This window comes from Sulfurimonas crateris, from assembly GCF_005217605.1.
GTDB classification, from domain to species: Bacteria; Campylobacterota; Campylobacteria; order Campylobacterales; family Sulfurimonadaceae; genus Sulfurimonas; species Sulfurimonas crateris.
Genome location: NZ_SZPX01000006.1, coordinates 1 through 115,343 on the forward strand (window position 1 = coordinate 1; position 115,343 = coordinate 115,343).

Genomic DNA, 115,343 nt, shown 5'->3' on the forward strand with positions numbered 1-115,343 from the left:
TATCATCTTCATCGCTTACTACTAAAGTTCCAGTAGTGCTTAGAGTAGGATTTGTTGCATCCTCTGTTACGCTGCCCTCATCCGCGCCTGCACCTGTAGAGAATGTAGGAGTGTCGTTTGTGCCTGTTACTGTTAATGTTACTGTCTTAGGTTCACTTATTGCATTTGGAGCACCTGAATCATCTGTTGCAGTGTATTCGAAGGTTACAGTTGCCGTCTCTCCCTCAGCTAACTGATCGAAGTTTCCAATCACTTCATATGCGCCTGTATCTGCATTAGTAATATTAACTGTCAATCCAGGGATAGTGACTTCTTCTCCATTCAGAGTTGCTGTTATTGAGTTTGCATCTACTTGGAAAGTATGAGTATCGGTAGTGTCAATGTCTGCTGTAAGAACCAATTGACCCGTGTAGATTGCTTCTAAACCGTTTGTTTCGTAGATATTATTTTGAGCACTTATCACATTCCCTACAGTTTGAATATCTACTATAACTCCGCCTGAGATATGTTGTATATCTAATGCAGAGCTATAAGCAGTATCAGTAGAGTTCATTACACCAAAAGTAATAGTGTGGTTGCCCGCTGTAGCAAATGTATGACTTAGCACTGTATTTCCATTAACATCCTGAGCAACTGCATCTTCAAGTGTCATTAACACACCATCAATTACCACAAATGAGAAATCATTAAAATTAATCATTGGCTGTGAACTTGCTTCTTCAGCATCAAAGAAGTCCCAGTTAAAGCTTACTGTTTCATTAGCGCCTGTTTCAATTATAAATTTAATAGCTGCCCCATCTGTAGGAGTAGAACCACTATTTGAGATAGTTGTGCCGGCTAAAGTTTCGATTTGAGCTAAACTTGCGCCATTTGCATATAAATGTTCAATTGAGCTATTAACATTTACATCACTAACAACGGGCTGATCATTACTACCTGTCACTGTTAATGTTACTGTCTTAGGTTCACTTACTGAACTTGCAGTTCCTGAATCATCTGTTGCAATGTACTCGAAGGTTACAGTTGCCGTCTCTCCCTCTGCCAATGCATCGAAGTTACCATTTACAGTGTAGCTGCCATCTGCTGCTACAACTACTGCAAAATCTGTTACTGGTACTACTTCATTACTTGCCATTACTGTTGCAGTCCCTACTTGTTGGAAAGTATGAGTATCAGTAGTGTCAAGGTCTGTTGCTTCTAGTTGTCCTTCGTAGATTGCCTCTAGGCCGTTTGTTTCCGTAGCAGTTAGCGCAACATCAGAAACTATCGGCTGATCATTACTACCAGTCACTGTTAATGTTACTGTCTTAGGTTCACTTATTGCATTTTGAGCACCAGAGTTGTCAGTTGCTGTATAAGTAAAGATTACAGTTGCTGTCTCTCCATCTGCTAATTGATCAAAGTTTCCATCTATGGTGTACGAGCCATTAGCCGCTACTGTTACTGTAAGATCTGTCACCACGGCCATACTCTCACCATTAGTAACTACTGTTGCGGTCCCTGTTTGTTGGAAAGTATGAGTATCGGCAGCATCAAGGTCTGTTGCTTCTAATTGCCCTTCATAAATTCTCTCTAGAGAGTTTGTTTCTGTAGCAGTTGCCAACACATCCGTAATAATCGGGGTATTGTTAGTATCTATATTTAAGAGATAGTTGTCGTCGCGCGACTCTGTTGTCTCTTCTGCAAATGCCACATCTCGAAGATCTGCATTAATATCTGTAATTGCACCGTTTGCATCTAAGAAAACACTTTTCACGCCATCCGTTGAATCTACGATCTCTTCTTCACCGGCAGCAGTTTCCAAATCTTCTATATTGTCTATATCACCATTTTTCTCTAAGAGTGCTTGTATAGAATCTTTATTTGTAACAGTATCTTCATTGCTAAACTCTCTGTTTAAAAGAGAAGAGTCAAAAAGTTGCTTTTCTTTTCCTAAGACAACGATCTCTGAGCCGTCAGCTATTGAGACCGTTACATTTTCTGCAGGAGTATTATTAGCATCACCGATAATAATCTCACCCTCATAAACTTTCTCATTTTCCAAAGCTTTACGAAGAGAGTTATCTAACCCTCTTATATAAAAAACACCCTCAATCGCCGCGATTTTTCCGATAACTGCTTCCATCTATAGCTCCAAAATATAATTTATTTTGAAAATAGTATGATAAATTTTAAAAAAAGAATATTGTACCTCAGTACAACACGTTAATTATCTTATATTTTGATTGCTTTAGTACTGTATTATTATATGGAATCGTTTGTGGGTTGTAGCTACTCTAGTTATTTCAAATCATATGTGTCAGTACTAAAGACACAAAAAATATCTGTTGTAGCTCTTGCCCCGTTATAACTAGCCTTATGCTCTATATCGGCTTTTGAACAAAATGACTGGATCTTCTGTAAAGTATCGGGGTCACTTGAACTTAATCGTAAAATAGCATCCCCTTTATAGCCTATTTTACACTCTAACCCAGAAATATCCAACTCTATTGCATATTTAATCAGCAGTTTCATATCTTTTACAAACATAACTCACCCCCGATATTTTAAATTATTAATAGATTCTAAATTTTATAATGCCTTATATAATGAAAATATTCAATTCAGCTTAATAAGTATATCTTATTTTTTAAAGTTGGACTTAGAATAGTTAAAAAAGTGTTGATTTATTTAAATGAAGAGCTATATTTTTTGTGGTGGACAGGGAGGGATTTGAAAAAAGCTTACCCGTTTATTTTAATATTCTATGCAGTTAAAATATACGTTTTCTTCTTTTAGGCATTTAAGTTTATATGTTAAAAATGTACTTTCTTTTCTTATTTTTTTTCCATTTTTGTCTATATATGATCTACTGCTTTTTCCTTCTATACCTCTTGGGTGTTCTTTTAGAAAAAATGTTTTTTCTTCTGTTTTTAGTATTATATACGTGTGTGTTGGGTCTATTCTTTTGTAATCTATTCTGCATTTAAAGTCTGGTATTGCAACTGTTATTATTTTTTCTGCTTGTATTACGTTTGTAATTAATATTAGGAATATTATATATTTCATGTCACTTCTTTTTTTGAATTTGTTTAATGTCCTATCTCTGCAAGTTCTGCCATCATTAAATGATAAAACTTTTTTACTTTCGTGTGTGGTAATGTATCTATAGCTTTTATCATTTCTTTTTTTAAATATTCAGGATTATTTATATCTGGATATGTTTTAGTGCTTTCAAAATGTTCCATTACTACTTTATGAAGTTCTGGTCTATCTCTTTCCCAATTTTTTAAAGTTCCATTATCTATCTTTAATATTTCGCATATTTCTTTTTTAGTCATTAATATTTCCTGTTTTTTAATTATTTATACGAAAATATCGTATATTTTACTTTACTTTAAGAATAAATCTTATATATTTACAGAATATAAGAATATTTCCTATTTGCTGATTGGAATATTTCATATTAAAGGAGTGACACATGCAGACACAAAACAAGTTTATTGATTCAAATAGTATTCAGAATCAAAATTTATCTCATGTAGATAATTTTAGAAAATATGGTGCTGTCACTTCTTTGCTCAATAATAGCAAAAAATCACTTAATAATAAAAATACACAAATTAACGCTTTTGCTCTGATGTCCAATAAGTCGTTAAGAAATAGATACGCATTAACGGGGCTATAAACAGAAAGATATGTAAGACGTTCTTAGGGCTATGAGAAATCCCGTCAATGGCAAAGCAAAGCTCTCCCCGTCAGTCACTTCTCGGGGGTTAAAACAGAGTGATAAATTAGGTTTACAGAGCATAAAAGATTTATGTTTCATAAACTTAATTACGACAGTGGTTAAGTTAAAAAAATTCTTTCACTGAGGAGTGACAATGCAAGTAATTAAACACGGTTTTTCAATCAAGAGTGAGGTTTTGGAGATTTCTTCAATTAAGCCCGGCGGCAGCGGAACTATGAACGGAAACGATTATCCAGCCTCTACAAAGTTTAGAACTGTAAACATCATAGAAGAGCCATTTGAGGGAACTCAAAAAGAGATAGAAGAGATAGTTGAATATCAAGTTATCTGCTCTAGTAACAAAGAGGCGGAAGATGTAACAAATCTTCTAAGAAATTTAAGAGCAAAAAATCTTCCTGTTTTTGTAAATACTTCTATACCAAAGCTTTATAGCGGTAGTCAGATTTACACTGCAAAAAGTATAGATTTAGGTGTTGCTTTTATAGAGCTAAATCGTACACACGATAAGAAGAGTCAATCTTAAGCCACGATTTTTTTATAAAAAAAATGTGGGACAACTGAAAGGCGATAGGGAGGTTTAAAAATGCAAAAACTTTTAATAAAATCAATGCAAGACATTAACAATCAGATCAAAGAGCTTGATAAAGAGTTCGATTATCTTGTTATATCTGAATTAAGAAGAAAGCGTTTTTATATCTTCTCTACTTATAGACATCTTCATAATCTAGGTTATTTTACGGGGTCGCAAAAAGCGGTTAAGAGTATGCCCGAAATATACAGAAACATGGAGGTTTCACAATGAAGAAGAAAATTCTTTTAGGTCTTGGTTTTGTTGGTATGTTGGCTTCTCAAGCTCAAGCGGCTCTTACGGTTGCCCCTATCGATCTGACCGATTTTAACACTGTTGCAGGTGTTGTTGTTGTTGCTTTAGGTGCTTTTTATGCTGTTAAAGCTGGACTTAGACTTTTACGCTAATAATGCCTGAACTTCCTATCATTAATCTTGACGTAATAACCGCTACTTTTGGTGTTTTTTTAGTTGCTTTAGGTGCTATGTGGGGAGTCAATAAGGGCTTTATACTGCTCAAATCTCATTAACTCTTAGGAGTTTTTGGGATTACTAAAAAAGAGGAAAAAATGAAATATTTAATAAGCTTACTTTTCACAATAAATTTTTTAAATGCTTCTATGCTCTTGGACTCTAAAAATATCTGCATTGATGATTTTTACTATAAAACTAATCAGTTTCACTATTTAGACTCAAAAACGCAATCTTGGTATTCTTTTAATTCTAATACTTATAATTTATCTAAAACAATAATCCCTAATTTTATTTATGACTCTGCAACTGACAAATGCTCTCCCAATGAAGCTTATATTTTAGGTATGCAAGACACTGAATATAATTTTTTACTAGGAATTGTCGGTTTAATTCTCGGTGCTGTTTTTATGTTCTTCACTACTCAAATTTTTACAACTGTAGGCGGTCGCAGATGATTTACATAGAACTTACTGACATGATAATAATAAACTACTTTGCAAGTATTTTTATAAATCTCACTGCTGTCATAGCTCCGCTTTTTGGTGCTTTAGCTCTAACAAGGCATTAAAATGAAAAAATTATTAACTTTTTTATTATTTTTTAATATTAATTTATATGCTGAATATTGTTTTGAGGGTGAGGTTTTAATTCACTATGACACTTTTAATAGTGTCACTTCAACTCTCCCTTCTTCAGGCTCTCAGTATGTAACAACTAATTGTAATTATGTCTATTTTTGGAATTATGTTTGGAATGCTGAACGTCAAAGATATTTTTATACTAAAGAAACTTATAAAGCTACTTTTTCTTGCCCTACTGGCACTATATATCAGAACGGTGTTTGTGTTGATGAGCCTTCTTCTTGTCCTACTGGCTATATGTTTGACCCATATACTAAGACATGTATTTTTGATCCTGCTCTTGCTGACCATGATAGTGATGGCATTCCTAATAAGTGTGATCCCAATTATGTAGATTATTTAACTTCTGATTGTGATGGCGATGGCGTTCCCAATTCAACCGATCTTGATATTGATGGCGATGGTATTCCTAATATGAATGATACTAACCCTTTTGTGGCTGGAGCTAATGACTATGACGTTTCTTGTAAAGGTGTTGATAATTCTCAAACTAATTCTTTACCTTTTCCTTTTTCGACATATAAATATCATTCAAATCTTGAAGAATATAGATGTTCTAATCTTTTGCTTGTTTCTTATTATGATTCTGTAGTAAGTCTAAGTGATATTAATGCTCCTTATTGTGAATATAGTTATTGTTATGTTCACGAAGTACAAAATAATTGCTCTTTTGATTCATCTTGGTATCGTCCTGGCATAAATTGGGATTATATTCCTAATGTATCAGAGATTCAGTGTAATCTTCTTGTTGATGGCATTAAATATTCCACTAATTCTTTTGTCACTCCTGACATTCTAAAATGTTCTGATGTTGGTTTTTGTTATGTTAAGCGTATTGACCCAGAAGAGGACTCTTTACCTACTGAAACAAATTCAGAAAATAATGATGAGAGCATGGGAGAAGTTGATTTAAATTCTACAACTTCCGATTTAGCACCTCTTTTAAATGCTCAAAACACTACAAATAAACATCTTCAAGATCTAAAAGATAAAACAGATCATAGCAATAAGCGATTAGATGATCTAAAAGATTTATCTAGTAAGGCTCTTGATGTCAATAAAGATATAAAAAGCGGTATTGACGGTTTAAAATCTAATAGTGATATATCATTAAAAAATCAGTCTGACGGTTTATCTAAACTAGCTTCTATTAATTCCGCAATAGATGGAGCAAGTAAAAAAATTGGCACTATGTCCGACACTATTACAGGTAATCAGGTAATAGGTAATGGTGCTTTACATTCTATTGACGGAAAGATGTCTACTAATAATAATTTACTTACCGATATCAAAGATTCTCTTTCTGGTGATGGTTCTGCAATTGACACTTCTGCAAATGATGGTTTTTCTGATTTGCTTACTGGAGATAGTGATTTTCTTGATTTTGCAACTACTGAATTTTCAACTTTTAAAGACAATATAAATTCTAATTTTGCAGACATTGATAATCAATATAAAAATGCTAAATCTCTTTTTGAGAATCCTTTATCTTCTCCTAGTTTTGGTGGTTCTTATAATTCTTCTTGTTTTTCTTTTAACATGTTGGGTAAAAATGTTGTTCTTGATTTTTCATTTCTTGGTGCTATTTCTCCAGTTGTTTATTTTGTTTTAACTTTAACATTTATGATTTTGAATTTTCGTTTTCTTCTTAATCATCTTTTAAGAGGGGATAATTAATGTTTGAAACTATTGCTTCTATATTATTATTTGTTGGTCTAATAATAAAATTTATAAAAAATTTACTATTAAAATATGTTGCTTTTGGCGTTGTTCTTACTTTTCAGTTTAGTATAGCTGCCGCAACCATTGCATTTGTTTTATTATTTTATGGTTTTGTGATTACTTCATTGATCTCTTTATATAATTTTGGTTCAAGCATTGGTGATTATATTAATAGTTCTTCTTCTGCTCTTTCTTGTTTTATGGGTTTGCTTGAATTGCTTGGTATTTTGTCCGCTTGTAATCAAGGATACACTCTTTTTTTTGCTTCTGTATCTACTGTTTTGGTTTTTCGTTTAATGAGCTTTACTTTCTTTGCAATGCGTATGATTGCAAATGAATTGTTTAAACTTGGTGTACTTCTTGGTCAGGCTCTCTCATGATAACTTTTTTCGTAGGTGTCCCCGGGTCTGGTAAAACTTATTATGCTGTAGATAAAATCTATAATAATTTTTCATCTGATAAAGAAGCTAAAAAAGACAAAAAAGTTACTTATGAGATATGTTATACCAATATCAATGAGTTTAATTTTGATAAAGTGGAGAATGTTTATCCGCTTGATATAGATGATCTAAAAGAGAAACTTACTCAATTACATAAATTTTATAAAGAGAAAAAAGATGATGATTTTCTAGTAGAAAAATGTAAAGAGTATAATATATATAATGCTCTTTTTGTAATTGATGAAGCTCATAACATTTTTGATGTTAAAGACACGGTTCTTATATGGTGGCTCTCATATCATAGACATCTATTCCATGAGATCATTTTAATCACTCAAAATTTATCACTTGTAGAATCAAAATATAAAAGCTTCTCAGAGTTCTTTTATAAAGCTTTTCCACAATCGCTTACACTTATAAAAACTCATTTTAAATATAACGTTTATTGCAGTTCTAGAATGTCAATGAATTCTAAAACTGGTTCTATTAAAGTAAGACGAAATAAAAAAGTTTTTGAATTATATAAAAGTGGAGATAGTATAAACGCTCAAAATGTTATTTTAAAGTTTTTTTTTATTGCTCTTTTATTTTTTCTTTTAAGTGCTTATCTTCTTTATTGGATTAGTTCTTCTTATGCTCCTGATACTGTGACCGATCATCAAAACAATTCTGTTACTGATCTGCAAAACAAAACTGTGACCGAGCAGCATAACAATACTAACTATGCTCCAGTACAATCACAAATGACTATGGAGGATCTATCCAATTATAAATCTTCTCATTTTTTAGTATTAAGCTGTAATAGTTCTAACTGTTACAATGAAGATATTAATCTTCCTGTATCTCTTCTTACTCATTTTATTAAAAACAATGATCTATCTCTCTTATATACAAATAATATCAATAGCAACTATTTAAAAATATATCTCTCTGCTTCTGAATCTTTTTACAAGTTTCTTATCTCAAATAAAGGAAAAAATGAAGATGAAAAAAAACCTGTTACTAATAGTATGTTTAGCGGTATTTCTTCCCCTGTTCCTCAAAGCAGATGAGAATCTAAAAAGCATTAAACTCGTTGATTTTGTGCAGCTTGTGTCTACAAATAATAATATAAATATATTTGTAGATGAAGAGCTTAAAAAAGAGAATATCTCTCTGTTTGTTCCTCAAAACTTGCCTACGCATAATCTCTTTTTTATATTTAAAAATTCTATGCAAAAGCTCGGTTATACAGTAAGTTTGTATGATGATATTTATTATCTTACCAAAGACGAAAAACAACTATTTACATACTTTGTAAAGTTGAAATACAATAGTTTTGAAAATGTATCTAAGTATTTGACATTTAAAAAGATTGAGTTTCAATATATAGATACTATAAATAGCTTTTTGATTTTTAGTGAATCTGATAATGTCAATATCATACTTAATGACATAAATCGGATTGATACTCAAAAAAAGCAGGTCACTCTTAAATTTACAATTATAGAGATAAACGAAGATGATCTAAAAGAGCAAGGTTTTCAATCTTCTACTACTTACCAAACAGCAGATGAATCATATAGAAGCGTTTTAAACACGTTTGTTCTTCCTTTTCAGAGTACTAATCCTGTCTTTATGCGGTCCACTTTCTATACTGCTCTAAAGCTCTTCAATGAGTTTAAATTTTTTAAAATTTCCCAGAACCCATACATTTTGGTTCAAGATAGTAAAAACTTTAATTTTCAAGCAGTCAATACAATACCATACCAAACAAGCAGAACATTAACAGAAGCCACGAATACATCAGAACAGACAAGTATAGAATACAAAGATGTCGGATTGAAGATCATAGGCAAAACTTTAATTTATGATGATTATATAAATCTTGATCTCGATCTTATTATAGAAGATATATTAAGCACTTCAAATAATATTCCTACGACTTATAAGCGGCAATTAAAATCAAACTCTAATCTTCAATATGGAGAGGTTCTTATCTTAAGCGGTATCAATCAAACCAAAATAAATAAAACAGAGTTTTCTATACCGTTTATAAGCAATATTCCATATCTTGGAGAGTTGTTTAAATATAAGAGTGAATCAGATGTTAAATCAAATATATCTATCGCTATAGAGGTCATAAAATGAGAATTAACAATAAAGCCGCTCTTGCTTCTTTGCACCTTGTGAGCCTGCGAACAAGTGCAAAAACAGAGCGGCTCTTGTCCACTTAACAAAAGTTTACGGATATATCAAAAAAAAGGAAGTGACACAATGTTCGGTTTATCAAAACAAGATTTAAAAAACATCCAATCTAAGATTGACAATCAGTCTGATTACTTGGATGATAATTTTTTTACTACTAATTCGGGTCAGGTTAAGACTCTTAAAGATATTTCATTCTCTGCAAATCATAGCGTTAGATATTACGCTCAGTTGTCTAACAAGATTGACACTATGACAAAGATGGCAATTAGTCAGGGTTTGCATAGCTGTTTTTTGACTATGACTCTTGATGGTTATTTTAGAGATTTATTGCATGGCGATTATACAAGATTTGACAAATTATCCAATGAAGATAAGAAAATAGCTTTGCAGAGTGTTCCATCAAGCGAGATACTTGGCGAAGTACGTCAAAAGATAGAGGCTCGCAAAACTCTTACAATCAAAGATTTGTACAATATCTTAAATCATCAAACAAAAAGATATTTACAAAGCTACGCTTTTAAAAAGTTAAAAAAGTCTAATTTAGACTATATGTACATCAGAACCGTAGAACCTCATAAAGACGGTGTGCCGCATTTCCACATGATGTTATATATTCCCGCTGAACATATAGAGCAGTTTAAAAAAGATTTTGTAAAGTCTTACCCTGCTCCACGTAATAGAGCTAAGATAAAAGGTTCTGATGAATTTGAAGCTTTTCAAACAGATATAAATGACTCTACTGCATACATCATGAAATATATTTTAAAGTCATTTATGGATGTAAAAAAGCAAAAGGAGATTGATTATATACAAGCTTGGTACATAAAGCACAGAATTATGCGTTGTGTCACTTCTCATTCTCTTGTTCCGCAATGGGTTTATCAAAAGGCTTATGCGTTTGAAAGTGATTGGTTTCATCTTACGGACTTGATGAAAGATGTAAATAACCACGTAGAATGGAACAAAGAAGATAATTATTTTTATTTTATAGACAATCATACAGGGCGGGAGCTAGTTTATCAGTATGGTAAATATCAAGTTATTTACAAAGACAGAATTATAAAAGAAGTCGGTACTGTAAAAGAGAAGCAAATTAAAACTAAAATCTATGATAAGACTCCTAAACAATGGACTAAAAAACGCTCTCCTATTGATGTCATTATTGATGGTGAAAAATTTGTATATCTTAATGGCAAATATTCAAAACCTACTAAGCAACCATATCAAATGAACACTTTAGAGCTTTGGGATTATTATCAAAATATAGACATTGAAACAGTTGATTTAAAGCATTACGCAAATACTAAAAACATCTTGATAGACAGAGGCTTACTACATGAGCCAAAAATCAATTTGGCTGCATATCAAGATGATTTTTTTAAATTTGAAAGTGAGGGGTTTTAAGATGAGACATAATTTGAAAATAATGGAATGTAGATATCGTGATATTATAGATTGTTTAAAAACATTTGAGATTAGATATAACGATAGAAATTATTCTATTGGCGATACTCTTATTCTTCATCCTATTAGTAAGGATGGTAAATATTTACATGGTTTAGGTTATTTACCTATTGAAGTTGAAGTAGTTTATATTGATACTTTTCAACAAAAAGAAAATTATTTAGTTTTAGGTATTTGCTATTAATGACTAAATTCAATCATTACTCATCTTTATATCTTGACTTCAAAAAGCATGAGTTAAAAAACTCTACTTTTGATAAATATACAAATATAGTTAAAAATAGAATAGACCCTATTTTTAAAAATAGAGATATAGAGGAGGTGTTTAAATGTTAGTTTTTAAAGTTTGTATTTGGGCTGATGGTACTTGGTGTGATTTTGATGATTTGGAAGAGTATTTAAAATTTATGAGTGATGATTACTTCATTTTTGAACTTACTATTAATGAGAATTAAATGATTAACTTCTCTTACTACTCATCTCTATATCTTGACTTTAAAAAGCATGAGTTAAAAAACTCTACTCTTGATAAATATACAAATATAGTTAAAAATAGAATAGATCCTATTTTTAAAAATAGAGATATAAATGATATAAAGCCATCTGATGTAAAAAAATGGCTCTATAGTATTTATGATGTAGGCTCAAAGAGTAAGAGGCATTATCTTGGAGTTCTTAGCGGTATATTTCAAGAGGCTCTTTTTGATGAAGTCATACAGCGTAACCCTGTAAAGTTCGTAAAACTTCCAAAATACGAAAAACCAGATATTAAGCCTTTTAACGCTGATGAAGTTCAAAAAATTATGAATAATGTTGATGACAATAATTTTAAATATTATTTGGCTATCGCATTTTATACAGGTATGCGTTCAGGCGAAATAATTGGACTTAAAAAAGAAGATATTGATTTAAAAAATAAAACAATTCATGTAAAAAGAAGTCGTAGCAGACATGGAGAGAGTACGCCAAAGACTAAAGGCAGTATAAGAGAGATTCCGATCATTCAGCTTTTAGATCCTTTTATACATGATCTATATAATTTACATGACAATGAGTATCTTTTTATCACTCAATATAAAAAACCATATAGAGATACCAATGTATTTGTTAATAAGTTTTGGATTCCAAGTCTAAACGATTTAAATATTGAGTACCGCAGACCATATAATACACGTCATACATACGCTACAAATATGCTTTATAATGATTTAGTATCTCCTGTGCAACTTGCACAGCTCTTAGGTCATGCAAATACTCAAATGGTTTATGAGGTTTATGTGAGCTATATTCAGTCAAATTATAAAGATTTTGATAGAAGTATGTCTATTTATAAATAACTTTTTGTTTCTGGGTAAGTAAGGGATTTTTTGTTTTTTGAAATTGCTTTGAAAGTCCATAAAATAGGGCTTTGTGGTGGACAGGGAGGGATTTGAACCCTCGGTACAGTTACCCGTACGCATCCTTAGCAGGGATGTGGTTTCAGCCGCTCACCCACCTGTCCTTTAGAGGGTGCAATTATAATCATATATAAATAATATGTAGCTTAATAAAAATTGTTTTAACACTTAATTTGCTTTTTATCGACAAAATATTGTAGAATCTTTTAAACAAATTTACAAGCAACTCAAAATAAAATAGGGCGTACAGACTGAAAACACTTTTAATCTTATTATCGTATTGTATTATTTACGCTTCTAGTTACCCTGAATTTAAACAAGACGAACTAAAACAAATAGAAAAATCTTCTGGCGTAATTGCTAAAAACAGGATAGTTGATTATTATGAAACATTAAATTCATTAAAGCCATTTCCAAAAAAAGAGCAGATTCAAAGAATAAATTTCTATTTAAACCAAATGCCATCAAGACCTGACATAGCAACCTATCAACAAAACGACTACTGGGGAACCCCAAAAGAGTTTTTAGTTTGTGGGTACGGAGATTGTGAAGATTATGCCATTATAAAATATTTTACACTTCTCAAGCTCGGTTTTGACAAAAACAGACTTTTTATAACTACATCACGCGAAAAATATACAGGACAGCTGCATATGGTTCTTAGCTATTTCGAATCAAAGAACAAACCGCCGCTTATTCTAGACAATTTAAGCTACAAAATTTTAGATTTATCAAAAAGAGTGGACTTGGAGCCAGAAATATTTATAAATGAAGAGGGAAGCTATAAACTAGATGAGCATAACAACCTAACCAAGATAGGTGAAGTGCCGCACAAGTTTATAGAACTACTTCAAAGAGTTAAAAAAGAGAGCTAAAGACTTTGAAGGATTTTCTCAACTACTAAAGCAGGATCATCCGACTTGTATATCGGACGCCCGACAACTATAAAATCCACATATGCGCTCTTTGCGTAAGCAACATCGGCAACCCTTTGCTGGTCACCTGCATCTTCTCCAAACGGTCTTATTCCAGGAGTTAGAGTCATAAAATCTTTATTTGTGATATTTTTTATAGATGCGCTCTCATAAGCTGAACAGACAACTCCGTCAAGTCCGCTCTCATACGCATCCTTTGCAAACTGGTCTGCTTTTTGTGCGATCGAGGCTTCATAAACCTTTGCAAACTCATCTTCATTAAAAGAGGTAAGAGCCGTTACAGCCAAAACTATAGGACGGTTTTCGTACTTCTTTAATCTGTCCATTACCTCTTGCATAGCACGTTTTCCCGCACTTGCATGGACATTAAACATATCAACTCCAAGCCCCATAATAGACTCTGCTGCATCCGCCATCGTATTTGGAATATCATAGAGCTTCAGATCCAAAAATATTTTAAAATCTGGGTTTATTTTTTTAATATCCCTTAAAAACTCTTCGCCGTCACGAATATAGCTGCGAAGTCCGACTTTTAGCCATATATCGTACTCTTTGATCTTATGAACTAGATCTAGATTTTCTTCTTTTGTGGGTAAGTCAAGGGCTACGCAAAGTTGCATCACTTCTCTTTTAAATTGATATTTAGATGAAATTGTACCATTTTTATTTTAGTGAATATATTTGATGAATTCTAGAGTAGAAAAATCTACTCTAGAGTTTTATAGCTTGCAAGATTGAACGGCAGTAATGATAGTCGCTACTATTGATGGATCTTCAAGTGTTGAAGTATCCTGAGTGATCTCTTCGCCTTTTGCGATTGAGCGTAAAATACGTCTCATTATTTTACCTGAGCGTGTCTTTGGCAAGTTTGGAACAAAGACGACATCATCACATAGAGCGATATTTCCTATCTCTTTTTGAATAACTTTATTGATAGCTTTTACCTCTTCTACCTCATCCGCTATACCGCTGTCTGATTTTAACACGATATATGCAAAGATGCCCTCGCCTTTTATCTCGTGCGGTTTGCCGACAACTGCAACGTCTGCAACGTTTGGATGTTTCTTGATAGCTGCTTCAACCTCTGCCGTACCCATTCTATGACCACTTACATTGATGACATCATCCGTTCTACCCGTGATAGTGATGTAACCCTCTTCGTCATACATAGCACCATCACCGGTAAAGTAAACCGGCTTGCCATCTTTTTTGACATCACCGAAGTAAGATTTTACAAATCTCTCATTGTCTCCCCAGATGTTTCTAATCATAGATGGCCATGGACGTGTAACACACATAAATCCTTTCTCACCTACCTCTGCTTTTACTCCGTTCTCATCTAGTATCTCAGCTATGATACCCGGAAGAGGGAATGTTGCGCACGCAGGTTTAATAGGTGTAGCACCCGGCAGAGGTGATACGATATGTCCGCCCGTCTCAGTCTGCCAGTAAGTATCAACGATCGCGCATTTACTTCCACCTATTGCCTCATAGTACCATTTCCATGCCGGCGGATCGATCGGCTCTCCAACTGTTCCAAGAACTTTTAAGCTTGATAGGTCATATTTAGCCGGTTCATGCTCACCGGTTTTATGAAGAACTCTAATAGCGGTCGGTGCTGTATAGAATTGGTTGACTTTGTACTCCTCAACCATTTTCCACGGACGTCCTGCATCCGGGTAAGTCGGAACTCCCTCAAACATAATAGTCGTTGCACCCATAGCAAGCGGTCCATAAACTATATAAGTATGTCCAGTTATCCAGCCCACATCTGCCGTACACCAATAAGTATCGTTCTCTTTTACATCAAAAACCCACTCCATGGTCATCTGAGCCCAAAGAATATATCCTGCCGAATTGTGCTGTACCCCTTTTGGCTTACCAGTACTTCCTGAAGTATAAAGAAGAAAAAGCGGATCTTCCGCGTCCATCACTTCAGGCTCACAAGTAACACCTTGATGTTTGATAAGCTCGTTATAAGAGTAATCACGCCCTGCAACCCATGTTACATCCTCGCCGTTTCTCTCAACAACTAAAACTTTTTTAACCGGTGTCTCACCCTCAAGGGCTGTATCAACAACAGGCTTTAGCATGTATGGCTTATCTTTTCTAAATGCGCCATCCGCAGTGATAACCACTTTTGCCTCAGCATCAACAATTCTATCACGGAGTGCTTCAGCCGAGAAACCGCCAAAAACAATAGAGTGAATCGCACCGATACGAGCACAAGCAAGCATAGCGTATGCAGCCTCTGGGATCATCGGCATGTATATAACAACACGATCACCTTTTTGAACACCAAACTCATTTTTAAGCAGGTTTGCAAAACGGTTTACGTTATAGTAAAGCTCTAAGTATGTAATGATCTGCTTATCACCCCTGTCACCCTCAAAAATTATCGCAGCCTTATTTTTTCTGCTCTTTAAATGTCTATCTATACACTGAGTAGAAACATTTAGTTTTCCGCCCTCAAACCACTTGACGAACGGGTAATTGCTCTCATCAAGTACAGTATGAAAAGGCTCAATCCACTCTAGTTTCTCTGTTGCAAATCTGCCCCAAAACCCCTCATAATCTCTTGTTGCCTCATCTTGCAATGCCTGATATTCACACATATTTTTTATTCTTGCTTCTTTAGCAAACTCTGGATTTGGTTTAAAAACTTCTCTATTCATCAGTTACTTCCTTTTGTCAATTTTAAATATATCATAGCCGTCATAATAGCGTCATTGACGGCATTGTGCGCTCCCATGTTTGGGATGTTGCAACTCTTAAGTATTGTATCAAACCGTAAATCAATATTTCCTTGAGGAATTAATGAAATCGATTTGTCAAAGTATATTTCAGATACTTCTATCATTCTATTTGGAAGTGTTATTCCGAGCATCTTTTTTGTGTATTTGTTTATCATACTTACGTCAAACTCCAAATAGTATCCTACAAGTGGTCTTGAACCCACAAAATTTAAAAATTCTACAATGCCCTCCTCTGTTGTTTTTGCGTCTTTTAGGTCAAACGGGCGGATCCTATGGATCTTTATGCTCTTTGAGCTTATCTCTTTTGAGTTTTTTAAAAAAACCTCAAAAGTCTGTGAGGTTAGTATCTTGTTATCTTTTATCTTGACCGCACCAATTGAGAGTATCTCATCCTCTTTAATATCCAGCCCAGTGGTCTCCGTATCTATAACCACATACTCTCCGCTTCTATCCTCTTCAAACAGAAACTCAAAGCTCTCATCTTTAAGGTTTGCTCTGTTCGCTTTTGTCTTTAGTTTCGAGATAAAAGAGAATAGCATTGTTACGAGACCATATTTAGATGAAAATGAAAACTCATAAACTTTTTAAATTTATTTATGATCTTAAAGCTGTCTTTGAGCAGGTCTCTCTCAATCTTCTCTAGATTTTTCGGGTTGATATAGTTGCTCTCCTCAATATTTTTTGCCTCCAGCATCGCTTTAAGGCGGATGGAACTAAGCGTGTCAAAACTCTCGATAAGTTCTGTTGCAAATGTTTTGTCTATTACTCCGACATTATTGAGCTCTTTGATCCTCTCTATCGTATTTGTCGCGTCAATAGAGTGTTTGAGGCTTAATGTTCTTACGCCGTGAACCAGAGCAAAAATACCGCCCTTTTTCAGATCAAGTCTGTTGTTATGCTCTTTTTCTATAACAAATCCCGAAAATATGGAGAGCGGTGTATCAAAGTTGAGTATCGCTTTTGCGATATGTGCCAAGACATCATCTCTTGCATAGAAGTTATTATGAAGATGTGTTCGCAACTCTTTAAGCAAAGAGCAATCTCCCGCTACGCACTTTGAGTCCAAAAATATACTCAAGTTCTGAACACTATCATCGCTCATATCGTAAGTCCACTTATCTATAAGCGATCTGTAAGAGCTCACATCTCTTCTCCAGAACTCATTGCTCACCATAACATCTCCGCTGCACTTTGGAAACCCAAGTTCAAGAAGGTTTCTGTTTAGCTCCTCCATAGGCTCTCTATAGAGCTCGACATCTATGCCGTCTCTGATCACAAGAGCATTGTCTTGATCGCTTTTTATTGTCTGCTCTTCCCTGCCTTCGCTTCCCATTAAAATAAGAGCGCAATCTTTTTGCAGGCTCTTATCTACACACATATCAAAGAGTTTTTTGTAAATTTTCTCATTTAAAGAGGAGAGGAGTTTTGTTATGTATCTAACCTTAACACCTTTGGCTCTAAGCGAGACAATAAGGTTTTTAAAATCTCCTCCAAGCGCTTTTAGGTCGTCAAGCTTTTGAGCTTTGTCTATCTGAACGGCTATAAGATGCGAGTGGTTAGCAAAGTAGCTAAGCAGATCAAGCTGCTCCAAAACTCCGACTATCTCATCGCCATCTATGACCACGACTCTCTTTATCTCATTTTGCGTCATCAGCAAAAGCGCGTTAAACAAAAAGTCGCTCTTCTCTATAGTGATGAGATTAGGCGTAGCGATCTTGCCGATCTCATCTTCGATGGAGATTCCTTCAAGCAAGACTCTCTCTCTTAGATTGGTGTCGGTAACGATGCCAAGAGCATCTTTTGATCTTACTATTATGACATTTGTCTTTAACTCTTTCTGCTTCTTTAAAGCAGCAAAAATCGTCTCTTTTTCATCCACTATACAAGCTTTGTGCAGAAAAATGTCAGAGACTCTGGAGATGAGAAACGGTGTCAGTTCACTCTGCGAAGAGTAATTTTTGAGGTGTTGATGGCGCGTGATAAAATCTTTTAAAAAGTAGCCTTGAACACTTTTATCCTGCATAAGGTCTATAAAGTCCTCTTTTTTTATCTCATAGCAGATAAGATCCTCTTCCACTATGAAATCTCCGTTTGCCTTCTCATAGATCAGCGCATCTGCATCAAAACTGTCGCCCGCATTAAAAAGGGTATGGATCTCACCGTCAATCATCTCTTTTACCGAGCCTTTTATAATGATATAAAAAGCTATGGATGGGAGATTTTTCGAGATGAGGAGCGTCTCTTTCGGATAGTATGCTATGTCGATCTTTTTCATAAGATTGTCCATAGTCATAGGGTTTAACAGCTCAAAAGGGTGGATGGACTCTATAAGCTTTCTCTGATCAAGTATACTCATAAGAACAACCCTCCTTTTCTCTTCTTTTGCCTCATGTTAGTGCTCAGTCGCACCCTCTGCACCAATACCTGTTTGAGCTCTGATATATTGAGCTTCAAAAGCCTCTGCCTCATCTTTTGCTCCCTGTGAATTGTCAGTCACAGAGAAGATATATGTTCCTATAAATGCAACTATTACAGAGAACAGTGCCGGATATTTATAAGGGAAGATCGCCGTCGCATTTCCCAATATATCAACCCATACGATCGGACCGAGTATAACAAGCACAACGGCCGTCGCTAAGCCAAGACTGCCTCCTATTACCGCACCGCGAGTCGTTAAGCCTCTCCAGTACATTGAAAGGAAGAGAATCGGGAAGTTCGCAGATGCCGCAATAGCAAACGCAAGACCGACAACAAACGCTATATTTTGCTGCTCAAACAAGATACCCATTATAATTGCGACTATTCCCAAAACAACGGTAGCCGCTTTAGATACCTTCATCTCTGTAATAGAGTCTATCTGACCCTTTTTAATTACAGACGCGTAAAGGTCGTGAGAGATCGCAGAAGCACCAGCGAGTGTCAGACCTGAAACAACCGCCAAAATCGTAGCAAACGCAACTGCCGAGATAAATCCTAAGAAGAAGTCTCCGCCTACTGCATGACTTAAGTGAATAGCCGCCATATTGTTTCCGCCAAATATCGGATATCCTCCGCTAACTGCCTGTTTTGCAACATCTAGATACTGAGGGTTTTGAAAGACCATAACGATAGCACCAAAACCGATAATAAACGTGAGTATATAGAAGTAACCGATAAAGCCAGTCGCATAAAAGACAGACTTTCTAGCCTCTTTTGCGTCACTTACCGTAAAAAATCTCATAAGTATATGAGGCAGTCCTGCAACACCGAAGATGAGCGCTACTGCAAGCGAGATTGCCGATACGGGATCACTGACAAGACCGCCGGGACTCATGATCTCTATGCCTTTTAACTCTGTTGCATGCGCAAAAAGTTCTCCAAAGTTAAAGTTATAGTGCGCCATAACGGCAACTGCCATAAATGTTGCACCCGAGAGCAGTAAAAATGCTTTTATTATCTGAACCCAAGTAGTTGCCAACATTCCGCCGAAAGTTACATAAAGTATCATTAAAACACCGACGATTATTACCGCTACTTCATACTGAAGCCCGAAAAGAAGCTGGATCAGCTTTCCTGAACCGACCATTTGAGCTATAAGGTACAAAATAACCGTTGCTATAGAGCCCGATGCCGCCAAAATACGGATAGGAGTCTGTCTAAGTCTATAAGACGCAACATCTGCAAAGGTGTACTTGCCAAGGTTTCTCAGAGGCTCTGCGATCATAAAGAGAATTATTGGCCAACCGACCAAAAATCCTATAGAGTAGATAAGTCCGTCATAACCGTTAAGATATACAAGTCCCGATATTCCGAGAAATGATGCTGCCGACATATAGTCACCCGCGATAGCCATACCGTTTTGAAAGCCTGTGATTCCACCGCCTGCCGTATAGAAATCTTTTGCAGATTTTGTACGTTTTGCAGCCCAATAGGTTATACCCAAAGTGGCACCTACAAAGATCACGAACATTACAATTGCAGGAACGTTAAGATCTTTTTTTATAGCTTCGCCTTCAATTGTACCTGCTGCAAAAACTGCTACAGCCCCGAGAATTAAAAATAAAAATATTCTGTTTATCATCTACTTTTCCTTTATCGATTCTTTGATCTTGTTGTTTAAATCATCAAATTCGCCGTTTGCTCTTTTAGTATATATTCCAGTTAAGATAAAAGCAAAAAATATAACAGCCATTCCAACAGGAATACCGACCGTTGTAACGGAGTCGTTTGATAAAGGAGCACCCAAAAGTGAAGGCTCAAACGCTATGGTCAATATAAATGCAAAGTAGACTATTAGCATTACTATTGTGAGCTTTATGGAAAATGAGCTTCTTTTGGAAACCAACTCTTGGTAATTTGGATCGTTTTTAATCTTTTCAATCATCTCTTTTTGCATCTAATTCTCCTTAAAAATTATAGTTTACTATAAATCTGTACTCATTCCAACCAGTCTTTCCGCTTGCAGATTCAGCGTAAGCTCTTGGAAAGTTTCCGCGTAGGCGAAGTTGCAGGTTTTTAACAACCTCTGGATTGTAGATAGCATCAAACCCAGCTTCGCTGGCAGTTCTCTCTACTCCGTATCCGCTGTTAGCATCCATATCAAACTCTGTGTAATAAGCTGCGGTCGTAAGATTCGCACCCATATCTTTAAAGTTATACGACGCCGCTACTTTTGCCGCCTCTGTTCCCGCTATGAACATATGGCGCGTCACCATCCCCTGCGTATAGGCCGGCATTCCGCCCCACGTGGAGATGATAGCATTTTCTCTCGCATCATCACCCAGATCATTTTTGCCTGTTTTAGAGTACGCAAACGACAGATCAAAATTCTCCACCTTAAAGCCGAACTTTGCTGCAGCGTATGTGCTGTCTATCTCACCTGCAAACTCATCGCCTACAGAGTCCTCTTTGATGATCTGCACTCCTGCGTAAGGTTTTAGCGCATCAGTTACAAGGCAGTTCCATGAGTAGTTTGCCTCACCATAGATGATGTTCATAATGTCGTGCGCGTAGTAGTCCCAAAACTGCAGTTTAAGGTTTTCGATCCCGGTATAGACCACAGACGCCATCGTTATACCGTCTGTTTTTTCATCAAACGCGTACGTTCCTACATTTGTAAAACTTCCTACATGGTTTTTACTATCAACATAAGAGTAACCTGATGTTGCCGATAAAATACCGCCGCTGTAAGTTCTGCCGAAAGTTCCCTGCGCAAATTTTGTAACATGACCGAGTGTCAATGTCGTGTTTGCGATATCTTTGTTTGTAAGCACATACGCTTCAAAAAGATTTGGGATCATTCTCGCATCGTCATCTCCAAGCATAGGAGTGACAAGCTTTTGGCGGCCGCCTTTGAATGTAGTGTTTTTGTACTTGTACTGCAGATAAGCTTCGCCGAGGATCGAGTACCCCTCATCATCCTTGCCAAAAAGTGTCGGGTCTACAGTTTTGCGTGAATCTACCTCATGTGTTGTGTAGAATGCCGCACCCAAACTAAAGCCGCTTAGTTCGGCTGTCTCATACTTCAAGTGTCCACCGATTGCAGTTGAGCCTCTGTGCGTATCATTCCCTGCACTGCCTTGATACTCTCTGTCAATATAAAACATACGAACCTGACCGCTCGCTTTGCCTTCGCTAAACATAGAGTTTATATCATCAGCAGCGTTTAAAGAAGCTGACGCAACAAAACTCATCGCCACTGCGCTAAGCACGATATATTTTTTCATTTTTTCCCTTTCTCTTATTTCAACACCTTAATCCTAAAATAGAAAAATAGCATGAACGTAGCATTAGCATTAATTATTATAGTTTGAATTTTTAGTTCTACAAAGTGTGTAGAACAGTAACTTGTTTTAATATTTAATTTAGCTTAAAAAATGCTATTCTACGTTTAAGAGAAAAAATCTCTAATATATTTACACTATAATGGCTTTTTAGCGAGAATCTGTTTAAATTTTTATATTAATGAAAGGTGCAAGATGAAAGAAGTTATCAATATTTATAGAAAGCAGAAGATCAATGTAGACTCTTTTGTCAAAAGACTTATAGACAGTCTGCCAAAAGACTACATGACCGAAGCCCCTAATATTTTAAAAGAGTATCGTTATATTCAGCTGATGTACGGGGTAAACTCCGAGTACAAACAGATAACTCCAATAATGTTTAAAAAAGGTTCAGACTCTTCACGCATGGGAAGCGACAAGAGCCACTACTTTATGAAGCTTCATCTGGACGAGGACAAGATCTACATATCAAATCCATACATCCACTATAAAACGGGTAAAGCGAGTATCTCTGTAGTTCACTTTGTAGATTCTACATACTATATTTTTGATATAGATCTTATTCTTCTCTTGGAGGAGCTAAAGCTCATAGAGTACAACAGCTTTCATGACAAAGTAAAACGCGTTATCTACTTTTTTGGCTCCACTGCACTGGCACTAGTCTCTGTTGCTCTTATCGGATACGGTGTATTCGTCTTTTTTCTTCTTATGTCCTCTTTGGCAACATCCGACTTTTTGCACGACATATTTAGATCCATAATATCCATAACGCTGGGACTGGCGATTTACGACCTTGCAAAACAGATCTTTGAACATGAAGTTATGTATCAGTCGTTTCATAAATCTGAAGACAAGCAGTACAAAGTACTTGGAAAATTTCTAATCTCAATCATAATAGCCCTCTCCATAGAGACCCTTATGGTGGTGTTTAAGATCGCACTTGAAGATATCTCAAATATGATCTCAGCCTTTTATCTGCTAATAGGAACTACCATTATGCTTGTCGGACTTGGATATTTTTATAAAACCGTTCAAGAAGCAACTCCAAAAGAGGATGATTAAAGAGATAAACCGTGCGGATTTATTGTCTCGTTCCCATGCTCCGCGTGGGAATGCAGAGATCATAAAACTCGCTCCCATGCTCCAGCGTGGGAGTGTATACTTTATCCAACCCATCAAAACAGCTTCTCAATCTCCAACAAACCAACCATCCCTTCATAATCCCGAGCACTACTATATCGCCAATGCTTCGCCTCATCTACATATCCTCGTTTTACGGGATTATTATGAACATAATTTATTCTGCTCATCATCATATTTTCATCACTTATGAGTTTAGGCTGTATTCCTTCTTGCCAAAGTTGCAGCTCTCTATCACTTTTGTGAGCTTTTTTATAAAACGCCAGTTGTTCTAAAATTGTTTGGGCATTTTTCTCTTTGAGATGTTTTATAATTTCTCTTGCGCTAAAAGATTTAAACTTTGACATCGTTTTAGCTATATCATCACTTTGCGCTACTAAATGAAGATGATTTTCCAGTATAACATAAGCAAATATTTTTAGATTATCTGCAATTTGAAGATATTTTAGGCTTTGAAAGACTATATCAGCAGTTTCAACTCTTGTGAAAATCGGTATCCAATGAAGAACTGTACATGTTATAAAATAAGGATGTGTCGGCTCAAAAATTTTGTATCTGCTTCTACCCATAAATTTTCCTTTTTATGAGTATAAAACCTTTTTAAAGCTATAGGCAATTATATTGCAATCTGCAATATTTTTCTTCTCGTTTCCTCGCTTCCATGTTTTCTTCTCGCTCCCATGCTCCTGCGTGGGAGTGTATATTTCTTGCTTTATTGGCTTTGTATGCATTCCCACGGAGACCGTGGGAACGAGGAATATTATTAGCCATATTAATTTTAATTGAATTTGATATAAAGATATTTTTCGCTCCCATGCTCCCGCGTGGGAGTGTATACTTTTTATCGCTTTGACTTTGTATGCATTCCCACGGAGACCGTGGGAACGAGGGGTTATTACGGCTTATCCACCATATACCCCATCCCGCGGACGTTGATTATAAAATCCTCTTTGAGATGTTTTTTGAGGCGGTTTATCTCGGCGCGGATGGTGGCGTTGTCTACTATCTGCTCGCTCCATACGTAGTTTTGAAACTGTTCAAAATCAACTACCCGCCCTCTGTTTCTTGAGAGCAGATCTATGATCTGGGACTGTCTTTTTGTAAGAACCTGCGTCTCTTGGTTAAAGAGAAGCGTGGAGTGTTCCTGATCGTAACTGTAGTTTTTTGAGAGTCTCAGGTGCACCCTTGGTGTGGTGTCCAGAATCTTGACCCTCTCTACCCTAAGGGAGAGCTCTTTTAGATGAAACGGTTTTTTCAGGTAGTCGTTGCATCCAAGATCATATGCACGCGAAATATCCTCAATGTCAACCAGAGCGCTTATGTAGATCGCAGGCACATGTATCTTTAAAGCATGAATTTTCTCTAAAAAACTAAGACCGTCAAGCCCCGGAACCGTAATGTCCAGTATAAGCAGGTCGTAAGCATTCTCTTTTATGGCTTCTAATGCTTTTAGTCCGTCAAAGAAGCTCTCTACCTGATGGCCTTCACTCTCAAGATATTCGCATATTGATTCATTGAGCATTACCTCATCTTCCAAAAGCAGTATCTTCATCAATCTCCCATCACTTTAAACTTATAGCTAAATGTGGTCATTTCGTTGTCTGAACTTACTCTTACCTCAACGCCCTCTTCATCGCAAATACTCTTAACAAGTCTAAGCCCAAGCCCAAAACCCTCTTTTCTCTTCTCTTCTCTGTAGTAGGCTTCAAAAACCTTCTGAGTATCTTCTATAATTTTTGACCTGCTGCTTACTACAAACTCTATAAAAGGTCCTGTTTTTGTAAGTTTTACATCTACATCCTCGCCGGGAAGCGTATATTTTATGGCATTGGTTAAAGTATTGTCAACGATCCTTTGAAGCTTAGTCTCGTTAAAGTATATATGCAGCTCCTCGTTTGGGTTGATGTAGTTAAATGTTATTCTTGAGAACTCTGCAACTTCTCTAAAAAAATCTATCCTGCTGCTTAAAAAATTATTGAGATTTATTGCGGTCTTTTTATACTCAATATGATCTTTTTTAACCAAGTAGCTCAGATCATCGTAGATGCTGAAGATATTTTTTGCAGCAGCCTCAATCTTGGAGAGATCTCTATCTTTTGGATGCTTCATAAGGTAGAGCTCAATGCTTGTGAGTATCACGCTAAGAGGCGTGTTTGTCTCGTGAACGGTATAGCGCAAAAACTCCTTTTGGGCAATGAGAAGATCCTGCGAAAAGGACTTCTGCTCTTCTAGATTTTTGTTTATCTCCAAAAGTGCCGCCGTCTTCTTCTTCACTCTCTCTTCAAGTCCGAGATTTAGCTCTTTGAGGCTCTTTTTCTGCTCATTGATCTTGCTTACCATCTCATTTGCATAACCTACCATCTCTTTGAAGTCCTGAAAGAATATGGCATCGGGATTTATCGCCTCTTCGTGGTCGACAGCTTTTTTAAAAAAGTTCAAGAAGGTCTGGGTATCTCTTTGTAAAAACTTGTTAAAGATGTTGTTTATGCCAAGGAATATCGCAAAAATTATAAAAGAGAGAGTGACGACTGCAAGAGCGGTTCTTACCAACAGCGACTTTAACTTTTTTCTGTTCTCCTCTATAAATTCAGGATCTAAAAGCTTCTCGTTATTTACAAGCGAACTGCTCTGTAGGGCTCTCTCATAATCCTTGTACATCTCATCGACAAAAAGAGCGACAAAAACCATACTAAGCAGAAATATAACTATGATGGTAAAAATATCTGCCTTTTTTATGGTCATATTTTGAAATAGTGATCTGATTTTCATAGCAAGGATTATACACTCATTTATTTTTTAATAGAACTTTTATTTAAAATATTTCACTATAATTACAAAAAATTTTATAACTAAAGGCAAAAAATGTTTGGCAGAAAATTAAGAAGATACGAGTTAAGCGATGAAGAAGTAAACAAGCTCCAATGGGCGAAGATCTCTACAAACAAGGGAGATATCTGGATAAAACTGCTTCCGGATGAAGCTCCAAACACGGTTGCAAACTTTGCGCACCTTGCAGAATCTGGCTTTTACAACGGTCTTAGTTTTCACCGCGTGATCCCTGGCTTTATGGCTCAGGGCGGATGTCCTCACGGAACAGGAACAGGCGGACCTGACTGGGTTATCCCTTGCGAGACTAAAACAAATGTAACCAAGCACAGAAGAGGCGCTCTTTCTATGGCTCATGCTGGACCGGACACTGGCGGAAGCCAATTTTTCATCACTTTTGTAGCAACTCCTCATCTTGATGGCGTTCATACGGTTTTTGGAGCTATCGAAGAGGATGATGCAGAGAGTTTTGCAACTCTTGACTCTATAAAAGGTCAAGACACAATAGAGTCTGTTGAAATTTTTCAAGCTCGCCAGTAAAACATTTAAAACTAAATGTTAGTACACATCTGCTGCAGCGTAGACTCTCACTTTTTTCTACAAAAACTGCAGCACGACTACCCTCAAGAGAAGCTTACAGGCTTCTTCTACGATCCAAACATCCATCCATACTCCGAATACCAGCTTCGACTTCTTGACGTAAAACGCTCATGCAAAATGCTCGGCATTGAACTTCTTGAGGGGGAGTATGATTTTGAGAACTGGGTAGAAGCGGTAAGAGGGTTGGAGAGAGAACCGGAAAAAGGCAAAAGATGCGAGGTCTGCTTTGACAAACGCTTTGAAGTGAGTGCAAAAAAAGCGCTCGAACTTGGCGAAAAAAGCTTCACAACAACACTTCTTGTCAGTCCTCTAAAATCACAAGAGCAGCTAAATCGCAGCGGCGAAGAGTTCTTTAAAAAGCATGGAGTAGAGTTTATATCGTTTGATTACCGCGCAGACGGGGGAACTCAGGATCAGAGTCGTGTTACAAAAGAGGAGCAACTCTATCGTCAAGACTACTGCGGCTGCATCTACGGGCTAACCATGCAGCGCGAACAGCAGGAACGCCTTATGGATGAGATGTTCTCTCCTCTTTCCAACCAAATTCTGCCAGCTTCCATAGAGGAGAGGCTTGAACTCTACATCCGCCGAAACGAGCTTGAAGATAAAAATATCCCCTACAAGATCATAAGAGAGAAGTTTTTAAACTATCGTCAATTCAGTCTTAAAATCATATCAGGCAAAACGGAAGTCATTGACGCTCATGCACTCTTCTACTCCACTCTTCCCAGAAAAAAAGCGCAGGGAAGAGTTGAGTTTTTGCATAATAACGTCGGTTATTTTAACCGCGAAGAGATACTGTTTGTAACGCTAGAGCACTTTAACTCAGAGTGCGACCTGAACTACAAAAACACAAAAGAGCTCATCTTCAATCCTCCTAGTTTTAAAAAAGAGCTAAAGTTTAGAGATCTCTTGAGAGATTCAAACTATAACTTAAGCCCTATAATTATTGTAGATGAAATCCCCCAAACAAAGCTAACCATAGAGCTTGATGCCAAAACTTATGAGGACACCAGAGAAAAACTTATAGACTTCTTGCAAAACCCCTAACAGTCTCAGAGAGATTAAAAGGGGTAAGATTGTGCAAAACAAATTTTTATGCCTAGCCGTAGCTAAGGATAAAATATTTTTTTGTGCAAGGTTGCCTCTTTTTATCTCTCCCTACGGGCACTTTACAGAGAGCTTTACTCTTTGTTAGATAACCTTCAGAGTAGCTACGGCTACGCTGAAGAGCATCTGCCTTGATTAAAACTCTCTGTAAAGTGCTGAGACTATTAGGGGCTATGCAAGAAGTCTAATGATTCTATAATATTTTTTTTGGTAAAATAGCCAAATTTATTAAACTACAAAGGTTTTACTGATGATTATGGATGTTGTGGAAATTCAAAAAATTATACCTCACCGTTACCCCTTTTTACTTTTAGACAGAGTCACGGAGATTAAAGAGAAAGAGTCTCTTATCGGGTTTAAAAACGTAACAATCGGCGATAACGTATTTCAAGGTCACTTTCCGGGACATCCTATCTATCCTGGCGTTATGATTTTAGAAGGAATGGCACAAGCAGGTGGCATCTTGGCGTTTAAGAGCATGGGCACGATGACAGAAGAGGAAGCTGCAAACAAAGTGGTCTACTTTATGAGCATCGATAAAGCAAAATTTCGTAGTCCCGTAAAACCAGGCGACAGACTTGAGTACCGCATAAGCGTGATAAAAAACAAAGGCCAGATCTGGGTACTTGACGGCAAGGCTTATGTTGATGATGTATTAGTATCGGAAGCTGAACTCAAAGCTATGATCGTCGACAAGTAAGAAAAGGCAAATAATTGAATAAAATCTCCCCCTTGGCAATCATTGAAGATGGCGCGGTTATAGGCGATAATGTTGAAATAGGGCCATACTGTTTCATCTCAGCTGCCACTACCATCGGCGACGGTACGAAGATAGAACAGAGCAGCTCTATCTACGGAAAAACGACTATCGGCAAGAACAACCATATTTTTTCTCATGCCGTTATCGGATCTCCTCCGCAAGACTTAAAATTTGCAGGCGAAGATGTTGAGCTGATAATTGGCGATAATAACAAAATTAGAGAGTTCACACTTTTTAACCCGGGCACAAAGGGCGGCGGCGCAAAGACGATCATCGGTTCTCACAACCTATTTATGGGGTATGTTCATATAGGTCATGACGTTATCATCGGTAACCACTGCATCCTTGCAAATGCCGCGACCCTTGCAGGACACGTTGAGATGGGCGATTATGCCGTTATTGGCGGGATGACGCCGATTCACCAGTTTGTACATATCGGAGACTACGCAATGGTAGCTGGTGCGTCTGCTCTGGCTCAAGACGTACCTCCTTTTTGCATGGCGGAGGGAAATCGTGCGACACTTAGAGGTCTGAATCTTACGGGGCTTAGAAGACATCTGGAGCGTGAAGATATAGATGAGCTAAAATCTGCCTACAGAGATCTTTTTGAGGCAGGAAAACCACTAAAAGATGTCGCAAACGAACTTCTTGAAAAAAGTAAGAACCACCATGTTCAAGCTCTTTGCAACTTTATTCTAAAGACAAAGCGTGGAATACCATACGAAAGAAAGAAAAACGATGACTAAAAAAGCACAAGTGCTTTGGGCTCTCTGCCGAAGAGAACCAAGTGTTAACGTAGGTAGCGGGATTACTCCGGGTACCGTAATAATTAATAAAAGAAAGAAAACTGATGACTAAAAAAGCACAAGTGCTTTGGGCTCTCTGCCGAAGAGAACCAAGTGTTAACGTAGGTAGCGGGATTACTCCGGGTACCGTAAATAATTAATGAGAGGAAAAATATATGATCCATAGAGCCTGTAGCTTTTGCGGCACCCAGGAGAGCGATGAAAATCCTCTTATTGCCGGAAACGGTGTATATATCTGTAAAAACTGTGTAGTTTCTGCTTATAAGATAATGTTCGGAGATGAGAGCGCATCATCTTCCAATAGCGAAGAACTTGTCGATGCAGTTGTTAACCTTATGACTCCAAAAGAGTTAAACAACTTCCTAGCCGAATATATTATCGGTCAAGAACGTGCCAGAAAACTTCTTAGTGTTGCCGTTTACAACCACTACAAAAGAATTTTCAAAAACCAAGATGTTGAAGATGACGATACAGAGATATCAAAATCTAATATTCTTCTTATAGGACCTACGGGAAGCGGAAAAACACTCATGGCTCAGACAATTGCCAGAGTGCTGAATGTTCCTATCGCCATAGCAGACGCTACAAGCCTTACGGAAGCTGGTTATGTTGGCGAAGATGTAGAGAACATCCTTACAAAACTGCTTCAAGCGGCTGACGGTGACGTTGAGAAAGCGCAAAGAGGGATAGTCTTTATAGATGAGATAGATAAGATCTCCCGTATGAGCGAAAACCGCTCTATTACCCGTGACGTATCCGGTGAAGGCGTACAGCAGGCACTTCTTAAGATCATAGAAGGGGCTGTAGTAAATATTCCGCCAAAGGGAGGCAGAAAGCATCCTAATCAAGAGTTTATTGCCGTTGACACTACCGGTATTCTTTTTATCTGCGGCGGTGCATTTGACGGTCTTGATGAGATACTAAAGAAAAAGCAGGGTGAAAACGTTCTTGGTTTCGGTCATGAAAAGAAGAGCAAAAGCGAACATAAACTGAGCTACGATATGGTTGAGCCTGATGACCTTGTCAACTACGGTCTCATTCCAGAGCTTGTCGGTCGTCTTCCCATAATAGCTTCTTTAAACGAGATAACCGAAGATGATATGGTACGCATTTTAACAGAGCCTAAAAACTCGATTATAAAGCAGTATAAAAAGCTCTTCTCCATAGACAACGTTGAGCTTAATTTTGAAGAGGATGCGCTAAGAGCAATCGCAAAAAAATCTATAAAAAGAAAAACTGGTGCTCGTGGGCTTCGCGCAATTCTAGAAGAGAATATGATAGACATCATGTACGAACTTCCTGAATACGGCGGTTATGAAGTTTTAATAACAAAAGCGGTAATAGACGACGGAGAGGCTCCTGCCTATATCAAAAAACACTCTAAACAAATAGCATAAGGCAAAAAGAATGATACTTAACAAATTAATTGGACTATTTTCAAATGACCTTTCCATAGATTTGGGAACCGCAAATACAATCGTAATAGCAAAAGGCAGAGGCATCATTATAAATGAGCCGTCCGTTGTTGCAGTTAAAACTGAAAAGTACGGCAGACAGAGAGTTCTAGCAGTAGGTCAAGAAGCAAAAGAGATGGTCGGTAAAACTCCGGGCAACATAAAAGCGATCCGCCCTATGAGAGACGGCGTTATTGCAGACTTTGATATGACTGAGAAGATGATTAGAAAGTTCATTGAAAAAGCGCATGGAAGAAGCTCTCTAATCAGTCCTAGAATTATAATCTGTGTGCCGTACGGTCTGACTCAGGTTGAACGTAAAGCAGTTCGCGAATCGGCACTTAGCGCAGGTGCGAGAGAGGTTTACCTTATAGAAGAGCCTATGGCAGCGGCAATCGGAGCAGGTATTGAGATTCGTGAACCTCAAGGAAACCTTGTTGTTGATATCGGAGGCGGAACTACTGAGATCGGTGTTGTTTCTCTTGGAGGTCTGGTTCTTTCAAAATCTATCCGTACAGCAGGGGACAAGATAGACCAAGCAATTGTGAACTTTATCAGAAAAAAGTATAACCTTCTTATAGGCGAGAGAGTTGCCGAAGAGATCAAGATCGCAATAGGAACAGCTGTTCAGTTAGATGAAGAGCTAAAGATGGTGATTACAGGTAGAGACCAGGTAGAGGGGCTTTTAAGCTCTGTAGAGCTGACAAGCGAAGATGCAAGAGAAGCTATGAGAGACCCTTTAAAAGAGATAGGTGAAGCTCTGCGTGACGTGTTAGAGCAGATGCCTCCTGATCTAGCGGGTGATATCGTAAACCACGGTATTATACTCACAGGCGGAGGCGCACTTATCCGCCAACTTGACAAGTTCTTAGCAGATATCGTCAAGATTCCAGTCTATGTTGCTGACGAGCCGCTTTTAGCAGTTGCCCGCGGAACCGGACGTGCACTTGAAGAGATAGACCTGCTACAAGAACTATTTGAAAATGAATAAGGGTCTACTCGGCTTTTTTTTAATGTTCACTGCACTCCTTGTGGGTGCACTCTACTACACTAACATTATTCAAGCACCCTTTATTTCAGCACTAAACAACATAAAAGCAAACTACCACTCATCTACAGAGTTTATACAAGAGTTGATCGATAAACACTTTTTTCAAGCCAGACATATAGAAGAGCTAAACGAAAAACTTAAAAAATATGAGAACAGCCATCTAGTCCTGCAGCAGTTCACTTCTGAGGTAAACGACTTCTTTACAGAGAACAACTCGACACTTAAAGTAGACCCGAGAGTTGAACTTACAAGAACCCTCTCCTATCAGAAGTTCGGCGATCTAAACAGAGTATGGCTTGAAGTGGACGACTACAACGCATCCCGTGTTTACGGACTTGTGTACCAAGATCTAGTCGCAGGTATTGTTATATCACAAGAGGGAAGAGCACTTGGGCTTTTAAACAGAGATATAAAGAGCTCTTATGCCGTTTATATCGGCCAAGAGCGCGCACCGGGCATAGCTCATGGTAACAGTGCAGAGCATCTGGTTGTAAAATTCATACCTGCATGGCACCATATAAAAAAGGGCGATGAAGTAATAACTTCAGGTCTAGATGAGATATTTTTCAAGGGATTAAAAGTTGGAAGAGTACTTTCTGTAACATCTTCACAAGGGTACCAAAATGCCGTTATAGAGCCATACTATAAAGCTAACGATCCAAACTATTTTCACATAATAAAAAAGATAAAATAAACTCATCAAATATTAAGTGCTTTTTACCTATAATAAACAAATTTTTTATGTACTAACAAAAAAGGTAAACAATGCCAAAACGCACCGATATTCACACTATTTTACTTATAGGTTCAGGTCCGATCATTATCGGCCAAGCCTGCGAATTTGACTACTCAGGAACTCAAGCAGTTAAAACACTAAAAGAGCTTGGTTACCGCGTAATTCTTATAAACTCTAACCCAGCAACGATCATGACGGATCCGGAATTTGCAGACAGAACATATATAGAACCTATAAAAGAAGAGGTGATCGCCAAGATCATCAGAGATGAGAAAGTAGATGCTATTTTGCCTACCATGGGAGGACAGACCGCACTCAATGTAGCAATGAGCATGCATGAAAAAGGGATGCTTGAAGGTATTGAGTTCTTAGGTGCAAATCCAACAGCGATAAGCAAAGGGGAAGATAGACACCTCTTTAACGAAGCGATGATAAAGATCGGCATGGACCTGCCAAAAAGTAAAAATGCTTACAGTGTTGAAGAGGCGATTGAAGTAGCTCGCGAGATCGGCTTTCCGGTAATATCAAGAGCTTCATTTACCCTTGCCGGCGGCGGAAGCGGCGTGGCATACAACATGGAAGAGTTTGAAAAACTAGCCCTTGAGGGTATCTCTGCGTCTCCGATCAATGAGATAGAGATCATGGAGTCTATGCTTGGTTGGAAAGAGTACGAGATGGAAGTTATCCGTGACAAATCGGACAACTGTATCATCGTATGTTCGATTGAAAACTTTGACCCTATGGGCGTTCATACCGGAGACTCTATCACAGTTGCTCCGGCACTCACTCTTACAGACAAAGAGTATCAGCGTATGCGTGATGCCTCTTTTGCAATTCTACGTGAGATCGGTGTTGATACGGGCGGAAGTAACGTACAGTTCTCGATTGACCCAAAGACTGGACGTATGATCGTTATCGAGATGAATCCTCGAGTTTCGCGCTCATCAGCACTTGCTTCAAAAGCAACGGGCTATCCTATTGCAAAGGTTGCAACACTTCTTGCTGTAGGCTTTACTCTTGATGAGATCACAAACGACATCACCGGGACTCCTGCATCGTTTGAGCCTGTGATCGACTACGTAGTTACAAAAGTTCCACGCTTTACTTTTGAGAAATTTCCTGAAGCTGTAAATACGCTAAGCACTAGCATGAAGTCCGTAGGCGAAGCTATGGCGATCGGGCGTACGTTTAAAGAGTCGATTCAAAAAGCGCTCTGCTCTCTTGAAACAGACCTTTGCGGATTTGACGAAGTAGATGGAGATATGGATTTCATCAAGCATGAGATCCGCCGTCCAAACGCTGATAGAATCCTCTATGTAGCCGAGGGCTTTCGCCGCGGTATGAGCGTAGAGGAGATGTTTGAGACATGTCAGATCGACCCTTGGTTTTTGTATCAACTTGAAGAGATAATCAAAACAGAGAGCAGCATGAATGAGAGCATCTTAAGTGATGCCGAGTATATGAGAAGTGTAAAGGTTGACGGTTTTTCAGATAAAAGAATAGCCAATCTCCTCACTAAAAACACGGGTAAAAAAGTTAGCGAAGATGATGTATATAAAGCTAAAAAAGCTCTGGGAGTAAACCTTGAGTACAATGAGGTAGATACATGTGCCGCAGAGTTTGAAGCACTTACTCCATACCTCTACTCAACTACAAACATCACAAAACTTCCAGATGTTAAGAACAGAGTAAGCGATAAGAAAAAAGTGCTTATATTAGGCGGCGGACCAAACAGGATCGGTCAGGGTATTGAGTTTGACTACTGCTGTGTTCACGCTGCATTCGCACTTAAAGAGATGGGTATAGAGACCATTATGTACAACTGTAATCCTGAGACGGTATCTACAGACTATGATACATCCGATGTTCTCTACTTTGAGCCTATCGACTTTGAACACGTAAGAGAAGTAGTAGAGAATGAGCAGCCTGACGGTATTATCGTTCACTTCGGAGGACAGACTCCCCTAAAACTTGCAGATTCTCTTAACAAAATAGGAGCTAAAATTGCCGGAACTCCTTCTAGCGTAATTGATCTAGCAGAAGATAGAGAGCAGTTTGCGAACTTTGTAAATCAGCATGGACTAAAACAGCCATCAAACGGTCTTGCACGCACAAAAGAGGAGTCTTATGTCATAGCGCAGAGACTCGGTTATCCTGTGCTTGTCCGTCCGTCATTTGTTCTTGGCGGACGCGGTATGAGAATCGTATACAGCGAAGATGAACTTAAGCAGTATATGGACTTGGCAGTATCAGTTTCAAACAATGCACCTGTTTTAATAGATAAGTTTTTGGATCAGGCAATAGAGCTTGACGTTGATGCTATCTGTGACGGGGTAGATGTCTATATAGGCTCAGTTATGCAGCATATCGAAGAGGCTGGTATCCACTCCGGAGACAGCGCTTGTTCACTTCCTCCAGTTAATCTCTCAAAAGAGATGATTGACAAAGTAGAAGAGCAGACAAAAACAATCGCACTGGGTCTTGGTGTTCGCGGACTTATGAACGTCCAGTACGCTATCTATCAAGATGAGATATATCTTATAGAAGTAAACCCTAGAGCTTCAAGAACAGTTCCTTTTGTAAGCAAAGCTACAGGGATGCCGCTTGCAAAAGTAGCTACACGCGTAATGGTGGGCGATACTCTAAGAGACGCACTCAAATATTACGACAAGTACAATATCGTTATGGAAGAAAACGGCTTATTAAAGCCTCGCCTAAAAGGGCATATCTCAGTAAAAGAGGCGGTCTTCCCATTCCATAAACTATACGGTGCGGATCTGGTTTTGGGACCTGAGATGAAATCAACAGGCGAAGTTATGGGGATCAGTTCAAACTTCGGTATCAGTTTTGCAAAAGCTCAAATTGCCGCAGGCAATAAAATAGCAAGAGAGGGAACTTGTTTCCTCTCTTTTGTAGACACCGACAAGAAACATGCTCCGGAGATCGCAAGCGGTCTTCATAGACATGGATTTAAGCTTGTCGCTACAAAAGGAACTCAAGCCGTTATAGAAGCGGCAGGCATCCCTTGTGAAGTGGTCCTTAAGATCTCTGAAGGTCGCCCAAATATAGAAGACAGCATGAAAAACGATGCTATACATATGGCGATCAACACATCTGATAACAACACATCAAAAAAAGATGCCATCGTTATACGCCAAGAGGTGCTTAAGAGAAATATACCTTACTTTACGACTCTTAGTGCTGCAAGAGCGCTTATACTTGCTCTTGATGAGATGAGAGACGATTCATGGTCATCCTCAAAAGCGCTGCAAGACTTTCTAGCATAGAGATGCCAGTCATCCTAACACAAACCGACACTACCGTCGGTTTTTTGTCGCAAAACGCGCAAAAGCTCTACGAAATAAAATCCCGCTCGCAAACAAAACCATTTATCAAAGTTTACAAAGACTTTAAAAGCTTTAAGCAAGACGGAGGCAGGGTTTTAAAGGGAAGAAAAAATCTGGTTCGCCGCTCAAAAAAAACTACGTTCATTATTAACAATTTCTCTTTTAGAGTTGCAGAGATAAAACTCGACTCTGAGATACTGCGAGAGACTCCTTGGTTCTACTCAACTTCGGCAAATAAAAGTGCTGAGAGATTTAATAGGGATTTTTGCGAATCAAAAGCTGATATAATAGTGGAAGATATTAACTCTCTAGTTGAAAAAGATTCATCGTCTCTTATAAAAATAAACTCTACAAAGAGGAGAAAACTAAGATGAACAGAGCAATCCAGGCGCTTCTTAGCGGTATATTTATAACTTTTATTTTAGACTTCTTCCTCTTTTTGGGAGTGCTTCTAAATTATATAAACTTTTACAATATCGATCTCTACTACAATATTCTCTTTGCAGACAACCAAAATGTATATCTATTCTTTGGAACAAGTATCATTCTGGGTTATCTTGTAGTATATGTCAAAAACTATAAAGTCAGTCTGATAACCGTAGGTGTGCTCTCTTTCCTTGTTCTTTTGACACTTTTTCAAAGCATAGGTCACAGTGTCGGAGAGGCTATGTTTATGCAAAAAGATAAAGTTTTAGTGACATCCAAGAGAACATACAGCGGCGATATTCTCTATGACGGCAGAGAGCAGATTACATTTTATGAGCGTAATCTCAATAAAATTATTAAAATAAGTAAAAAGGATTTAAAAAAGTGAGACATATCTCTTCTCTAAAAGGCGGAGTTGCACTGGGAAGTGCAGGAGTAGTTATGATGAGTGTTCTTAGCGGATGTACGTCACAGCAGCAAGAGCCTCAAAACAGATACTTGGTCATTGAGCAACAGGCAAACGGAAAATATATCGTAGTCGAAGAGATGCCAACAGAGGGTCCAAACAGAGCTATCATTCGCGAAAAAGATGAGAACGGCAATACTGTTGAGCGCTTTATGAACGAAGATGAGATGAGAGCGATGGCAGAGCAGGAGTATCTAAAGACTCTAGACGGCTCTTCAGAAGCAGTATCGAGCAGTGACTCAAGTGCGGGAATGGGGCTTGCAAGTACTATTCTTGCCGTTGCCGCAGGTGCGCTATTAGGAAATATAATAGGCAACGCGCTTATGAACAACAAAAACTTTGCTTCCAGATCGGCATCCGTAAATAAAAGTGCATATAGCCGCTCCGCTGCAGCAAGAGCTTCATCTGCTTCTGGCAAAAAAAGCTTTTTTGGAAGCTCTACCGCTTCTACGTCAAGAACTTCTACATACGGCGGCTGAGATTGGTAAGACTAAAAGATATAAAGCCTCTAAAAAATGAGAAGTTGGAGGAGATTGGTTTCAGATGGCATACGGACAGTGACAGCAGTAAGTACATAAGCGAGACTCTGGTTAAAATCACTCAAGATGAGGCCGAAGCGTACTACAATGCTGTTAATGAGCTCTATGATATGTATGCGGAAGCAGCTGAGTATGTCATAGAGAACAACCTCTTTTTTGAGCTAGGGATCCCGTTTAACCTTATAGATGCGATTAAAAAAAGCTGGGAAAACGATGTTCACTGGCACATCTACGGCAGATTTGATCTAGCGGGCGGTCTGGATGGCAAACCTATAAAGCTTCTTGAATTTAACGCCGATACGCCTACATCGCTTTTTGAAACTGCTCTTTTGCAGTGGGCGCTTTTAAAGGAGAACTCTCTTGATGAAGAGAGTCAGTTTAACAACGTCTATGATGCCATAAAAGAGAACTTCAAGCGTCTTATCACGCTCTTTGACGACACAGAGCTTTTTGATGAGAGATATGACGGCTGGAAGATACTATTCTCATCCATCCATGGAAATGACGAAGAGGAAGCAACCACCAGACTGCTTCAGCAGATAGCTACGGATGCAGGTTTTAACACAGGGTTCGAGTATCTGCAAAATGTAAAGTTTGATGAAGACGGGATCTATGACAGAGACGAGAATCAGTATGAGTACTGGTTCAAGCTCTATCCGTGGGAAGATATTGCGATTGATGAGCCAGAGCTTGCAACGACTCTGAGTAACATTATGCAAAACCAGAGTGCGATCATCATAAACCCTGCATATACCCTGCTTTTTCAATCAAAAGGGATGCTAAAGATTCTCTGCGACCTCTTTCCTGATTCGCCGTACCTTTTAAAAACATCTTTTGAACCTCTAAAAGGTGTCAAACATGTAGAGAAGAGCGTCTTTGGCAGAGAGGGTGCTAACGTAAAAATAGTTGACTCTGATGGAAGCGTGTTGCATGAGCAGGATGGACCTTACGGCAACTACAAAAAAATATATCAAGAGTATGTAGAATTAAATAGCGATGAGAACAAAGAGAAGTACCAGGCAGGAGTTTTCTTCGCTTACGAGGCTTGCGGTCTTAGTTTTAGAAAAGGCGGCGAAATACTAAACAACATGAGCAAATTTGTAGGTCATATTATAGAGTAGACCTACAAGACTTAAAGAGGTCTACTTTTTAAGCTTCTGCTTTAAGATGATCTTTCCGGCCTCGACTCCGGGCTGGTCATAAGCATTTATATACATAAACTTTGCACAAACCGATGTCAAAAGTTCATACTCATACATCAGAGCCGCAATACTTTTTTCATTTACGCTGTCAATAGATATAACATCACAAGGTATGTCGTTAAGATTATTTATAGACTCTATCGTCGCATCTGCCTGCTCATTTATAAGCGATGAGAACTCAATACCGTCAATATAATCAAGCTCCTCTAGCCCCTCTAGCCTTACACTAGGTATCACAAGGTTGCTGTCAAAATCCTCGACCTTGATAACCGTGACCGTCTTATCACGCCTGCCCTCTACTATCAGCTGTAAAAAGGAGTGCTGATCAATGGGCCCTATTATCCCAATTGGCGTAAGACCTTGTCTTGTGCTGTTAATATCGATCTTGCCCAGACTCTCTCCCCAGAGCTGAATATACCACTTGTTGAAGCCCTCAAGTCTGGATGAGTAGGAGAAGACTACATTTATGTTGAAGCTGTTTTTATACTCTACAAAAAATCTAGCTTTTTTCAGCACTCTCTCGTATGTTTGTGTTTTACTGAAAAAGGAGTCGTGCATCTCTTTTGCACCGCTTAGGAGCTGATCGATATCTATACCTACAATTGCTAAGGGAACCAAACCGACCGCGCTAAATACGGAAAATCTCCCGCCTACATTTTTTGGTATATTAAAGCTCATGATCTCGTTTGCTTTTGCATATTCACTCAGCTTAGAGTCACTCTCTGTTATAACAAGCGTATTGTTTTTGTCACACTTTATAAGAGAGTTTATATATTTAAAAATAGAGATGGTCTCTATCGTAGTGCCCGACTTTGAGATAACTATAAAAAGAGTATCGTCTAACTCGATATTCTCCAATTTTGATTTTATGTCTATTGGATCCGTGGTCTCTAAAAAGTAGAGCTTTTTGCTTAAGTTTTTCGAGTATTTTAAAAATTTATATATAGCATAAGTACCAAGTGTACTTCCCCCTATGCCTATGACGACAATGTTTTTTTGTTTAACACCCTCAGCGTACTTCTTAAAGACGGAGCCGTCTTGATGTACAAGATTGTAGTATCCTATATCTTCTTTCTCTATTACTATCTCTTCAAAAATATCCTCATCCGATATGGTAGGATTGAAATTATGCTGATATTTCATCTTCAGATACTTTTTTTGTTATAAAAATAGTTTGTAGCCTCTACAAAACCGTCTACACTTCCGCAGTCAAATCTTTTTCCTTCAAATCTGTAAGCAATCACTCTTCCCTCTTTTGCCTGAGCGAGCAGAGCATCGGTTATCTGTATCTCTCCGCCCTTTCCGGGTTTTGTATCTCTTAAGATGTCAAAAATATCAGGTGTAAGAATATATCTGCCTATGATCGCAAGATTTGAAGGGGCATCTTTTGGGTCCGGCTTTTCAACCATATCAGTTACCCTGATAACACCATCTTCTTCCATGTTGCCTGCTATTACTCCATACTTGTTGCTGTCCTGCGGCGGTATCTCTTCAACCGCAACAATAGAGCAGCGGTACTTCTCATAAAGTGTGACCATCTGAGATAAAACAGAACTCCCGTTATTATCACACAAGTCATCGGCTAATACTACCGCAAAAGGCTCATCCCCGATAAGCGTCTCACCGCTGAGTATCGCATGCCCTAGCCCCTTCATCTCGATCTGTCTCGTATATGAGAATGTGCACTTTGTAATGACGTCTCTTATCTCTGTAAGGTAGTGCTCTTTTGAGGTTCCTTTTATCTGATGCTCCAGCTCATAAGATATATCAAAATGATCCTCAATCGCGCGTTTTCCACGACCTGTTACAATCGCCATAGTATCAATTTGGGCACTTATCGCCTCTTCTACACCATACTGAAGCAGCGGCTTGGTAAGCACTGGGAGCATCTCTTTTGGTATAGCTTTTGTAGCAGGCAGAAATCTTGTCCCATACCCTGCTGCTGGAAAAAGGCATTTTGAAATTTTTGTTCTATCTTTTGGCATCTTCTATCCTAGTTGAGTATAGTTTTTATTTGGATTTTATCCAATTTAAACATATTAAATCTTTAACCTGTATATCTTTGATTGAGGAGTGTCCACAACCTTTTCAAAGAGAGTTTTATCATACTCTCCAAGTATGCCCAACTGAATATATAGCGAGTTGTATGTTTTTTCATCCACGACCAAAAAGGTGTTATGACTTGCCATATAAATAATCGTCACATCTTCAGAAGGATTTCCCATCTGTATATTTTTTGAAAAGTTGGCACTCTTGTCGTATGATGTCTGAACAAATCTCTTTATAGGCACAGTCTGATTGTTAATTGTGATCGTAGCATTTTGAATATTGAATATAATACCTCCACCTAGATGAATGATGTTTTGCTCCTGTTTAAACATTCTAGTAGCATAATATAGCGGGCTTTTTCTCATCTCGCCGCTCATAAGATCTATACTTGAGAATTTCTCTACGGTTGGATATATATCTATCATTCTATGCGGCAGATAGAGGTAGACATCTCTACTCTTCTTTGGAAGCTCCATCTCACCCTCAAGGGAGAGCAAAAAGTCATTGGTGTCACTAAAACCGTAATCTTTTGTCATCTGCTCTATATTTGAGAATATTGTGAGGTTCTTATCTCTTATGAGATCTTCATTTTCTTCTTTAAACTTAAATGTTTTCTCGGTGTACTCAACATCGAGTCTTGACATCTTTGCCGCTGCTTCTTGAGGATGTGTCAAAATAAAACTTACAGGGAAATTCACAACCCCGCTGTGTTTACCGCCGTCTATCAGTGTTTTAACATCGCTGTAGTATCTAAGCGGATAACCGTAATCCCACCAAGCGATCACATAATCCTCTCTCTCTGCTGTCTCTTTAAATTTGTCAAGCACCTTGACCTCATCCGCACTAAAAACCGTAGGAACTCTGTAGTTTTGTATATGAGTGATGTTTGGATATAAAACAGCCAAGCTCAAAGCAGTAACGGTTAAAAACTTCAACCTCTTTGTCGGCATAAATCTTGCGGCTTCTGTTATTAAAAAAGCAGCCCCAAAAGCTAAAACAGGAACCGCATAGATGGTAAAGCGAAGCCCTCCTACATACGCTAAAAATCCAAGACCGATAAGAGGAAGCCCAAGAAGCATAATCTTGTGCTTATATGCCAGATAGATAAATCCTGCTACAGAGAGAATAAACGTGACCACGTGCCCGCTTATTCTGTTTGCAAATATCTCAAACGGAATCTGTCCAGCCTCTCTGACGGTCTGCACAACCGAGTAGAAGTGAAGTCCGAGCCCATCTTTTCCAGCTGTTACGGCATCTTTAAATACATACCCTTTAAGCTGCCCCCAGATAGGATTAAATCCGCCTGAAGTAAAAAAGAGAACTATCGACACACCAAAAATATAGTAGACATATCTGTCAAACTTCTCTTTTGTGTAGATATAGAAAGCAGCAATTACCAGAAGAGTTCTTATGTACCCTTCAAAACCGATCATAGCAAGCATCATAAGAGAGAGAAGTTTGTAGTTATATATATTTTTCCTATCCCAGATCAGCGTATAAAGGAGGATAAGTCCAAAGAACGAGAACTCAAGCGAGTAGCTTTGAGGATACCACCATCTGTATATCAGGATATCAATTGCAGTGATAATGAGGTATCTGTTCTCATTTGTTCTAATTGCCCAGATAATTGACCACAGAAGAAACATCGGAAGTACTATATTTAACATATCGGTATCGAAGTAGCCTATCATCGTCCTGTTGTAATAACTGTTGGCGATACTTGCCAAAAGTGCGGCAACAAGCCCCATCTCTTGGTTATTTAGGCTTTTTGCGATAAGTATTATAGGAATAACTACAAGTGAGCCTAAAACAACAGGCATAAAAAGGATGACAGTCTCAAAAGAGAAAGGCAGTATAAATGCAAAAAGAGCCGTTAACTGTGAAGTTGCACGATCTATTGGAGAGAGGTCATTCTCCTGACTCACACCACTAAGTATGTCTCTTGCACCCTCAGCCCAGAAATAGCCGTCATTTGTGTTTATCATAAACTGGCCGTTAAACTTAAAAGGCTCATAATCAGAAAACTGATAAAACCAGATCATCCTAAGAGCGACCGAGAAGAGGAATGCTATAGCAATGTAGAGCAGCGTTATTTTAGTCTCTTTGTTTAATGTATCCACGGCTTTTTCCTTTAGTTATATCTCGTTATACAGACTGTCTCTCTCTACGGGAATAAATCCGCTGTTTTTTATGAGTGCTCTAAACTCTTCAAGCTTTACGCCGTTTGCACTCTTCGCACCGGCCGCGGAGTTTATGGACTCTTTTTCTATAGTTCCATCTAGGTCGTTTGCGCCGAACTCTTGAGCTACGAGTGCGAGATTAACCGTTGAAGTAACCCAGTAGGCTTTAAGATTTGGCACATTATCCAAAACTATGCGACTGATCGCCATAGTACGCAGAATCTCATTTGCAGTTATAGGCTCTTTGATATTAAGATAGTTATTTTCAGTCTGGTAAACAAGCGGGATAAAGCAGTTAAATCCACTTGTAATATCTTGAAGCTCACGAATTCGCATCATATGGTCTATGCGGTTTGCACGGCTCTCAACATGTCCAAAAAGCATGGTCACGTTGCTTTTTCTGCCCCGCTCATGCCATTTTTTATGTATTTCAAACCACTGATCGGATGTGACTTTGCCTTTGCAGATATAGTCACGAACTTTCTCGTCAAATATCTCAGCACCGCCTCCTGGCATAGAGTCAACACCGTTTTGGATCATTAAGTCTAGTATCTCATCATAGCTTTTGCCATACTCTCGTGAGAGAAAATCAACCTCTGCGGCAGTCAAAGCCTTTACATGTAGATGAGGATAAGCGGTTTTAATCTTTTTAAAAATATCTAAATACCACTCTAGACCCGTGTTTGGATTGTGAGCAGAGACTATATGAACCTCTTTGGCGCCTCTGGAGTCGATGTCTTTAACGATCTCCATTATCTGCTCATGGCTCATCGTGTATTGGTTTGGATTTTTTCTAGTCGCCGAGTATGCACAAAATTTGCAAACGTCAGCGCAGACGTTGGTGGGATTTATATGGCGGTTTATATTGTAGTAGGTCTTTTTGCCATGCTTCTTTTTACGGATATTATCTGCTAGTTCGCCAAGCTCAAAAAAGTCCATCTCATAGAGAGAGAGTGCCTCATCGAAGCTCACTCTATGACCTGCTAAAATCTTATCTTTTAAATTCATCAATTACTTTAAAGCCTCAAACTTATCAAGCTCATCGAGCTGCTCCCAAGGGTAGTCACTCTGCCCGACCTGTCCACGAGCCGCGACATCTGCGTATAAAAATGTCTCTTTTGAAGGCATATCAAGGTTAAACTTTTTAGTTATCCAGTTTGGAGTAAGCGAAAAGTTCTGCTGCACAAACTCAGAGAGCTTATTATCATCCATGCCGTTGATAACGGTTCCGTATGTGTCGACTGTCACGGATGTAGGACGTGCAACACCGATCGCATAAGATATCTGAACGAGCGCTTTTTTAGCAACTCCAGATGCTACGATATGCTTTGCGATCCACCTAGCCGCATAAAGTCCGCTTCTATCCACTTTTGTGTAGTCTTTTGAGCTTTGAGCTCCACCGCCGATCGGTGCATAACCTCCGAAACTGTCAACTATAAGTTTTCTGCCCGTTAAACCTGAATCGTGAAGTGAAGAGTGCGATACATATTTTCCCGTCGGGTTTATATGAATGATACAGTCGCTTTTGTCATAAAGTTCACTTGGAAGCCCTGCATCATCTATCAGCTCTTGTATCAATGCTCTAACACTTTTTATATCCATAGTGTTCACGCACGGAGCAGAGACCACTATAGTGTGAATTTTTTGCGGTCTGCAGCTCTCAAAGTTCTCTTTTGTGCCATAATCCATAGTGACCTGAGTCTTGATATCAACACCAAGTTTAGACGGGTTTGCTTTTGCATAGTTATAAACCTTCTCCATCAAAACTCTTGCGTATGTAATAGCACTCGGCATATAGTTTTTAGTCTCAATATCTGCGTAACCGAACATTATCCCCTGATCGCCCGCTCCTGTCTCACCGTCCTCTTGATCAACACCTTGGTTGATATCAGGAGACTGCGCATTTAAAAGGACTTGAAGCTCTATATCCTCAGGATGCAGACACTCCTCTTTTGTAAAGTACGGATTTCCGTCGTAGCCAATATTTACAAGTGCATCATGAACAATTTTTTTATAATCTTCCGTCGTAATTCTGGTTTTTGATGTAACTTCCCCACCGATTACAATATGTTTTCCCGCAACAAAAACCTCTGATGCAACTCTTGATCTTGGATCCCCTATTATCAGTTTGTCAACTATACTGTCCGCTATAATATCGGCACACTTATCCGGATGTCCCGGGCTAACTACTTCACTCGTAAAAAGGTACATATATTTCCTTGGGTTATTATCAGCCCGCAAGACTTTCGCCTCGCAAACTAGTTTGAAAAACACCCCTTAATTTCGGCTTTTACTCTTTAAAACTAGAGCACTAAACCAGGTGCTTTCCACATTGAAGTCGTAATATTATCATCTACTAACTTTAATTGTACTTCGTATGCCTTTTCAAATCTTATTTTTATCTCATCGTAAATTTTTTTGTTCTTTAAGTTCGGCTCATAAACTCTATCCCAGAGAACCAGTTTTTTTGCCGCATCTGCCATACTCTCATAAACTCCAACGCCTACACCCGCAGCCATTGCAGCCCCAAGCGCGGTTGCTTCGGTGACTTTGGGAATCTTGACTCTGCACCCGGTCACATCTGCTACAATTTGAGGCCAGAGTCTGCCTTTGCTTGCACCTCCCGCAAAAACAATTTCATCAATTTTTACGCCCGTAAAATCTCTGATCTTATCAAGGTTTATGCCTGAGACTATCGCGGCATTTTCCTGTAGACTTCTAAACATCGAAGCGCGGTTGCAAATAGAGGGATCTATACTTAGGTTTAAAAAACTCGGAGCCGCATGGTACCATTTAGCGTATTTCATAGAGTCCGAAAAGATCGGCAAAATACCGTAAGAACCGACAGGAACTTTTGAGGCTTTTTCTTCCAAGAGTGTGTAAACATCAACGCCCTGCTCTTTAGCTTCAAGCTTCTCCATGTCGCAAAAAGCGTCTCTGAACCAGCGCATAACAAGTCCGCTGAAAAAAGTGATCCCCTCTGCTTGAGACTGGTTTTGGATCACATGCGGGTTCACTCTTATATTCATATCAATCGGCGGAGGCGTATTTTTGTCGATATTTACAACCTGCTGCCAAAATGAACCTCCTAAAATCGCGGCTTGTCCGATATCTACGACACCAAGGCCTGCAGAGCCTAACTGAACATCGCCGCCGCCCATGACCACTTTTGTCTTTGTCGATAGACCCGTGACAACACCGGCCTCTTTGCTCACACTGCCCATAAGAGTTCCTACTTCTAAGACTTCTGGGAAAATATCATCCTTAAGCCCTACTTTTGCAGCCATCTCATGAGCCCAAGTGCGATTTTTCAGAGAGAACACACCTGTTGTTCCGCCGTTACTCGGGTCAGTTGCAATAACTCCGCAAAGTCGTGCCAAGATCCAATCACCGATCATAGAGATTTTCGCAACACGCTCATAAATCTCTGGTCTGTTGTTTTTTAGCCATAAAATTCGCGGAATTGCCCCAAGTGCGAAAGTCTGTCCCGACTCTTTGTAAAACTCCTCTTCTATGCCCTTAAAGTTCTCTTTTAAAAAGCGCACTTCCTCGCCAGCCCTTGCATCAACATTTGCGACCGCCCAAAGCTCTCTGCCCTCTCTGTCGTAAAGGACTATCCCCTCGCGCATGCTTGTCGCACTAAGAGCTGCTATGTCCCCGCCGCTTAACTTTGCGCGGGAGAGCGACTCTTTTATACACTCACATACAAGGATCCAATTCGCATCAAAATCAAAACTCATTGAGTTAGGCACGCCCTCCTCTTCCAAGTGCGTCCACTCTTTTTGAGCCACGCTTACCTGATTGCCCAAAGTGTCAAATATTACCGCACGCACACTTCCCGTACCTGCGTCTATTGCCATTAAGTAGTTCATTTATTATCTCCTTAGATTGAGTAAAAAATCATTGCGTATACCTACAAGCAGGGTATCTACTGCATCCCAAACCAGCTTCAACCCTTTTAAAATCGGCATCACTTTTTCTGGGCTTGGCTTTTACTCTTGTTAAACAGATCTTTAAGAGTTTCTATCTGTTTTGATTTGTCATCAATATGCTTAAGTATCAAATATTCCCTTTATCAATTTCCCCAATATTCAAATCCCGTATTCGCTCAAAGTGTTTTAGATTATTGGTTATTAAAGTGCACTCATTTTTTATAGCAATGCTTGCAATCATCAGATCCATATCGGCTATAATATTTCCGGTTTTTTTAAGTCTTGATTTCTCTTTTGCAAATAGCGTAGCAGCTTCTTCATCAAACTCCAGCACTTGAAAGTTTTTTAAAAAAGGTACGATGATTTTTAAATTTGCTTCGACTCTTACGGAGTTGTATGCACCGTAAAGAAGCTCTGCAAAGTTAATTCTGGAGATGTAAAGCTCGCTTGGAGGTATATCGGAAAGCCTTGCTACTGCTTCTTGCTTGCCTTTGAGAAAATATATCAGCATATCGCTGTCAATTAAATATTTTCTCATTTTATAAATCTAGCTCAAAATCTTTAGAGTTTTTATCACGCGAGATTGTATCCAACATAGCATCCGCATCGGCACTCTTTAATTTGCCCGCAAATTTTAACAGCCCGTTTTGTTTGAGGCGATTTTCTTTAGAAAAAAACTCTATGGCTTTTTCTATGACATCTGTTTTAGTAGTATGTAATTCGTCACTTAGTTTATTTAAAGTAATAATTACACTCTCTTCTAATCTTAAGTTAACTGCTCTTTTCATTTTTAGCTCCTTTTTCTTTACATATTATACATTTTTTTCATTATTTTTGTAAAGAAGAAATCAGTGGCTTATAATTTAAATTACCCCAAAACCTCAAGCTCATCGCTGTATTTGTCTTCGCAGTACTGCTCGTAGCTTGATTTGTAGATTTTGTAGTGCTCTGAAGCTTTGTGCCCGTCAAGTGCCGCTTCATCTCTCCAGGTCTCTACTGCAAAAAACTTCTCGGGTCTCTCTTTGCACTGAAAAATGTCATAAAAAATACATCCCTCCTCTGCTTTGCTTGGTGCTACCATCGCGCTCAGAAGCTCTTTCATCTTCTCTACGCCATCTTTTTTTGCTATAAATGTCACTTTCTTTGTTATTGTCATATCATATTTTCCTATGCTTAAATTTTAATCGTAGCGATTATAGCAAAAATGAGTAATTTGACTATAATAATAGAAAAAATCAGGACATCTACTTTGGATTTAATACTGCAGATCGAAGATTTAATAGAAAAAAACGGCAGTGATTTTGAACTCTCAAAACTCTTTAAAGCCTTTATAAAAGAGTACAAGACCTCGCTTGGCGAGCTCTTTAAAAAAAATCAGGGAAAAGATTTTCTCGTCCGCCACACAAAACAGCTCGACTCTATTATTACTTTGATGTACAAAACTACTCTAAGACGTATCTTTGGCAACTACCTTCCCATGAGAAGCTCCATCCCCATAGCAATTGTAGCACTTGGCAGCTACGGCCGCGAGCAGCTCTGTGTTCACAGCGATGTGGATCTGCTTATCGTATATGAAAAAGTGGATGGTTTTAATAGTGAGCTTATAATAGAGAAGTTTTTCTATCTCGCTCTTGATGCAGGACTGAAACTTGGGCACAGAGTCCATGAGACGAATGATCTTTTTGCGGCAAGCAAAGAGGATATTACTATCAGAACCGCACTTATGGAAGCTAGGTTTGTAACCGGTTCCACGCTTACTTGGCACGAGACAAGCAAAGAGCTAAACAGAATACGCCTTTATGAACAAAAAGAGTTTATCTTAGAGAAGATCAAAGAGTCGCAAGAGAGACGTAAAAAGTACCCGACATCTATGCAGCCAAATATAAAAGAGAGTGTGGGCGGACTTCGCGACTCTAACTTTATATTTTGGATAGCGCACACCATCTACGGCGTAACAACGCTTAAAGATCTGGCTGGCATTCTATTCTCTGATGAGGAGTACAAAGAGTACAGAGCAGCGCTGGAACTGCTTTTTCGCACAAGAAGCGCTCTTCATCTTATTACGAACAAACAAGAAGACAGGCTTCTTTTGGAGTTTATCCCGGAAGTAGGCCGACTTTTAGGATTTAAAAATCAGCAGAAGATGGTCACAAAAGTTCTTGAAGCGCAGTGGCGCATAAGCAACTTTACCCAAATTTTTGTAAAGAAGATGGTTCGCCCCTACATAGCCGATATGTCGCAGCTTGGCAATTTTAGAAAAAATCGTCTAAGTCACGGTATATACAAAATCGAGAACAGGATCTACGCCTCGTACAATCTGCCCGTTCAGCCGCTAAACAAACTTCTTGAGACTTTAGTTTTGCTTGAGGACAAGCCGTATCATTTCGATGCAGGGTTTTTGCGCCAATTTACCTACGTAAAAATATCCTACCCGCTTCAGGCAAAGACATATTCGCTTTTAAAAGAGCTATTTAAAAAGAGATATATGTACAGCTTTTTAAAACTCTTTTACGATGCTGGAGTGCTTCATCATCTATTTGGAGCTTTTAAAAAAGTGCTCCATCTGCCTCAGTTTGACGGCTATCATCACTACCCGGTTGACATCCACTCCATCAAGTGCGTTGAAGCGCTTGAAAATATCAAGGAACCCTTTATCCAAAACCTCTACGATGAGTTTAAAGACGATGAAAAGCTGCTCTTAAAGATCGTAACGCTTTTTCATGACAGCGGTAAGGGAAGAGTTCAAGACCACAGTGAAGTGGGTGCCAAGCTCATCGCTGCTTTTGCCCAAAAGATGAAACTCAAAGAGGAGGAGAAGGAGAGATGCGTTACTTTGGTAAAACAGCATGTATCCATGAGCAATGTGGCACTCAGAGAGAACATACACAACGAAAAAACGCTCTATAAGTTTATGTCAAACGTGGGAGACGTAAAGAACCTGCAGCTTCTCTATGTTCTTACCTATGCAGACATAAACGGTGTCGGAGATGGTGTTTACAACTCTTTTACCTCTAAACTTCTTCGCGAGCTCTATACAAACGCACTTGAGGTAGCACAAAACCGCCAAAGGATCACCGACGCATCAAAAAGGATAAACAGCGAAAGGCGTGTCGCTAAGCTTCAAGAGTTTATAGAACTGTCAAAACTGCTGCAGAGCAAACTTCTGCGGGTTGAGTCAAATCTCTTTTTCCTAAAACATACACCACATGATATTATAGAGATCGCAAAAAAAGCCTCCAAGACAAAAGAGTATGACTTTTCCATAGATACACAGAGCTCTTTGGTAATAGAGATCTACAGAAAAATTCCGCTAAATATCGGCTATCTTCTGGCATCACTTAGTCATCTTGATGTCGCATCCATGGAGATATTTACCCTCTTTGACGGTGTGAAATATTTTAAAATAGAGTTTATAGAACATGTTGATGAGAATGAGACCATTCATATAGAAAATATCATCAACAACGCTTTTGACATGAGCAGACATATAAAACTAAAAGATGTCACTATCCGCGAAGATGAGATAGGCATTGATTGTGAACACTCGCTCACCCACGCAGAGGTCACGATCAACACCCAAAACCAAAAAGGGCTTTTGGCGTACATCATGGAGTGTTTTGAAGAACTTGGCATAAACATAGTCACCGCAAAGATCCACAGCACTAAACATAAAGTAAGAGACAGCTTCTTAATAGAAAAACAAAACGATATATGCAATAATGTCGCAAAAATTTATGCGCTATTAACTTTAACGCAGCGGTGAACAAAGTCCTCTGCTGCTACGCTAGCCGCTAAGGCACTAAAGCTAGCCGCCTAACGGCGTCAGAGTAAAATATTGAATATAGCTAATTATAAAAGGAAATATCTACTATGTGCGGAATTGTCGGTTATTTAGGTAAAAAAAATACAAAAGAGATTTTATTAGATGGACTTAAAGAGCTTGAGTACCGCGGGTATGACTCTGCAGGGATCGCGGTTTTGCAAGACGAAAAGTTCTCCAACTACAAAGCTGTCGGAAAACTTGTAAACTTAGAAGAAAAAACCAAAGATTTTAAAACAGATGGTTTTGCAGTAGGTATCGGGCATACAAGATGGGCGACACACGGAAAACCTACAGAACTAAACGCACATCCTCACTTAGGAGAGGGCTCTTACGTCGTACATAACGGCATCATAGAGAACTACGCAACTCTAAAAAAAGAGCTTCAATCAAGCGGTGTTACTTTTTTAAGCCAGACCGACACGGAAGTCATCGTGCATCAGTTCGAGAAAAACCAAAAGAGTGCAAAAAACAGTTTTGAAGCTTTTTCAAAAACCGTAAGTGAACTTCACGGAGCTTATGCAATTTTGCTTGTTACAAAGAGCGAACCTGATACCATCTTTTTTGCAAAACACGGCTCACCGATGCTTATCGGAGTAAATGAAGAGAACGAGAAGTATTTTGCATCTTCAGACACTCCGCTTATAGGGCATTGCCAGAGAGTCAACTACTTTGAAGACGGCGACTACGGCTACGCGACATCGGATGAAATAGCAATTTTTGACAAAGATGGAGTTCAAAAAGAGCCTAAATTTTCTTCTCTTTCACAAAATAAGCTCCTTGCTCAAAAAGATGGCTACAGATTTTTTATGGAAAAAGAGATCTATGAGCAGAGCGTCGTGATCTCCGATACTCTGATGGGAAGACTAAGCGATGATGAGATCATATTTGACGAACTGGACAAAACTCTATTTGATGGCATAAAAGAAATAAAACTCTGCGCATGCGGAACCTCATACCACGCGGCAATGAGCGCATCATACCTCTTTGAGAGATACTCTAAGATAAAGACATCCCTAGAGATCGCAAGCGAGTTTCGTTACAGAGACCCTATAATGACAAAAGATACTCTCTTTGTCGTCATCTCCCAAAGCGGCGAGACTGCCGATACGCTAGAGACATTGAAGATGGCAAAAGCAGCCGGACTTAAAACTCTGGTAATCTGTAATGTCGACAACTCTTCGATGGTAAGACTAGCCGATGCGACAATTTTAACAAGAGCGGGAATAGAAAAAGGGGTAGCTTCTACAAAAGCTTTTGCTACGCAGGTGACTGTTTTTTGGATGCTCTCTTTATATGTTGCAAAACTGAAAAACTCGCTTACACAAAAAGAGATCGCTTCACACATATCTACTCTTCGTGAGATTCCGTCGCATGTAAAAGTTAGCGATGAGATGCATGAGCGCATAAAAAGATTGTCAAAAAGATATCTTCACGGTCACGGCTTTTTCTTTATCGGCAGAGATGTTTTCTATCCTCTTGCGTTAGAGGGCGCTTTGAAGCTTAAAGAGATATCTTATCTTCATGCAGAGGGTTATCCTGCTGGAGAGATGAAACACGGTCCTATCGCACTTGCCGACCCTGAGCTCTTTACCATAGCACTGCTTCCTAAACATCTTCACTATGAAAAGGCAAAAAGTAACGTCGAGGAGCTGAGTGCAAGGGATTCTACTATCTGCGCTATTAGCCAGATAGCGTTTGAGAGAGCGGATGATTTTATTGAGATCTCTGAGTGCGATCACTATATGCTTGAGTTTTTTGAGATGATGGTCGTTGTGCAGCTACTATCTTTGGAGATATCTATAAGACTTGGCAATGACGTCGATATGCCTAGGAATTTAGCAAAAAGTGTAACGGTAGAATAAATAGCTTATATTTCAAACTAAATTTATATTTACTTAGATATTATAAAAAAACAATTACCATATAAAGCGATTAATAATGAAAACGAAATCCAGACTTTTAGTTATAGTTACGTTTATGCTGCTAGGGCTTACCGCCGCGACGATTATCAATATATCACTTAATTTTAGAGACTACAGCATAAACAGTGCTGTTGAGAAATCACAACTTGCTGCAAACATAGTAAAAGATGGGCTTACTGCCCACATGGTAAATGATATGATGGATAAAAGACAGTACTTTCTGGATAAGATCGCTACTAGTAACAATATCAAATCTCTATGGATTGCAAGAGGGGAGAATGTTATCCAGCAATACGGAGAGGGTCTAAGCAATGAAGCTATCAGGGATGAGATAGATAAAGAGGTACTGCGAACAGGAGAGAGCGTACAAAAGATCACCGAAAACACAAAAGCCACAACTCTAAGAGTCACTATTCCCTATAAAGCTTCGACACCTATGGACAATACGAACTGTATGTCGTGCCACAACGTTGAGAGAGGCGATACTCTTGGCGTTATCAGCATGGAGTTTGATATCAGTGACATGAGAAGCAGCGGAATGCTTACTATTCTTAAGATATTAGGAATAAATCTGCTCTTTATAGTGGTAGTTCTTTTATTGATAAACTACTATGTAACCCCGTATCTAAATCTTTTCTCAAACCTGCAAAGCGGTATTAAAAAAGCGTACAGCGGAGATTTTTCGCACAATTTTGTCTCAAAAGTAGGAGGAGATGCCAGAAGCGTTGTAGATCAGATGAATTCGCTCTTTAGAAAGATGCAGGAGACTTTTGGCGATATAAAATACAACCTTGCAACATTTATACCGCAGGGGTGTGTCTCATCAAGCGACCCTCTTTATGAGGCAAAAACTATTATCAGCGAACTCTCAGATATCTATAAATTTAAAAAGACGATCGAGCTTGACGGTTCTAAAGATGAAGTATATACAAGGATCATCGATATTTTAAAACTCAAATATCAAGTCGGGCACTTTGCATTTTACGAAGTAAACAACGTAACTTCAGAGAGAAAACTTATATATAGCACAGAAGAAGACGATGCTATCTGTTTTGAAAAGACCAACAAGAACGCAATGGAATGTAGAGCCCACAGAACAGATAGCGTAACAATTTCAACAGAGTTTCCAAATCTTTGTCAAGCTTGTGTTGCACTTAATATAGATTATGTCTGTATCCCCTTTAATATAAATCACGATATATCTTTGACGGTCTCCATGACATCCGAGGATAGAGACGAAGTTGAGAAGATGAAGAAAAACATCTCAAGTATCAAACACTACCTAGAAGCTGCTAAACCGGTTATAGAGAGTCAGATACTTATGGAGAAACTAAGAGACACTTCTCTTAGAGACGGTATGACAGGTCTTTATAACAGAAGATTCCTTGAAGAGATCATTGACAAGATCATGAGCCATGCAAACAGACACAACGAAACTTATGCAGTTATGATGCTTGATGTCGACTTCTTTAAGATGGTAAATGACACTTACGGACACGATATAGGAGACAAAGTTATCGTCGCTCTTGCAAAGGTGCTTAAAAACAGTATTCGTGAAGCTGACTTGGCGATACGCTACGGAGGGGAGGAGTTCGTTGTTCTTCTGAGCAATGCTACGGATGAAGGAGTTATGCAAGTAGCTACAAAAATACACTCTGCTTTCGGTGCACTCTCTTTTGACGTCGGAACATCAGAGACACTTAAAAAGACGCTAAGTATCGGTATAGCAAAGTTCCCTACCGATGGAGATACCATCTGGAAATGTATCAAGTATGCTGATACAGCTCTGTATGAGGCTAAAAACACGGGAAGAAACAAGATCGTAGAGTTTAAACCTGAGATGTTCCAAGGAGAGGATTTTTAATCTTCCTCTTTATTACGCACTAAAACGAACAAGTCCGTTTTAGATGGCATGGACAAATGTCCCTTGCAACCCCCTAAAGCTACGAAAAACTAGTTTTTCGAGATTTTATGCATATTAATTTAAAAAAAGCATATAAAATTAAAAGAGTGATGCAATTGTAAGGCGCTGACGAGGAAGCATACTTAAAGTATGTGACGAGCGTAACGACGCAGAATATGCGCCGCTATTTTGATTTTAAACTATTACTTGGTGCTGCAAGCACTTACACCCGGAGGAGTCGTCGGCTGAACAGACTCATTGCTTGCTCCGCCTTTTGAATTTACCTCTTCAATTGTTGCCCAGATAGATTCAGCAGCGGCCATATAGCGTTTTGCACTCTCGCTTGTAGGGTTTACGAATGTTATCGGTTTTCCTTCATCTCCGCCAGTTCTAATGCTAGGCTCAATTGGGATCTCGGCAATTATTTTGGTATCAAACTCATCCGCCATTGGCTGTGATGTTCCTTTTCCAAATATATCATACTCTACACCAGTATCTGGAGCGATAAAGCCGCTCATATTCTCAATTATTCCAGCGATTGGAATATTTAGCTTCTTAAACATATCTAGTGAACGACGAGAGTCATCAAGAGATACCGCTTGAGGAGTAGTAACCGTTAAACCTGCAGTAACCGGTACACTTTGAGCCAATGTAAGTTGTGCATCACCTGTTCCCGGAGGCATATCTATAACTAAAACATCCAGATCACTCCAAAGAATATCTCTTAAGAACTGCTCAATTGCTTTCATTATCATAGCACCGCGCCAAATAAGCGACTGTCCATCTTCCATAAGAGAACCCATAGACATCATCTCTATACCGTAAGCTTTTATCGGAAGAACTTTATTCCCCGTAATCTCAGGTTTAATATCTGAAACGCCCAACATACGCGGAATATTTGGACCATATATATCTGCATCCAAAAGTCCCACTTTTTTACCCTGCTGAGCAAGTGCAATAGCGATATTTACCGACGTAGTAGATTTTCCTACTCCGCCTTTACCCGAGCTTACCATTAAAAAGTTTTTTATTTGAGGAGCTATGTTCTTGCTCTTTGGTTTTGGAGCTTCAGGCATTTTTGGAGCTTTTATATTTACCGTTACATTAGCAGCACCCACAGCTTTTAGCTCTGCTGTTGCATCATCAATTATCTGCTGTGCTACTTCAGGAGCGCTTGATGTTATCTCTACATTAAAGCTTACATCGGCTCCGTTGATCTCTATACTATTTACAAAACCAAAAGTTACTATATCCTTTGTAAAACCCGGATACAGAACTTTTGACAGTGCTGAATTTACAATATCTTTAGTCATTTCTATTTTTTTCCTTTATAAATTTCATTTTCGTAACTCTATCATAATTAAATAAGACAAAAATTATCTTATATCAATTAATTCATTTTTTTAAGCTCCCAGAGCCTCTCTTCCTTTGCTTCTCTCGCGATCTGCTCGATTGCTTCAGGGTTATCCATTATGTTTTGAGTTATCTTGTACGAACAGAATTTCGGTCCACACATTGAACAAAACTCTGCCTCTTTAAAGACATCTTGAGGGAGGGTCTCATCATGATATTCACGAGCGCGCTCGCTGTCAAGTGCCAGCTCAAACTGCTTCTCCCAGTTAAATGAATATCTTGCATCACTCATCTCATCATCTATATCTCTAGCCCCTTTGCGCCCTCTTGCAATATCAGCCGCGTGAGCCGCTATTTTATAAGCGATAATTCCCTCGCGGACATCATTTGCATTTGGAAGCCCAAGATGCTCTTTTGGTGTTACGTAACAGAGCATCGAAGCTCCGTGCCATCCGCCGACAGCCGCACCGATCGCAGAACTTATATGGTCGTATCCTGCAGCAATATCGGTAACCAAAGGTCCAAGTATGTAAAACGGAGCTTCATGGCAAAGTTCGCGCTGAAGCTTCATATTACGCTCGATCTGATTTAGAGGAACGTGACCAGGACCTTCGATCATGACCTGAACATTCTTCTCCCATGCACGAAGTGTTAACTCACCCAGAACTTTCAACTCTCCAAGCTGCGCATCATCACTTGCATCAGCCAAACATCCAGGACGTAAAGAGTCTCCAAGAGAGAGAGATACATCATACTTTGCACAGATGTCCAAAATATCGTCAAATGCCGTGTAAAATGGATTTTCTCTATGATAGTGCATCATCCATGCAGCCATCAAACTTCCGCCGCGGCTGACGATTCCCATCTTTCTTTTAGCGATCTTTGGCATAGTCTCAAGCAAGAAACCGGCGTGAATCGTAAAATAGCTCACTCCCTGTTTTGCCTGACGCTCCAAAACCTCAAGCATAACCTCGATGCTTAAGTCCTCTATCTTATTCCCTACATCATGAAGGATCTGATAAATAGGCACCGTTCCTATCGGAATCTTTGAAGATTCGATCACTGCCTTGCGTATCTCATCTAAATCACCGCCTGTTGATAAGTCCATCGCCGTATCAGCCTTATAGTGCTGAGAGACCTGCATCTTCTCAACTTCGCCCTGAACATCGGATGCTATAGCAGACGAGCCAATATTTGCGTTGATCTTACATCTTGCAGCAAGCCCGATTGCCATCGGCTCAAGAGAGGTGTGATTCACATTTGCCGGAATTATCATCCTTCCTCTTGCAATTTCACTTCTAACTAACTCAGGAGATAGATCTTCTACTTTTGCTACGTACTCCATCTCCTCGGTTATTACGCCCTGTTTTGCGTAGTACATCTGCGTTTTAACAGGGTCGCTTTCGCGCTCTTTAACCCATGAAGTTCTCATATTTTCTCCTAAAATTGTAATACTATATACATCAAGTAGTGAAAATATAATCAAATAAAGTTAATATAATATTAAGTTTATTATTTGATTTCATAATTTAGAAAATTTAGAAAAATAATTTATTTATTCAAGATAAAAAAAAGCTTCTGCTGTGTATAATTTCGTAACACTTATGGATTATAGGAGCTTATTTGTCTGATTTGACGCTTATCTTACTTGCTGCAGGCAGTTCTTCGCGTTTTGAACTAGGTGTCAAAAAGCAGTGGCTTAGAATCGCAAACCAGCCTTTGTGGCAATTTGTAGCAGAAAGTTATGAAAAAACTGCTCACTTTGAAAAAATTATAATTGCTTCATCTAAGGAAGATATAGAGTTTATGAAACTCTACTCGGACTTTACGTTTGTAGAGGGTGGAGCAACCAGACAGGGATCTCTTAAAAACGCTCTAAAAGAGGTAACTTCACAGTATGTGCTTGTGAGCGATATTGCGCGCGCATGTGTTAGTGGCGACTTTCTTAAAAGGATAATCTCTCACAAAGGCAAGGGTGAGTGCATTGTTCCTTATCTTAGCGTTACAGACACCATTGTTTATGATGGCAAAACAATAGACAGAGATAGAGTAAAAAGGGTTCAGACCCCTCAACTCTCGCTTACTTCAGCTCTAAAATCGGCTCTTTTGCAAGAAGAGGAGTTTACGGATGAGAGCAGCGCCATAGTTTCAAACGGCGGCAGCAGAGAGTTTATTTTGGGTGAAGAGGATGCTCATAAGATTACGCGCATTGCTGATTTAAAAGAGCTTCCTTGCCTTGTGCCGCCATCAGATGATACTCTAAGCGGAACTGGATTTGACGTTCATGCCTTTGATGATAAGGGTGATATGTTTCTTGGCGGCGTAAAGATAGAGTCTAATTACGGCTTTAAAGCCCACAGTGACGGCGATGTGGCTATACATGCTCTTATTGACGCGCTTCTTGGAGCTGCCGGAATGGGCGACATCGGTATGATGTTTCCTGACAATGATGATGCTTACAAAGGTGCGGACTCAAAAAAGCTTTTAAAAGTCGTTGTTACAAAACTTCACAACTTTGGATTTGTTATAATTAACGTCGATGTTACCGTGGCAGCAGAGAAACCAAGACTCGGCGCTTACAAAACAGAGATGAGAAAAACATTAAGTAGCATCTTGGGCATTGAAGCACAAAGGGTAAATATCAAAGCAACAACGACTGAAAAACTTGGTTTCATAGGAAGAGGCGAAGGTGTCGGCGTAATAGCAAACGCAAATTTAAAATATTTTGATTGGACAAAGATTTGAAGATACTAATAATAGAAAATGAAGTTTATTTGGCGCAAAGTATTGCCACAAAACTCAGCGAACTTGGTCACATATGCGAGATGTGTACATCAACAAGAGATGCGATAAAAAGCAATAATTATGATGTTGTCTTACTCTCAACCAATATAAACGGTCAGGATTTCAACCCTGTAATCGAGACTTTTAAAAAATCGATAATTATTTTAATGGTCTCATACATCAGCAACGATACAGTCTCGAAACCTCTCTCTGCAGGTGCAAAAGACTATATACTAAAACCGTTTATGATCGAAGAGCTTATCAGAAAGATAAACCACTATCAAGACTATGAGAAGCTTAAAAAAAGAAATGAGGCGTACGACAAATACCTGACTCACTCCTTCTCATCTATGGCTAACGAGCACAACTTCGACAATATAGAACTTCCAGTCTTTATCTCATCATCTTATCAGAAGTATGCGGACTCTTTTGCTTTTGAGTATGCAAAAAAGAAAAATCTTCCTCTTCATTTTATAACTCTAAGCGACCCAAAATCGATGAGTGAGATAGAGGCTATCAATGGAAACTCTCTTATATATATAATCGATCTTCAAACTCTTAAAAAAAGCGACAGAAAAGCTCTATACTCTCTTCTTGAAAATAAAAATGCAATAATCTCAAGCACTGACAAGATCGAAGATTACGAATATGAAGTAATAGAGATCAAGAGCGAAAACAAGATCTTTGACCAAGGAGAGATTCTTCCGATAGAAGATTACGTAAAATTTATCGTACTGAATTATCAGCATAAATTTCCCGATACGGAACTATCAAAAAAACTCGGCATAAGCCGCAAAAGTCTATGGGAAAAACGGAAGAAATATGACATCGTCAAGAAAAAATAAAACCCTATTAATAGATAAAGAGGCGGCATCGGCACTGGAGCTGTTAAAGGATGGTCTGCTCTCTCCCGTTGAGTCATTGATGAACGAGGAGCAGAGTACAAGCGTCTTAAAAACAGGACTTATTAACGGAAAATCATTTCCTTTTCCTTTTCTGCTCGCACCTGCAGGAAAGATGAACACGGAAGTGCTCACCTCTCTTAAAAAAGGCGAAGAGGTAACCATACTTTTTGAAAAAAAACCATTTGCCACGCTGATAGTAGATGAAGTTTTTCATATTAATCCAAGCGAGAGAATAAAACAGATATACGGAACAGATGATATCTCTCACCCGGGTGTGATGGCGACATTTAAGAGAATCGGCTCTCTTGCGGTAAGCGGAGAATACACTCTTTTAAACGAATCAAGCAATACGAACAAACAGATAATAGAAGATGCAAAAAAACTCATTGATGCAAAACATACTACCGCTCTTGTAATGGCGGCTAACCCGCTTCACCGTGCCCATGAGAGGCTTATTCGCCAAACTCTTGAAAACACGGACTTGCTTGTTATATTTTTGCTAAAACCATATACAGAATCAAACCTCTCATACAAGATAAGAAAAAAAGCGCTTGATTTCTTTATTAATAACTTTCTGACAAAGAACCATGTCGTAGTCGTACCTCTGGAGAACAGCTATATTTTTGCAGGATACAATGAGATCATCCTAGATGCCATCGTCGCAAAAAATTACGGCTGTAATAAGCTGACAATAGGGCGAAACCACGCTGGACTCGGGATGTTCTACGACTGCAACTCAAATAAATCTATAATCGATAAAGTCATAGGTATTGATATCGAGATAACAGTTGCAAGCGAGTATGTATATTGTGACAAGTGTACGACGCTTGTAAGCAAAAACACATGCCCTCACGGTCAGCACCACCAGATCTCTTACCACTCGAACTCGATTCTTGAACTGCTGGAGCTTGGTATCTTGCCTCCGACTATTTTGATGAGAAAAGAGATCTCGGCAGTTATACTCTCAAAACTGCATCCAAACAGATTTAAAAATCTAGAGAAGCTCTACTACGACGTTCTTCCTGTAGAGGGTCTTTTAGAAGAGCATACGGAAAATGATTTTTACCTAGAGCTTATGAAGCTATACCAAACTACATCACTGACTTAAGATGAAAACCTTTTACAAAAATTTCACCTTCTGTTTCTATATACAAGGAAAAATATGAACTGGTTTTTTATCACATTAGGCTACAGCGGATTATCTCCAAAAGCTCCCGGAACTGTCGGAACACTCGTTTCACTTCCTCTTGGGATGTTGATTCTTATCTATTTTGACGCACAGACCCTGTTTTTGGCAACTCTTCTTATCTCTATAATTGCCATTCGTGAGATAAACAAGTATGAGGAAAAAAGCGGCATCCATGACGATAAGCGCATTGTTATAGATGAACTTGCTGGGATGTGGTTCGCACTTAGCGTCGCACCTGCCATAAGTGTAAGTTTGAGCGAAGTAACCGACTGGCAAAACGGATTTTTAGTTCAAAGTATGCTCTCATTTCTTCTCTTTAGATACTTTGATATTGCAAAACCTTCCATAATAGGCAGACTTGACCGTGAGGCAAAAGGCGGGGTCGGTGTTATGGCTGATGATATCATAGCCGGCTTTGTAGCAGGTATTTTGAGTGCTGTAATATGGCAGGGAATCTTACAGATTCAAAATCTGTTTTAGTTTTTTTTCCAAAAAAACAAAAGAACTCTTATAGCACATTTAAAACAAAAAGAGTGATGCAGTTGTGAGGCGCATAATGAGGAAGCATACTTAAAGTATGTGACGAATGTAGCAACGAAGCAAATGCTTCGCTATTTTTGTTTTAGATAAACAAAGGGTCTGATGACGGCTCTATCTCTTCAAAATCCTCAATGATCTGATCAAACATCTTCATTGTTCTTTTAGATTTATCTGTATACTCATCAAATATCGCTTTTGATGAAGGAAACGCTTCGCCTAGCTCATTGTAGATCAAAATACGACCGTTAATGTGTCTGTTTATCTCGCCAAAAGCATCTTCGAGATACTTCTTGGAGTTTGTGTGCCTAAAGAGAGACCTTATCATTCTTACACGCTCTTTGATCGGCAGAGACTCATCTATAGCTTCTGCAATTCTTTTAATGTCCAGCCTTGAGAGATAGACACCGCTGATCGCAGGAGCCAAAAGTTTTGACGTCAATGCATCTACAAACTGTGGAACAGGCTCTTCATCCTCTTTGTCTTGCTCATCCTGACCTCTTTTAAGATCCTCTGGGTCCATTGAACAGCTATCTTTTACAAACTTGTCAAACTCTGCTCTTAAATCGCTTAAATCATTTTGCTTCATATCTCTTCCTTAATTTTTTTACTAGCCGCTATGGCACTAAAGTTAAAATCTCATATCACTTTTATCATGATCCAGATGACCGCTCTGCTTGAAAAAGCCAAAAAGAGCTCTTGAGAGCTCATCTAAAATATTTTCAAAACCAAGATAAGAGGCTTCGAGATCATTTGCTCTTACCTTAAGCGGCGAGAACTCTTTTCTTTGTTTCATATCCAAATTTAGGCTGCTTAGTTTGCTTATAGAGTTCAGCGTGCCAAAATCTGAAAAATCGATAACTGCATCATAAGATGAGAGGTCAACTTCCATCCCGTCTGCCAAGCGGTTTATATCCGCATCCTTCGCATCTATCTCTTCTACAAAAGCCATCAATCTCTCTAACTCATCATAGAAGTAGCTTACCTCAAACTCTTTTGCCTCATAGCAAAATGCTTTTGCTCTGCTGCCGATCCCTAAAAGAGCTACTTTTTTGCAGCCTTTATCTTTTAAAAGATCACAAAGCACCCTCATCCCCAAAAGATCACCGACAAGCTTCTGTTCATCTCTTAGCACTATATCGCAGATACCTGAGAATCTGACCGCTTCGCTTACATCATCAAGAAGCTCTACTACGTTTTTCGCATACTCGTTAGCTATCAGGGCACCGTTTACGTGAGACTTTTTCATATTTGCTACAGTAAAGTAGAAGTCATCCTCCCTTATGTTCATAGGGATCATCATCGCATCTTTATTGCTTGCTTTAAAGAGTTTATTCAGCGTAGCCGAGATGCTGCTCTGCCCTGCAAACTCTCCGATAAAGCCGTAAAGCTTCGTATGATGCGATATCTCATTTCCGTTGTTCATCATCTTGTAAATCTCCTCATATTCCCCAAAGTGCCCTAGCCTCTTCTTCCTCTGCTTTGCATCTATAGCAGAGTCTTTCATCTGAATTTGTACTAAAGATGACATTGCACTCATCACATCTTCTTACATTGAACTTTATAAGACTGTGAACCTCAGGCTCAAAAAACTCTTTTACTCTATATGTAGATGAGAGCTTGATCGCTTCTGGTACGCAGACATCATGACAAATATGGCACTTTATGCACAAAAACGGGTCAAACTCTATCTTGGAGTTTTTAATATCCGAACTAAGAGCACCGCTTGGGCAAACTCTGTAACACATCTGGCAAGCAGTACAAGTCTCGCTGTTTATCTCTTTTGAAGAGGTGAACGTCAGTTCATCCGCTTCAATAATATGATAGACCTCCGGCTTCTCTACTCTTTTAAGCGCGGTAAAGAAAAGCTTTCTTCTGTCTGTTATGCGCTTCTGTTTCAAAAGGGCAATGTCGCTTTTTTGAAGAGTATGCTCAACAAGCTCATCGGTTGCTTTTTGGATCTCTTTTTCAAACTGCTGTTTTGCCTTTATGGCTCCGGCTAGATTGACCTTGCTAAAGAACTCTCTTCTATTTGAAGTGCTCTCTTCGCCACTGCTCTCTTTCTCATGCTTCACATCTTCAAGCTTTATAAGCGCGCCGCTTTGCATCGCTTCGAGTACATAAGAAGCCTCTTCGTAATTTTTCTCGATCTCGGGTCTGCATTTATGTGCTATTGCGCACTCATCGCAGTGCCCCATATCAAAAACCATCTCCTTTTTAAGAAGCGCCATCGATATGATGTTCTCAACATTTAAAGCAGCTATGCATGGAACGTTTTTTCTGCACGATATGAGGTTATCGCTATCTTCCATAAAACTAAAAAAGAAATCGGTCGTACTAAAATCATCCAGAGAGAGAGCCTCATTTGGACATACCGCATCACATGCACCGCATCCGACACATGCCGAGAAGTTGATACTTGGCAGCGGATTAGAGCCTACAACTATAGCTTCAGTGGAGCAGATAAGTTCACATCTGTTACACTCGCTCTCTTTAGAGAGTGAGCGGACACAACGGCTGGCTTTGAGCTGTATCATTTAGAGATTTAGCTCCTTGGCCAAATACTCGTTATCGCTGAGCATAAACTCTAAAGCCATATCAGCAGCATCATAATACAGAGGTGTTCTTGCCTCATATTTTACATTTATAAGATAGAGCGGCGCCCACTTCAAAAGGTGCTTGTTTAAAAACTCGCTCTGGATCCCTCTTAACTCTTTTGCCGCCTCTGCATCATTCTCTTCAAGTGCTTTTATCTCAGCCTCGACAAGATGGTGCATAAACTCAAGTTCCACTCCGATATGATCTGCAGATATCGTACGTGCAACTTCAAAATCGACCATAAAGTTGTACGCACTGTACATATCAGTTGCCGGATTTGCACCGCCTGTCTCTATCTTTTGGTCTTCTCTGGTGTAAAAAGTCTCGTACGGAATAAGGTGCAAAAGAGAGAGGTTGACAAAATCAGGATTTAGATACTCTTGCAGAAGCTTTTCATTTGAGACTTCATAAAGAGGTTTCCACTCTTTTAATGTAGGAAAAAAATCTAAAATGTTTTCATCACTCTTTATCATCATCAATGTTTTTTCATCCAACTCTTGCAATAAGACGCGTGATAATAGAGCGTAGATGTTAGATCTTGCTTTCGTGTTTTGCATATTTTGTGTACTTTGTATTGATTTTTAACCCGTAATTCTATCGCAAAAGTCTAAATCTAGGGTTAGGGAAAATAACTTGTTATATCCCCTCCGCTATCATAGCATCCGCAACTCTCTTAAATCCAGCTATATTGGCTCCATCAACATAGTTACCCTCGACTCCGTAATCTTTTGCCGTAAGGACTACTCTTTTACAGATCTGCTCCATTATAAATCTAAGCTTTACATCTATTTTTTCAAAGTGCCATCTCTGCATCGAAGCGTTCTGGCTCATCTCAAACTCACTTACCACTACTCCGCCCGCATTTGCAGCTTTTGCAGGAGCAAAGCATACATTGTGGTTTACAAGCGAAGCAATAGCCTCTGGAGTCGAAGGCATATTTGCCCCCTCGCTAACACTCACGCACCTATTCTCTATTAAGTTCTTGGCATCTGCTTCATTAAGCTCATTTTGCGTTGCACAAGGAAATGCAGCATAACACTCAACTCCCCATACTCCGTGCTCACCCTCTGGATAATCACACACCGGTGTATATTTAGCATCGGTATGAGTCTCTAAATAGAGCTCCAAAGAGGCTCTTTTCTCAAATTTAAGCTCTTTTAGAAGCGGCAGATCAACACCTCTTGGATCATATATCATCCCTCTTGAGTCGCTACATGTAACAGGGATCGCACCTATTTGCAGAAGCTTCTCTATTGCGTGAAGCGCTACATTTCCTGCCCCGCTTACCGCACATATCTTCCCCTCAAGACCCTCTTTGCCCTCAAGCTCCAACATCTTTTGTGTAAAGTATATAACACCGTAACCTGTAGCTTCTGGTCTCATCAAAGAGCCTCCGAACATATAGGGCTTGCCAGTTAAAACACCGTCATACGAAGATGTTATTTTTTTATACTCTCCAAAAAGATACCCTATCTCTCTAGCCCCTACTCCGATATCTCCAGCAGGGACATCTATTCGCGGACCTATATACTTATGAAGCTCTGTCATAAATGCCGAGCAGAACTTCATGATCTCAAAATCGCTCTTTCCTTTGGGGTCAAAATCACTACCCCCTTTTCCTCCGCCGATCGGCAGACCGGTAAGCGAGTTTTTTAGTATCTGCTCAAAAGCTAAAAACTTTAAAACTCCTTCATTTACGCTTGGATGAAAACGAAGTCCTCCTTTATATGGCCCAAGAGTATTGTTAAACTGGACTCTATATCCCGTATTTACTCTAATACTATTATTGTCATCCAGCCAACTTACCTTAAATTTTATAACTCTATCAGGTACCATCAATCTCTCTAAAACCGAATATTTAGCGTACCTCTCATCAGAGTTCAGAAGCGGAGCGATCGAAGAGATGACCTCTTGAACCGCTTGAAAAAAAACATTATTTTGAGCACAATCACCTACTAAAATCTTTTTTATATTATCTTGTGATATATCCATATTTTCCTCATATACAATCAATTATCTGATTATACAAAAATATCATAAAGCAGAAATTATTACTCAGCTTTAAAATATTTTATCCGTTGACCTAAAACAAAGATGTTATCAGAGAGTTGTGCTAAAATTGAACTAAAAAAAGGATTTACCATTACTTATACAGTTGTTCATACGATTCACATATTTTCAGTTTTTATCTACGGCGGATTTCTTTTTGTAGATATACTTTTTTTATCCAAAATGAACCAAACGCTTAGCGGTGAAGAGCATGCAAAAGCCAGAGAGGCTATTATGATGCATGTAAGAAAGGTTGTCCCTTATGCTCTGATGGTTGCAGTTGCAAGTGGAGCGTACCTTTTTTCACAGGCTTTTGGCAAGATAGAGAACAGTTCACTATCGTATTTTCAAACGCTTTTGGCAATAAAAGCATTTTTAGGTTTATGGCTGGGTCTTAGAGGAATAAACCAAAAACTATTTAAAATAAACCCGTGGGTATTTAAGAGCCATTTTTTTCCTTTTGCTCTAGTTGTTATTATTATTCTGCTGTCGCAGTTTATGTATCTTTAGATTCATAATTTAAGGACATATTTAAGCTCATTGTTATAGAATGTGATATTTTTATCTCAAAAGCAATTACCGTAACAAGGAATCTCAATGTTTAAGAACCTAAGTATTCATAAAAAGATGAACTACTTTATTGCTATGGTAGCGGTCTCAGTATTTTCTGCCGCTATATCTATTTTTCTGGCAATGGGTCATATTGAAACAAAGTATGAACATCTGCACCACAACTCTATGATAGGCGGTTTGACAACCCTTAAAATAGAAAAAAATCTTAACTACACCAGCAGGCTCTCTAGAGACATCATGCTTGGTGGCAATTATGATAAAAACATCAAAAAGCTTGAAAAAACACTTGACGAGATCGAGGAGCACTTTACTCTCTTAGAAGAGCTTATGGAAAAAGAGAGCTCTCTTTCTATGGTTCAAGAAGCTAAAAACTCAACCATGCTATTCTTACAAAACACACTTAAAATGATGAGCTCTCTAGATTCTCAAGATATAGCACACAATAAAGATGCCATATATGCAAACTACTCAAAAGAGCTTACTCCGTTTGCAAATGCTTCAAGAGAGTCTTTTGCAAAACTTGTAGAACTAAAAGCGGCAGAGCTTGATAAAGACTCTATTGGGCTTGCGACTGAGATCAACTTTTTTAAATTTTTAGCTCTTATTGCCGGTATCGTTGTAGGCGTGATAGTCTTGGTCTTAGCGACTGTGATAAGAAAATCTATTACAGGCGGGATAAATGACTTTACAAGATTGATCAGTCATGTCTCAAAAGGTGATTTCAGCCATAAAGCCACAACCGTTGACAGAAATACAGAACTCGGCATTATGGGTTACGAGCTTACAGCTCTTATCAAACACACACAAGATCTTATTCACGAGATAAACACTACTATAACAGATGCTTCTAAGGGTATATTTACGCACCGTATCTCCTCTGAAGGAATGAGCGGAGAGTTTGTTGATGCCATAGAGAGTGTAGGAAAAAGCATTGAGTTTATGAAAGCACAGCATCTTAAAGCGCAAAGAGATATCTTTAACTCAAAGATCAGCACCAAGAGCGTTATGGTAACGGAGTCACTCTCTATGATCATATCTGATCTGGATGAGAACATCAGCGATATAAAATCTATTACATCAGCGACAAAACAGGCATCAGAACTGGCAAGCAACTCTAGAAACGACATAACAGATATAACAACCGAGCTAAATGCCCTAAATGAGCAGGTAAATATTAACAACGACAGCATCAGCGAAATAGCAAATCAGGCCAACGAGATCACATCTGTCATCCAGCTAATCACCGATATTGCAGATCAAACAAATCTACTGGCACTTAATGCGGCAATAGAAGCGGCTCGTGCGGGTGAACACGGAAGAGGATTTGCAGTTGTCGCAGACGAGGTCAGAAAACTAGCAGAGAGAACACACAAAGCAACCGGAGAGATATCTGTATCAATTAAATCTCTGCAGCAGAACATGAGCGAGATCCAAACAAGTTCAGACAATATGAAACAGACGGTAGAGGGTTCTACACAGAAGATAAACGGTTTTGAGAACACTCTAATCGAGCTTAGTGAAAACTCTTCGAAAATAGTCGACTACTCTTACGGGATGGAAAACAGCATATTTATTGTTCTGGCAAAACTTGAGCACATTCTCTATAAATCACGCGTTTATAACTCTGTCATTTCGCTTAACAAAATACTTGAACAACAGAGCACTCACGAGTGTGAACTCGGAATTTGGCATGACGGAGAAGGAGAAAGAAGGTTTGCTCAAACAACGTCGTTCGCCAAACTAGCGGCTCCACACGAGATAGTACACCGCAATGCTAACTCCAATTTAGGATATCTTGACCATGATGCACAGAGTACTACACTCAAAAATACACAAAATATTATTGAGAATTTTGACAAGATGGAAAAAGCTTCCGAAGAGCTATTTACGCTTCTAGATACAATGCTCCAAGAGTCTAAATAACCATTACTCCCACTCCTCAAATTTGGAGCCGGAGTGCTTATCCTTCTTGTAACGCCTTGCGTTTTTGCTCTTTTCAAGCTGATTTGATTCATAGAGAATCTCCTCTTTTATATCCTCAACATCTTTATCGCTCTCTCTGTAAGATATTATCTTCTTAACCAATTTTTGAAGATCTTGAAGCTCCCCTTTATAAAGCGATATCTCATCTACCCTTTGAAGCACTTTCAAAGAGTTTTCTATTTTTTTGTCATATCCCTCTTTGGAAATGTTAGATGTTGTAGACAAATAAGAGACAATACCTTTATGAAATCTCTCCAGCGCCCTTATATAGCGGAGTCTCATTGCATTATCTATCGCTTTTTGTGATGCCATTCTCTGCCCATTATTCAATTTTTGATATAATTATATCCTTAATTTATGGCTTGGAGCATTGTATTGAAGAAATTTTTTTTAACTGTTTTAATTTTATCGGTATCTCTTTTTGGCTCTATTAAAAACCAAGAAGCTTCTTACGAACTGTTGGATTCAAACATACCGATCGTTGACATAAGAACACCCGGAGAGTGGAAAGAGACTGGGCTACTTAAAGGTTCTATCCCCATTATGTTATTTGATGAGAAAGGCAATTATGACCTTAAAGACTTTTTAGATAAGTTAAACGCTTCAGTAGACACTAAAAAGCCATTTGCCCTTATCTGCAGAACAGGGAGCAGAACAAAAATATTGGCACAGTTTTTATCGCAAAAACTGGGTTATGATGTCATAAATCTTAAAAGCGGTATCGTATATGCAAAATATATGAGACTCCCTATTCTTCCATATAAGCCAAACTAAAAGCACTCTATAAAAATCTTGCAGTTTTTAAAATTCATCTTCTACTTCATAACCAGAGTGGCGGCGATCTTTGCCGCTATTGCACTTATTGCATTTCTACTCTGGGCTCTTTTGTACGCTATTTTTCTCTAAAGGCGGCTCTATCTTGTTGACCATAGCATAGAGTGTAGGCAGATAGATAAGATTTAAAAAAGTCCCCCAAATAAGTCCAAATCCTAAAGATATTGCTATTGGCTGAAGTATAACCGCCTGCCCGCTTGCGTAAAATATCAGAGTTAAAAGCCCCAAGAATGTTGTAACCGAGGTAATGACGATAGGTCTTAGTCTGAGCTTTGCACGCTCTAAGAACTCCTCTAGCTTATGCGTTCTTCGTAAAAAATCTATCATAATAATTCCATCGTTGATTACAACGCCGGCAAGTCCCAAAATTCCTATGATTGAAGGCATTGTGAGGTTTATACCCAGAAGCTTATGTCCAAGAAGCGCACCAAGTGCAGAGAGAGGAATAACGCTCATTACCATGAGAACATATTTTATTTTTGGAAATATAAGAAGGAGCGTTAAAAATATTAGAAAAATTGCAAAGAAAACCGCTTTTTTCATATCATTTTTGAGCTGTTCGTTCTTCTCTTTCTCACCCAAAAGCTCAACATTTACACCAAGTTTTCTGATCTCATCAAGTGTGGGTTTTAACTTCTCTAAAATCTCTTCAGAAGTAATATTTCTCTTATCCACATTTGCAAAAACTGTTTTTATAATATTTCCATTAAGCTTGTTTATCTTCTCATAATCTCTTACATGAGTAATCTCTGCAATATCAGATAGTTTTACATATCTGCCGTCATTTAGTGCTATATTGAAGTTTAAAAATGCAGAGATGCTGTCCTTTGCATCCTCTTGCGTCTTTATCTCCATGATCCCAAGGTCGTTGAAAGTCGTTCCCTGTTTTTGCTCCATAAAGTATGCGCTAAGAGTTCTTGCAACAGACGCTTCGCTAAGCCCAAGACTCTCCCCGTAGGAGTTTACCTTGATCTTATACTCCATCTTTCCATATTTGATATTATCACTATAATCTCTTATATGCTCCATTTTGGAGAACTTCTCCTCTAAGAGTTTTATTCCGCTTTGAAGCACACTGTCATTGTTACCAGATAGATTTATCTGAATATCGCTTCTTATAAGACCCGGTTTATCTTCCATAACACCGAGATCTTCCATATTATACTTCTCTCTGTAAGCGATTATGATCTCTTGCGCCCGAGGAGAGAGCTCAAAGGTTTTTTTCAGCCTTATCTTCTCAGGATTGTCAAACTCAAAGCTAAAGTTTAGAACAGGATTTACATACTTGTCTACCCAGTTTGTCTCTACCCTGTCGTAGAGCTCCATGGTTATCATAAATACGCCGTTGTTTCTCTGCGTATCGCCCGAGAGGCTTCTTCTATAACCGACAACCGACGAAATCGCTTTTAGAGAAAACTCATCTGCGTGCTCCATCAGTTTTGCCTCGATCTCTTTAGATATGGCGTAGGTATCCTCCAGAGGAGTGTTAATATCCACTTTCCCTGAGATATAGAGATAATTTCCGTCAAAATTTGGAAAAAACTGGAATTTCATAGATTTCGCCGTGTAAAACGTAGCAAGCGGGATCAATATTATAAAAAGAAGAAGCGAGAGTTTTTTATAGTGCAGGAAATAGAGAATAACTCTCATGTATAGTTTTTGAAACGGCTCCCAGCTGATCAGGTTGTTGCTCTTTTTCAAAAACTCTTGTGCATGAAGCGGCAGAAAGAGAAAGCTCTCGATCAAAGAACCAATTAAAATTATAACGACCATTATGGGAATAAGCAAAATAAAAAGAGCTATCTCACCCTGCATCATAAATATAGGCAAAAATGCGACTACCGTAGTAATTGTTGCAAGGGTTACTGGAAGTATCATCTCTTTAACGCCTGTTATTGCAGCATCATAGTTATTCATCCCCTCATCGATATGACGTTGAATATTTTCACTGACCACGATCGCATCATCTACAACTATACCAATAACAATCAAACCACCAAGCAGAGAGACGATATTGATGGAGTAGCCCAGATAGTAGATACTTAAAAGCCCTATTATAAAAGAGAACGGAATACCCAGAGCTACGATTATCGCAATTCTGAGATTTATCAGTATGTACATAGATAAAAATACAAGTATAAGACCAAACATCAAGTTTGAAATAATGGTGTCTAGTCTCTCTTTTACGGGCTTTGAAGTATCTTGGTAAAAATCAAAACTCGCACCCTTGTACTCTTTTTCTATACTCTTTACATACCTTCTCAGCTCTTTAGAGAGGGTAAGAGAGTCTCCGCTTACCCCTTTTGAGATAACAAGCGAAATGGTCTTTTTATTGTTGTATGTAGCGAGTGTATCAGTTTGTGGGTACTCAATGCTCACTTCAGCTATATCGCCAAGTCTGATAAATCTTCCACCAACATCTAAGATAGCTTCTTTGTACTCATCGGCATTCGCTTTTCCGTTTGCGGTAGAGACATAAGCAAAATTTCCCTTCTGCTCTATATTGCCGACTGGAAAAATATATGAGAAATTTGCTATCGCTTTTTGCACGCCCGCATGTTCAAGCCCGTACGCTATGATCGCTTCGGAGTTGATCTTAATAATAACCTCTTCATTGGAGTCACCGCGGATCAAAACCTCGCTGATATTGTTCATCTTTGCTATTTTGGACTTAACATCCTGCGCAATTACGGTGAGTTCCCCTATGGATAGCTCCTCTGATGAGACGGCAAGTCTTATAAGAGATCTTGTCTTATCAAGAAGTCTGGCAACCGGTTCGTTCATATCTGAGGGAAGATACTGTCTGCTAAGTGCTATGGCATCTTTTACACGTCCAAGGGTTATCTCTCTGTTCGCACTCTCGTTTAAAGTAAGAAGTATCGCAAAAGCCCCCGGTGTTATGGTAGTCTCGGTCTTGTCTATCCCGCTAATATTGCTTAGCTCATCCTCTATATCACGAACCGCCATCTTATCCATAATATTTGCACTTGTCCCTCTGTAGGAGCCTAGAACACTTATTTTATCGAGTTCGACATCCGGAAATATCTCTTTTGGGATATTTTGATAAGCATGAAACCCCATAAAGAGCAAAAAAGCCAAGATAGCATAGTTTAATCTGGTGTTTTTTATAAAATATTCAATAAACTTGATCAATTAGCTGCTCTTATAGAAGCGATTTTATAACGTTACTTACACCTTGATGCAGGTTGTAGTTTGAAATAGGAAAATCAAGCGATTCATTCTCCAAGTTTACCGTGTATCTTGAGAGGTAGTCACCCAAAACTCGTAAATCTATGCTCTCATACTTTTTGCACAGATCCTCATCAAGTTTAGTCCTAAGCAGAACTCCGGCTTCATTTGACCTCTGGATTGTAAACGCCAATGTCTTGAGGCTTAAAAAGTCGCTCCATCTGAAAAAAAGCTCAGGTGTAAGCTCACTCTCTGGATACCCCTCGGGACTAAAGAGCATATCTGCATCTCTTAGCGGAATTAATACACTTAGAATTGCCGCACTAAAAGGCACGACCTTGTCTCTCCAAAAAGGGGATTCGTTTCTATTTTTAAGTTCTCTCTCTAAGAGTTGTAAAATTGTTTCTATATCTGCACTTTTAAAAAGTTCGTAACTCTCTTCTTTCATAAACTATCCATTCAATTTTATTGTCGTAGATTCTAGTATAATTTTGCTTTTAAGATACTTTTTTCTAGGAGTCAAACTTTGAAACTAAACAAAGGTTTTATGACAAATCTGATCGCTGCGGCTCTTGTTGGAGTCTCATTCTTTATTGATGAAACTGTTGCTGATTTATTTTTATATACCGGGCTTTTTGCGCTCTCAGGCGCTCTGACCAATCAGCTTGCCATTCATATGCTTTTTGAAAAAGTGCCCCTTCTTTACGGTTCAGGGGTTATCCCTGCACGTTTTGAGGCATTTAAAGAGTCTATTAAAAATCTTATGATGAGCCAATTCTTTACAAAAGAGCAGCTCGAGTATTTCTTTAAAAACGAAGAGAAGAAGATCGAACTGACCCCGATTATTGAAGCTACTGATTTTTCACCCGCATTTGATGCACTTTCCAAAACCGTAATGGAGTCATCTTTTGGCGGAATGCTTGGTATGTTCGGTGGAGAGAGCGTGTTAGAGAATCTTCGCGAACCGTTCTCACAAAAGATGAAGAGTGCAGTTATAAAAATAGTTCAGAGCGAGACCTTTAACTACACCCTGCAAAAACATCTTCAAAACTCAACACTAAGCGATGATATGATGAAGTCTATTGAGGATATTATTGAGATAAGACTAAATGAACTGACGCCTGTAATGGTCAAAGATATCGTGCAAAAGCTCATCAAAGAGCATCTCTCATGGCTGGTTGTGTGGGGAGGAGTTTTCGGCGGAGCTATAGGGCTCATTAGCTCATTTCTGTTATAACGTCAGATTGGGCTTTGCCCAGATTGACGTTATATAACCTCTATTGTTACATCTGCTATCTCTATAACATCTCCACGGATTATCTTAGCTCTTTTTCTTAACTCAACTTCGCCGTTTCTTCTGACATGACCATCGGCAACAATAATCTTTGCCTCTGCTCCGCTATCTACCAGATCTAAAACTTTTATAAGCTTGTAAAGCTCAATATACTCATCTTTTAATTCATATTTCATCAGCTCTATTCCTTTTATGATTGAAATAGTATCAAATTATTACCCATTTTTTTAAAGCGATTTTTAAATTCCAAAGAAGTAGAATGAAGATTATGGAAATAGGTTCTGCATCATACTATAACATCGGCATCAACTACTCTATCAAGCTAAATGAAGAGGAGATCCTTGTTTTTGAAGATGACCCGCTTAGAGAGAGAAAAACATCAGATAAAGAAAAACTTGAAAAAGAGCAGGAGCAAAAAAAGTCTCAGGAAAACAGCTCTACAGAACAACTATCAGAAGATGAAAAACGTCTAGTTCAAGATCTCAAATCAAGAGATGCAGAGGTTAAAACGCATGAAGCTGCTCATCAGGCAGCAGGCGGAGGTATGACGGGAGCCGCTTCTTACAGCTATCAGCAGGGACCTGATGGAAGAATGTATGCGATCGGCGGAGAGGTCTCTATCTCCATTCCATCAGGCACAACCCCGCAAGAGAGCATGAGAAATGCGCAGCAGGCAATTGCGGCCGCAATGGCGCCCGCCGATCCAAGCGGACAGGATTTTGCAGTTGCTTCGAGTGCCATGGTGATGCTTATGAAGGCACAACAACAGCTTCTAAAAGAGACTCAGGAGAGTATATTGGGCAAAGATATCTACAAAAGTGAGGCAGAAAAAAACAGCAAAGAAGAAAAAGAGATCTCTTAAACCTCTTCGTTGATTATTGAAAATCCAAGATCATACATCGCTTTGTCAACAAGCTCTATCGCTTTTGCCATAGTTTTTTGTGATATTTCCGGAAGTTCTCCTCCCCATATAGCCTCAGCCTCTTTAAATCCCTGGATCATCCCTTCGCGTCCCGCACGGAACCTATCTTTATCCCCTGCGGCTCCGTTAATGACAAAATCTGCTATCCTTTGTGATGTCTGCTCAATACCGAAAAAACCATCCTCGCTTACAAGCTCTGCCGCCTCATCTTTTGAGAGCTGGGCAATAGGTTTTCCGCTGTAACCTACCTCTTGCAAAAAACTCTTGAACTCCTCATACTGTTTCTCAAAATTCTCATCTAAACCGGAAAAACCGCCTTGGACTAAAGCAGAGTTAAAAGCCATCGCATTTGCATTCTCTCTAATCTGCCCTCTAATTTCAGAAACCTCGTCTTTTGAAAGTTTCTCTGTAAAAAGCGGCTTTATCACGTTACCTTTTTTCACAGGTTCAAAAGCCTGATTCAGTGAAGATATCTGCATACTGCCCTCCTCATATTAATTACAAGTAGATCGACTAAAACCGCTATAAATTAAAGTTTTAATTTTTATATACAAAAAATAAAAACTTTTGATATAATATTTTCGATGAAAGATTTGTGTGTGTGAGCTCATCTATTAGTATATTCTGCTAGACAAACGACTCCCCTATATTTTGACTCCACTTCCAAGGAAGTGAATTTTTACCAAAGAGGTACTACGACATGGCAGAATTGCTAGACGGATCAGTTAAATGGTTCAATGAAGAAAAAGGTTATGGTTTTATTCAACAAGACAATGGTGGAAAAGATGTATTCGTACACTTTCGCCAAGTAAACAGAACGGGACCGGGTCGCGTTTCTTTAGCTGAAGGTCAAAGGGTAACTTTTGAACTTGGCGAGGGACAAAAAGGTCCTCAAGCTGAGAACGTAACACCTTTATAGGTTTTACTTGCAGGCTTTTACGCCTGCATCTTCTACTTCGATTCTACTCTTAGATAAACTCAAACTCTCTTTAAAAAAACAAAACTCTTTTTAGAAAATCCGTTCTTCTCATAAAATCTATGAGCGACTTCTCTATGCATTCCTGATGAAAGCACTATATTTTCACACATTGCAATACGCGCAAAATCTTCAAGATAATCAAGCATTATCTTCCCGTATCCTCTGCCCCTATGCTTCTCATCGGTGACCAGATCAAAAACAAATAGATGTCTCTTATGGTAGAGGTTTGTCTGAACTGCGACGCCAGCATAAGTAATAAGCTTCTCCCCCTCCATTATGCCCAGCATCTTATACTCCATGCTTCTCATCTCATATATAAGGTCTTCGAACTCATCGTAGTCAAGCTCTGTGCGAAGCTGTGAGAGAACTTCAAAAACCGTGACCAACTCTTTTAGGTCTAACTCTCTTATCTGCATATATATCCCAACTGGTATTAAATTATAAAATATTATAACAAATTCGCTACAATACGGCTAAAGACGAGGCAAGGATCAATAAAACATGGGCGTTAAAAACTTTGAAGTTATAATAGTAGGAGCAGGAGTTTCAGGCTCAGCTCTTGCATATGAACTGGCAAGATATACAGATATAAAATCGATCGGCATAATAGAAAAGTATGAAAATATCGCTACGTTAAACTCATGTGGGACAAGCAACTCGCAAACTATCCATGTCGGAGATATTGAGACAAACTACACGCTTCAAAAAGCCGCAATAACAAAAAGAACAGCGAAGATGGTTGAGAAGTACTGTCTGCAGCACAACTATCAAAACAAAATAATATTCTCACACCAAAAGATGGCGCTGGGTGTCGGCAAAAAAGAGGTAGAGTTTCTGCTTCACCGCTATGAAGAGTTCTCAGAACTATTCCCATATCTTGAGGTTTGGGACAAAGAGAAACTAAAAAAGCTTGAACCGCGCGTAGTGTTTGATGAAGACGGTAAGGAGAGAAAAGAGAGCATTGTCGGCATAGGAACAAAAGATCAGTGGACTACGGTTGATTTTGGAAAACTCTCAAGCTCGTTTATAGAAAATGCGAAAAGAGAGAGAGATGTCGAACTTGAGCTTTTTTTAAACACAAAAGTAGAGAGTATTGAGAAGAGCAAAAAACGCGGTTACGTAGTCAAAACAAAAGATAATACCTTTTATGCAGACTTTGTCGTAGTAGATGCAGGAGCGCACTCGCTCTTTTTAGCGCACCAGATGGGGTTTGGACAAAATCTGGGATGTCTGCCGGTTGCGGGAAGTTTTTATATTACAAATGAGAAGATGCTTAACGGCAAGGTCTATATGATCCAAAATCCAAAGCTCCCTTTTGCCGCTCTTCACGGCGACCCTGATATTCTAGCAGACGGAAATACACGCTTCGGTCCTACGGCACTCATACTTCCAAAACTTGAGCGCTACAAAAGCGGAACATACTTGGATTTCTGGAAGACTCTAAGGTTTGATAAAAATATTGCTATAGCGCTTTGGAAACTTTTAAAAGAGAGCGATATCCGCAAATATATATTTAGAAACTTTCTCTTTGAGATCCCTTTTTTAAACAAATACCTCTTTTTAAGGGATGCAAGAAAAATCGTTCCCTCTCTTAAACTCGATGAGTTCAGATATGCCAAAGGCTTCGGCGGTGTTCGTCCTCAGGTTCTAAACAAAGATGAGCAGAGGCTTCTTTTGGGTGAGGCTTCCATCTATACGGGAGAGGGTCTTATTTTCAATATGACTCCATCTCCAGGGGCAACATCTTGTTTGGGAAATGCAGAGAGAGATTTGAAATATATAGTAAAATATCTCGGTAAAACTTTTGATGAGACCAAATTCAACGACGAACTGACAGATGGAGAGTATTGTGTGCTCCCTGAGCCGATAGCATCACAACAAGCCGTAGTCAACCTGATCAGAGCAGAGATTCAAAGAACCGAAGAGAAGTACCTAAAAGATCTCCGCCAAGGTCAACCTGATGCTGATTTTTGGGATAAACCGCATAGTAAACTACAGGAGAAAAAATGAGATTTTTATTAATAACGGCAGCAGCACTACTGATCTTTTTGGGATGCAGCGCAAAAGAGTTCAAAGAAGGAGCCGAGGGAATCAAAAACGATATTACCAACGCGTTTGAAGGCTCAAAAGACTAATACGACGATCAGCAATAATCAGTTCTTAAACAACAATTAGCTACAATCGCGAAAAATAATAGGCACACGTTTTGGTGTCTGAGCGAGAGACAAATAATGGTAACTGTACAAAATTTAACAATGCGTTATGGAAACAGAGTTCTGTTTCAAGATATAAATCTTAAACTAGACCGTCATAAAAGATACGGTCTTATCGGTGCTAACGGTGCCGGAAAAACAACCTTTTTAAAGATACTCAGCGGTCAGATCAATGAGTATGAAGGCGAAGTCATAATCCCAAAATCGAATAAAGTAGGTGTTTTAGGGCAAAATCAATATGCTTATGAAGATTTTACAATTGCCGACGCGGTTCTTTACGGAAATAAAAGACTGTATGATGCGATTAAAGAGAAAGAGGTCATATACACAACAGGCGACTTTGAAGATGATGCCGTAAACAACCGTCTAGCCGAACTTGAGACGATCTGTGTAGAAGAGGACCCTACTTACGAATATGATGTTAATATTGCAAAGATCCTTGAGAATGTAGGCATACCTGCAAGCCATCACAATGAGCTTATGAGCACACTTGACAGTGCCGATAAGTTTAAAGTTCTTTTGGCTCAGGTTTTATACCCAAAACCTGATGTTCTGTTCCTCGATGAGCCTACCAACAACCTTGATATCGATACGATCAGCTGGCTGGAGCATGAACTTCAACGCCATGAAGGTACGATGGTCGTTATCTCGCACGACAGACACTTCTTAAATGCGGTCGTTACAAATATTTTAGATGTTGATTACCAAAAGATCCGCGAATTTACCGGTACTTATGATGACTGGTATATTGCTGCAAACGTAATAGCAAAACAGCAAGAACTTAACAACGCGAAAAAAGAGAAAGAGAAAGAGCAACTGGAGGCTTTTGTACGCCGCTTTAGCGCAAATGCTTCAAAAGCAAAACAGGCTACTTCCAGACAGAAACAGCTTGACAAACTGGTGATTGATGACATTAAACCATCTTCACGCCGCGACCCAAGCATTGTTTTTAAAGCAAAAAGAGTTATGGGTGATGAAGCACTTGAGATCGCAGGGGTAAATCACTCTTACGGTGATAACGAGGTTTTAAAAGATATAACTCTGAAATTTGAGCCGGACGAAAAAGTGGCACTTATCGGTGCAAACGGTGTCGGTAAAACAACTCTTTTAAAGATCATTATGGAAGAGATGAAGCCTACAAGCGGAGAGATACACTGGGGTGCCACTATTGAGCAGAGCTACTTCCCACAAGATACTGCCGACATAATCAAAGGCGATGGAACTCTATATGACTGGCTAAGAGGATTTGATCCAAAGCGCGACATAGCAGAGATCAGAAACTGTCTTGGAAGAATGCTTTTTTCGGGTGAGCAGCAGGAAAAATCGGTTGTAAGCATCTCCGGTGGTGAAAAACATAGAATGATGCTAAGCAAAATGATGCTTGAGGGCGGAAACTTTTTGGTTCTCGATGAGCCTTCAAACCACCTTGACCTCGAGGCGATCGTTGCACTCGGAGAGGCACTTTACAACTTTAAAGGCAACGTTATCTGTGTCTCACATGACCGTGAGCTTCTTGACGCATTTGCAGACCGTATAATCGAACTAAGAGAAGACGGCACTTATATAGACTTTAAAGGAAGCTACGAAGAGTTTGCAGAGGCTAAGGAAAAAGGTGAACTATAGAGATTTTTTAGGCCTTGGGATCGCGGGCAACTTTGCTCTGCATCTTGCCCAAGCAGGCGAAGAGGAAGATTTTAAAGATATCATCACTGCCAATGAGGCAGCACCTAAAGGGATGTTCCCTTTTTATCTGCCTAAATGTGTAGAAGGTGCTAAAGAGATCTTAAACACTTATCCACTCTCAAACTCTACCATTAAAATTCCTTCTAGAGAGCTTAATATTCAAGCAGAGCCTGAAGTGGGACTTATCTGCAAACTTGAATACATAGATAAAAAACTATCTAAAATCATTCCAACTCACTTTGGAGCATACAATGACTGCTCGATCAGAGTTGCGGGTGCCAGCAAGATAAGCGATAAAAAAAACTGGGGTGAGAATTCCAAGGGTCTTAGCAAAAATCTCATAAAGATAGACCGCTTTAGTGATGGCGGTATAATGGATAGTTACTCAATCTGCAGCTTTTTAAAAAGAGATGGTGAGCTTAATGCATATGGTGAAGATGTTGAGCTAAAAGGGTATAGCTACTTCTATGAAAAGCTCCAAGAGTGGATGGTAGAGCAGATAAATAGCCAAAGAGATTTCGGACCATTAGAGCCTTTAAGCGAATATATATCGTCATGCGACAATCCATCAGATGCAATTATCAGCATAGGCGCTACAAGATACACGCCTTACGGGGAGAGCACATTTTTAAAAGAGGGTGACGAGGTTTTTGTAGTGCTTTACGATCACACAAAACTCTCCTTGGATGATGTGATCAAAAGCATTAATAATGATAACTTCAAGAGTGCCGATATGAGCATCTTAAGGCAGAAAGTCGTCTCATGAGCAGAGGAAAGAAGCTCGATCTCTTTATCGGAGCCGATATAGAAGATGGCTGGGCAAAAGTCGATACTCCTAGAAAAAGTCTCATCTCAGATGAGATATTGGAACCATCAAAACACTTCTTGTTTTTTAAAAAAGAGAAAAGACGCGGCAAGACGGTAACTCTTGTAGGCGAATTTCACCTGCCGCAAAATGATTCAGAAGCACTCTTAAAATCTTTAAAGAAAAAGCTCGGCTGCGGCGGAACTTTTAAAGATGGCTGGATGGAGTTTCAAGGAGAGCTCAAGGAGAAATTAAGAGCCCTGCTTGTCCAAGAGGGCTTTAAATTCAGGAGTGGTCACTAGCTCTCTCTTCTAAGCCTCTAATTCCCAGATTTCCATATCTGTGGTATGAGTTCGTAACACTCTGTTCTATAAAGTAGTGAAGCAGCTCGATTCTGCCATGCGGCACAAAAGGCTCCCTTGCTATATATTTTGCTTCATCTTTTAGCGAATCATAGATATTTTTTGTTATGTGCGCAGGATCTAAGAATCTAATCCTTTGAACCTTTTTCATCGACTCTATCAACTCATCTTCACTTTGAAGCTCCAAAACATCCTCTTTTGCCAGAATATCTCTTGAGTTGTTTATAAGCCAAGCCAGTTCATCGCTATCTATCTTTTTAGGAAGCGAGATATGCAGCGTTGCCCCCGCGATCTTTGCCGCCGTTATGGATGAGAGTATCTCATGAAGCTTATCGCCTTTTTGACATCTCAAAAGAACGCTCTCTACACCCAAGTAACGTATGACATTGCTCTCGCCTCTGATGTTTGCATAGTCATGCTCTTTGCTAAACTCTTCTCTGTGCCACTTCACAAAATCTTTTGCGATCTCGGAAGCCTTTGAGACCTCATCTGCAAAAATTCCGTGAGATAGAAATTCGCCCATCTCTTGAAACTCTATCTCATCCGCGCTTATGTTCATCAGCTGCGTGACATAATTAAATCCGCCCGCTTTTTTGCCGCTTCCGATCGCCGATTTGCCCATTCCGCCAAAAGGCTGTCTTATGACTATTGCACCTGTGGTACCGCGGTTAATATAGAGGTTTCCTGCTTTTAGCTCCTCTCTCCATATCTTCTGTTCTCTCTCATCAAGACTCTCTATCCCCGATGTTAGACCATAACCAGTAGAGTTTACAACATCTATGGCACTTTTTAGATCATCAGCTCTCATAACGCTGAGCACTGGGCCAAAAAGCTCATTCATATGACAAAAATCGCCGCTTTTTGTCCCCCATCTGATCGATGGCTTCAGCATATATGGATTATCGCTATCGGCATAAGATGGAGGGATAAGCCACTCTTCGCCATCATCGAGATAACTCAAAGCTTTTTGAAGATTGCCTGATGGTTTAGATGAGAGCGCTCCGATCCTGTTTTTAAAATCCCAGACAGAACCTACCTCCAGAGAGCTTGCTGCATCAAAGAGCATCTTTTTAAAGTTCTCATCACTGTATAACTCATCTTCAAGCACAAGTAGAGATGTTGCAGAACACTTCTGACCGGAGTTGTTAAACGCGGAAGCGACAACATTTTTAACTGCCTGATCACGATCCGCCATAGAGGTGACAATAGTAGCATCTTTACCGCCCGTCTCGGCACTTAGATGAATGTCGCTGCGCTTTTTTATCATACTGTAAGCGGTCTGCTCGCCTCCTGTGAATATTGTAAAATCAATATCTCTGTTAGCAATAAGCTCCTCTCCAGCCAAAGCTCCGCTTGATGGAAGAAACTGCAGTGTATTTCTACCAACACCCGCACTCCAAAAACATTCACACACCATCTGCGCGCAAAGAACGGAGTCGGATGCCGGTTTAAGTATAACCGTGTTTCCGGCTGCAAGCGCTGCGGCAACGCCTCCTGCAGGAATAGCTATTGGAAAGTTCCATGGACTCACCACCAGACCTACCCCTTTTGGAGATATATGCACACCTTCAAGCTCCTCTATCTTTCTGACACTATATGGATAGAAGTTTAGAAAGTCGATGGCTTCAGAGACCTCGACATCCGTCTCGCTAAATACTTTGCCGACCTCCGCCGCGGCGACTCCTATAAGGTCTGCTCTTCTTTTTCTAAACTCGTGTGCAACGTCCATAAGTATCTTTTGACGCTCTTTTATTGTGAGTTTTCTCCAGCCGTCAATATCCTTTTTTGCCACTCTTACAGCTTCGTGCATATCATCTGTTTGAGCTTTTACATAAGAGCCTACTGCTATACCCTTATGATATTGGGACTTGTCTATCACCTCTACAATATCACTGTTCTCTATCTTTTTTGAAGCCACAACCGGCCTTGCGTGATATCCGCCCTCTTTTGCTATCTTTTTCCATTTATTAGCAATTTCTCTTGCCCACTTTTTGTTCTGCTCCAATACAAAGTCCGTATCTGCCTCACTCTCATAAATATAGTTGTCCAGATCGATCTGGGGCTTTGCTGGCTCCATGTTTCTGTCTTGGACTCTGTACGGGGTAAGCTTGAGATCTTTGATCTCCTCCAAGGCGTCATCGTAACTCTTAACAAGCGTTTTCCACGCCTCTGAGTCAACTTTGAGTCCAAAACTGTGGCGCAAGAAATTCTGCTCTGCCGTATTTTCATCAAATCTTCTTACAAGATATGCGATAGCGTTTGTAAATGTCTCTTTCGTCGCTGTCGGAGCGTAGAGTATTACGTTTAATCCCTCTTTTTTGAGAACCTTGTAAGCGGTCTCGCTCATACCTTCGAGCATCTCGGCAGTGTAAAACTTCTCTACTCCCCTCTCCTTTGCCAAAAGCATTCCAAGAGCGTGGTCAAAAAGATTATGTGAAGCGACGCCGAGATGTGCATAAGGCGCTACGTCAGGGTCTAAAAGGTAGTCCATTATAATTTTAAAGTTGGCGTCACTTTGCGTTTTGTTTCTGTATGTGACACACTCCCACTCTCTCAGGCTTGATTCTGTGAGTTCCATCTCCTGATTTGCGCCCTTTACCAGACGTATCTTAATAGGTGCTCCGCCGTTACTTACTCTCTCTTTTGCCCATAAGACAAGATCTTTTGTCAGCTCTAACGTATCTGGAAGATAAGCCTGAAGAACGATCCCTGCATGAAGCTCTTTAAACTTATCTAGAGAGAGCGTTTTTTTAAAGACATCGATAGTCAGGTGTACATCTTTATACTCCTCCATATCAAGATTTACAAACTTATTGCTCTCTTTGGAGTCCATATCTACAAATCTGTTCTGCATTGCGGCACTATATATCTTCTCGAGCTTACCTGAGACCATCTCTACGCTCCACTCATGAGCCAGAGGATTTATCTGAGAAAATATGGTAGATATTTTTATAGATATATAGTCGATATTTGGATTTTGAAGTGTTTTAATATATTTGTTAACTCTATAGTCAGCTTCCTCTTCGCCTAGGACTATCTCGCCGATTATATTTATATTTACCCTTGTTCCCTCTGCCCTTCTCTTTTTGATATGCTCCACAAGAGCCTTCTCCTCGCCCGGAATGACAACATTTTTAATATCGTTTCTTAAATACTTTATAAAAATAGGTATGGAGATATTTGTCATATAGATGCCGACTTTGCGAAAAGAGAGAACAAGCAGCTCCTCAAATGCGCTAAAGAAACTCGTACCCTTGTATTTGTCAAATATATACTCGATCTGATCTGCAACTCTATGAGGATTACGTGAACGAAAGCTCTGGTCAAGAAGTTCTATCAAGAATATCTTATTCATTGGGTCTTTTAACATCCTGCCCATTGTTTGGTGAAACTTCTCCTCAACGCTCTCCCTGTGATCCTGTATGTAGAGCTGCCAATCTCTAGCTACCTCTTTCGCTTCTTCAAATCTCTCTTTGGATATATTCATAATTATAAAACTCCCTAATTTTTGTAACGTAAAAATTGTACGTACATCGATCTAGGCTATCAAAAAAAAGTATATTTGTCAATTTTATCGCGACTAAAACTAACTATTTACTTTAAAGTTTTATTAAACTTGACCTATATTATAGAAAATTTAATTTACTTTATTGTATCATCCAAATCTATTTAAAATCAGAATATAAAGGAAGATGTATGCCATACGTAAAAGAAGTTTTTGAATATTTAAAGAGATCAAGCCCGTCTCAAAAAGAGTTTTACCAAGCTGCCGAAGAGGTACTTGAATCACTCAGACCGTTAATGCTTAAATACCCGAAATATAGAGAACATAAGATCATTGAGAGAATCGTTGAGCCTGAGAGACAGATACTTTTTCGCGTCAACTGGGTTGATGACAACGGTGAGATCCAAGTAAACAAAGGGTATAGAATAGAGTTTAACTCGGCACTTGGACCATACAAAGGGGGTCTTAGATTTCACCCTAGCGTAAATGCTGGTGTAATTAAATTTTTGGGCTTTGAGCAGATATTTAAAAATGCTTTAACAGGACTTCAGATCGGTGGCGGAAAAGGGGGAAGCGACTTTAACCCTAAAGGCAAATCCGACAATGAGATCATGAGATTTTGTCAAGCTTTCATGAGCGAGCTATTCAGACATATCGGAGCAAATACTGACGTTCCTGCGGGTGATATCGGTGTTGGCGGAAGAGAGATCGGCTATATGTTCGGTATGTACAAAAAACTTGCCAACAGATATGAGGGAGTACTTACAGGAAAGTCGCTTAGATGGGGCGGCTCACTTGTAAGAACTGAAGCTACAGGATACGGCGCGGTCTATTTTGCAAAATATATGCTAGAAGATAGAGGCGAGACTTTAGAGGGTAAGAAATGTGCAGTATCAGGAAGCGGCAACGTCTCTATCTACACAATTGAGAAACTTTACCACCTTGGCGCTATCCCTGTAACGTGCAGTGATTCAAATGGTATGATCTATGATGAAGAGGGAATCGACCTAGAACTTCTAAAAGATCTAAAAGAGGTAAGAAGAGAGAGACTTACAGAGTATGTAAAACATAGACCAAAAGCAAAATATACTCCGATCGAAGAGTATCCTGAGGATTGCAACGGTGTCTATACAGTTCCGTGTTATGCGGCATTCCCGAGTGCTACTCAAAATGAACTAAACCTAAGCGACGCTAAAAATCTTCTTGCAAACGGATGTATTTGTATAAGCGAGGGAGCTAATATGCCTTCTACTCCTGAAGCTGTTGATCTTTTTGTTGAGTCAAAGATCTGCTACGGTCCTGGTAAAGCTGCAAATGCAGGCGGTGTTGCAACAAGTCAGTTAGAGATGGCACAAAATGCTTCTATGGTAAACTGGACTTTTGAAGAGGTTGATGAAAAACTTGCACAGATCATGAAAAACATCTATGTAAGTGCAAGCACAACCGCTGCAGAATTCGGTGAGCCTACAAACCTTGTTTTAGGTGCAAACATCGCAGGATTTAGAAAAGTAGCTGACGCTATGATCGAACAAGGACTCGTTTAAGCACTTGATTGCTCCGTTGTATGCGGAGTAGTTACGCTTATATTAGTAGTTATGCTATATCCGTCTCTTCCGCTATCTTTTGTGCGGTAGAGCATCTCATCCGCTTTGCTTATCAAGACCTCATCATCCAATGCCTCATCAGCCACACAACATGCTACTCCAATAGAGACAGTCAAGAACTCATTTATCTTTGAACCCTCATGTTTTATCTCACGCGCTTTTAGGGCATCGCAAATATTTCTGGCTATTATTGCGCTGTTCTCCTCGTTTACCTCAGTAAGAAGAATTCCAAACTCCTCTCCTCCAAGCCTAAAGACAAAATCACTCGGACGCTTTAGTAGGTCTTTAAACACCTTGGCAACACTCTTAAGCGCAAAATCTCCCTCTATATGTCCGTATGTGTCGTTATACTGCTTGAAGTAGTCGATATCGAGCATCATAAATGTAATAGTGCTGTTATTTCTTTTTGCTCTTTTTATCTCTCTGTCATAAACAAGATTGAAGTATCTTCTGTTGTGAAGCCCCGTCAGTGAGTCGGTATATGAAGCGTTTTCAAGCTTTTTGTTGGCGATCTTTAATTTTTTTGTAGCTATCTCAAGCGCGGTCTGATCGCTCTGTATGCTCTTAAATACGTAAAATGATATTACCATCACGCCAAATATCACCATAACGAGTATAGTGCCGACCTTTATTAAAATTGTCTCATAAAGACTTAAGAAATTTTTACGCTCATGCTTTGCTACATCAACTTCATAAGTTATCAGCTTATTTATTACCTGATGTATATGCGATATCTTTTTCTCAATGCTGGCTAACGAGATATTTGTCATATCGCTTCTATCTTCGATCAAATCTACGGCGCTGATAAAGTAGGCATTGACACTCTTTATCTCAGATGCTGCATATTCGACGTAGCCAAGTTCATAGTCTCTTTTAAAGTGCAGTTCATAATTTTTCCACTCTCTCTCAATATCTTCTACTGCTGCTTTTATGCGTGACTTGACCTCAGCGTGGGATATCTGAGAATTTTTCGCTTTATAGAGAGTACTTGCCAAAGCTCCGTGATATGTCTGAATGATCCTGCTTAGCTCTGTAACAGGCATTAAAGAGCCAAAGTAAAGTGAGTCGAGATTTTTTTTCATAGATTTTAAGTTTAAAGTACCCATCACTCCGACAAAAACTAAGCCGACCGTGATTATTATAAAAATAAACAGAAGTTTGCTTCTAAGCTTTAGAGTCTCTATAAAATTCACTAAATTTCCTTAAAACATTTTTTAACTTTAGCAAACGCCATTCCAAAAATAGAAAAAAAATTTATTTACCTTTATAAAGTGTAATGTTGTAACAATATTATCACAATTATCACATTTTTATTATGTAATTAAAAAAACTTATACTATAATTTGATTATAATAACGCAGAGACATATGCTTATACGGGATGGAATATGGATAAACACACTATTTTAATTGTTGAAGATGATGAGATAACAGCCTTAAATCTAAAGTTATCTCTCCAAAAGCACGGCTATGAAATAGTCGGAATGTATGATAACGCAGTAGAAGCAAAAGAGAAGATAGCTTCATATAGACCGGATGTCATTATAATTGACATCTCTCTTCAAGAGAGCAACGACGGGATAGAGCTCGCCAAAACTATCAGACAAAACTATGCTATACCGTTTATCTACCTTACATCCTACAGCGACGACGATATAATCTCAGAAGCTATAAAAACTGAGCCTTACGGCTATATCGTAAAACCTTTCGACCCATCATCACTGCATGCAACTATACAGATGGCGATATTCAAGTTTGAGATGGAAAACAAAAGAAGTGAAGAGGAAATTATTCCAAAGCTTGATCAAAACAGCGTAGAGAAACTCCTTTATGCAAAGAGAGAGTCTGACAAGCCTGTTGTCTCTTTTAGCAATGGCTACCAGATGGATATATCGCAAGATGAGATTTTATACAATAATGAGAAGATAAAACTGACAAAAAAAGAGAGAGCAATACTAAGGCTTCTTGTCGCAAAGCTTGGACAGACCATCAGCTTTCCACAAGCCATAGATTATGTCTGGAAAGAGAATGGGGCAACAGAGAACAGCATTAGAACTCTTGTCTGGAGACTAAGAAATAAACTCCCTACCGATATTATTAAAAATGCGTCGGGGATCGGCTACTACATAGAGAAGTAGCTACCTGATCCTTATGGCCTCAAGTGCGCTTTTTATCTTCTTGTAAGAATCTTCATAATCAAAATTCGTATCTTTGGCTTTTGCCATCTTCTCTATCTTAGCACCCTCCTCTTGAACCGACTCAAGCCTGAAGTTACCGCTAGAACCTTTTATACTGTGGGCAATAAGTGCTATGTTCTTATAATCTTTTGATTTTATAGCACTTTGCAGATCAGGAATCTGTTTTGCCATCTTTTTCAAAAATAGCTCGACAAGCATTACTAGCTCATCGTTGCTCAGCATCAGCTCCTGACTTAATTTATCGTAGTCAAGCCCTTCTATAGTGTTTGCTTGCTCTGCCGGTTCTGAGCTCTCGACTACCTCTTCTAAAACATTTAGATAGTTAAAAAATACTCTCTCAAGCTCTTTTATGACGATCGGTTTTCCCAAGAAGGAGTCAAATCCGCTCTTTAACCCTCTCTCTTTCACCCCTTTTATAACGTTTGCCGTCAAAGCAGATATAGGAGTGTGTCTTAACCCTCTCTCTTTTTCATACTTTATGATATTTTGGACAGCCTCATTTCCATCCATAACGGGCATCTGCTCATCCATCAAAATAAGGTCATATCTGTTTGCTTTGTAAAGATTGACCGCTTCCAAGCCGTTTGCTGCAAGATCATAAGTAAGACCATATTTGCTAAGCAGGATTTTAATAAGCTCTTGATTTGCCTCATTATCCTCTGCTATTAACACATGCCCTTGAAACTTCATACTCTTTTCTCTCTTATGTATAGAAAAAGAGTCTGGATGAAGCAGCTCATCAAAAGTCGTTCTTATCTTTGAGCAGTAGAGAGGGAAACAGGCAGATGATATATGCGAATACTTCTCATACTTGTCAGTAGGATTGCTTGTGATTGCCACATATTTTTTATCCGAGTTTATCATGTTCTCTTTCATATCACCATCAACATACTCATCCAAAAAGACAGCTATATCGTAATTTCCATCCAAATTATCTACCATCTTTATGTCCATATTGAACATATCTGAATATTTTAAAAACGAGTCTGCCTTGTAGCCCCGTATCATATCTTTGGAGTAAAAGACCGTCTTTAGCGTCTTTAACTCATCGAGATCGCTGAATATCTGGCACTCGTAGTTATGTATCTCTACAGGTATCTCTACCCAAAAGGTACTCCCCTCTCCAAGTTTTGATGACACATGTACGCTTCCGCCCATATGCTCGGCAAGCTGATGACAGATGGAGAGTCCGAGTCCTGTTCCCTCAAGTTCTTCTATCTCCCATCTTCCAGCCTGCGTAAATGCAGTAAATATATTTCTTATATCATCCCCAGCTATGCCAATACCATTATCGCGAACACTTACTTTTAAGACATTATTTTGTTTGCACACCGCCTCAACATGTATATGGCCGCCTATTTTTGTAAATTTTATAGCATTGCTTAAGAGGTTAGAGAGAATCTGTTTGATCCTTAGCGAATCTGCATATAGCTCTTTTGGTATTCTCGGGTCTATAAAAGAGGTCACTACTATATCTTTTGCATTTGCAGAGGCGACGAAGAGTTCAAGAGTATGGCTTATCTCATTGTGAATGGAGAAGATTCTAGGCTCAATTGTAAACTCGCCGCTTCTTAGTTTTGTAAAGTCCAAAATATCATTTATTATACTTAAGAGGTTCTCACCGCTGTTTAAGATGATTTCGAGATATTTTCTATGCTGCTTTGAGAGATCCTGCTCGATGAGAAGGTTAACGAAGCCCAAAATCGCATTTAACGGAGTCCTGATCTCATGCGACATATTTGAGAGGAAGTAATCTTTTGCCTGAGAAGCCTTTTGCGCCTCAAGTCTGGCATCTATAAGTGTTGTAACATCATTACCTATCGATATATACTCTATAGAGTTGTCATATGGGTCTATTATCTTTACGATTGTCACGTCTATATAGAAGTAGCCCCCGTTCTTTTTGTTATTTTTTATCGTACCTCTAAAGATGCCCGCATTTTCAAGCTGAAACCACATATCCTCAAAATACTCTTCGGGCATATCTTCATGCTTCATTAAATTATGCCCGCTTCCCATAAGCTCATCAATACTGTAGCCGCTGAGTTTTGAGTATTTTTCATTTACGTATGTGATTATCCCGTTTTGGTCGGTCTTTGAGATGATCGCACTCTCATCAAGTGCTTTTTGATACTCATTTAGAAGTTTTACATGTCTGTCAATCTCCTGCTCTTTTTCAAAAATGGTATCTGAGTAATATTTCAATATGCTCTGAAAGTTTTTATCAAAGATATATGTCAACTCGTCAAAAAGCTCTTTGGAGTTGATATTGGCATCAAAAGTAAAATCAACAACCGCTCTTTTAAAATGGCTGCATATCTCAAAGAGCTCATCTGCTCTGATATCTTTATCTTTTAGATACAAAAGCAGCTTCTGCATGATCGGGCAGTTCCCTATTTTAACACTTCCTGCTATTACACCCATAAAGTAGTCAAATACACCGCCGCCATACTCCTCTATAAATAGACTCTTATCAATATCATGCAGTTGAAGCAACTTCTGCAAAGAGTCGTAAGAGGTCCAGCTTAAAAGCACGCTCTCTTTTGAGCCAACTAAAACATTTTGGTTCTTAGCAAGATTTTGTAGTTCTTTTTCCATTCGATTTTACTTTTCCTACATTATAAAATATGATATAAGCATAATTGCAAATACCTTTGTCAGCAATATCAGTGTCGTTCCTATTATGTTACCGATCTGGCAACTTGTGCAAGAGGTAAATTTTTTACCTTCATACTGGGCATAAAAGAAATATATAATATTTAAAGTTATAGTAGCAAAAAAGAGAGATTTTTGATAACCCCATAACTCTTGCGAACTCTCTTCGGACATAAATAGTGAAGCAACAACAAAAACCAGCATTACAATCATCGTAATATTAACAGCTTTAACTATGTAATCCCTGTTGAATTTTGTAGGACAAGCCTCTGAAATTGCAATATTGCTTCCAAAATCGAGTTTTTTTTCAAAGAGCTTCTTCTCTTCCTTATTTAACTTGTTGAAAAAACTTGACCCAAAAGTATAGTCGATTTTTCTCTGAAGTAAAATACTAAAAGCTCCATCTGCCTTTAGGGAGTGCTGATTTGTCCCCCTGTCCTGATAAACAACGGTTATATGCTCATACCTCGTTACATTAGCGCTTAATCCGGGGAAATAAGCTGTTCTCTCTAGGGTTGTAACCCTTCCGCCGTTGCTTATGATCCTTGGATTTATCAGCTCTAAAAACTCTCCATCCTCTTTTTTAATAACCACGACATTATAATAACTTCCTATCTGAAACGCAGCAAGACCATCTAAAGAGTTTGCTTCAATAGTATCTTTTAAATCTTCAATCAAAGAGAGTATCTCTTCATTAAACACTCTTACATCTGTTGCATATTGTACACTTGGCGGGGTTGGATAGGTAATTATTTCTCTAATCATAAAGGTACCTTATTTGGGTATCAGATCTAAACAGACACAGAGCAGGAAAACTTTCCTACTCTGCACTTTTAAAGAAGTTAGTGGCTTTTTCTTACCACTATTAACATTTTTATATTGATAACTATAAATCTGATAAACTGCCAGATCTTACATGTTCTTAATTTTATAGCAAATTTTCCCGGTGTCATTGTCGTAAAATTTTTGCCGTATGCCTTAATATTGTGTTCTGCTTTCTTTTCCATATTATGTATCTCCTTTGATGTCTATTCGGGAATCATTGTCCAGCCGGCTTTTAGCTTGGCTTTCCAGATGAAGAGGTGGTGAAGGATATGTTTGATCCAGTGACCAGCAAGACCGATCTCACCGAATGTATAGTCTGTATCACGACCTGTTCCAGGGTATTTTTCAAAGTCAGGAACAACAGGGTAGATAGTCATTGCAGCGGCTGTTCCGTCAAATATGCCCTTTCCTGCCGAAGCGACACAAGCAGCACCCATGTGAGCCATAGAAGCTTCATGCAGAGGAGCATTCTCTCCCTTTAAAATTCTGTCGCAAATACTATGCGCAACCGCTTTTCCGATAATGCCTGATGGCATACCTGTTCTTGGAGGAGTGGGACTAATAGGAGTTCCGTTTGGTGAGCTCATAGGTTTGCTAATCGGGTGTGGAGGCGCGAACGCTATGCCGCATGCAAACATATTTGAGTATGTCGGGTTTTGGTAAGTTTTCGGCCAATCGCTTGCACTCCAGTTCTCGTAAGAGCCTGCAGAGTAGTTAGCATCTACTTTCATAAAACCGTTTGGAGCAAAAACCGTATCGGTAATATCTGAACCGTCTTTACCGTAAGCCTTAAGACCCACACCCGCAAAAGGAGGGATCAGCATTGAGAAGTCAAACTCCTCTTCACCCATTGAACCATCAAGCAGCTCATAGTGCACCTTTCCTTTTTCAACTTTGTTTACATGAGCGCCTATTATCCAGTCAACATCTCTCTCCGTAAATAGAGACTCTGCAAAGATCTTTGAGCTGACCGCAAATCCCATACTCTTCATATGAAGTCCGCCAACCCCGAAATCGCCCAAGAAAGACTCGTTTGATATCCACTTTATATCAGCCATATCGCGAACACCGGCTTTTTTAAGCTCATGTTCAATATTGAAAATATACTCAAAAGCGGCACCTTGACATGTACACATACCGTGTCCCGTACCTATTAAAAACTTTTGACGCTCGCCCTGCTTCATCTTCTGGATGCACTTTTGAAACTCTTCATTTGCATGAACAGCGTGATCTGCCGTACAAACTGAGACTGTAAATTCACCTAAACCGTTTGCATCACCAAGACCCTCAGTTGCGCCAAAGTTTAGTTTTGGACCTGTCGCGTTAATCAAGTAGTCATACTCTACATTTTCAACTTCGCCCTCGCGTCCTGCAAGCGTATACTCGATAGTAACAAAAGGCTTATCGCTCGACTCTACACCCTCAGGATTTATTGAGACGGCCTTTGCCTGTTTGTAGTTGATGCCCGCTTTTGCATAAACCGGAGCCAGATCAAAAGTGACCTCCTCCTTGCTCATCTCACCGACACCGACCCAGATATTTGATGGAATCCAGTTCCATTTTGAATTTGGGGTAACAACCACTACCTCATGGGCAGAGCCTAACCATTTTGCGGCAAAGGTAGCAGCAGTGTGACCTGAAACTCCTCCGCCAAGAACAACTAATCTAGCCATTATAATAGATCCTTTGTATTATGTTTTAGTATAAAACCTGCCACTATAGTATCTTAAAACTGTCAAGAGAGTCTTTACAATTTATTATAATTAACCGTTGAGTACTTTGCTTACTATTTCATAAACATTCTTCGAAAGAGAGGGCTCTAAAAGAATTCTCTCCAACTCAGTTTTAATCAATTTTTTATTGACTTTGTTCATTTTTTTATATATCTTAAATGCTCCCGCAAGTCCTGATGCCATCTGCGGGTTTATCTTGTCGATGTCTATTATCTTATCTGCCACAAATTTATAGCCGTAGCCATCTTTGGCATGAAAGTGTTTGTAGTTTCTTGCGAACACGCCTATTAACGAGCGGACAAGATTAGGTACAAGCTCATTGTAAGCAGGATCGTTTTGAAGTGCCATTACGCGATCAAGTGTTCCCTCTCTATGCGATGCCGCCAAAATTGAGAAATATTTGTTCATAACAAGCGTATCTCTGTTGTATTTTTTGTAAAAATGCCCGAGAGCAACGGTTGAAAACTCTGGCGATATATTTTCTAAAACATCAAGAGCGACTATTCTGTCAGTCATTGTCACAGAAGAGTTGTATTGAGCATTTGCAATCGCAATAACCTCATCACTCTCCAGCGCAGAGAGAAGTTTTAGAGCACGGTTTTTTATAGCTCTCTTGCCGATATTAAGAGCGTCTAGCTCCTTGGAGTCCGGAGTGTGGTTTTCATTGTAGATAACTAAAAGCTTCTCTTTAAAAGTAAGGGCGAGATGCTTCTGCAGCCTCTCTTTAGCCTCGTAAATCAGCTCAAAATCGACAACCTCCTGTCTTTGCATAATCGCGCTCACACTCGGCAGCTCCATAAGAAGCGCTTTAAATGAGTGGTCAAGTTTATCCTCGTCTAAAATGTGCCCAAAAGCGTTTACAAACTCCTCATCGATGGGCTTGCCTCTCATCATGCTCTCTATTGTCTGAAGTCCGAAAGATTGCGCCGATTCGTATCTGACATAGCTATTTGTGTCATGCTTCATCAAAAAAGCGTAATCGTTATGCGACTGCTCGACTATTACAGGTGCGGAAAAATCCCTGTTTATGGAGAGAACAGGTTTCTTCTCTACCTTAAATGTGAACTCCTCGCTCTCTTTTGAGACGATAAGAGTTTTTGCCTCTATCTCTTTGCCGCTCTCATCCAAAAGAGCCATCTTCAGAGGAAAAAAGTATGGTTTCTGCTCGCTTCCATCAACAGCCTTTGGAACCTTCTGCGTCAATGTCAAGCTATATTTGCCGTCCTCAAACTTCTCATCTACATGCAGCTTCGGCGTGCCAGATTGGTAGTACCACCTTTTAAACTGCTCCAGATCAATCCCGCCTGCCTCGCTAATTGCCCATAAAAAATCATCCGTTCGTACAGCTTGTCCATCAAACGCATCAAAATATAAATCCATCGCTTTTCGGTACTTCTGCTCGCCTAAAAGAGTGTGCAGCATGCGGATAACCTCAGCACCCTTCTCATAAACCGTAGCCGTGTAGAAGTTGTTTATCGCCATGTAGGAGTCGGGCTGGATAGGGTGTGCGGTCGGCGAAGCATCCTCCACGAACTGCCTCTCTCTCAGGGCATCTACATCTTCGATGCGCTGCACCTCTTTTGAGTTTAGATCAGCCGAAAAACACTGGTCGCGAAAGACCGTCAAACCCTCTTTTAAAGTAAGCTGGAACCAATCTCTGCATGTGATGCGGTTTCCCGTCCAGTTGTGAAAATACTCATGCGCAATAACGCTCTGAATTCCCATGAAGTTGGCATCTGTTGCACTGTCTTCATCTGCTAGGACATAAGCGGAGTTGAAGATATTTAATCCCTTATTCTCCATCGCTCCCATATTAAAGCTATCGACTGCGACTATATTATAAAGCTCCAAATCATACTCACGCCCGTAAACCTCCTCATCCCACTTCATCGCATCTTTTAGTGCTTTCATAGCATGTTTGCACTTCGACTCGTTTCCTCTGTCGGTGTAGATATAGAGTCTTACATATTTGCCGCTTGCAGTTACAAACTTATCTTGCACAACTCCCAAATCTCCCGCAACAAGTGCGAAAAGGTAGGACGGTTTTGGATGCGGGTCAAACCATGTAGCACCGTGTCTGCCGTCGTCGAGCTTAAAGTTTGACTCTCTATTTCCGTTACTCAGCAAAACAGGGTAACGCTCTTTATCTGCCACAAGAGTCGTCTTAAAAACCGCCATAACATCAGGACGGTCTAGGTAGGGAGTAATGCGTCTAAAGCCCTCAGGCTCGTTTTGCGTACAGAAGATATTTCCAGACTTGTAAAGCCCCTCAAGTTCGCTGTTTAACTGCGGATAGATTTTGTTGATGATTATAAGCTTAAACGCATCTCCAACATCTAAAACTCTCAAATGCTCATCCTCTATGACATATCTCTTCTCGGGGAGCTTTTCATCATCAAGGTAGATCTCTAAGAGTTCAAGATCTATGCTGTCAAGCACTAAATCCTTAGCACCCGCATCCACTCTCTCAATGCTCATAAGGTTTGTAACCTGTGTATGCTCTTCGTAAAGTTCAAATACAAGATCGCAGGTTTTAACGGTGAATTTGGGTGCTTTATAATCTTTTAGGTAAATACTCTCTGCTCTGCTCATAATTTCTCTTTAATTTTTTTATAATAATAGCATAAGAGAGTTATTTGAGGCTTATGCGGCATTTAGCCAAGATGACTTAAAACTTCTTTTTAAAAATTTTAGAGTGCCACGATATAATTTTTTTTATGCAAGTATAAATAAAATATATATAGGTTATAATTGGTCAAAAAAGAGATTTGAGATGACGCTTAATTCAATAATAAATTTTTTACATGAGCATAAAGATGAACTCAAACAAGATTATTATGTTGAAGAAATAGGTGTTTTTGGCAGTTATGCAAAACATCAAGAAAAAGAGAGTAGTGATATAGATTTTTTTGTAAAATTTTCCCAAAAATCATATCGTAATCTTACAAGACTCTATGATTATTTTGAAAAAGCATTTGGTAAAAAAGTTGACATAATTACTGAACATAAAAACATGAGACCTTCCCTTCGCAGAGAGATACAAAGCAGTATTATTTATGGATAAGTTGTCAATCATAGAACTTTTAGACTATATTTTAGAGAGCATTTCTATAATCAGACGCAGGTTTGAAAATATTAAATCTTGCGATGATTTTATAAATTCTGACGATGGAATAGATAAGCTGGATGCTATCTCTATGCGTTTACAATCTATTGGCGAAGCCCTAAAAAATATTTATAAAGCAGACAAAGAGCTCTTGGAAAAAGTAAAAAATGCCTCCTACTGGAGCCAAATCATAAAACTACGTGAGATAATTTCACACCACTATATCGACATTGATTCAGAAATAATATTTGATATTTGCGAGAATGAATTAACTGAACTTGAAGAATCAATCAATAAGGCAAAAACTGTTATTTAATACAATCTTCTAATTAAAGTAGTCTGTCCCCCTTTGTACCCTATAAAATTTACATTTCCTAACTTCTGCAAACATCCGCACAAAAACCGTGAAAATAAAGAAAATCTTGTTGTTTAAGCATTTATTAATAAGGGGGGGGTAAAGTTTTTGTTTTATTTTAAAATAAAGGTCGTAAATGGGTTTATTATCAGAGGGATATATTAAAATTGAAAATGATACGCAATTGGCGTACTATGAACATGTATTGGAAAATCTTGCCGCGAAAGAGGTTTCAGCGTTATTTATATTGAACAATATAGTGGCAATCATTGCCTTGTTGTTGTCAATTGGTGCAATGATGACGTCATTTACTCAAAACGAAAATCTACACAGTTGGTATGTGCAGGCTCCTATAATTGTTGTTTTGCTAGTTGTACTTTATTATGGAGTATATGCAGAATATACCCACCGTAAAGAGAAGCGAGAGCTTCCAAAAATGATAGCAATTGTACAAAATGCAATAGAGTGTTATAAAAAAAACAAAGGAAAACAAATGAAAATTCAAATGCAAATCAACTGTGAGTTTGATTTATGTGAAATTAAATCAAACTTAGAAAATAAGAAACAATTCCTAAACAATGAAATTGTTCTTGACTATGTTAAAAAACACTTATTAGAAGATTCGATAAATTCAGCAGAATTTATAAAAACATCTACTGGGGAAAAAGGAAACAAAGGTTTTTTAAATCAGCAAATATCAGAATTTGAGAAGAAGTTCTCAATATGAAAAAGCTACTAGTATTTTTTTTATTTATTAATAGCTTATTTGCTTATGAAAATGACGATGCACACAAATATGGGATAGTCTATTATGTTACGAAAGATTATGAGAAGTCAAAACTTGCTTTTGAACAGTCAATTTCTAACTGTCCAAAATGCAATACAGATTCATATTTTTACCTTGCATTGCATTATACGTATAATCGTGGAACAGAAAAAAATCTTCAAAAAGCATTTGAACTTTATTTAAAAGGTTCAGAACTTGGGTCTGCTGCAGCTCAATATGGATTGGCAGAACAGTATAGATGGGGTACTGGCACCGCACAAGACACACAAAAAGCGGTATATTGGTTTAAAAAAGCTATCGAACAAAAAACTGACGACGCTTCTGTGGAATCAATGTTGAACCTTGGAGTTGTCTATTACAATGGAGAGGGAAATGTTGCTGTAGATAAAAAACTTGCGTATAAGTATTTGATAAAATGTGTAGACTCAGATCTGTCTGTTCCTGGAGCACAGGAGACCTGTCAAAAAAATCTTGATATTATATGCAACGAGAGCCCTTGGGCGTGTAAGTAAAGTTTAGCTAGTATCTCTTTTTCCTCGTTCCCACTTTTCAAGTGGGAATGCATACTTAATCTGCATCTTTAAAATACTAAAAAGGCCTCTACATGTTAAAAAAATCTGCACTCTCAAGCCTCTTGACTCTGTCGTTAGCGTCAAGCCTTATGGCAGAGAGTTATGTCTATGTCGGTGCATCAAAAACGTATTTGATGGATGAGCAGTCAACAACCACTTTTAGCATCGGCTATGGTTTTAGCAAAGTCTTTAGCAACTGCGTTATGGCTGGGTTTAGTACTTCATATCATCAGGGCGATTATGAGGACAGCAGTGCCTCAGACAGTTCTTGGTTTAATGGTATTGGAGTTGATTTTCACTTAGGCTACAGCCCTACAAAACCGCTTGCACTCTACGGTATAGCAGGGTATCAGATGCAAGCAATCAGCTCAAGCACATCGGCAGGTGGTTTTGGTTATGGAGCTGGAGTCTCTTATAAGTTTTTTGAACATGTAGCACTAGCACTGGAGTACAGAACATATGATATGGAAGTGCCAAGTTTGAACTATAACTACGACTATGACACAATGGATGCGCTTATCCGTTTTGTGTGGTAGGAAAAACTTAAAATTGCAATAACTACAATCTTTTATCTCGCTCCCATGATCCTGCGTGGGAGTTTATACCTTCTGTCTGCTTTTACTTCATCTGCGTTCCCACGGAGACCGTGGGAACGAGGAAAAATTTAATCTATTTTATAACTCTCCTCTATTCTCCATTATCTGATTATAAGTCATTTATAGTAAAATTATATCCATAAACTACAAAAGGCAAACATAGTGAGCATTTACAGAGAGTATGACATCAGAGGGATTTACGAGAAAGAGTTAAACAAGCAGAGCGTTGTGCGTATAGGTTACGCGCTTGCTTCAAAAATCAAAGGCGAGTATGTAGCTGTCGGTTATGACGCTAGAAGCCACTCTCCTGTTCTCTTTGAGTACCTTGTTCATGGACTAAATGCCGGTGGCAAAAAGGTTCTGGACATGGGGCTTGTTCCTACTCCCGTAAACTACTTTGCCAACTATCAGGAGTGGGATGGCATCACTCCCTCTGCTTCTGTTATGATCACAGGCTCACACAATCCAAGCGAATACAACGGCTTTAAGATAACCATAAACAAAGCGCCTTTTTTCGGCGAAGATATCTATGCTCTGGGTCGCGAGTGTGAGACGATGGAGTTTCCCAAAGCTCCCCAAAGAGAGGTAACAAAGATAGATGCTGTTACAAGATATGTGGACTTTCTTATCAGCGAATTTTCCCACCTAAAAGAGATGCCATCGCGCATTGTCTATGACTGCGGAAACGGTGTTGCGGGAGTCGTTACAGAGAGAATTTTTGACACCTTAAGACTAAACACAAAGGGTCTCTACATTGACCCTGACGGAACTTTTCCAAACCATCATCCAGATCCATCGGATGAGCATAATCTCGAAGATGTAAAAAAGCTTTTAGATGCCGAGGGCGATATCGCTTTTGCATACGACGGAGATGCCGACAGAATCGCAGTGCTCACGCATAAGAACAACATCAAAGGCGACATGATGGCGCTTCTCTTTGCCATGAAGATGGAGAAACCGACAGTAGTCGGCGAAGTAAAGTGCTCGCAAGTTATGTATGACGAACTAGAGAAACGCGGTGCGAAAGCTATCATGTACAAAACGGGTCACTCGAACATAAAGGTAAAGATGCAGGAGATTGGTGCAGACCTTGCATGTGAAGTGAGCGGGCATATATTTTTCAAAAACCGCTATTTCGGTTACGATGATGCTATCTACGCAACGCTTAGAATGTTGGAGCTTATCCATGACGGAGTCGATCTCGACGCGGAGCTTGCAAAACTTCCAAAGGTCTTCTCGACCGAAGAGATAAAAGTCCACACAACCGAGAGCGAGAAGTTTAAGATTATCGACAAAGTAAAAGAGCTTCTCAAAAATCCTCCAGAATCGTTTCCTGCCATCAAAAATATCATTGATGTTGATGGAGTGCGCATAAACTTTGAACATGGGTGGGGGCTTGTTCGTGCTAGCAATACGACTCCTGTTCTTGTTACCCGCTTTGAATCAACCTCACAGCAAGAGGCAAAACTCTACGAAAAAGAGATGAACAATCTTATACAAAATGCAAAGGATGCTCTATGAAAACCCACACACTTTTAATGCCGCTTGACATGCACCTCCATCTTCGCGATGCGGTAATGCTTGAAAATGTAGCGCCTCTTAGTGCCTACAGTTTCAGCGGCGCTCTAATCATGCCAAATCTTGTTCCGCCAGTCACGACCATAGAAGATGTAAAAGCCTATAAAGAGCGCATCATAGCAGCTGTTCCGAACGACTACTTTGAGCCGTATATGACACTTTTTTATAAGAACTACGATAAAAGATTTCTCTCAGAAGTAAAAGAGCATATTACGGCTATCAAACTCTACCCCGCAGGGATTACGACAAACTCAGAGGGCGGTGTATCTTCGTTTGACATAGAGGAGATGCGCGAGACGTTAGATGCGATGAGCATTCTTGGCATCCCTCTTTGCGTACACGGCGAGACTGACGGTTTTGTGATGGACAGAGAAGCGGAGTTTATGAATATCTACGATCTTCTTGCTACAAACTTTCCGGACCTAAAGATCATCATGGAGCATATTACGACAAAAGAGGCTGTTGCAATGCTTGATAAGCACAAAAACCTCTATGCGACCATTACAGTGCACCACCTCCTCTTAACGCTTGATGACGTTGTCGGCGGGATGATGATGCCGCATAACTTCTGCAAACCTATCGCAAAAAGACCTGAGGATCTTGACGCGCTGCTTAGCGTTGCTCTTGAAGCGCACCCAAAAGTTATGTTCGGTTCAGACTCGGCACCACACTCAAAAGAGAAGAAAGAGTGTTCAGGGTGTGCAGCGGGAGTTTTCAGCGCACCTATCGCACTTCAGCTTCTGTGTGAGATATTTGAGCAGTACGACAAGCTTGATAATCTTCAAGCTTTTGTTAGCGATAATGCGCAGAACATCTACGGCATCTGTCCAGAGTTTAAAGAGGTGATTTTAGAAAAACGCCCCTTTGTCATACCTGATACCTATAACGGTGTTGTACCGATGTATGCGGGAAAAATTATAAACTGGGCGATAGAGAGCATTGAATAAGATACTGCTGCTTGAAGACGATATCCTCTTTGCAGATACCATTATAGACCTTCTGCAGGATGCCGACTATGAGGTGACACATGTTACGAACGGACAGAGTGCCATAGATGTGACATACGCGCACAAATTTGATCTCTATCTTTTGGATGTAAACGTGCCTATAGTTGACGGGATGACGCTCCTAAAAGAGTTAAGGGATTCGGACGACAAAACTCCTGCCATGTTTTTAACATCTCATAAAAACAAAGAGATGTTAAAGAGAGGTTTTTTGAGCGGCGCTGATGATTATATGACCAAGCCGTTCGATGCGGATGAGATGCTTCTACGTATTGGCGCTATTTTAAAAAGAGCCAACAGCACTTCTTTGGACTCTAATGAACTTCTACATCACGACACTCTACACAGACGGATTCTCTACAAGAACCAAGAGCTTGACCTCTCCAAAAAAGAGTATGAGCTTCTGCTGCTTCTTATGAAACATATAAACAACACTGTGCCAAAAGAGATGATCCTAGATGAGCTTTGGAGCAGCAGCGAAGGCGGGAGTGACGGAGCTATAAGAGTATATATAACACGCATAAAACAGCTTGTTCCAGAGATGAACATCGAAAATATAAGAGGTATAGGGTACAAACTTGTTTCGTAATCTGCGCATTACCGTTTTTATCTACTATATACTTACCGTTGCTGCTCTGATGGCTATTTTGTACTATTTTACCTCCATTACAGAGGTAGAGAACACCACTTTGCTTCTCTTTACTCTGCTGGGTCTCGGCCTCTTTGCAGGAGCCATCATCTCTAAACTCTCCATCGACCCGCTATTTGAACATGTAACCAACCTACAAAATCTCTCGACCGAGACGCTCCATGAGCTAAATCTTCCAATAAGCACCATAAAGACAAATATACATATGCTCAAAAAAGGTCTTGAGAGCGAAAAAGATTTTAAGAGGATCGCCAGAATAGAGAGTGCCTGCGAAATGCTGCAGCAGAGATACAACGAACTTGACTATATGATAAAGCTTCAAAGCTCAAACATCACATACGAAGAGTTTGATCTTAGTGAGCTTGTAAAAAAGAGAGTAGAGTTTTTAGAGCGCATCTATCCTCACATAGAGTTTGAGCTTCAACTCTCGCCGCATGTTATAAAAAATGATAAAATAGGCTTATCAAAAGTAATTGACAATCTTATAGACAATGCAGTAAAATATTCACGAGATATTCACAAAATAAGTATAAGATTGCAAGATCACTCTCTTTACATAGAAGATCACGGTTGCGGGATGGACGAAGTAGAACTTATAAAAATTTTTGACAACTACTACCAGAGCAACAAAAATATGAAAGGTTTTGGCATAGGGCTTAGCATGGTGAAGAGATTTTGCGATGCTAACGCGATTGCGCTGAACTTTAAATCCAAACCGAATGTCGGAACAACGGTTATTTTAAAATTTAAGGAAGATTAGTGGAAGAAAATATGTTAGCGTACGCGGAAGTAGCACTTGATTACGGAGTTATGGGACTTCTAATACTTATGAGCATCGTTACTCTTTGGCTCTTTATAGAGAGGATGATGTTCTATGCAACTGTAGATGTGCAGAAGTATGAGCATAGAGACACTCTGGAGATGGAGCTTACAGACAATATAAGTGTTATCAGTGCCATTGGCTCAAATGCTCCTTATGTCGGACTTTTGGGAACGGTCATAGGCATTATGCTCACTTTTTACACAATGGGCGATGTAGGTGCGATCGATGCAAAGAAGATCATGGTGGGACTTGCCCTTGCTCTTAAAGCTACCGCTATGGGGCTTATAGTAGCTATGCCTGCTATCGTCGCATATACTATCTTGCTTCGCAAAGTGGAGAAGATACTTACAGTATTTGACGTTGTTCAAGATAAAAAAGCAAGCATCTAAATATGGCAAAGTGCAAAAAGATCAGAAAAAGGTTTGACGAGATAAACGTCATCCCCTTTATCGACATTATGCTCGTTCTTCTTGTTATGGTTTTAACGACCGCAACATTCGTTAATCAAGGCATTATCCCAATCGAGCTTCCAAGTGCAAAAGCAGCTTCAAAAGAGGATCTGAAAAAAGAGGTCACAGTCTACGTAAATACCAAGGGCGAGTTTTTGATAGGGGAAGAGAGGGTTGACTTAAAGACGCTTGAAACAAGACTCAAAGCAATCTCAAAAGATCAGACGGTAGTTCTTAGAAGCGACAAAGAGTCAAAATTTCAAGACTTTGTAAGCGTCATGGATATACTAAAACGCCTAAACCACGAACAGCTCTACATAGTTACAAAAGAGGGTCAATAAGCTTTTTCAAGCAGTTTGAACTGCTTGGTATGGTTGCTCTCATCCTGAGAGTTCATCTCCCTCTTATCAACCGACTCAGAACTCTTTACATCAGTGCTAAATAACTTTTGCTCGATACCATCAACATCGTGAAAAAGTGTAGTAGCTACAAAAAAAAGCACCATGATCACGACCACGCTGACATATAGAAGTATATAGTTTTTGATATGACCTGTTTCAAAAGGGTTTTGCATTGAATCTCCGAGAGTTTTTGTGACATAATAATGACAAATTTTTATCTATATTAAAGAAGCTTATTATATCATACGTGCTATTTTTAATTAAAAAGAAGCTCATAGATGCAAAAAATATTCTACTTCTTAATATTTTTCTTCATAACTCTTAGTGAAGCTTCTTCATCACAACAGGCACTAGATCTCTCTCAAAAAAACAGAAACATCGGCAAGAGCCTCCTCTACTTTGAGGACAAAAGTGCGAAGATGGATTTTGAGCAGATAAAAGATCTGCCGCAAGATGCTTTTAAACCCCTAAACAGAGATGTTGACACTCAGCTCTTTACCACATCCGCCTTATGGTACAAATTTGATGTTTATAACAAAGAGACAACTCCCATAAAAAAATTAATAGTCATCGGAATCCCATGGATAGACAGCGTAAAAGTACATATAGAGAGTAAGAACTCAAAGCTCTGGGTATATGAGGGCGGAGATACTTTTGCATATAAAAACAGATCACTGGATCATGTCAATACAAATTTTGAGCATGAGTTTGGGAGCGGATACTCAAGCCTTTTTGTGCAGATAAGGACTCTTGATCCCTTTATTGTCCCGATCTCCGTTATGGATAGCTCCGAGTTTTTACAAGATGAGATAGTCCACTCAAACTACACGGGTTTTGTATACGGGATCATAATGGCTATGCTGCTTTATAACCTGATTCTGTTTTTTAGGATAAAAATAGCATATTACGGCTTCTACGTCCTCTACCTAGGACTCTTTTTGGTTATGAACGCATCTTACAACTGCTACACTTTCAAGTGGTTTTTTTATGACTATCCTACTCTTCAAAACTGGTTTGAGTCGACATTTATATATCTATTCTCCATAGGCGGGATACTCTTTGCACAATCATTTTTAAATCTCAAAAACTCATTTCCAAGACTCAATTTAATCACAAACTATCTTCTCCTTATTTATGTCACTATTATGATAGTCACCTTCTTTATCAGCTACAGATACCACGTAACTTTTGCCATAAGCCTGACGGTACTATTTAGTCTCTATGTTTTTGGGATAACCATCTACTCCATCTTAAGGGGCAATCACTACGCAAAGCTATTCTTTCTCGCCATTACTGCAGGACTGCTTGGAACTTTGGTCACAGCCCTTACCGTCATGGCGCTGATACCATATACGGATATCGGACTTCATGCAGTCGATTATGGTATGATTATCGATACGATTTTGCTCTCCTTTGCTTTGGCAGACAGATTTAAAGCTACGCAAGAGGAGAAGCTGCTTGCTGAAGGTAGGACTCACAAGGCACTTGCGGCAAAAAAGGCAAAGGAGGAGTTCCTCTCAAATATGAGCCATGAGATAAGAACTCCGATGAATGCAATACTTGGATTTATCAATCTTCTAAAAAAGAGCATAAAAGATGAAAAGAACCTCTCTTACCTCAATATCATCCTATCAAATTCAAAAACACTTATGCATGTAATAGATGATATTTTAGACCTCTCCACCATAGAGAGCGGCAAACTTGTGATAAACAAGCACTTTTTCCATCCACAAAAAGAGCTGGAGTATGTAAGCAAGCTTTTTGAGCCGACAGCAAAAGAGAAGTCCATCGAACTGATCTCCAATATAGACCCAAATATCCCATACTGCCTAGAGGGCGACCTGCTAAGAATAAAACAGATACTGTTTAACTTTTTAAGCAATGCATTTAAGTTTACTCCCCAAGACAAAAAGATATTTATCGACATTGTCTATAAAGATTCAACTCTTATTGTCTCGGTTAAAGATGAGGGTATTGGCATACCTCTTGATGCTCAAAAGAGAATATTCGGCGCCTTTGAGCAAGCAGGCTACAGAAGCGGTGAAAAATATGGCGGCACCGGTCTTGGACTCTCCATCTCACTAAAACTAGCCCACCTTATGGGCGGAGATATCTCGCTCTCTAGCAAAGAGGGGCAAGGAAGCACGTTTACCCTCTCTCTTCCTCTTGAGAACTGCGAATCAGGAGAGATAGAGTACCTAAAAGATGGAGAGTCTGAACTCGAAGAGAATTTTGACTACTCTAACCTCTGCGGAAATGTTCTAGTCGCAGAAGATAATAAGATGAACCAGATGCTTATGGAGATACTGCTTCAAGAGTACTCTTTAAATCCTACCATTGCCGAAGACGGCTTGGAGGCTCTAAAAATCTTCAACTCATCAAAGTTTGATCTTGTCCTGATGGATGAGAGTATGCCTAATATGACGGGAGTAGAGGCAATATATAAGATACGTGAACATGAGAGTAAAAACGCTCTTAAGCCTACTCCAATAGTGGCTCTCACCGCAAACGTAATGGAAGAGGACAGAAAAAAGTTCTTTGAAGCCGGAGCAGATGACTTCATAGCAAAACCTATAGACATGGCAGAGCTTAACAGAGTTTTAAAACGTTTCCTCTCGTAAAAGTGCATAAAAAATCAACCTATAAAAGAGAATTTACATAATTTTTATGTTAATATCGTTAAAAAAAATTTAAGGGTATATTTATGCAGACGACAATGTTTAAAGGGAGCACGGTAAATTTAGAGGGAGACGCGCTTAACGTTGGGGACAAAGCACCCGTTGTGCACGCAATAGGAACCGACTTGAACAACATAGAGATAGGCGGCGCAAAAGATAGGATACAGCTGCTTATAACAGTCCCATCACTGGATACGGACACCTGTGCGGCAGAGACAAGAAGATTTAACGAAGATGTAAACAACCTAGACATCTGTGAGACTACCGTTGTCTCTATGGACCTTCCGTTTGCTTCGGAGCGTTTTTGTACCACAAGCGGCATCGAAAATCTCTCAGTTGCAAGCGACTATATCGACAAAGAGGTAAGCAAAGCTTACGGTGTTTTAATGTCTGACAACAAACTAAAAGGATTGAGCGCAAGAGCCGTTTTTGTGATTGATCGAAGCGGAGTGATCGTCTACAAAGAGATAGTTGGCGAAGTCACTGCAGAGCCAAACTATGAAGCAGCTCTTGAGGCGATAAAACAGGCTAGATAAACCTCTTATGCGCTAAAGACAACTTTAGCATTAGCGATGCGCTCATAAAGAGAGATCTTCTTTTTATAGGGCATCCACTTAACCAAAAATATTACCAGCGCCTCCCACATCGAAACCCAAGCCGCAACCGTAAGTCCCTCTGAGACAACCGCAAAAGCGATACTTTTTTGCATACACGTCCCCGCCTGCTTTAAAAATTATATTGTATCACATTGCAAAGCTTTTATATCCGCTTCGCTTTAACAACTCCTCAGCACTATTTTTGTATAATTCACACTAAATTTTCTAAAAGGTATCCCATGCGCGGTTATAAAATTTTTGCAGGTTCAGCAAGTGTAGAGTTTGCAAAAGAGGTTTGTCAGATTTTAGATGTTCCATTGGCTAAAGCCGATGTTAAAAAGTTTAGTGACGGTGAGATCTCAGTTCAGATCGCCGAGAGTGTACGCGGTCGTGACGTATTTATTGTTCAGTCAACCGGTGCTCCTTCAAACGACAATCTTATGGAGCTTCTAATTATGACAGATGCTCTTCGCAGATCTTCAGCTTCTAGCATCACGGCAGTTGTTCCATACTACGGCTATGCAAGACAGGACCGTAAAGCTGCTCCTCGTGTTCCGATCACCGCAAGATTAGTTGCAGATATGTATGAAGCTGCAGGGATAAACAGAGTTGTTACGATAGATCTTCATGCAGGACAGATCCAAGGTTTTTTCAATATTCCTGTCGATAATCTCTATGGCTCTATAACTTTTGAGAACTACATAAAGAGCAAAAATCTAAAAAACCCTATTATCGCTTCTCCAGACATCGGCGGAGTCGCTCGTGCACGCTACTTTGCCACAAGAATGGGACTTGATATGGTGATTGTGGACAAACGCCGCGAAAAAGCGAACGAGAGCGAAGTTATGAATATCATCGGTGATGTTGATGGCAAAGATGTTATTATGATCGACGATATGGTAGATACGGCAGGAACAATGGTAAAAGCCGCAACAGCGCTTAAGAACAAGGGTGCAACTTCTGTTATCGCTTGTGCTACACACGCAGTGCTCAGCGGAAAAGCTTACGACAACATCCAAAACGGCGAACTTGACGAACTTATCGTTACAAACACTCTTGAATCAAAACCACATGAGAAGATTGTAGTGCTCACGGTTGCACCTCTCTTTGCAGAGGTTATTCGCAGGGTCTATCACAACGAGAGTGTTAATTCACTTTTTGCATAAACAAGGGAATTAATTGAAGAATATTAGAAACTTTTCTATTATCGCACATATAGACCACGGAAAAAGCACTTTAGCAGACAGGATCATTCAGGAGTGCGGAGCTGTTAGTGAGCGTGAGCTTACAAAACAGATGATGGATACGATGGATATAGAAAAAGAGCGCGGCATTACCATAAAGGCGCAAAGCGTTCGACTTGACTACGTAAAAGACGGCGAGCACTACATCCTCAATCTTATTGACACTCCGGGCCACGTCGACTTCTCTTATGAGGTTAGCAAATCTTTGGCTTCAAGTGACGGTGCGCTTCTTATCGTAGATGCCGCTCAAGGCGTTGAAGCACAAACGATCGCAAACGTCTACTTGGCAATGGATAACAACCTTGAGCTGATTCCCGTTATAAACAAGATTGACCTCCCTGCGGCAGACCCAATTAAAGTTGCCGAAGAGATCGAGACAAGTATCGGCATAGATGCGACCGATGCGGTATTGGTATCTGCAAAAACAGGAGTAGGCATCCGCGAACTTATAGATGCCATAGTTGAGCGTATTCCTGCCCCTAGCGGAGATCCTAAGGCTACCACAAAAGCTATCATCTACGACTCATGGTTTGACCCTTATCTGGGAGCATTGGCTCTTGTGCGTGTGTTTGACGGCGAGATAAAAAAGAATCAGCTTGTAAAACTTATGAGCAACAACGAAGAGCATCAAGTACTCGACCTTATGTACCCTCACCCGCTAAAGAGACAAAAAACAAATGCAATTAAAAGCGGAGAGATAGGTATAGTAGTTCTGGGTCTTAAAGATGTCAGCATCGTAAATGTAGGTGATACAATTACCGATGCAAAAAACCCGACTGCGGAGCCTGCTCTTAAGTATGAACCTGCCAAACCATTTGTTTTTGCAGGTCTCTACCCGATAGACACCGATAAGTTTGAGGAGTTAAGAGACGCTCTTAACAAACTAAAGCTTAACGACTCCTCACTTTCTTACGAGCCTGAGACCTCTATCGCTCTTGGATTTGGTTTTCGTGTCGGATTTTTGGGAATGTTGCATATGGAGGTTATCAAAGAGCGCTTAGAGCGTGAGTTTGACCTTGATCTTATTGCAACGGCACCCTCGGTTGTCTACCACGTATATCTCACCAACGGCGATATGGTAGAGGTGCAGAACCCTTCAGAGCTCCCATCTGTAAGCCAGATAGAGAAGATCGAAGAGCCTTATGTAAAAGCGACCGTAATTACGCCTAGTGAATATCTTGGAAACGTCATTACACTCCTTATCTCAAAAAGAGGTATGCAAGACAAGATGACCTACTTAAACGAAGACAGGGTTATGCTTGAGTACTCTTTGCCGATGAACGAGATCGTTGTAGACTTTTATGACAAACTCAAATCGATCTCCAAGGGTTATGCAAGTTTTGACTATGAGCCGATAGACTTTAAAGAGGGTAACCTCGTAAAACTCGATGTCAAAGTTGCAGGCGAAGTGGTCGATGCGCTAAGTATTATAGTTCCTATCACGTCTGCTGAGTCAAGAGGACGCGCACTTGTAAAAAACATGAAAGAGATCATCCCAAGACAGCTTTTTGAAGTTGCGGTTCAGGCTTCGATAGGAAGCAGAGTCATTGCAAGAGAGACAGTAAAGAGCATGGGCAAAAATGTCACGGCCAAGTGTTACGGCGGAGACATAACCAGAAAAAGAAAACTTCTTGAGAAGCAAAAAGAGGGTAAAAAAAGAATGAAGTCCATCGGAAAGGTAAATCTTCCTCAAGAAGCATTTATGTCCGTGCTTAAGATGGATTGATACCAAATGCGCTGCCTGATGTGTGAGAATCTCTCCCTTTCACACATCTGTAAAAAGTGTCAAAACAACTTTTTAACCCCCTCCATCTACAGAAGAAAGATCCTCGGCAACATAGAAGTTATCTCATTTTACAAATATGGCGATATAAAAGAGCTTCTTCATACAAAACATACCGATATCGGCTACTACATCTACTCTATATTGGCAAAAAACTCCATCACAAAATTCGCATCTGAGTTTGAGTATCCGCATAAGGTAGTCTCAATAGGCGTCGATGATTATACTAAATCAGGCTACTCTCATACAGCGATACTAAACAGAGCGCTTAAGAGCAGATATATAAAGCCTCTTTTTGGCAAACTAAGAGCAAAGAACAGGGTTAGCTACTCCGGAAAAACCAAGCAATTCAGGCTCCTAAATCCCAGAGATTTTGAACTGAAAGAACTTAATGTCAAAAGCGCTATTTTAGTAGATGATATTATTACGACAAGCTCGACTCTGACTCAGGCTGTTGAAGCTTTGCAAAAAGAGAATATAGAGACTCTATTTTGTCTCACACTTGCTTCTGCAAGTGTAAACTAAGCATTCATTTAATATACTGATGCATTACCATTCATGACATTTGTGGGGGATATGAATGCATATAGTTGTATTTTTTCTACTTTTTTCTACTTTTTTATATGCTCAGGATACAAATCTTGATGAACTTCTTTCGCAGTACCGCGAAGCAAGTGAACTCTCTTATGAAACCAAACAAGAAAAATCAGGTAATACCACTGTCTTTAGTCGTTCTGACTTAGACAAAATGCAAGCTTACACACTCAATGATGTATTTAAAACACTAAAGATGTTTACACTTAAAAACTCCTCTTTTGGTCCAACAGCTCTAGTAAAGAGTCCTTACTCAGGGCAGTCCATGTCGTCTGTAAAAATATATATCAACTCTTATGAGGTTACCTCTATTACATCAGGTACAGGAATTGCGCAATTTGGACAGATGGGGCTTAATTTTATAGACCATATCGAGGTTTATCAAGCATCCAATGCTATTTCATTTCATGGCGAACCCGGGAACATGGTTATCAAGCTCTACACCAAAGACCCCTCACGAGAAAATGCAACCGTCGCACAAGGGTCGATTGATTCAAATGGTGGCAGCAGAGGGCAAATCATTGATGCGCAAAATTTTGACGACTACTCCTATCTTGCCAACATTGATGTAAGCGGCAACAGATTTGACAAAGAGAGAAACGCAAACAACAAAGAGCTCTCAAGAGACAGCAGCAGAGGTCAGCTTTACGTTAATTTTGCCAAAAAAGATGACTATCTTATTGAAGGTGGTGTCTCAAGGGAGAAAAGTGATATCTTTAATGGATTTAATGCAATTAGCTCAGGTATAGAGGGAGGAGATATTACCTCAACTTATAGCTATCTTCAGTTTACAAAAAATCTCCCTTCACAAACAGAGCTCATTATCTCAGGTACCTACGAAGAAATTGATATTCAAAACAGTGACACTTTTGGCATACCTCTTTTTGATGGCTCTTCAAGCACTAATCTTAATGTTGCTACAGGCTCTTATGCCTATGATATACTTCTACGAAAGCGCCATAGTTATAACGACCACAACTTCTTATTTGGCGCAGAAGCAAAGCTTAAAACCTTTTTTCTAGATTCGATTCAAAGCAACGACATAGAAAAAAGCTATCAGCTTGGTCCTAAACAACTTGACATCTATATGCTCTTCGCCGAAGACAGTTATGACATCAATGACGACCACCAGATTACACTTGGTGCAAAAGCAGACTATTACGACAACCATTTAACTGAAGCAGATACAGAGTATATTTTGCGTCTTGCATATCTTGCAAAAATTTCAGAAGAGTTTTCACTCAAAAGTTTTATCCAAAAAGGGTATATATATCCTATCTTTTCGCAGACAACTTTTTCACCCGTTGCTACTCCAAATCCAAATTTAAAAGCTTCGAAAAATCGTGTAATGAAAGTAGAGGTTGAATACAAAAAAGAGAAACTCACTCTTACTCTTGGAACAGGGGTATCTAAATCAAAAGATGGAATTATTTTTAACCGAGCACTAGGCACGTATGTAAACAATAATGGAAATTCAGATTTCTCACAATTTTTTCTTACTTTAGATTACAGATTTGATGCAGAGAACAAACTTATCGCTGAGTACTTTAGAGCCTACAAAGACAACTACTCTTTCACCTCCGACAGAGGTGCTCTCGTACAACTTTACTCTACATTTGGCAAATTTGACCTTTACAATGAACTCATCTATCGCTCCTCTTATGTTGGTGCTGATGGTGTATATATGGATGCAGGATACGACTACACCGCAGGAGCGATTTACCACTATAACAAGCATGTCAACCTCAAACTCAAAGGCGAAAACATCTTTGACAAAGCTATTGAGACAAGTATCGATGGAGCAAAGATTCCCGCGCTCCAAAGACGTGGTATCTTGACACTGGAGTATATTTTTTAAATGAAAAAGCTTTTTCTCCTTCTTGCTCTAGCATTATCACTCTTTGCAAACCAATCAAAGAGTGCGATTCAGGCACAAATTTTAGAAAAAATTTTTCTGAATATTGAGATGGGCAAAGAGATTGTTCTGTGGTCTGATAACAAAACACTTATACAAGAGTTTGAAAAAACTGGACATTTCAAAACAACCGATGATTGTCGTGAAGCTACGATTCTTATAGTTGAGGAGAAGAAAAATCTTCCAAAAAAGATTTGTAATAAAGCAGTTTTTGTTCTTGACTACGATCTTCTTAGGAAGATTCCTCAGAGTTTTGGCTCAATGTTCTGGAAAAAGGGCAGACCCAATATTGTTCTCATAGAACCTAGAGCAAAAAAACAAAGAATCACAATTTCCAAAGAACTTGAGATGTACAACGAGGAGAAGATATGGTAAAAAGAAGAGAACTTTTTATCTTTTTTCTTCTATTTCTTCTTGGGCTATTCTTTATTTATACCTACAATGAGATTACAAAAGCAAAAGAAGCGATTTTTGAGCGTATTGAAAAACATGAGATAGCGAAAATCTCCTATGTTCTTGAAAATATGCAGCAGCAGATTCTTCTAGAGGCTTCAAAGCATCCAAGCAAAGATTTACTCTCTTTCTTTCAAAACAAAAAAAATGCAAAAATGTATGAAGATATGCTCTCTATGATGCTAACTTCTGATGTAAAATACTCCTACATCCTCTACAAGGATACTAAAGAGAAGTTTCGTTTTTTGTTAGATGCCTCAAAAACAGACAAAGCAAATTTCAATCAAAAATTTGATGTTTCCTCCTCTGAGTACAATCTTCTCTATAGAACAAAAAAACCACAAATCATTCGAGGGCAATATATTGAGAATCTTTACATAACCTACCTGCACCCAATCATGCAAGACGGTAAAGTTGTAGCTCTTTTTACTATTGATTTTACGACAGATATTAAAACAATTATCCTAGAGTCTATCAAACCGTTGGAGACTCTTTTTACACTCCTCGCAGTATTTATTGTTATATTTATGAGCATGACTCTTATGCAAATCTTTCACTATTTTATTACCAGAAAAAAAATATTTACAGACCCTCTTACAAAAACATTCAACAGAAATTATCTTGAAGAAATTTCGCCTTTGCTAAACCTTGAACACTACTCTTTGGCAATGCTTGACCTGGACAAATTTAAGATCATAAACGATACCTACGGGCATAAAGCCGGCGACTACGTTCTCTCTCAAGCGAGCGAAGTATTTAAAGACTCTATCAGAGACAGCGATATCTTGGTAAGATACGGCGGAGAGGAGTTTTTGCTTCTTATAAATAACAGAAGCAAAACAAAATCGGACATAGACATATGTGAGCGCTTAAGAAAAAACATACTAAAAGAGCACTTTTCATATGATACCCATGAGATCAATGTAAGCGTCTCTATAGGTCTGCATAAATATCCGTATCTTGAGAAAAACCTCCAAGAGGCAATAAAAATAGCCGACAAAATGCTCTATGTTGCTAAAAGAAGCGGAAGAAACAGAGTGATCTGCTATGATGAAAAAGCAAGCAGAGAGGATTTCTCATCCTCTGCAGACATAAGTTTTGTAAAAGAGGCTATTGATGAAGATAGGGTTATCTGCCACTATCAGCCAATCTACGACTTTAAACACACAAGAATATTCAAATATGAAGCACTGGTGAGGATAGTTACAAGAGATGGCAAGATAGTTCCCCCTCTTGCCTTTTTGCCTCAGATAAAAGAGACAAATATTCACTACAAACTAACACAGAGGATTCTTCTATTGGTCTTTGAGACCTTTAAGAACAACAACAAGCTTGTAAGTATAAATATGAACTTCTCAGACCTCATCAATCCTGATATAGAGGAGACCATTGTCAGGAACCTGCGAGATGACCAGCATCTTGCTTCTCGTGTTACGTTTGAGATACTTGAGAGTGACGAGATCGACGATATTGAGCTATTTAAAGAGAAGATAAACCTGCTCCATTCTCTTAAAGCAAAGGTCTCTATCGATGATTTTGGAAGCGGCTACTCAAACTTCAAAACTATTATAGACATAGAAGCAAACTTCCTAAAGATCGACGGCTCGCTTGTCAAAAATATTGATGTCAATGCAAAAGATTTTAAAGTGGTAAAGAGCATTATACACTTTGCTGCGCAGAGTAATATGCAGACGATAGCGGAGTTTGTCCACTCAAAAGAGGTATATGAAAAGCTGCTCCTTCTCGATATCGATTTTATGCAGGGGTACTACATCTCAGAGCCAAAAAATTATCTTGTCGAGAGTGATGAGCTTTTTAAAATTCTTTAAAATAGTTTTTTAAAGAATTTATTTATCTCTTTCTCGATCACCTTATTTACCTTCTCTTCCACCTTTTTACCGGCTTCTGATTTCATAAACTTCTCCAGATCGATCACTATTTTAGGAGAGTCAATATCGCCTACAAGCCTTCCGCTTATCTCGTTTTTCTTAGCTCTTAAAGTAATGTCGGTATCTATCATATTTGTTTTCGTATTTAGCTTTGTTGCTGCCGTCTTTATTGAAGCCTCTTTTGAGCGAAGGTCAATTGAAGCCAAAACACTATCTTTATCTACCTTTGCATCCATATCACCGTTAAAATGCTCTCTGTACATGTCAACTTTTGTGTACTGCTTTATAAGATCAAATGTCTGATTTTTCACAAAAACCGCATCTGAGACCTGAGCCTTCATGCTCCCCCTGCTTTGCGCCAGATTGTAATCTACTTTTGCATTTAGCCAAGCGTCTGCTATCTCGGGATAGAAAAACATATGCAAAACTGCATTTGCGCTTACCGAACTAACATCCGCATGAAACTCATCATTATGAAGCTTTGCAGCCACCTTCCCTTTTGCAATATTTGAATTAAAGGTGAGATCTAGATCTTTTGACTTTGATATATCACCATACGCCGCAAGAGAGCCTCTTATGTGACGCTTTGTCACAAAAAAGAGAGCGTTAAGATCAGGTACGCTTAGCTTGTAATCACTCTTTAAAGATCCATCTTTCATATTGAACTTTGCACTCTTCATCTCTAAACCTGCAATGTTTGAGCTAAGTTTTGCCTTTGTATCAGCAATATCTCCCTCTAGAAGGGTCTCT

113 protein-coding genes and 1 tRNA gene (1 of these 114 running past the window's edge) are annotated in these 115,343 nt (G+C 39.1%); 67 read left to right on the forward strand and 47 right to left on the reverse strand.

All coding sequences use genetic code 11. From position 1 onward, the window contains the following. From FCU45_RS07895 to FCU45_RS07910, 4 genes are all read right to left on the reverse strand, one after another. The coding region (locus tag FCU45_RS07895; RefSeq protein ID WP_137014058.1) for a VCBS domain-containing protein at positions 1-2,125 on the reverse strand (2,125 nt) is incomplete at its 3' end. A 155-nt stretch (positions 2,126-2,280) separates the two neighbouring features. Beyond that, entirely contained in the window at positions 2,281-2,529 is a 249-nt protein-coding gene (locus tag FCU45_RS07900; RefSeq protein WP_137014060.1) for a hypothetical protein, read from the reverse strand. Positions 2,530-2,736: 207 nt separating this feature from the next. Next, positions 2,737-3,048: a hypothetical protein gene (locus tag FCU45_RS07905; RefSeq protein ID WP_137014062.1), complete on the reverse strand. Its 312-nt coding sequence runs from the start codon at positions 3,046-3,048 to the stop codon at positions 2,737-2,739. A gap of 23 nt (positions 3,049-3,071) precedes the next feature. Next, positions 3,072-3,320 (reverse strand): hypothetical protein, encoded by a 249-nt coding sequence (locus tag FCU45_RS07910; RefSeq protein ID WP_137014064.1) that lies wholly within the window; start codon positions 3,318-3,320, stop codon positions 3,072-3,074. 140 nt (positions 3,321-3,460) lie between these two features. On the opposite strand from FCU45_RS07910, the gene FCU45_RS07915 reads away from it, so the two are divergent. The 14 genes from FCU45_RS07915 (at position 3,461) to FCU45_RS07970 (ending at position 12,565) form a co-directional block, all read left to right on the forward strand. Continuing rightward, positions 3,461-3,667 (forward strand): hypothetical protein, encoded by a 207-nt coding sequence (locus FCU45_RS07915; RefSeq protein WP_137014066.1) that lies wholly within the window; start codon positions 3,461-3,463, stop codon positions 3,665-3,667. Between the two features lie 196 nt (positions 3,668-3,863). Further along, positions 3,864-4,253, forward strand: coding sequence for a hypothetical protein (locus FCU45_RS07920; protein ID WP_137014068.1), 390 nt, complete (start codon positions 3,864-3,866; stop codon positions 4,251-4,253). A gap of 60 nt (positions 4,254-4,313) precedes the next feature. After that, positions 4,314-4,532, forward strand: coding sequence for a hypothetical protein (locus FCU45_RS07925; protein WP_137014070.1), 219 nt, complete (start codon positions 4,314-4,316; stop codon positions 4,530-4,532). Beyond that, complete coding sequence (locus FCU45_RS11595) at positions 4,529-4,705, forward strand: hypothetical protein (RefSeq protein WP_170175842.1); 177 nt, start codon at positions 4,529-4,531, stop codon at positions 4,703-4,705. Before FCU45_RS07925 ends, FCU45_RS11595 begins: the two co-directional genes overlap by 4 nt. Positions 4,706-4,866: 161 nt before the next feature. Then, the gene (locus tag FCU45_RS07930) at positions 4,867-5,226 is read left to right on the forward strand and encodes a hypothetical protein (RefSeq protein WP_137014072.1); all 360 of its coding nucleotides are present in this window, start codon (positions 4,867-4,869) and stop codon (positions 5,224-5,226) included. A 114-nt stretch (positions 5,227-5,340) separates the two neighbouring features. Continuing rightward, entirely contained in the window at positions 5,341-7,089 is a 1,749-nt protein-coding gene (locus tag FCU45_RS07935) for a thrombospondin type 3 repeat-containing protein (protein ID WP_137014074.1), read from the forward strand. After that, complete coding sequence (locus FCU45_RS07940) at positions 7,089-7,514, forward strand: hypothetical protein (RefSeq protein WP_137014075.1); 426 nt, start codon at positions 7,089-7,091, stop codon at positions 7,512-7,514. The genes FCU45_RS07935 and FCU45_RS07940 overlap by 1 nt, the downstream gene beginning before the upstream one ends. Further along, complete coding sequence (locus FCU45_RS07945) at positions 7,511-8,626, forward strand: zonular occludens toxin domain-containing protein (protein ID WP_137014076.1); 1,116 nt, start codon at positions 7,511-7,513, stop codon at positions 8,624-8,626. Before FCU45_RS07940 ends, FCU45_RS07945 begins: the two co-directional genes overlap by 4 nt. Then, a complete protein-coding gene (locus FCU45_RS07950; RefSeq protein WP_170175843.1) occupies positions 8,559-9,704 on the forward strand; it encodes a type II secretion system protein GspD in 1,146 nt (381 codons plus the stop codon). Before FCU45_RS07945 ends, FCU45_RS07950 begins: the two co-directional genes overlap by 68 nt. Before the next feature lie 126 nt (positions 9,705-9,830). Further along, positions 9,831-11,168 carry a replication endonuclease gene (locus FCU45_RS07955; protein WP_137014078.1) on the forward strand — a complete coding sequence of 446 codons (1,338 nt, stop codon included), beginning with the start codon at positions 9,831-9,833 and terminating at the stop codon, positions 11,166-11,168. A 1-nt stretch (position 11,169) separates the two neighbouring features. Further along, positions 11,170-11,412, forward strand: coding sequence for a DUF3850 domain-containing protein (locus tag FCU45_RS07960; RefSeq protein WP_137014079.1), 243 nt, complete (start codon positions 11,170-11,172; stop codon positions 11,410-11,412). Further along, positions 11,412-11,564: a tyrosine-type recombinase/integrase gene (locus tag FCU45_RS11905; protein WP_137014080.1), complete on the forward strand. Its 153-nt coding sequence runs from the start codon at positions 11,412-11,414 to the stop codon at positions 11,562-11,564. The genes FCU45_RS07960 and FCU45_RS11905 overlap by 1 nt, the downstream gene beginning before the upstream one ends. After that, the gene (locus FCU45_RS11825; protein WP_281276910.1) at positions 11,558-11,683 is read left to right on the forward strand and encodes a hypothetical protein; all 126 of its coding nucleotides are present in this window, start codon (positions 11,558-11,560) and stop codon (positions 11,681-11,683) included. Before FCU45_RS11905 ends, FCU45_RS11825 begins: the two co-directional genes overlap by 7 nt. After that, positions 11,684-12,565 (forward strand): tyrosine-type recombinase/integrase, encoded by an 882-nt coding sequence (locus FCU45_RS07970; protein ID WP_170175844.1) that lies wholly within the window; start codon positions 11,684-11,686, stop codon positions 12,563-12,565. It abuts the gene before it with no gap. Positions 12,566-12,639: 74 nt separating this feature from the next. Here the strand turns inward: FCU45_RS07970 and FCU45_RS07975 are convergent. Further along, positions 12,640-12,729: transfer RNA gene (locus tag FCU45_RS07975), tRNA-Ser, on the reverse strand. A gap of 324 nt (positions 12,730-13,053) precedes the next feature. Here FCU45_RS07975 and FCU45_RS07980 point away from each other — a divergent pair. Further along, complete coding sequence (locus FCU45_RS07980; protein WP_281276917.1) at positions 13,054-13,500, forward strand: transglutaminase-like cysteine peptidase; 447 nt, start codon at positions 13,054-13,056, stop codon at positions 13,498-13,500. Here FCU45_RS07980 and pyrF read toward each other — a convergent pair. The 7 genes from pyrF to FCU45_RS08015 all read right to left on the reverse strand — a co-directional run bounded on the left by pyrF (position 13,497) and on the right by FCU45_RS08015 (position 22,021). After that, the gene (gene pyrF / locus FCU45_RS07985) at positions 13,497-14,180 is read right to left on the reverse strand and encodes an orotidine-5'-phosphate decarboxylase (RefSeq protein WP_137014082.1); all 684 of its coding nucleotides are present in this window, start codon (positions 14,178-14,180) and stop codon (positions 13,497-13,499) included. The two genes, FCU45_RS07980 and pyrF, sit on opposite strands and share 4 nt — an antisense overlap. A gap of 99 nt (positions 14,181-14,279) precedes the next feature. After that, positions 14,280-16,235, reverse strand: coding sequence for an acetate--CoA ligase (acs, locus tag FCU45_RS07990; RefSeq protein WP_188109224.1), 1,956 nt, complete (start codon positions 16,233-16,235; stop codon positions 14,280-14,282). After that, positions 16,235-16,855: a 3'-5' exonuclease gene (locus FCU45_RS07995; RefSeq protein WP_137014085.1), complete on the reverse strand. Its 621-nt coding sequence runs from the start codon at positions 16,853-16,855 to the stop codon at positions 16,235-16,237. Before FCU45_RS07995 ends, acs begins: the two co-directional genes overlap by 1 nt. Positions 16,856-16,857: 2 nt before the next feature. Further along, a complete protein-coding gene (locus FCU45_RS08000) occupies positions 16,858-18,672 on the reverse strand; it encodes a putative nucleotidyltransferase substrate binding domain-containing protein (RefSeq protein ID WP_137014087.1) in 1,815 nt (604 codons plus the stop codon). Positions 18,673-18,708: 36 nt separating this feature from the next. Continuing rightward, complete coding sequence (locus FCU45_RS08005; protein ID WP_137014089.1) at positions 18,709-20,376, reverse strand: cation acetate symporter; 1,668 nt, start codon at positions 20,374-20,376, stop codon at positions 18,709-18,711. Then, positions 20,377-20,691, reverse strand: coding sequence for a DUF485 domain-containing protein (locus tag FCU45_RS08010; RefSeq protein WP_137014091.1), 315 nt, complete (start codon positions 20,689-20,691; stop codon positions 20,377-20,379). Between the two features lie 10 nt (positions 20,692-20,701). Next, positions 20,702-22,021 carry an OprD family outer membrane porin gene (locus FCU45_RS08015; RefSeq protein WP_137014093.1) on the reverse strand — a complete coding sequence of 440 codons (1,320 nt, stop codon included), beginning with the start codon at positions 22,019-22,021 and terminating at the stop codon, positions 20,702-20,704. 252 nt (positions 22,022-22,273) lie between these two features. Here FCU45_RS08015 and FCU45_RS08020 point away from each other — a divergent pair, with 252 nt between their 5' ends. Continuing rightward, on the forward strand, positions 22,274-23,140 hold the full coding sequence (locus FCU45_RS08020) for a hypothetical protein (protein ID WP_137014095.1): 867 nt from the start codon (positions 22,274-22,276) through the stop codon (positions 23,138-23,140). A 113-nt stretch (positions 23,141-23,253) separates the two neighbouring features. Here the strand turns inward: FCU45_RS08020 and FCU45_RS08025 are convergent, their stop codons facing one another. From FCU45_RS08025 to FCU45_RS08035, 3 genes are all read right to left on the reverse strand, one after another. Continuing rightward, entirely contained in the window at positions 23,254-23,787 is a 534-nt protein-coding gene (locus FCU45_RS08025) for an REP-associated tyrosine transposase (protein ID WP_137014097.1), read from the reverse strand. A gap of 326 nt (positions 23,788-24,113) precedes the next feature. Continuing rightward, positions 24,114-24,770 (reverse strand): response regulator transcription factor, encoded by a 657-nt coding sequence (locus tag FCU45_RS08030; protein ID WP_137014099.1) that lies wholly within the window; start codon positions 24,768-24,770, stop codon positions 24,114-24,116. Further along, positions 24,770-25,987 carry a sensor histidine kinase gene (locus FCU45_RS08035; protein WP_137014101.1) on the reverse strand — a complete coding sequence of 406 codons (1,218 nt, stop codon included), beginning with the start codon at positions 25,985-25,987 and terminating at the stop codon, positions 24,770-24,772. The genes FCU45_RS08030 and FCU45_RS08035 overlap by 1 nt, the downstream gene beginning before the upstream one ends. A 93-nt stretch (positions 25,988-26,080) precedes the next feature. Here FCU45_RS08035 and FCU45_RS08040 point away from each other — a divergent pair, with 93 nt between their 5' ends. The 12 genes from FCU45_RS08040 (at position 26,081) to FCU45_RS08095 (ending at position 38,460) form a co-directional block, all read left to right on the forward strand. Then, positions 26,081-26,584: a peptidylprolyl isomerase gene (locus FCU45_RS08040; protein WP_137014103.1), complete on the forward strand. Its 504-nt coding sequence runs from the start codon at positions 26,081-26,083 to the stop codon at positions 26,582-26,584. Positions 26,585-26,599: 15 nt separating this feature from the next. After that, on the forward strand, positions 26,600-27,694 hold the full coding sequence (locus tag FCU45_RS08045) for an epoxyqueuosine reductase QueH (protein ID WP_137014105.1): 1,095 nt from the start codon (positions 26,600-26,602) through the stop codon (positions 27,692-27,694). 313 nt (positions 27,695-28,007) lie between these two features. Next, positions 28,008-28,454 (forward strand): 3-hydroxyacyl-ACP dehydratase FabZ, encoded by a 447-nt coding sequence (fabZ, locus tag FCU45_RS08050; RefSeq protein ID WP_188109232.1) that lies wholly within the window; start codon positions 28,008-28,010, stop codon positions 28,452-28,454. A gap of 14 nt (positions 28,455-28,468) precedes the next feature. Continuing rightward, positions 28,469-29,260 carry an acyl-ACP--UDP-N-acetylglucosamine O-acyltransferase gene (lpxA, locus tag FCU45_RS08055; RefSeq protein WP_137014109.1) on the forward strand — a complete coding sequence of 264 codons (792 nt, stop codon included), beginning with the start codon at positions 28,469-28,471 and terminating at the stop codon, positions 29,258-29,260. 215 nt (positions 29,261-29,475) lie between these two features. After that, a complete protein-coding gene (gene clpX, locus FCU45_RS08060) occupies positions 29,476-30,717 on the forward strand; it encodes an ATP-dependent Clp protease ATP-binding subunit ClpX (protein ID WP_137014111.1) in 1,242 nt (413 codons plus the stop codon). A 10-nt stretch (positions 30,718-30,727) separates the two neighbouring features. Continuing rightward, complete coding sequence (locus tag FCU45_RS08065; protein WP_137014113.1) at positions 30,728-31,765, forward strand: rod shape-determining protein; 1,038 nt, start codon at positions 30,728-30,730, stop codon at positions 31,763-31,765. Continuing rightward, positions 31,758-32,519 carry a rod shape-determining protein MreC gene (gene mreC / locus FCU45_RS08070; protein ID WP_137014115.1) on the forward strand — a complete coding sequence of 254 codons (762 nt, stop codon included), beginning with the start codon at positions 31,758-31,760 and terminating at the stop codon, positions 32,517-32,519. The genes FCU45_RS08065 and mreC overlap by 8 nt, the downstream gene beginning before the upstream one ends. A gap of 71 nt (positions 32,520-32,590) precedes the next feature. Continuing rightward, positions 32,591-35,848 (forward strand): carbamoyl-phosphate synthase large subunit, encoded by a 3,258-nt coding sequence (carB, locus tag FCU45_RS08075; protein ID WP_137014117.1) that lies wholly within the window; start codon positions 32,591-32,593, stop codon positions 35,846-35,848. Further along, the gene (locus FCU45_RS08080; RefSeq protein WP_246032275.1) at positions 35,809-36,282 is read left to right on the forward strand and encodes a hypothetical protein; all 474 of its coding nucleotides are present in this window, start codon (positions 35,809-35,811) and stop codon (positions 36,280-36,282) included. The genes carB and FCU45_RS08080 overlap by 40 nt, the downstream gene beginning before the upstream one ends. Next, a complete protein-coding gene (locus FCU45_RS08085; protein WP_137014119.1) occupies positions 36,279-36,722 on the forward strand; it encodes a hypothetical protein in 444 nt (147 codons plus the stop codon). Before FCU45_RS08080 ends, FCU45_RS08085 begins: the two co-directional genes overlap by 4 nt. Continuing rightward, positions 36,719-37,279 (forward strand): Cj0371 family chemotaxis-regulating polar lipoprotein, encoded by a 561-nt coding sequence (locus FCU45_RS08090; protein ID WP_137014121.1) that lies wholly within the window; start codon positions 36,719-36,721, stop codon positions 37,277-37,279. The genes FCU45_RS08085 and FCU45_RS08090 overlap by 4 nt, the downstream gene beginning before the upstream one ends. 2 nt (positions 37,280-37,281) lie before the next feature. Continuing rightward, positions 37,282-38,460, forward strand: a complete 1,179-nt coding sequence (locus FCU45_RS08095) for a glutathionylspermidine synthase family protein (protein WP_137014123.1) — start codon at positions 37,282-37,284, stop codon at positions 38,458-38,460. A 21-nt stretch (positions 38,461-38,481) separates the two neighbouring features. Here FCU45_RS08095 and FCU45_RS08100 read toward each other — a convergent pair whose 3' ends face one another. The 9 genes from FCU45_RS08100 to FCU45_RS08140 all read right to left on the reverse strand — a co-directional run bounded on the left by FCU45_RS08100 (position 38,482) and on the right by FCU45_RS08140 (position 47,858). Further along, positions 38,482-39,684 (reverse strand): glucose-6-phosphate isomerase, encoded by a 1,203-nt coding sequence (locus FCU45_RS08100; RefSeq protein ID WP_137014125.1) that lies wholly within the window; start codon positions 39,682-39,684, stop codon positions 38,482-38,484. Positions 39,685-39,686: 2 nt separating this feature from the next. Then, the gene (gene galU / locus FCU45_RS08105) at positions 39,687-40,526 is read right to left on the reverse strand and encodes a UTP--glucose-1-phosphate uridylyltransferase GalU (RefSeq protein ID WP_137014127.1); all 840 of its coding nucleotides are present in this window, start codon (positions 40,524-40,526) and stop codon (positions 39,687-39,689) included. Positions 40,527-40,580: 54 nt separating this feature from the next. Beyond that, on the reverse strand, positions 40,581-42,710 hold the full coding sequence (locus tag FCU45_RS08110) for an STT3 domain-containing protein (RefSeq protein ID WP_137014129.1): 2,130 nt from the start codon (positions 42,708-42,710) through the stop codon (positions 40,581-40,583). A gap of 15 nt (positions 42,711-42,725) precedes the next feature. After that, positions 42,726-43,778 carry an aminofutalosine synthase MqnE gene (gene mqnE / locus FCU45_RS08115; RefSeq protein ID WP_137014131.1) on the reverse strand — a complete coding sequence of 351 codons (1,053 nt, stop codon included), beginning with the start codon at positions 43,776-43,778 and terminating at the stop codon, positions 42,726-42,728. A gap of 3 nt (positions 43,779-43,781) precedes the next feature. Next, a complete protein-coding gene (gene metK, locus FCU45_RS08120) occupies positions 43,782-44,981 on the reverse strand; it encodes a methionine adenosyltransferase (RefSeq protein ID WP_137014133.1) in 1,200 nt (399 codons plus the stop codon). A 92-nt stretch (positions 44,982-45,073) separates the two neighbouring features. Next, positions 45,074-46,642 carry an autoinducer-2 kinase gene (lsrK, locus tag FCU45_RS08125; RefSeq protein WP_137014135.1) on the reverse strand — a complete coding sequence of 523 codons (1,569 nt, stop codon included), beginning with the start codon at positions 46,640-46,642 and terminating at the stop codon, positions 45,074-45,076. Between the two features lie 187 nt (positions 46,643-46,829). Beyond that, positions 46,830-47,240, reverse strand: a complete 411-nt coding sequence (locus FCU45_RS08130; RefSeq protein ID WP_137014137.1) for a PIN domain-containing protein — start codon at positions 47,238-47,240, stop codon at positions 46,830-46,832. 1 nt (position 47,241) lies between these two features. Beyond that, positions 47,242-47,490, reverse strand: coding sequence for a ribbon-helix-helix domain-containing protein (locus FCU45_RS08135; RefSeq protein WP_137014139.1), 249 nt, complete (start codon positions 47,488-47,490; stop codon positions 47,242-47,244). 80 nt (positions 47,491-47,570) lie between these two features. Next, positions 47,571-47,858, reverse strand: coding sequence for a putative quinol monooxygenase (locus tag FCU45_RS08140; protein WP_137014141.1), 288 nt, complete (start codon positions 47,856-47,858; stop codon positions 47,571-47,573). Positions 47,859-47,951: 93 nt separating this feature from the next. Here FCU45_RS08140 and FCU45_RS08145 point away from each other — a divergent pair, with 93 nt between their 5' ends. The 3 genes from FCU45_RS08145 (at position 47,952) to FCU45_RS08155 (ending at position 54,311) form a co-directional block, all read left to right on the forward strand. Then, the gene (locus FCU45_RS08145) at positions 47,952-50,465 is read left to right on the forward strand and encodes a [protein-PII] uridylyltransferase family protein (RefSeq protein ID WP_137014143.1); all 2,514 of its coding nucleotides are present in this window, start codon (positions 47,952-47,954) and stop codon (positions 50,463-50,465) included. A 107-nt stretch (positions 50,466-50,572) separates the two neighbouring features. Continuing rightward, on the forward strand, positions 50,573-52,387 hold the full coding sequence (gene glmS, locus FCU45_RS08150; protein WP_137014145.1) for a glutamine--fructose-6-phosphate transaminase (isomerizing): 1,815 nt from the start codon (positions 50,573-50,575) through the stop codon (positions 52,385-52,387). 76 nt (positions 52,388-52,463) lie between these two features. Continuing rightward, positions 52,464-54,311 (forward strand): GGDEF domain-containing protein, encoded by a 1,848-nt coding sequence (locus FCU45_RS08155; RefSeq protein WP_137014147.1) that lies wholly within the window; start codon positions 52,464-52,466, stop codon positions 54,309-54,311. A gap of 242 nt (positions 54,312-54,553) precedes the next feature. Here the strand turns inward: FCU45_RS08155 and FCU45_RS08160 are convergent, their stop codons facing one another. Further along, complete coding sequence (locus tag FCU45_RS08160; RefSeq protein ID WP_137014149.1) at positions 54,554-55,663, reverse strand: Mrp/NBP35 family ATP-binding protein; 1,110 nt, start codon at positions 55,661-55,663, stop codon at positions 54,554-54,556. A gap of 77 nt (positions 55,664-55,740) precedes the next feature. Next, a complete protein-coding gene (thiC, locus tag FCU45_RS08165) occupies positions 55,741-57,135 on the reverse strand; it encodes a phosphomethylpyrimidine synthase ThiC (RefSeq protein ID WP_137014151.1) in 1,395 nt (464 codons plus the stop codon). 191 nt (positions 57,136-57,326) lie between these two features. Between thiC and FCU45_RS08170 the strand changes: the two genes are divergently transcribed. From FCU45_RS08170 to FCU45_RS08185, 4 genes are read left to right on the forward strand one after another with little or no spacing between them, the layout of a single operon-like run. After that, positions 57,327-58,448 (forward strand): bifunctional 2-C-methyl-D-erythritol 4-phosphate cytidylyltransferase/2-C-methyl-D-erythritol 2,4-cyclodiphosphate synthase, encoded by a 1,122-nt coding sequence (locus tag FCU45_RS08170; RefSeq protein WP_137014153.1) that lies wholly within the window; start codon positions 57,327-57,329, stop codon positions 58,446-58,448. Next, entirely contained in the window at positions 58,445-59,332 is an 888-nt protein-coding gene (locus FCU45_RS08175) for a response regulator (RefSeq protein WP_137014155.1), read from the forward strand. The genes FCU45_RS08170 and FCU45_RS08175 overlap by 4 nt, the downstream gene beginning before the upstream one ends. Continuing rightward, positions 59,310-60,500, forward strand: a complete 1,191-nt coding sequence (locus FCU45_RS08180; RefSeq protein WP_137014157.1) for a sulfate adenylyltransferase — start codon at positions 59,310-59,312, stop codon at positions 60,498-60,500. Before FCU45_RS08175 ends, FCU45_RS08180 begins: the two co-directional genes overlap by 23 nt. Positions 60,501-60,554: 54 nt before the next feature. Then, positions 60,555-61,061 (forward strand): phosphatidylglycerophosphatase A family protein, encoded by a 507-nt coding sequence (locus tag FCU45_RS08185; protein WP_137014159.1) that lies wholly within the window; start codon positions 60,555-60,557, stop codon positions 61,059-61,061. 142 nt (positions 61,062-61,203) lie between these two features. Here the strand turns inward: FCU45_RS08185 and FCU45_RS08190 are convergent, their stop codons facing one another. The 5 genes from FCU45_RS08190 to gdhA (FCU45_RS08210) all read right to left on the reverse strand — a co-directional run bounded on the left by FCU45_RS08190 (position 61,204) and on the right by gdhA (FCU45_RS08210) (position 65,708). Further along, entirely contained in the window at positions 61,204-61,707 is a 504-nt protein-coding gene (locus tag FCU45_RS08190; protein ID WP_137014161.1) for a hypothetical protein, read from the reverse strand. Between the two features lie 42 nt (positions 61,708-61,749). Beyond that, complete coding sequence (locus FCU45_RS08195; RefSeq protein ID WP_246032276.1) at positions 61,750-62,649, reverse strand: hypothetical protein; 900 nt, start codon at positions 62,647-62,649, stop codon at positions 61,750-61,752. After that, positions 62,561-63,655 (reverse strand): 4Fe-4S binding protein, encoded by a 1,095-nt coding sequence (locus FCU45_RS08200; RefSeq protein WP_137014163.1) that lies wholly within the window; start codon positions 63,653-63,655, stop codon positions 62,561-62,563. The genes FCU45_RS08195 and FCU45_RS08200 overlap by 89 nt, the downstream gene beginning before the upstream one ends. After that, complete coding sequence (locus FCU45_RS08205) at positions 63,656-64,273, reverse strand: TorD/DmsD family molecular chaperone (RefSeq protein WP_137014165.1); 618 nt, start codon at positions 64,271-64,273, stop codon at positions 63,656-63,658. Between the two features lie 79 nt (positions 64,274-64,352). Then, complete coding sequence (gene gdhA, locus FCU45_RS08210; RefSeq protein ID WP_137014167.1) at positions 64,353-65,708, reverse strand: NADP-specific glutamate dehydrogenase; 1,356 nt, start codon at positions 65,706-65,708, stop codon at positions 64,353-64,355. A gap of 102 nt (positions 65,709-65,810) precedes the next feature. Between gdhA (FCU45_RS08210) and FCU45_RS08215 the strand changes: the two genes are divergently transcribed. After that, positions 65,811-66,275: a hypothetical protein gene (locus tag FCU45_RS08215; RefSeq protein ID WP_246032277.1), complete on the forward strand. Its 465-nt coding sequence runs from the start codon at positions 65,811-65,813 to the stop codon at positions 66,273-66,275. A gap of 87 nt (positions 66,276-66,362) precedes the next feature. Continuing rightward, positions 66,363-68,261 carry a methyl-accepting chemotaxis protein gene (locus tag FCU45_RS08220; RefSeq protein WP_137014169.1) on the forward strand — a complete coding sequence of 633 codons (1,899 nt, stop codon included), beginning with the start codon at positions 66,363-66,365 and terminating at the stop codon, positions 68,259-68,261. 3 nt (positions 68,262-68,264) lie between these two features. Here FCU45_RS08220 and FCU45_RS08225 read toward each other — a convergent pair whose 3' ends face one another. Next, on the reverse strand, positions 68,265-68,633 hold the full coding sequence (locus FCU45_RS08225; protein ID WP_137014171.1) for a hypothetical protein: 369 nt from the start codon (positions 68,631-68,633) through the stop codon (positions 68,265-68,267). 63 nt (positions 68,634-68,696) lie between these two features. Between FCU45_RS08225 and FCU45_RS08230 the strand changes: the two genes are divergently transcribed. Next, positions 68,697-69,095, forward strand: a complete 399-nt coding sequence (locus FCU45_RS08230) for a rhodanese-like domain-containing protein (RefSeq protein ID WP_246032278.1) — start codon at positions 68,697-68,699, stop codon at positions 69,093-69,095. Between the two features lie 96 nt (positions 69,096-69,191). Here FCU45_RS08230 and FCU45_RS08235 read toward each other — a convergent pair whose 3' ends face one another. After that, the gene (locus tag FCU45_RS08235) at positions 69,192-72,308 is read right to left on the reverse strand and encodes an efflux RND transporter permease subunit (RefSeq protein WP_137014175.1); all 3,117 of its coding nucleotides are present in this window, start codon (positions 72,306-72,308) and stop codon (positions 69,192-69,194) included. Between the two features lie 10 nt (positions 72,309-72,318). Further along, a complete protein-coding gene (locus tag FCU45_RS08240) occupies positions 72,319-72,792 on the reverse strand; it encodes a hypothetical protein (RefSeq protein ID WP_137014177.1) in 474 nt (157 codons plus the stop codon). Positions 72,793-72,870: 78 nt separating this feature from the next. On the opposite strand from FCU45_RS08240, the gene FCU45_RS08245 reads away from it, so the two are divergent. Further along, positions 72,871-73,581 (forward strand): DUF445 domain-containing protein, encoded by a 711-nt coding sequence (locus FCU45_RS08245; protein WP_137014179.1) that lies wholly within the window; start codon positions 72,871-72,873, stop codon positions 73,579-73,581. 29 nt (positions 73,582-73,610) lie between these two features. Here FCU45_RS08245 and FCU45_RS08250 read toward each other — a convergent pair whose 3' ends face one another. Then, positions 73,611-73,814 (reverse strand): RNA-binding S4 domain-containing protein, encoded by a 204-nt coding sequence (locus FCU45_RS08250; protein ID WP_137014181.1) that lies wholly within the window; start codon positions 73,812-73,814, stop codon positions 73,611-73,613. 83 nt (positions 73,815-73,897) lie between these two features. Between FCU45_RS08250 and FCU45_RS08255 the strand changes: the two genes are divergently transcribed. After that, positions 73,898-74,500, forward strand: coding sequence for a putative metalloprotease CJM1_0395 family protein (locus FCU45_RS08255; RefSeq protein WP_246032279.1), 603 nt, complete (start codon positions 73,898-73,900; stop codon positions 74,498-74,500). Here the strand turns inward: FCU45_RS08255 and FCU45_RS08260 are convergent. Continuing rightward, positions 74,497-75,039 (reverse strand): hypothetical protein, encoded by a 543-nt coding sequence (locus FCU45_RS08260; RefSeq protein ID WP_137014183.1) that lies wholly within the window; start codon positions 75,037-75,039, stop codon positions 74,497-74,499. The genes FCU45_RS08255 and FCU45_RS08260 overlap by 4 nt on opposite strands. Positions 75,040-75,260: 221 nt before the next feature. Here FCU45_RS08260 and FCU45_RS08265 point away from each other — a divergent pair, with 221 nt between their 5' ends. Then, a complete protein-coding gene (locus FCU45_RS08265) occupies positions 75,261-75,479 on the forward strand; it encodes a cold-shock protein (RefSeq protein ID WP_137014185.1) in 219 nt (72 codons plus the stop codon). 59 nt (positions 75,480-75,538) lie between these two features. Here the strand turns inward: FCU45_RS08265 and FCU45_RS08270 are convergent, their stop codons facing one another. Beyond that, positions 75,539-75,955 carry a GNAT family N-acetyltransferase gene (locus FCU45_RS08270; RefSeq protein WP_137014187.1) on the reverse strand — a complete coding sequence of 139 codons (417 nt, stop codon included), beginning with the start codon at positions 75,953-75,955 and terminating at the stop codon, positions 75,539-75,541. An 85-nt stretch (positions 75,956-76,040) separates the two neighbouring features. On the opposite strand from FCU45_RS08270, the gene FCU45_RS08275 reads away from it, so the two are divergent. The 5 genes from FCU45_RS08275 (at position 76,041) to FCU45_RS08290 (ending at position 80,542) form a co-directional block, all read left to right on the forward strand. Then, positions 76,041-77,549 carry an FAD-dependent oxidoreductase gene (locus tag FCU45_RS08275; RefSeq protein ID WP_137014189.1) on the forward strand — a complete coding sequence of 503 codons (1,509 nt, stop codon included), beginning with the start codon at positions 76,041-76,043 and terminating at the stop codon, positions 77,547-77,549. After that, a complete protein-coding gene (locus FCU45_RS11830) occupies positions 77,546-77,674 on the forward strand; it encodes a hypothetical protein (protein WP_281276912.1) in 129 nt (42 codons plus the stop codon). Before FCU45_RS08275 ends, FCU45_RS11830 begins: the two co-directional genes overlap by 4 nt. Positions 77,675-77,770: 96 nt before the next feature. Continuing rightward, positions 77,771-79,375, forward strand: coding sequence for an ABC-F family ATP-binding cassette domain-containing protein (locus tag FCU45_RS08280; RefSeq protein ID WP_137014191.1), 1,605 nt, complete (start codon positions 77,771-77,773; stop codon positions 79,373-79,375). Continuing rightward, positions 79,365-80,201, forward strand: a complete 837-nt coding sequence (locus tag FCU45_RS08285; RefSeq protein WP_137014193.1) for a DUF5718 family protein — start codon at positions 79,365-79,367, stop codon at positions 80,199-80,201. Before FCU45_RS08280 ends, FCU45_RS08285 begins: the two co-directional genes overlap by 11 nt. Next, positions 80,198-80,542, forward strand: coding sequence for a translation initiation factor (locus tag FCU45_RS08290; RefSeq protein ID WP_137014195.1), 345 nt, complete (start codon positions 80,198-80,200; stop codon positions 80,540-80,542). The genes FCU45_RS08285 and FCU45_RS08290 overlap by 4 nt, the downstream gene beginning before the upstream one ends. Here the strand turns inward: FCU45_RS08290 and FCU45_RS08295 are convergent. Next, positions 80,526-84,089 (reverse strand): proline dehydrogenase family protein, encoded by a 3,564-nt coding sequence (locus FCU45_RS08295; RefSeq protein WP_137014197.1) that lies wholly within the window; start codon positions 84,087-84,089, stop codon positions 80,526-80,528. The two genes, FCU45_RS08290 and FCU45_RS08295, sit on opposite strands and share 17 nt — an antisense overlap. A gap of 209 nt (positions 84,090-84,298) precedes the next feature. Here FCU45_RS08295 and gdhA (FCU45_RS08300) point away from each other — a divergent pair, with 209 nt between their 5' ends. After that, on the forward strand, positions 84,299-85,651 hold the full coding sequence (gene gdhA, locus FCU45_RS08300) for an NADP-specific glutamate dehydrogenase (protein ID WP_137014199.1): 1,353 nt from the start codon (positions 84,299-84,301) through the stop codon (positions 85,649-85,651). On the opposite strand, the gene FCU45_RS08305 is transcribed toward gdhA (FCU45_RS08300), so the two are convergent. After that, positions 85,648-86,904, reverse strand: a complete 1,257-nt coding sequence (locus FCU45_RS08305) for a diguanylate cyclase domain-containing protein (RefSeq protein ID WP_137014201.1) — start codon at positions 86,902-86,904, stop codon at positions 85,648-85,650. The genes gdhA (FCU45_RS08300) and FCU45_RS08305 overlap by 4 nt on opposite strands. Positions 86,905-87,098: 194 nt before the next feature. Here FCU45_RS08305 and FCU45_RS08310 point away from each other — a divergent pair, with 194 nt between their 5' ends. Continuing rightward, a complete protein-coding gene (locus tag FCU45_RS08310; RefSeq protein ID WP_137014203.1) occupies positions 87,099-87,848 on the forward strand; it encodes a response regulator transcription factor in 750 nt (249 codons plus the stop codon). On the opposite strand, the gene FCU45_RS08315 is transcribed toward FCU45_RS08310, so the two are convergent. The 5 genes from FCU45_RS08315 to pepN form a co-directional block, all read right to left on the reverse strand. After that, positions 87,849-90,506, reverse strand: a complete 2,658-nt coding sequence (locus tag FCU45_RS08315) for an ATP-binding protein (protein ID WP_188109226.1) — start codon at positions 90,504-90,506, stop codon at positions 87,849-87,851. 15 nt (positions 90,507-90,521) lie between these two features. Beyond that, complete coding sequence (locus FCU45_RS08320; protein WP_137014205.1) at positions 90,522-91,328, reverse strand: peptide deformylase; 807 nt, start codon at positions 91,326-91,328, stop codon at positions 90,522-90,524. Between the two features lie 77 nt (positions 91,329-91,405). Beyond that, positions 91,406-91,570, reverse strand: a complete 165-nt coding sequence (locus tag FCU45_RS11600) for a hypothetical protein (protein WP_170175845.1) — start codon at positions 91,568-91,570, stop codon at positions 91,406-91,408. Positions 91,571-91,591: 21 nt separating this feature from the next. Further along, complete coding sequence (locus FCU45_RS08325) at positions 91,592-93,061, reverse strand: NAD(P)/FAD-dependent oxidoreductase (RefSeq protein ID WP_137014207.1); 1,470 nt, start codon at positions 93,059-93,061, stop codon at positions 91,592-91,594. A 90-nt stretch (positions 93,062-93,151) separates the two neighbouring features. Beyond that, positions 93,152-95,713, reverse strand: coding sequence for an aminopeptidase N (pepN, locus tag FCU45_RS08330; protein ID WP_137014209.1), 2,562 nt, complete (start codon positions 95,711-95,713; stop codon positions 93,152-93,154). 181 nt (positions 95,714-95,894) lie between these two features. Between pepN and FCU45_RS08335 the strand changes: the two genes are divergently transcribed. The 11 genes from FCU45_RS08335 to exbD all read left to right on the forward strand — a co-directional run bounded on the left by FCU45_RS08335 (position 95,895) and on the right by exbD (position 103,381). Beyond that, a complete protein-coding gene (locus tag FCU45_RS08335) occupies positions 95,895-96,185 on the forward strand; it encodes a nucleotidyltransferase family protein (protein ID WP_137014211.1) in 291 nt (96 codons plus the stop codon). After that, positions 96,178-96,543, forward strand: coding sequence for a HepT-like ribonuclease domain-containing protein (locus FCU45_RS08340; RefSeq protein ID WP_137014213.1), 366 nt, complete (start codon positions 96,178-96,180; stop codon positions 96,541-96,543). The genes FCU45_RS08335 and FCU45_RS08340 overlap by 8 nt, the downstream gene beginning before the upstream one ends. Positions 96,544-96,718: 175 nt before the next feature. After that, positions 96,719-97,309: a hypothetical protein gene (locus FCU45_RS08345; RefSeq protein WP_137014215.1), complete on the forward strand. Its 591-nt coding sequence runs from the start codon at positions 96,719-96,721 to the stop codon at positions 97,307-97,309. Continuing rightward, positions 97,306-97,881, forward strand: coding sequence for a tetratricopeptide repeat protein (locus FCU45_RS08350; RefSeq protein ID WP_137014217.1), 576 nt, complete (start codon positions 97,306-97,308; stop codon positions 97,879-97,881). Before FCU45_RS08345 ends, FCU45_RS08350 begins: the two co-directional genes overlap by 4 nt. Before the next feature lie 92 nt (positions 97,882-97,973). Further along, a complete protein-coding gene (locus FCU45_RS08355) occupies positions 97,974-98,477 on the forward strand; it encodes an outer membrane beta-barrel protein (protein ID WP_137014219.1) in 504 nt (167 codons plus the stop codon). 222 nt (positions 98,478-98,699) lie between these two features. Beyond that, a complete protein-coding gene (locus FCU45_RS08360) occupies positions 98,700-100,058 on the forward strand; it encodes a phosphomannomutase/phosphoglucomutase (RefSeq protein WP_137014221.1) in 1,359 nt (452 codons plus the stop codon). Further along, positions 100,055-101,062 carry a dihydroorotase gene (gene pyrC / locus FCU45_RS08365; protein WP_137014223.1) on the forward strand — a complete coding sequence of 336 codons (1,008 nt, stop codon included), beginning with the start codon at positions 100,055-100,057 and terminating at the stop codon, positions 101,060-101,062. Before FCU45_RS08360 ends, pyrC begins: the two co-directional genes overlap by 4 nt. Next, the gene (locus FCU45_RS08370; RefSeq protein WP_137014225.1) at positions 101,055-101,708 is read left to right on the forward strand and encodes a response regulator transcription factor; all 654 of its coding nucleotides are present in this window, start codon (positions 101,055-101,057) and stop codon (positions 101,706-101,708) included. The genes pyrC and FCU45_RS08370 overlap by 8 nt, the downstream gene beginning before the upstream one ends. Next, a complete protein-coding gene (locus FCU45_RS08375; RefSeq protein WP_137014227.1) occupies positions 101,698-102,528 on the forward strand; it encodes a sensor histidine kinase in 831 nt (276 codons plus the stop codon). Before FCU45_RS08370 ends, FCU45_RS08375 begins: the two co-directional genes overlap by 11 nt. Then, positions 102,528-102,980, forward strand: a complete 453-nt coding sequence (gene exbB / locus FCU45_RS08380; RefSeq protein ID WP_137014229.1) for a TonB-system energizer ExbB — start codon at positions 102,528-102,530, stop codon at positions 102,978-102,980. Before FCU45_RS08375 ends, exbB begins: the two co-directional genes overlap by 1 nt. A gap of 2 nt (positions 102,981-102,982) precedes the next feature. Further along, on the forward strand, positions 102,983-103,381 hold the full coding sequence (gene exbD, locus FCU45_RS08385) for a TonB system transport protein ExbD (RefSeq protein ID WP_137014231.1): 399 nt from the start codon (positions 102,983-102,985) through the stop codon (positions 103,379-103,381). Here the strand turns inward: exbD and FCU45_RS08390 are convergent. Continuing rightward, positions 103,375-103,614 (reverse strand): hypothetical protein, encoded by a 240-nt coding sequence (locus FCU45_RS08390; protein ID WP_137014233.1) that lies wholly within the window; start codon positions 103,612-103,614, stop codon positions 103,375-103,377. The two genes, exbD and FCU45_RS08390, sit on opposite strands and share 7 nt — an antisense overlap. 105 nt (positions 103,615-103,719) lie before the next feature. On the opposite strand from FCU45_RS08390, the gene FCU45_RS08395 reads away from it, so the two are divergent. Further along, positions 103,720-106,062 (forward strand): hybrid sensor histidine kinase/response regulator, encoded by a 2,343-nt coding sequence (locus FCU45_RS08395; protein WP_137014235.1) that lies wholly within the window; start codon positions 103,720-103,722, stop codon positions 106,060-106,062. An 83-nt stretch (positions 106,063-106,145) separates the two neighbouring features. Next, complete coding sequence (gene tpx / locus FCU45_RS08400; protein WP_137014237.1) at positions 106,146-106,655, forward strand: thiol peroxidase; 510 nt, start codon at positions 106,146-106,148, stop codon at positions 106,653-106,655. Positions 106,656-106,660: 5 nt separating this feature from the next. On the opposite strand, the gene FCU45_RS11605 is transcribed toward tpx, so the two are convergent. After that, positions 106,661-106,828 (reverse strand): hypothetical protein, encoded by a 168-nt coding sequence (locus tag FCU45_RS11605; RefSeq protein ID WP_170175846.1) that lies wholly within the window; start codon positions 106,826-106,828, stop codon positions 106,661-106,663. Positions 106,829-106,954: 126 nt separating this feature from the next. On the opposite strand from FCU45_RS11605, the gene FCU45_RS08405 reads away from it, so the two are divergent. From FCU45_RS08405 to FCU45_RS08430, 6 genes are read left to right on the forward strand one after another with little or no spacing between them, the layout of a single operon-like run. Beyond that, positions 106,955-107,881, forward strand: coding sequence for a ribose-phosphate pyrophosphokinase (locus tag FCU45_RS08405; RefSeq protein WP_137014239.1), 927 nt, complete (start codon positions 106,955-106,957; stop codon positions 107,879-107,881). Positions 107,882-107,894: 13 nt separating this feature from the next. Beyond that, positions 107,895-109,685, forward strand: coding sequence for a translation elongation factor 4 (gene lepA, locus FCU45_RS08410; protein WP_137014241.1), 1,791 nt, complete (start codon positions 107,895-107,897; stop codon positions 109,683-109,685). Positions 109,686-109,691: 6 nt separating this feature from the next. Continuing rightward, positions 109,692-110,267 (forward strand): ComF family protein, encoded by a 576-nt coding sequence (locus tag FCU45_RS08415; RefSeq protein ID WP_137014243.1) that lies wholly within the window; start codon positions 109,692-109,694, stop codon positions 110,265-110,267. Positions 110,268-110,322: 55 nt separating this feature from the next. Beyond that, positions 110,323-112,194, forward strand: coding sequence for a TonB-dependent receptor plug domain-containing protein (locus FCU45_RS08420; RefSeq protein ID WP_137014245.1), 1,872 nt, complete (start codon positions 110,323-110,325; stop codon positions 112,192-112,194). Next, positions 112,195-112,626, forward strand: coding sequence for a hypothetical protein (locus tag FCU45_RS08425; protein ID WP_137014247.1), 432 nt, complete (start codon positions 112,195-112,197; stop codon positions 112,624-112,626). It begins immediately after the preceding gene. Next, positions 112,620-114,533: an EAL domain-containing protein gene (locus tag FCU45_RS08430; RefSeq protein ID WP_137014249.1), complete on the forward strand. Its 1,914-nt coding sequence runs from the start codon at positions 112,620-112,622 to the stop codon at positions 114,531-114,533. The genes FCU45_RS08425 and FCU45_RS08430 overlap by 7 nt, the downstream gene beginning before the upstream one ends. Here the strand turns inward: FCU45_RS08430 and FCU45_RS08435 are convergent. Further along, positions 114,530-115,343 carry the end of an AsmA family protein gene (locus FCU45_RS08435; protein ID WP_137014251.1) on the reverse strand. 1,208 nt of this gene lie beyond the right edge of the window, so the window shows 814 of its 2,022 coding nt (coding positions 1,209-2,022); its start codon lies off the right edge, out of view; its stop codon occupies positions 114,530-114,532. The two genes, FCU45_RS08430 and FCU45_RS08435, sit on opposite strands and share 4 nt — an antisense overlap.

What these genes read in the sequence shown, in the direction of transcription:
- metK (WP_137014133.1), bottom strand. Translation starts at nt 44,981, where the DNA reads ATGTACCTTTTTACGAGTGAAGTAGTTAGCCCGGGACATCCGGATAAG.
- FCU45_RS11605 (WP_170175846.1), bottom strand. Translation starts at nt 106,828, where the DNA reads ATGCAAAAAAGTATCGCTTTTGCGGTTGTCTCAGAGGGACTTACGGTT.
- clpX (WP_137014111.1), top strand. Translation starts at nt 29,476, where the DNA reads ATGATCCATAGAGCCTGTAGCTTTTGCGGCACCCAGGAGAGCGATGAA.
- FCU45_RS08185 (WP_137014159.1), top strand. Translation starts at nt 60,555, where the DNA reads ATGAACTGGTTTTTTATCACATTAGGCTACAGCGGATTATCTCCAAAA.
- FCU45_RS08255 (WP_246032279.1), top strand. Translation starts at nt 73,898, where the DNA reads ATGAAGATTATGGAAATAGGTTCTGCATCATACTATAACATCGGCATC.
- pyrF (WP_137014082.1), bottom strand. Translation starts at nt 14,180, where the DNA reads ATGCAACTTTGCGTAGCCCTTGACTTACCCACAAAAGAAGAAAATCTA.
- FCU45_RS11825 (WP_281276910.1), top strand. Translation starts at nt 11,558, where the DNA reads ATGTTAGTTTTTAAAGTTTGTATTTGGGCTGATGGTACTTGGTGTGAT.
- FCU45_RS07910 (WP_137014064.1), bottom strand. Translation starts at nt 3,320, where the DNA reads ATGACTAAAAAAGAAATATGCGAAATATTAAAGATAGATAATGGAACT.
- FCU45_RS08200 (WP_137014163.1), bottom strand. Translation starts at nt 63,655, where the DNA reads ATGATACAGCTCAAAGCCAGCCGTTGTGTCCGCTCACTCTCTAAAGAG.
- FCU45_RS08085 (WP_137014119.1), top strand. Translation starts at nt 36,279, where the DNA reads ATGAACAGAGCAATCCAGGCGCTTCTTAGCGGTATATTTATAACTTTT.
- mqnE (WP_137014131.1), bottom strand. Translation starts at nt 43,778, where the DNA reads ATGAATTTAAAAGATAAGATTTTAGCAGGTCATAGAGTGAGCTTCGAT.
- FCU45_RS11830 (WP_281276912.1), top strand. Translation starts at nt 77,546, where the DNA reads ATGAGATTTTTATTAATAACGGCAGCAGCACTACTGATCTTTTTGGGA.
- FCU45_RS08015 (WP_137014093.1), bottom strand. Translation starts at nt 22,021, where the DNA reads ATGAAAAAATATATCGTGCTTAGCGCAGTGGCGATGAGTTTTGTTGCG.
- FCU45_RS08295 (WP_137014197.1), bottom strand. Translation starts at nt 84,089, where the DNA reads ATGAATATATCCAAAGAGAGATTTGAAGAAGCGAAAGAGGTAGCTAGA.
- FCU45_RS07935 (WP_137014074.1), top strand. Translation starts at nt 5,341, where the DNA reads ATGAAAAAATTATTAACTTTTTTATTATTTTTTAATATTAATTTATAT.
- FCU45_RS08155 (WP_137014147.1), top strand. Translation starts at nt 52,464, where the DNA reads ATGAAAACGAAATCCAGACTTTTAGTTATAGTTACGTTTATGCTGCTA.
- FCU45_RS07970 (WP_170175844.1), top strand. Translation starts at nt 11,684, where the DNA reads ATGATTAACTTCTCTTACTACTCATCTCTATATCTTGACTTTAAAAAG.
- glmS (WP_137014145.1), top strand. Translation starts at nt 50,573, where the DNA reads ATGTGCGGAATTGTCGGTTATTTAGGTAAAAAAAATACAAAAGAGATT.
- FCU45_RS08390 (WP_137014233.1), bottom strand. Translation starts at nt 103,614, where the DNA reads ATGCAAAACCCTTTTGAAACAGGTCATATCAAAAACTATATACTTCTA.
- FCU45_RS07945 (WP_137014076.1), top strand. Translation starts at nt 7,511, where the DNA reads ATGATAACTTTTTTCGTAGGTGTCCCCGGGTCTGGTAAAACTTATTAT.
- FCU45_RS08205 (WP_137014165.1), bottom strand. Translation starts at nt 64,273, where the DNA reads ATGCAAAACACGAAAGCAAGATCTAACATCTACGCTCTATTATCACGC.
- FCU45_RS07905 (WP_137014062.1), bottom strand. Translation starts at nt 3,048, where the DNA reads ATGAAATATATAATATTCCTAATATTAATTACAAACGTAATACAAGCA.
- FCU45_RS07960 (WP_137014079.1), top strand. Translation starts at nt 11,170, where the DNA reads ATGAGACATAATTTGAAAATAATGGAATGTAGATATCGTGATATTATA.
- FCU45_RS08020 (WP_137014095.1), top strand. Translation starts at nt 22,274, where the DNA reads ATGAAAGAAGTTATCAATATTTATAGAAAGCAGAAGATCAATGTAGAC.
- acs (WP_188109224.1), bottom strand. Translation starts at nt 16,235, where the DNA reads ATGAATAGAGAAGTTTTTAAACCAAATCCAGAGTTTGCTAAAGAAGCA.
- FCU45_RS08010 (WP_137014091.1), bottom strand. Translation starts at nt 20,691, where the DNA reads ATGCAAAAAGAGATGATTGAAAAGATTAAAAACGATCCAAATTACCAA.
- FCU45_RS08290 (WP_137014195.1), top strand. Translation starts at nt 80,198, where the DNA reads ATGAGCAGAGGAAAGAAGCTCGATCTCTTTATCGGAGCCGATATAGAA.
- FCU45_RS07920 (WP_137014068.1), top strand. Translation starts at nt 3,864, where the DNA reads ATGCAAGTAATTAAACACGGTTTTTCAATCAAGAGTGAGGTTTTGGAG.
- tpx (WP_137014237.1), top strand. Translation starts at nt 106,146, where the DNA reads ATGCAGACGACAATGTTTAAAGGGAGCACGGTAAATTTAGAGGGAGAC.
- FCU45_RS08225 (WP_137014171.1), bottom strand. Translation starts at nt 68,633, where the DNA reads ATGGCATCACAAAAAGCGATAGATAATGCAATGAGACTCCGCTATATA.
- gdhA (WP_137014167.1), bottom strand. Translation starts at nt 65,708, where the DNA reads ATGGATATATCACAAGATAATATAAAAAAGATTTTAGTAGGTGATTGT.
- FCU45_RS08030 (WP_137014099.1), bottom strand. Translation starts at nt 24,770, where the DNA reads ATGAAGATACTGCTTTTGGAAGATGAGGTAATGCTCAATGAATCAATA.
- FCU45_RS08000 (WP_137014087.1), bottom strand. Translation starts at nt 18,672, where the DNA reads ATGAGTATACTTGATCAGAGAAAGCTTATAGAGTCCATCCACCCTTTT.
- FCU45_RS08275 (WP_137014189.1), top strand. Translation starts at nt 76,041, where the DNA reads ATGGGCGTTAAAAACTTTGAAGTTATAATAGTAGGAGCAGGAGTTTCA.
- FCU45_RS08140 (WP_137014141.1), bottom strand. Translation starts at nt 47,858, where the DNA reads ATGACAATAACAAAGAAAGTGACATTTATAGCAAAAAAAGATGGCGTA.
- FCU45_RS08065 (WP_137014113.1), top strand. Translation starts at nt 30,728, where the DNA reads ATGATACTTAACAAATTAATTGGACTATTTTCAAATGACCTTTCCATA.
- FCU45_RS08220 (WP_137014169.1), top strand. Translation starts at nt 66,363, where the DNA reads ATGTTTAAGAACCTAAGTATTCATAAAAAGATGAACTACTTTATTGCT.
- FCU45_RS07925 (WP_137014070.1), top strand. Translation starts at nt 4,314, where the DNA reads ATGCAAAAACTTTTAATAAAATCAATGCAAGACATTAACAATCAGATC.
- FCU45_RS08325 (WP_137014207.1), bottom strand. Translation starts at nt 93,061, where the DNA reads ATGGCTAGATTAGTTGTTCTTGGCGGAGGAGTTTCAGGTCACACTGCT.
- pyrC (WP_137014223.1), top strand. Translation starts at nt 100,055, where the DNA reads ATGAAAACCCACACACTTTTAATGCCGCTTGACATGCACCTCCATCTT.
- FCU45_RS08130 (WP_137014137.1), bottom strand. Translation starts at nt 47,240, where the DNA reads ATGAGAAAATATTTAATTGACAGCGATATGCTGATATATTTTCTCAAA.
- FCU45_RS08135 (WP_137014139.1), bottom strand. Translation starts at nt 47,490, where the DNA reads ATGAAAAGAGCAGTTAACTTAAGATTAGAAGAGAGTGTAATTATTACT.
- FCU45_RS08040 (WP_137014103.1), top strand. Translation starts at nt 26,081, where the DNA reads ATGTTTGGCAGAAAATTAAGAAGATACGAGTTAAGCGATGAAGAAGTA.
- FCU45_RS08240 (WP_137014177.1), bottom strand. Translation starts at nt 72,792, where the DNA reads ATGAAAGAAGAGAGTTACGAACTTTTTAAAAGTGCAGATATAGAAACA.
- thiC (WP_137014151.1), bottom strand. Translation starts at nt 57,135, where the DNA reads ATGAGAACTTCATGGGTTAAAGAGCGCGAAAGCGACCCTGTTAAAACG.
- FCU45_RS08160 (WP_137014149.1), bottom strand. Translation starts at nt 55,663, where the DNA reads ATGACTAAAGATATTGTAAATTCAGCACTGTCAAAAGTTCTGTATCCG.
- FCU45_RS07995 (WP_137014085.1), bottom strand. Translation starts at nt 16,855, where the DNA reads ATGCTATTCTCTTTTATCTCGAAACTAAAGACAAAAGCGAACAGAGCA.
- exbD (WP_137014231.1), top strand. Translation starts at nt 102,983, where the DNA reads ATGGCAAAGTGCAAAAAGATCAGAAAAAGGTTTGACGAGATAAACGTC.
- FCU45_RS08265 (WP_137014185.1), top strand. Translation starts at nt 75,261, where the DNA reads ATGGCAGAATTGCTAGACGGATCAGTTAAATGGTTCAATGAAGAAAAA.
- FCU45_RS08345 (WP_137014215.1), top strand. Translation starts at nt 96,719, where the DNA reads ATGGGTTTATTATCAGAGGGATATATTAAAATTGAAAATGATACGCAA.
- FCU45_RS08270 (WP_137014187.1), bottom strand. Translation starts at nt 75,955, where the DNA reads ATGCAGATAAGAGAGTTAGACCTAAAAGAGTTGGTCACGGTTTTTGAA.
- galU (WP_137014127.1), bottom strand. Translation starts at nt 40,526, where the DNA reads ATGCCAAAAGATAGAACAAAAATTTCAAAATGCCTTTTTCCAGCAGCA.
- FCU45_RS08430 (WP_137014249.1), top strand. Translation starts at nt 112,620, where the DNA reads ATGGTAAAAAGAAGAGAACTTTTTATCTTTTTTCTTCTATTTCTTCTT.
- FCU45_RS08310 (WP_137014203.1), top strand. Translation starts at nt 87,099, where the DNA reads ATGGATAAACACACTATTTTAATTGTTGAAGATGATGAGATAACAGCC.
- FCU45_RS08005 (WP_137014089.1), bottom strand. Translation starts at nt 20,376, where the DNA reads ATGATAAACAGAATATTTTTATTTTTAATTCTCGGGGCTGTAGCAGTT.
- mreC (WP_137014115.1), top strand. Translation starts at nt 31,758, where the DNA reads ATGAATAAGGGTCTACTCGGCTTTTTTTTAATGTTCACTGCACTCCTT.
- gdhA (WP_137014199.1), top strand. Translation starts at nt 84,299, where the DNA reads ATGCCATACGTAAAAGAAGTTTTTGAATATTTAAAGAGATCAAGCCCG.
- FCU45_RS08025 (WP_137014097.1), bottom strand. Translation starts at nt 23,787, where the DNA reads ATGGGTAGAAGCAGATACAAAATTTTTGAGCCGACACATCCTTATTTT.
- FCU45_RS08315 (WP_188109226.1), bottom strand. Translation starts at nt 90,506, where the DNA reads ATGGAAAAAGAACTACAAAATCTTGCTAAGAACCAAAATGTTTTAGTT.
- FCU45_RS11600 (WP_170175845.1), bottom strand. Translation starts at nt 91,570, where the DNA reads ATGGAAAAGAAAGCAGAACACAATATTAAGGCATACGGCAAAAATTTT.
- FCU45_RS08080 (WP_246032275.1), top strand. Translation starts at nt 35,809, where the DNA reads ATGGTCATCCTCAAAAGCGCTGCAAGACTTTCTAGCATAGAGATGCCA.
- FCU45_RS07915 (WP_137014066.1), top strand. Translation starts at nt 3,461, where the DNA reads ATGCAGACACAAAACAAGTTTATTGATTCAAATAGTATTCAGAATCAA.
- FCU45_RS08415 (WP_137014243.1), top strand. Translation starts at nt 109,692, where the DNA reads ATGCGCTGCCTGATGTGTGAGAATCTCTCCCTTTCACACATCTGTAAA.
- FCU45_RS08335 (WP_137014211.1), top strand. Translation starts at nt 95,895, where the DNA reads ATGACGCTTAATTCAATAATAAATTTTTTACATGAGCATAAAGATGAA.
- FCU45_RS08035 (WP_137014101.1), bottom strand. Translation starts at nt 25,987, where the DNA reads ATGAAAATCAGATCACTATTTCAAAATATGACCATAAAAAAGGCAGAT.
- FCU45_RS08395 (WP_137014235.1), top strand. Translation starts at nt 103,720, where the DNA reads ATGCAAAAAATATTCTACTTCTTAATATTTTTCTTCATAACTCTTAGT.
- FCU45_RS08190 (WP_137014161.1), bottom strand. Translation starts at nt 61,707, where the DNA reads ATGAAGCAAAATGATTTAAGCGATTTAAGAGCAGAGTTTGACAAGTTT.
- FCU45_RS11595 (WP_170175842.1), top strand. Translation starts at nt 4,529, where the DNA reads ATGAAGAAGAAAATTCTTTTAGGTCTTGGTTTTGTTGGTATGTTGGCT.
- FCU45_RS08045 (WP_137014105.1), top strand. Translation starts at nt 26,600, where the DNA reads ATGTTAGTACACATCTGCTGCAGCGTAGACTCTCACTTTTTTCTACAA.
- pepN (WP_137014209.1), bottom strand. Translation starts at nt 95,713, where the DNA reads ATGAGCAGAGCAGAGAGTATTTACCTAAAAGATTATAAAGCACCCAAA.
- FCU45_RS08180 (WP_137014157.1), top strand. Translation starts at nt 59,310, where the DNA reads ATGACATCGTCAAGAAAAAATAAAACCCTATTAATAGATAAAGAGGCG.
- FCU45_RS08355 (WP_137014219.1), top strand. Translation starts at nt 97,974, where the DNA reads ATGTTAAAAAAATCTGCACTCTCAAGCCTCTTGACTCTGTCGTTAGCG.
- FCU45_RS08215 (WP_246032277.1), top strand. Translation starts at nt 65,811, where the DNA reads ATGTTATCAGAGAGTTGTGCTAAAATTGAACTAAAAAAAGGATTTACC.
- FCU45_RS07950 (WP_170175843.1), top strand. Translation starts at nt 8,559, where the DNA reads ATGAAAAAAAACCTGTTACTAATAGTATGTTTAGCGGTATTTCTTCCC.
- FCU45_RS08405 (WP_137014239.1), top strand. Translation starts at nt 106,955, where the DNA reads ATGCGCGGTTATAAAATTTTTGCAGGTTCAGCAAGTGTAGAGTTTGCA.
- FCU45_RS08100 (WP_137014125.1), bottom strand. Translation starts at nt 39,684, where the DNA reads ATGAAATATCAGCATAATTTCAATCCTACCATATCGGATGAGGATATT.
- FCU45_RS08320 (WP_137014205.1), bottom strand. Translation starts at nt 91,328, where the DNA reads ATGATTAGAGAAATAATTACCTATCCAACCCCGCCAAGTGTACAATAT.
- FCU45_RS08260 (WP_137014183.1), bottom strand. Translation starts at nt 75,039, where the DNA reads ATGCAGATATCTTCACTGAATCAGGCTTTTGAACCTGTGAAAAAAGGT.
- FCU45_RS08195 (WP_246032276.1), bottom strand. Translation starts at nt 62,649, where the DNA reads ATGTCATCTTTAGTACAAATTCAGATGAAAGACTCTGCTATAGATGCA.
- FCU45_RS08350 (WP_137014217.1), top strand. Translation starts at nt 97,306, where the DNA reads ATGAAAAAGCTACTAGTATTTTTTTTATTTATTAATAGCTTATTTGCT.
- lsrK (WP_137014135.1), bottom strand. Translation starts at nt 46,642, where the DNA reads ATGAACTACTTAATGGCAATAGACGCAGGTACGGGAAGTGTGCGTGCG.
- FCU45_RS08420 (WP_137014245.1), top strand. Translation starts at nt 110,323, where the DNA reads ATGCATATAGTTGTATTTTTTCTACTTTTTTCTACTTTTTTATATGCT.
- FCU45_RS11905 (WP_137014080.1), top strand. Translation starts at nt 11,412, where the DNA reads ATGACTAAATTCAATCATTACTCATCTTTATATCTTGACTTCAAAAAG.
- carB (WP_137014117.1), top strand. Translation starts at nt 32,591, where the DNA reads ATGCCAAAACGCACCGATATTCACACTATTTTACTTATAGGTTCAGGT.
- FCU45_RS08250 (WP_137014181.1), bottom strand. Translation starts at nt 73,814, where the DNA reads ATGAAATATGAATTAAAAGATGAGTATATTGAGCTTTACAAGCTTATA.
- FCU45_RS07940 (WP_137014075.1), top strand. Translation starts at nt 7,089, where the DNA reads ATGTTTGAAACTATTGCTTCTATATTATTATTTGTTGGTCTAATAATA.
- FCU45_RS07930 (WP_137014072.1), top strand. Translation starts at nt 4,867, where the DNA reads ATGAAATATTTAATAAGCTTACTTTTCACAATAAATTTTTTAAATGCT.
- FCU45_RS08280 (WP_137014191.1), top strand. Translation starts at nt 77,771, where the DNA reads ATGGTAACTGTACAAAATTTAACAATGCGTTATGGAAACAGAGTTCTG.
- FCU45_RS07900 (WP_137014060.1), bottom strand. Translation starts at nt 2,529, where the DNA reads ATGTTTGTAAAAGATATGAAACTGCTGATTAAATATGCAATAGAGTTG.
- FCU45_RS08425 (WP_137014247.1), top strand. Translation starts at nt 112,195, where the DNA reads ATGAAAAAGCTTTTTCTCCTTCTTGCTCTAGCATTATCACTCTTTGCA.
- FCU45_RS07955 (WP_137014078.1), top strand. Translation starts at nt 9,831, where the DNA reads ATGTTCGGTTTATCAAAACAAGATTTAAAAAACATCCAATCTAAGATT.
- FCU45_RS08340 (WP_137014213.1), top strand. Translation starts at nt 96,178, where the DNA reads ATGGATAAGTTGTCAATCATAGAACTTTTAGACTATATTTTAGAGAGC.